Origin of the sequence: Sinomonas albida, assembly GCF_004919045.1 — a bacterium.
GTDB lineage: Bacteria > Actinomycetota > Actinomycetes > Actinomycetales > Micrococcaceae > Sinomonas > Sinomonas albida.
In genome coordinates, this window is the sequence record NZ_SWDW01000003.1 from 1 (window position 1) to 112,331 (window position 112,331).

Genomic DNA, 112,331 nt, shown 5'->3' on the forward strand with positions numbered 1-112,331 from the left:
TCACGTGTTACTCACCCGTTCGCCACTAATCCACCCCGAAGGGCTTCATCGTCCGACTTGCATGTGTTAAGCACGCCGCCAGCGTTCATCCTGAGCCAGGATCAAACTCTCCGTCAAAAACAAAAAAACAAAGAAAACCAGGACAAAGCGGAAAAACCCCGCCCCGGCAATCCGATCCAAGCCGAAACCCAGCCCACACACACGGGGTGCGCACAGACCAGGCAAACAGCCATCAAAAAAATGGCATCAATCCAAACATGGCACGCTATTGAGTTCTCAAACAACAGGCCCAACAGGAATAACCGGAAACCTCCCGGCATCGCCCCTGCGGACGAGGTACTAACCTACCTTCCTCATCGCCGCGCCGCAAATCCGCGAATTTACTCCGCGAAAGAGGCCGCTTGGCTTGTCTAGGAAGGGTTTTTGCCTCCGTCAAGCGGAGGCGACTCGAAGTACACTACACGCCCCCACCAGAGACGGCAAATCCGCCCAGACTCTCGGGCGTGTCGCTCGCGGAGTCTGGGCGGATCGGGTGTAGGCAGCCCCGGAAGTCAGTCGGTGAGGACCGCCGTGGCGAGGTTCTTCTTGCCGCGCCGGACCAGGAAGTACCGACCGTGGAGCGCGAGCTCAGAGTCGACCACAGTGTCAGGGTCGGTCACCTTGACGTTGTTCACGTACGCGCCGCCCTCCCCCACGGTGCGGCGCGCGGCCGACTTGCTCTCCGACAGGCCCGTGGCGACCAGGAGGTCCACGATCCCCAGCTGCGCAGGGGTGATCGCCGCCGTCGTCAGTTCTGCGGTCGCCGCCTCGAGCGTGCCCTCGTCGAGTACGCCCAAGTCGCCGTTCCCGAAGAGCGCGGCGGACGCGGCGATGACCTTCTCCGTCGCCTCGACGCCGTGAACCACCGCCGTCACTTCGAACGCGAGCCGCCGCTGCGCCTCGCGGGCAAAGGGTCGCTCGGCGACCGCGACCTCGAGATCCTCGATCTCCGCCCTCGTGAGGAACGTGAAGATCTTGAGCCGGTCGATCACGTCCGCGTCCGAGGCGTTGAGCCAGAACTGGTAGAAGGCGTACGGCGAGCACATCGCCGCATCGAGCCAGATGGCGTTGCCCTCGCTCTTGCCGAACTTCGTCCCGTCAGCGTTCGTGATGAGCGGCGTCCCGAGCGCGTGCACCGTCTTGCCCTCGACCTTGCGGATGAGCTCGGTTCCGCTCGTGAGGTTGCCCCACTGGTCCGATCCGCCCGTCTGGAGCACGCACCCGTAGTCGCGGTACAGCTCGAGGTAGTCCATGCCCTGCAGGATCTGGTAGCTGAACTCGGTGTAGGAGATGCCCTCGTCCGAGGAGAGACGCGAAGCGACGGCGTCCTTGCGCAGCATCGTGCCGACGCGGAAGTGCTTCCCGACGTCGCGCAGGAAATCGATCGCGGACAGCGGGGCCGTCCAGTCGAGGTTGTTGACCATGCGGGCCGCGTTCTCGCCCTCGAAGCTCAGGAAGCGCTGCACCTGGGCGCGGAGGTAGCCAACCCACTCCGCAACGGTGTCCTTCGTGTTGAGCGTCCGCTCCGCAGTCGGCCGCGGGTCCCCGATGAGCCCCGTCGAGCCGCCCACGAGCCCGAGCGGCTTGTGGCCGGCGAGCTGGAGCCGGCGCAGGAGCAGGAGCTGGACAAGGTTGCCGAGGTGGAGGCTCGGCGCCGTCGGGTCGAAGCCGCAGTAGTACGTGATCGGATCTCCCGCGAGGAGTGCCTCGAGCTCGGCCTCATCGGTTGAGACGTGGACGAGCCCTCGCCACTTGAGCTCCTGCCAGATGTTGGGAAAGCTCGAATCGTTCTTCTGCGCGGTGAGTAGTGTCTGCGGCACGGCTTCTACAGTATCAGTCACGCGTCAACCAATTCGGTCTCGATGCCCGCGGGAAGCCGCTCCGAGGCGATGAGCCGGAGCCGCTGCGTGGGCCGGGTCATGGCGACATACAGGTCGCCGACGCGGCCGTGGTGGGCGTCGATGAGCTCGGCCGGCTCGAGCACCACCACGACGTCGAACTCGAGGCCCTTCGCCTCGCGCGGGTCGATGACGACGATGTCCTGGTCGAAGCTCCCCGCCCCCGCACCCACACGCCTGCCGTAGACGGCGTGGAGCGCCGCGCGCGCCGGCTCGACGAGTTCCTCGGGCGCGATGACGGCGACGAGCCCGCCGTCGGCCGCTGCGAGTTCCTCGGGCATCGTGGCGACGAGGCGATCGATGACCCCACCAGCGGCGACGCGGTCGACGACGGGCGGCCACTGGCCCTCGCGTACCGCCTTGGGCGCGGACACGGTGAGGCCGGCAGCGGCGGCCATGCGCGCCGCGGCCTCTGCGATCTGGCTTGGCGTGCGGTAGTTGACGGTGAGCTCCTCGAGCCGCCAGCGGTCGTCGAAGAACGGCGTGAGCGCGGCGGCCCACGACGAGGCGCCGGCCGCGGCGCTCGTCTGCGCGATGTCGCCCACGATGGTGAAGGACTTGAGCGGGCAGCGCCGCACGAGCAGGCGCCACTGCATGTACGAGAGCTCCTGCGCCTCGTCGACGATGATGTGGCCATAGGCCCACGTCCGATCCCCCACCGCGCGCTCGGCCGCGGTGAGCCGGGCCTCAGACTCCTGCTGGAGGTCCGCGAGGTCCTCGGCGCTGACGACGCCGTCCACGCCCTGCTCCCGCAGCGCATGGTCCAAGTTCGCGAGCGTGCGCTCGGCATTCTCAAGGTCGCGGCGACGGTCGGCCTCGCGTCGCGCGGCCTCGCCTCCGGACGACGCGTCGAGCTCGCCCAGGAGCTCCGCCGCCTCGTCGAGCAGAGGCACGTCGGCCTCCGTCCACGGTTCGCCGGCGGGCCGCTCGAGCAGATCACGTTCCTGCTCGGTGAAGTCCGCCGCGACGGCATCGAGGATCCGGCGCTTCGAGAACAGCTCGGTGAGGAGCTGCTGCGGCGTCATCGGCATCCAGCACAGGTTGAGCGCCACGCGGACGTCCCGCGACTGCCGCACGTCCTCGGCGAGGTACGAGCGGTCGGCGTTGTTGCCCACGCTCGCAGCCTCGAGCTTGGACTGCAGCTGCTCCGTGAGCTCGCGGAGCAGGATCTTCACAAACGTGTTGCGGGCCTCGTTGTACGGCTTTCCCGTGGCTCTGGCCTTGTCACGGGCCCGGCGGACCTGGCGCGGCGAGAGGAGGAGCTTCTGGCCCTCGACGTCGACGATCCGATCGCCCGAGGGAACGCGCTGGCGATTCGCGACCGCGGCCGCGATGAGGTCGACCATGCGCCGGCTGCCCTTGAGCTTCGCGACGCGCGCGTCCTCCTCGGGAACGCCGTTGATGCCGGGCATGAGCCTGCCGACGCTCGACATGACGACGCCGGTCTCGCCGAGGGACGGCAGGACGCGCTCGATGTACTTCATGAAGGAGAGTGACGGGCCCACGAGCAGGACCCCCGCCGACTTGAGCCTGTCGCGGTGGCTGTAGAGGAGGTACGCCGCGCGGTGGAGCGCGACGGCCGTCTTGCCCGTGCCAGGACCGCCCTGCACGACCAGCGCGCCGGGCATGGACGCCCGGATGATCCTGTCCTGCTCGGCCTGGATCGTGCTCACGATGTCCGCCATCCGGCCCGTGCGCTTCGAGTTGAGCGCCGCGAGCAGGGCTCCCTCGCCCTGATGGTGGTGCGTTGGATCGAGCATGTCGGAGTCGAGGATGTCGTCCTCGATGGCCTTGACGTCGCGGCCCTGGAGGATGAGATGCCGGCGTCGGCGCACGCCCTGCCGGTCGAACGCCGTCGCCTGGTAGAAGTGGCTCGCCTCGGGTGCGCGCCAGTCGACCATGAGGCGGCGCAGGTCGTCCGTGCTCAGCCCGATGCGGCCGATGTACTGGGCCTCGCCGTCGTCGAGGTCGAGCCGGCCGAAGACGAGGCGGTCCTCCACGGCGTCGAGCTGCGCGAGCCGGTCCTCGTACAGGGCCGCGAACGCGTCCCGCTCCGAGATGTTCTGGACCGAGCCAATCGCTCCCGCCTTGCGGACGGCCGCGAGCTGATCGCGCTTCTCGTCGCGCAACTCATCGAGCCGGCGGTACAGGCCCCGCACGTAGTCCCGTTCGTGAGCCAGATCGGCGTCGAGCATCGGCGCATTCCCCTTACTGCAATGACGGACCGTCCATTCTACAGCGATTCGCGTGAACTTGCGGTGGTGGTCACACGTCGACCCGCTGGAGTGAGCGGACCCTGTGCCCCGCGAGGGCGGCGCGGCCGTTCAGGGCGGTGAGTTCGAGGACGACGCCGATGCCGGCCACGCGCGCGCCCGTTCGCTCCATGAGCCGGGTCGCCGCGGAGAGCGTGCCGCCGGTCGCGAGGACGTCGTCGAGCAGCAGCACCCTCGTGCCGGCGGGGATGTCGTCCTCGTGGACCTCGAGGGTCGCCGTGCCGTACTCGAGGGCGTAGTCCTCGGAGATGGTGCGGCGCGGGAGCTTGCCCTTCTTGCGGACCGTGATGACGCCCGTCCCGGTCGCGTACGCCGCTGCCGCGGCCAGGAGGAAGCCGCGGGCCTCGATTCCCGCGACGAGGTCGAATTCGCCCGCGAACGGCGCCGTGAGCGCGTCGACGATGGCCCGCAGCCCCACGGAGTCGGCGAAGACAGGGGTCAGGTCCTTGAACGTGATCCCGGGCTTCGGATAGTCCTCGACGGTCGCGCACAGGCGGTCGAGGAGCTCGTCGAGGGTCTCGCCGTACTGGCCCGGAGAGGCAGTGCCAGCGGGGCTCGAGGCGGTACGTGGGGAAGCGGGGTCGAAAGTCACCACTCAACGTTACCGAAAGTTCATGTCCGCACCGTGCAAAGGAGTGTTATCCAACGCTCGGGCGGGTGCTTCAATGTCCGCATGCGGCGGCTTTGCTCTGGCCCCACAGGCCCGGGGCCGATACTTTGGGCCGAGCGGCCACCGGCCCACCGCATGAGGCCGTAGCCAAGTCCCGACCATCTGCTGACACTGGGAGCGCCCATGCCACTCTTGCGTCAAGTCCCGGGCGCTGGTGTCCTGCGGCGCCCCCGTCTCCGCTGGGCGGACATCCTCGTCGCAGCCGCGATCGTCGTGGTCCTCTATCTCGTGGCGCGGGCCTCTGCCGGCGCCACGGCCCCGCTGAATCTCGAAGCGCCGCAGGCCATCTCGACCGACCCGGCGAATCTGCCCTACTACGCGCTGCGGTCCCTCCTGCGGATGTTCGCGGCGCTCGCGGCCTCGGTCGTGTTCACGTTCGTCGTCGCGACGGCGGCGGCGCGGCTGCCGCGCGCGGAGAAGATCATCCTCCCGGCCCTCGACATCCTCCAGTCGGTGCCGATCCTCGGCTTCCTCTCCGTCACCGTGACCGGATTCATCGCCCTGTTCCCAGGATCGACGCTCGGGCTCGAGGCCGCCTCCGTCTTCGCGATCTTCACGTCGCAGGCCTGGAACATGGCCTTTTCGTTCCACTCGTCCCTCGTGAGCCAACCCGATGACCTCGACGAGGCGGCGCGTCTCATGCGCCTCACGAAGTGGGAACGCTTCTGGAAGCTCGATGTCCCATCCGGCATGATCCCGCTCGTCTGGAACGGCATGATGAGCTTCGGCGGCGGCTGGTTCTTCCTTGCCGCGTCCGAGGCCGTGACGGTCGGCAACACGTCGTTCTCGCTCCCTGGCGTCGGAGCGTACGTGGCGGCGGCCGTCGGTGCCGGCGAGCTCGACCACGTGGGCTACGCGATCCTGACCATGGCGATCATGGTCTTGGGCGTCAACTTCCTGTTCTGGCGGCCCCTCGTGGCCTGGGCCGAGCGGTTCCGGAACGAGGACACCGCCGCGGCCGACCGCCCGCGCAGCGTCGTGCTGGGCATCCTGAGCCGTTCGTCGATCCCGCGCGGGTTCGGCCGCGCCATCGCGCCCGTGAACCGGGTCTTCGACGCTGCGACGCGCCCGTTCGGAATTGCCGAGCATCCGCTCCACGTCCCGGCCCTGCGCCGCCGCGCCGGGGACGTCGCGGTCGTCGTCGTGGTCGCGGCGGCGATCACGTATGGCGCGTACTGGGCTTACGTCTTCATCGACTCGACGGCCGGGCTCGGCTCGTTCGGCGAGGCGTTCCTGCACGGCCTGATCACGCTCCTGAGGGTCGTGGTCATCATCGTGCTCGCCACGATCGTGTGGGTGCCGATCGGCGTCTGGATCGGCATGAATCCCAGGATCAGCCGCCTCGCCCAGCCCGTCGTGCAACTGCTCGCGAGCTTCCCCGCGAACTTCCTGTTCCCGTTCGTCATCGCGTTCTTCGTCGCGGCGCACATCCCGCTCGACATCGGCGGAATCGTGCTCATGGCGCTCGGCTCCCAGTGGTACATCCTCTTCAACGTCATCGCCGGCGCGAGCGCGATCCCGACGGATCTCCGCCAGGCCATGGAAAGCTTCGGCCTGGGCAGGTGGCAGCGCTGGCGGCGCCTCATCCTGCCCGGCGTCTTCCCCTCCTACGTCACGGGCGGGATCACCGCCGCGGGCGGCGCCTGGAACGCGGCCATCGTCGCGGAGGTGGTGTCGTACAACCACCAGACGCTCACCGCGACCGGCCTCGGCGCGGACATCGCCCAGGCGACGAGCTCCGGCGATATGGCCCACGTGCTCGTCGGCGTCCTCGTCATGTCGGTCTTCGTGGTCGGGATCAATCGCCTGTTCTGGCGCCGCCTGTACCGCATTGCCGAGACCCGCTTCGCCCTCTGACCGCTCCCGCCCACCCTTCCCTGACGGAGGCCGCCATGAACCCCACCGAAACGCTCACCGAGCTCATCAGCGTCCGCGGCGTGAGCAAGTCGTTCGCCACTGAGGGTGGCGAGAAGAACGTGCTCGACGACGTCTCCTTCAGCATCCGCGAAGGCGAGATCGTGGCCCTCCTAGGCCGCTCGGGATCCGGCAAGAGCACGCTCCTGCGCTGCGTCGCGGGCCTCATCGCGCCGAGCGAGGGCGAGGTCGCCTACCGCGGAAAGAGGCTCAACGGGGCGAATCCGGGCACGGCTCTCGTCTTCCAGTCCTTCGCCCTGCTCCCGTGGCTCACCGTCATCGAGAACGTGGAACTCGGGCTCGAGGCGAAGGGCGTCAAGACCGCGGAGCGCCGCGAGCGCGCGCTGCGGGCGATCGACATCATCGGACTCGACGGCTTCGAGTCCGCGTATCCGAAGGAGCTCTCGGGCGGCATGCGCCAGCGCGTCGGCTTCGCGCGGGCGATCGTCGTGGAACCCGACGTGCTCCTCATGGACGAGCCGTTCTCAGCCCTCGACGTGCTCACGAGCGAGAACCTCCGCTCCGAACTCGTCCGGATGTGGGCCGACGGATCGATGCCGACGCGCACCGCGCTCATCGTGACCCACAACATCGAGGAGGCGATCCAGCTCGCTGACAGGGTTCTGGTACTCGACTCAAACCCCGGGCGGATCAAGGCCGAGCTGAGCGTGCCCATGCCCAAGCCGCGTGATCGCCGAAGCCCCGAGTTCGAGGCCCTCGTCGACGAGGTGTACGGAATCCTGACGGGCCAGAAGGCCGAGCCGCGCCGAGAGACACTCGCGGCCACGGCAGGCGACGCGGCGGCAGCCTCGGGCCTCGACGTGCCGCTTCCGACTGCGAGCACAGGAGCCCTCGGCGGTCTCGTCGGTCTGCTGGCGGCGCGCGGCGGCACCGAGGGCCTGGCGGAGATCGCAGACGATCTCCGCTACGAGATCGACGACCTGCTCCCCGTCGTGGACGCGGCGCTCCTGCTCAAGCTCGCCCGCCCACACGGCCCGGACCTGCGGATCACCGAACAGGGCCGCCGCTACGCCGCGGCCGACCCGCTCCGCGCGAAGGAGCAGTTCGCGACGCTCGCGGTCGAGGCGGCGCCCCTGGTCCGCCGGATTGTCCGGGAGCTCCGGCATAGCGACTCCGGCGCGATCCGTGCTGACGACGTCCTCGCCGAGCTCAAGGCCTTCTACGGAGACGACGACGCCGAGCAGCAGCTCGACACGGCTATCGACTGGGGGCGGTACGGCGAGCTGTTCGAGTTCGACGCCGACTCCGACCGGCTTCTCCTGCCGACCCACCCCGACGCCGCGGCAGGGGTGCCGAGCGCCTAGTCGACCTGCGAGCTGGCGAGCGCCCGGCGCTTTGCGGCGCGGTACGCGGACACGCTCGGCTCCCCCGGGAGCCAGAAGCGCCACGGGTACTCGGCCGAGCCCCCGGCCCCGGCGACGCCGACGCGCGGTCCGCTGAGCACCCCGGCGGCGCGGTGGGCCGGCGGCTCGAGGCGGAAGTCGCCGCCGTCGAGCGTCGCCCCGTTGTCGCCGCGCCCGATGGCGAGCGCCTGCGCGAGCCGCGCGGGGCCGCGGGCGAGCTCGGAGTCGCGCCTCGCCGACTGGCGGCGCGATCGGGCCAACTCGAGACCCTCCACGACCTCGCCCGCGCGCAGGAGGCAGCCGGACGAGCGGCCTGCGGGCCCGCACACGACGTTGGCGCAGTAGTGCATGCCGTACGTGAAGTAGACGTAGAGGTGGCCGGGCGGCCCCCACATGACCTCGTTGCGCGCAGTCCGGCCGTTGTAGGAGTGCGAGCCCGGGTCGGCATGCTCCGAGTCCCGATGGCCCCGGTACGCCTCGACCTCGGTGAGGCGGACGCTCACGCTGCCCTCCGGCGTCGTATGCGTGAGCACCGCGCCGAGGAGGTCGGGCGCCACCGCAACCGGATCGCGCAGGAGCCACCGCACGAGTTCTTCCGGGTCCATGTGCTCCGTCCTGCCGCCCACCCTCAGGCTGCAGGCACGCCGGCGGAGGGCCAAGGGCCGATCTCGGGAAGCGGGACCGCCTCGCCGCCCCGCTCCGCCCTCACGGCGCCATGCCCCGTGGGGCGGCCCGCAAGCCACGCCGCGAGGTCCTGGAGGCGGCCGTCCACGAGGACCTCGTCCCCGCCGGAGCCGAGACGGATCTGGCCGCCCCGATCGGACCGCAGCACGAACGTGTTCGCGGCGGGCACCCGGGGCTCGAGGAAGCCGAGCACGTGGCGGCAGAAGTCCTCGGACCACTCCTGCTGCGTGCAGCCCGTGCCGAGATCGGAGTGGTGGATCACGAGCTCGCGCCACAGCGCGTAGCCGCCGTCGCGGACCACCCCGTTGCGGTACGTGATGGGGCGGTCCCAGTCGCCGGGCTCGATCGCCGCCAACTGGCCGAGCGCGCGGTCGAGCGCGGCGCCGACCCGATCACGGTGCTGGTCCGCGGTGGCAACCGCCCCGTCCTCGATCGCGCGGTTCCGGGCCTCGTAGCCGCCTTCGTAGAGCTCGACCTTCTCGCCGCGCCGCGCGTACTCGACCTGCCTGGCCATCGCCGTGCAGATGCCTTGGATGTGCGCGAGGACGTGCCCGCGTGTCCATCCCGGAAGCTCGGAAGGTTGGCCCACCGAGTCGTCGGTGAGGCGCTCGAGTTCGGCCCGGATCCCCGCCGCGGCGGAGTCGATCTCGGTCACAAGACGGTCATCGCTGAGGGCGGCATGTGTTCCCATGCCATCAGGGTAGCCAGTCGCCGCCCCCAGCGCTGAGGCGTCAGCCCGCGAAGCTTCGGGCGTCCGCGAGCTGGGCCTTGAGTGCCTCGAGCTGGCGTGCGACGGCCGACGGCGCGGTGCCGCCTTGTGCGTTCCGGCTCGCGAGCGAGCCTTCCGTGCTCAGGACCGAGCGCACCTCGGGGGTGAGCGCGGGGCTGATGGCCGCGTACTCCTGGTCCGTGAGGTCCCAGAGCTCGACGCCGCGGCTCTCGGCCTGGCGCACCGCGGCCCCGGAGAGCTCGTGCGCCTCACGGAACGGCACGCCCTGGCGCACGAGCCACTCGGCGATGTCGGTCGCGAGGGCAAAGCCCTGCGGCGCGAGCGACGCCATCCGCTCCGTCTTGAACGTGAGCGTCGCGATCATGCCGGACACCGCGGGGAGCAGGAGCTCGAGAGTGTCCGCCGCGTCGAAGACGGGCTCCTTGTCCTCCTGGAGGTCTCGGTTGTAGGCAAGCGGGAGGCCCTTGAGCGTCGCGAGCAGTCCCGTGAGATCGCCGATGAGCCGGCCCGCCTTGCCGCGCGCCAGCTCGGCGACGTCCGGGTTCTTCTTCTGCGGCATGATCGACGAGCCGGTCGAGAAGGCGTCGTCGAGCGTGACGAAGGAGAACTCCTTGGTGGCCCACAGAATGACCTCCTCGCTGATCCGCGAGAGGTCCACGCCGATCATGGCCGCGACCCACGCGAACTCCGCGAACACGTCGCGCGAGGCGGTGCCGTCGATCGAGTTGTGCACGGCGGAGTCGAAGCCGAGGTCCGCCGCGACGGCCTCCGGGTCGAGGCCGAGCGAGGAGCCCGCGAGCGCGCCCGAGCCGTACGGCGAGACCGCAGCGCGCTTATCCCAGTCCGCGAGCCGCTGGACGTCGCGCAGGAGGGCCCACGCATGGGCGAGCAGGTGATGGCTCAGGAGGACCGGCTGCGCATGCTGGAGGTGCGTGCGCCCCGGCATGGCCGCGTCGGGGTGCGCCTCGGCCTGGGCCACGAGGGCGTCCACGATGTCGAGGACGCCGCGCGCGACGAGCCGCGCATGGTCGCGCAGGAACATGCGGCCGAGCGTCGCGACCTGGTCGTTGCGCGAGCGTCCGGCGCGCAGCTTTCCGCCGAGGTGGGCGCCGGCCCGCTCGATGAGGCCGCGCTCGAGCGAACCGTGGACGTCCTCGTCGGACTCGGCCGGGGCGTAGGCGCCGGACGCGACGTCGGCGTCGAGCTGGTCGAGCGCGTCGAGCATGCCCGCGAGCTCGACGTCGTCGAGCAGGCCCGCGTGGTGGAGCACCCGCGCGTGGGCGCGGGAGCCCTCGATGTCATAGCGCGCGAGCCGCCAGTCGAAGTGGGTGGACTTGCTCAGCGCGGCGAGCGCGTCCGCCGGTCCCCCGGCGAAGCGCCCGCCCCACAGAGCACCCTCGTTCGTCGAGTTGGCCACTGGTTCTACTCCCCCGCGACCCGCTGGTCGCGGCCCGACGCGACCTTCGAGGCCATGCCCCAGATGTCGATGAAGCCCTTCGCGCTCGACTGGTCGAACGTGTCGCCCGTGTCATACGTCGCGAGGCTGAAGTCGTAGAGCGAGGTGTCCGAACGCCGGCCGTTGACGATGGCCTGGCCGCCGTGCAGGGTCATGCGGATGTCGCCCGAGACGTACTGCTGGCTGTCCTCGATGAAGCCGTCGAGGGCGCGCTTGAGCGGCGAGAACCACTGGCCGTCGTACACGAGCTCCGACCAGCGCTGGCCCACGGTCGCCTTGAAGCGGGCGTGCTCGCGCTCGATCGTGACGTCCTCGAGGTGCTTGTGCGCCGTGATGAGGGCCATCGCGCCCGGTGCCTCGTAGATCTCCCGGCTCTTGATGCCCACGAGCCGGTCCTCGACGACGTCGATGCGCCCGACGCCCTGGGCGCCCGCGCGGCGGTTGAGCTCCTGGATGACCTGCAGCGGGGTGAGTTCGACGCCGTCGAGCGCCGTGGGCACGCCCTGCTTGAACGTGATGGTGACCTCGTCCGGCGCCGGCGGGAACTCCGGGCTCTGGGTGTAGTCGTAGATGTCCTTCGTCGGCGCGTTCCAGATGTCCTCGAGGTAGCCGGTCTCGACGGCGCGGCCCCACACGTTCTGGTCGATCGAATAGGGGTTCTTCTTCGTCGTGACGATGGGGAGGTGCTTCTCCTCGGCGTACGCGATGGCCTTGTCCCGCGTGAGCGCGAGGTCGCGCACCGGCGCGATGCACTTGAGGTCCGGACCGAGCGTCTGGATGCCGACCTCGAAGCGGACCTGGTCGTTGCCCTTGCCCGTGCAGCCGTGCGCGACCGTCGTCGCGCCGAACTCGCGGGCCGCCTTGACGAGGTGCTTGACGATCACGGGGCGCGAGATGGCCGAGACGAGCGGGTAGTGGCCCTGGTAGAGGCCGTTCGCCTTGAGCGTCGGCACGCAGTACTCGTTCGCGAACTCGTCGCGGGCGTCCGCGACGTAGGCCTCGACGGCGCCGCAGCCGAGGGCACGCTGGCGCACGGTCTCGAGGCTCTCGCCGCCCTGCCCGACGTCGACGGCGACGGCGATGACCTCGGCTCCCGTGGCGTCGGCGATCCAGCCGATCGCGACGGAAGTGTCGAGGCCGCCCGAGTAGGCGAGGACGATGCGATCCTTCACGGTGTTCTCCTTGCAGATGTCGTGGGACGTGGCGAATTATTATTCAGTAGTCTACATAGGTATGCAGGAAAGTCAGACGCCGTCCTCGCACGCGGTCCTCGCCACGCCGAGCTCGACGTCCCAGCCCTCGCTGTTGCCGTCGAACGCGGCGCGGCGTTCCGCGTCGCTCCCGGGCAGCGACGCGAAGCCGGTCTCGACGACGCGAAGGGTCGCGCCGCCGTCGTTCGCGTCGACGAAGAACTCGACCAGCGTCGTGCCCGCTCCCTCGCCGACCCAGCGGAAGGCGGCGTGGCGCGGGGCCTCAAGCGCCACGGTACGGAAGCCGAAGTCTCCGTGGACCGGGTCGCGCACAAGGCTCACCTCGCCGTCGTGCGTGATCTGGTGGGCCCGGTAGGCGCCGTCGTTGATGAACCAGCCGGGCTCCGAGACAAGCTCCCAGACCCGCTCGGCGGGAGCCGCGATGTCGATGGACTTGTCGATGCGGTCGAAGGCAGACGTGTCGGTAGCAGCCATGAGCCCATCGTGCCGTCGGCTACGCGCCTTGTGAAGCGAGCTCGAGGAAGCGGGTCGCGACCGCGTCCCCGCCGAGCGGGTCGCGGGTGACGATCATGACCGTGTCGTCCCCCGCGATCGTGCCCAGGACGGACGGGATCACGGAGTGGTCGATCGCGAGGGCGAGGAAGTTCGCGGCGCCCGGCGGCGTGCGCAGCACGACGATGTTGGCGCTCGATTCGGCCGTGACGAGCAGTTCGGCGCACAGCTTCGCGAGCCGCGCGTCCAGCACCTCGGGATCCAGCCCCACGCGGGGGCTCCGGTCCCCGCCCTCGCCCCGCACCGCGTAGACCAGGCCGCCGTCGGCTCCGCGCACGCGCACGGCGCCGATCTCCACGAGGTCGCGGGACAGGGTCGCCTGGGTGACCTGGACGCCGTCGTCCGCGAGAAGGGCCGCAAGGTCCGCCTGCGAGCGCACGGCCTGCCCCACGAGGAGGTCGCGGATGCGCGCCTGGCGGGCGGCCTTCGTCTGCGGCGCGGCGCTGGGGCCGGTGCTCATCGGGTCTCCGTCACGGCAACCACTAGTCCAGGCCCGCCACGACCGCCTGGCCCGAGCGGTGCAGGAGCCACGCAAGGAGCGCCTTCTGGGCGTGGAGGCGGTTCTCGGCCTCGTCCCACACGATCGACTGCGGGCCGTCGATGACGTCCGCGGAGACCTCGTACCCGCGGTAGGCAGGGAGGCAGTGGAGGAAGACCGCGTCCGGCGCCGCCTTGCCCATCGCGGACGCGTCCACGCCGTAGTCGCGGAAGAGCCCGAGGCGGGCCTCCTTCTCGTCCTCCTGGCCCATCGACACCCACGTGTCGGTCGCGACGACGTCCGCGCCGTCGAGCGCGGCCGCGGGATCGACGGTGACGAGCACCGATCCGCCCGTGCCGGCGGCGACCGCCTCGGCCTCGGCGACGACGCCCGGGTCCGGGAGATAGCCCTCTGGCCCCGCGACGCGCACGTGCATGCCCGCCGTGACCCCGGCAAGGAGGTACGAGTTCGCCATGTTGTTGGCCGCGTCGCCGAGGTAGGCGAGCGTGAGGCCCGCGAGGCGCCCCTTGTGCTCGCGCACGGTGAGGAGATCGGCAAGGAGCTGGCACGGGTGGTAGTCGTCGCACAGCGCGTTGACCACGGGGACGCGCGAGTTGCCGGCCATGTCCACGAGTCCCTGGTGGGCCCCCGTCCGCCACACGATGGCGGCCACCATGCGCTCGAGCACCTTCGCGGTGTCCTCCACCGACTCCTTGTGCCCGATCTGGGCTTCGCCCGGATTGATGATGAGCGGCGCCCCGCCCAGGTCGGAGATCCCGGCCGAGAACGAGACGCGCGTGCGCGTCGAGGTCTTGTCGAAGATCACGGCCACGGTCTTGCGGGCCGAGCCCTCCGCGGCGAGCGGCTGGGCCGAGTAGGGCGCGGCCTTGAGCCGGACCGCGAGGTCGAGCACCTCGGCCTGCTCGGCTGGGCTCAGGTCGGTGTCCTTGAGGAAGTGGCGGACTGTCCCGGAGGCGGTCATGCGCCCTCCTTCTCGAGCGTGGCGGTGATGGTAGCGGCCGCGCGGGCGACGAGCCCCGGGAGCGCGGCAAGGAACGTGTCCGCCTGTTCGGCGGTGAGGATGAGCGGCGGCGCGAGGCGCAGGGTGCGCGGCCCGGGTGCGTTGACGATGAAGCCCGCGTCCAGCCCGGCATTGACGACGGCGGCCGCGAGGTTCGCGTCCTCCGGCACCCCCGCGGGGGTCGCCAGATCGAAGCCGACGAGGAGGCCGCTGCCGCGCACGGCGGTGACCTCGGGCATGGCCGCGAGGGCCGCGCGGAGATGCTCGCCGACCGCCTGCACGTTCGCGAGGACGCCCTGCGTCTCGATCGTGTGGAGCGTCGCGAGCGCGGCCGCGGTCGCGACCGGATTGCCGCCGAACGTCGTTCCGTGCTGGCCGGCCGCGAGGAGGGCGCTGTTCTCCGGACCGAACGTGATGAGGGCGCCGATCGGGAACCCGCCACCCAGCCCCTTGGCGAGCGACACGGCGTCCGGGACCACGCCCGAGCCGTCGATCGCGAACCACGAACCGGTTCGGCCGACGCCCGTCTGGACCTCGTCGACGATGAGCAGCGCGCCGGCCTCTCGCGTGATGCGCCGCGCCTCGGCCAGGTAGCCCTCGGGCAGCGGGATCACGCCGGCCTCGCCCTGGATCGGCTCGAGGAAGAGGGCCTGCGTGGAGTCGTCGATCTCGGCACGCAGGGCGTCGAGATCGCCGAACGGAACGTGGACCACGCCCCCGGGCAGCGGGGCGAACGGCTCGCGGTAGGCCTTCTTGGCCGTGAGCGCGAGGGCACCCATCGTGCGCCCGTGGAACGCACCCTCGAGCGCGACGATCTTGGTGCGCCGCTGCGACTGGCTGTCGCCCCCGTTGCGGCGAGCCAGCTTGAACGCCGCCTCGTTGGCTTCGGTGCCCGAGTTCGCGAAGAAGACCTTCGAGCCCGCCGGGGCGTGCGCGATCTCGAGGAGCTTCTCGGCGAGCGCCACCTGCGTGGGGCTCGTGAAGAAGTTGGAGACGTGTCCGAGCGTCGCGAGCTGGGACGAGATGACGCTCGTCACGAACGGGTGCGCGTGGCCGAGCGCGTTGACGGCGATCCCGCCGAGCAGGTCGAGGTACTGCTTGCCGTCCGCGTCCCAGACGTAGCAGCCCTGGCCGCGGACCAGCACCCGCTGCGGCGTCCCGAAGACGCCCATGAGCGAGTTCGAGTAGCGCGAGAGCCAGGCCGAGCCCGTCGAGGTGCCTACGAGTTGGGAGACCGGGCGGGTCTCGGGAGTGTTGGGCGTGGTCATACGGTTCCTCCTGTCGGAGTGAGTGGGTCAGCCGACGCCTGGCCAGGCACGTCATCAGGTACGACCTGCGTGCCGACGCCTGCGTTGGTGAAGATTTCGAGGAGCATCGTGTGGGGGCTGCGGCCGTCGACGATCGCGGCGCGGTCGACGCCCTCCGTGACGGCCTTGAGGCACGCGCCCATCTTGGGGATCATGCCGGACTCGAGCGAGGGCAGCATGGCCCGCAGCTCGGTGGCCGAGATCTGCGAGACGAGGGAGTCCTTGTCGGGCCAGTTGCGGTACAGGCCCTCCACGTCGGTCAGCACCACGAGCCGCGAGGCGCCGAGCGCGACGGCGACGGCGGCGGCCGCGGTGTCCGCGTTCACGTTGAGCACCTGGCCGGTCGGCTGGAAGCCACCCGCGCCGTCGGGCTCGACCTCGGGCGCAACGGTCGAGATGACGGGGATGCGGCCGGCCTCGAGAATGTCATGGACGGCCGCCGGCTCGACGCCGACGACCTCGCCGACGAGCCCGAGGTCCACTTCGACGCCGTCGACCACGGCCCCCGTGCGCACGGCGCGGAGCAGCCCCGCGTCCTCGCCGGACAACCCGACCGCGTACGGCCCGTGGGAGTTGATGAGCCCCACGAGCTCGCGGCCCACCTGCCCGGTGAGCACCATGCGGACCACGTCCATGGTCTCCGGCGTCGTGACGCGCAGGCCGCCCTTGAACTCGCTCGCGATGCCCACGCGGCCGAGCATCGCGTTGATCTGCGGCCCGCCGCCATGGACCACGACCGGGCGGATGCCCACGTGGTGGAGGAACACGATGTCCTCCGCGAACGCGCGCCGCAGCTCGTCGTTGACCATGGCGTTGCCGCCGTACTTGACGACCATCGTGCTGCCCGCGAACCTCTGGATCCACGGGAGGGCCTCGATGAGCGTCTCGGCCTTGTCCATCGCGAGCCGGATGTTGGTGCTGGTCATACCTGCCTCCGTCCCTCCTGGCTCAGCTCGAGTAGGCGCTGTTCTCATGCACGTAGTCGTGCGTGAGGTCGTTCGTGAGGATCGTGGCCTCCGCGTCACCCGCGGACAGGTCGATCTCGACGAGGACGTCCCGCGGCTCGAGGTCCACGAGCGAGCGGTCCTCGCCGATTCCGCCGTTCTGGCACACCTCGACGCCGTTGATCGTGACGCTCAGCTCGTCCGGGTCGAAGACGGCATCCGTCGTCCCCACCGCGGAGAGCACGCGGCCCCAGTTCGGGTCCTTGCCGAAGATGGCCGTCTTGAAGAGGTTCGAGCGGGCCACGGCGCGGGCCACGACTTCGGCGTCGCTCTCGGTGGCCGCGTTGAAGGCGCGGATGGCGATGTCGTGGCTCGCCCCCTCGGCGTCGCCGATGAGCTTTCGCGCGAGCTCGGCGCAGACCTGAGTCAGCCCGTCCGTGAACTGCTCCGCCGACGGCACGGCCGCGGACGCGCCCGAGGACAGGAGCACGACCGTGTCGTTCGTGGACATGCAGCCATCGGAATCGGCGCGGTCGAACGTGACGCGCGTCGCGTCGCGCAGCGCGGCGTCGAGCATCTCGGGCGCCGTCGCGGCGTCCGTCGTGAGGACCACGAGCATGGTCGCGAGGCCGGGCGCGAGCATCCCCGCCCCCTTCGCGATGCCGCCGATCGTGTACGCGGCGCCGTCGGAGTCCGTGCCCGTGAACACGGCCTCCTTGGGGACCGTATCCGTAGTCATGATCGCCAGCGCAGCCGAGTGGCCGCCGTCGTCCGCGAGCGCGGCGGCGGCCGCGTCGACGCCCGCGAGGACCTTGTCCATGGGCAGCTGCTCGCCGATGAGTCCCGTGGAGCACACGACGACGTCGGCCGCGGAGACGCCGAGCACGTCGGCGGTCTTCTCCGCCGTCGTATGGGCGTTCTGGAAGCCCTGGGGGCCCGTGCACGCGTTGGCCCCACCCGAGTTGAGGATCACGGCGTCGGCGCGGCCGTCGCTGATGGCCTGCCGCGACCAGCGCACGGGCGCGGCGGCGACGCGGTTCGACGTGAAGACGGCCGCGGCGTTCTTGTCGGGCCCGTCGTTGACCACGAGGGCCACGTCCGGCTTGCCCGAGGCTTTGATCCCGGCGGTCACGCCGGAGGCCCGGAAGCCCTTGGGTGCGGTGATGGTCACGGTGCGACTCCCAGCTGTGCGAGGCCGGCGCCCTCGGGGAGGCCCAGCGCGATGTTCATGGACTGCACCGCGCCGCCCGCGGTGCCCTTCGTCAGGTTGTCGATCACGGAGCTCACGATCACGCGCCCCGCGTGCTCGTCGAATGCGAGCTGGATCGCGGCGTTGTTGGAGCCCACGACCATCTGGGTGGCCGGCCACTGGCCCTCCGGCAGCACGTGGATGAACTGCTCGCCGGCGTAGGCGGCCTCCCAGGCGTTGCGCAGCTCGGCGATGCCGGTGCCCGGCTTGACGCGTGCCGTCGCCGTCGTGAGGATCCCGCGGCTCATCGGGGCAAGCGTCGGGGTGAAGGAGATCTTGACCGCCTCGCCCGCCGCGTTCGAGAGGCCCTGTTCGATCTCGGGGGTGTGGCGATGGCCGCCGCCCACGCCGTAGGGGCTCATCGACCCCATGACCTCGGACCCCAGCAGGTGCGGCTTGACGGACTTGCCCGCGCCAGAGGTTCCGGACGCCGAGACAATCACCACATCCTGCGGCTCGAGCAGCCCCGCCGCGAAACCGGGGACGAGCGCCAGGAGCGCCGACGTGGGGTAGCACCCCGGCACGGCGATGCGCCGTGCGCCGACGAGCGTCTCGCGCTGCTTGCGCGGCCCTCCCGCGCCGCCCAGCCCACCCAGGAGCAGCTCCGGCAGCCCATAGGGCCACGTGCCGGCGTGCTCCGAGCGGTAGAACCTGAACCACGCCTCGGGGTCCTCGAGCCGGTGGTCGGCGCCCGCGTCGATCACGAGCGTCTCGGCGGGAAGCTGGGCTGCCACGGCGGCGGACGCGCCGTGCGGCAGGGCGAGGAAGACGACGTCGTGGCCGGCAAGGTTCTCCGCCGTGGTCTCGACGATCTCGCGGTCCGCAAGGCTCAGGAGGTGCGGCTGGAGCGCGCCGAGGCGGCTGCCCGCACTGCTGTGCGCCGTGATGGCGCCGATCTCGATCTCGGGATGGTTGGCCAGCAGCCGGAGGACCTCTCCTCCGGCGTAGCCGCTGGCCCCGGACACAGCTGCGGTAATAGTCACCCCGCCACTATAGGCAAACTTATGCAGTCATATCAATATTTATGCATGACAGAATCGGGGCGGCGTTCCCCTCTTAGGATGGGTACCCGGACGAGAACGAACGAACCAGGGAGAGACTCCATGATCAACGCCATCGTCGCCAACGCCCCCGGCGGCCCCGAGGTCCTCGAGCCGACGGCCGTGGAGAGGCCCGAGGCGGGCCCCGGCCAGCTCCTGGTCCGGGTCGCCGCGACCGGCGTGAACTTCGTCGAGACGTACCAGCGCCAAGGCCTCTACAACGTCCCGTTCCCCTTCACACCCGGAGACGAGGCGGCGGGCAAGGTCGAGGCGCTCGGCGAGGGCGTCGACGGATTCTCCGTAGGCCAGCACGTCGCGACGGCGGAGGGCCGCCGTGCCTACGCCGAGTACATGATCGTCGACGCCGACAAGGCACTCCCCGTGCCCGAGAACCTCGACCTGCAGACCGCCGCCGCGCTGCCGCTCCAGGGCATGACGGCGCATTACCTCGTCAACTCGACCTTCCGCGTCGAGCCGGGGCAGACCGCGCTTGTGCACGCGGGCGCCGGCGGCGTGGGGCTCCTCCTCATCCAGATGATCAAGGCCAAGGGCGCGCGCGTCATCACGACCGTGTCCACGGATGCCAAGGCCGAGCTCGCGGCCGGCGCGGGCGCCGACCACGTGATCCGCTACTCGGGCTTCGATCACCACGTGCGCGAGCTCACCGGGGACTCGGGCGTCGACGTCGTGTACGACGGCGTGGGCCGGGACACGTTCGACGGCTCCCTCACGTGCCTGCGCACCAGGGGTTCGCTCGTGCTGTTCGGCGCCGCCTCCGGCCCCGTGCCGCCGGTCGACATCCAGCGCCTCAACGCGGGCGGGTCGCTCTTCCTGACGCGCCCCACCCTCAAGCACTACCTCCTCAACCCGCAAGAACGGCTGTGGCGCTCCTCCGAGGTGTTCGCCGCCGCTGCTGAAGGCTCGCTCTCCGTCCGCATCGGCGCAACCTACCCGCTCGAGTCCGCAGCCGAGGCGCACCGCGCGCTCGAAGGCCGCGCGACGACGGGCAAGGTGCTCCTCGTCCCCTAAAGGTCCGATAGACCCATGAGCGACACCCAGCCCCTGGCCGCTGACACCGCCGAACGCCCGTATCCCCCGCAGCTTCCCGCGTCCGACCGGACGCCGCCGGAGCGAACCCTCGTCGACGTCCTGACCGCCACGGCCGAGGCCTTCCCCGAGTCACCCGCGCTCGACGACGGGACCCAGGTCCTGAGCTACGCGGAACTCCTCGAGGAGGTCCGGTCCGTGGGCCGCCGGCTGCACGCGGCGGGCCTTGGCGCCGGCGAACGGGTGGGCGTGCGCATCCCGTCCGGAACCAACGAGCTCTACGTCTCGATCCTCGCCGTCCTGCTCATCGGCGCGTCCTACGTGCCGGTCGACGCCGACGATCCGGACGAGCGCGCGAAGCTCGTCTTCAGCGAGGCGGGGGTCGCAGGGATCCTGCACGGCGGGGGCTCGCTCGTGGTGGACAAGAAGCGCCCCACGCCGTTCCCGTCGCCGCGCCTGCCCGACCCGGACGACGACTGCTGGATCATCTTCACGTCCGGCTCGACAGGAACGCCCAAGGGCGTGGCCGTCCGCCACCGCTCCGCGGCGGCGTTCGTCGACGCCGAGGCCCGCCTCTTCCTGCAGTCCGAGCCGCTCGGCCCGGAGGACCGCGTTCTCGCAGGCCTCTCCGTCGCGTTCGACGCATCCTGCGAGGAGATGTGGCTCGCGTGGCGGCACGGCGCGTGCCTCGTTCCGGCTCCGCGCGCGCTCGTGCGCACCGGCATGGACCTCGGTCCGTGGCTCGTCCAGCGCGGCATCACGGTCGTCTCGACTGTCCCGACCCTCGCGGCCCTGTGGCCGGGCGAGGCGCTCGAGAACGTCCGACTCCTCATCTTCGGCGGCGAGGCCTGCCCGCCCGAGCTCGCGCAGCGGCTCGCGGTGGAGAACCGCGAGGTGTGGAACACGTACGGCCCCACCGAGGCGACCGTCGTGGCGTGCGCCGCGCCGCTCGGTGGCGATGGGCCTGTAAGGATCGGGCTGCCGCTCGACGGCTGGGACCTCGCGATCGTCGACCCGGACGGCGTGCCCGTCCCTGAGGGCGATGTCGGCGAGCTCATCATCGGGGGCGTCGGGCTCGCACGCTACCTCGATCCGGCGAAGGACGCCGAGAAGTACGCGCCCATGCCGTCGCTCGGGTGGGCGCGCGCCTACCGTTCGGGCGACCTCGTCACGTACCAGCGCGAGGGCCTCGTCTTCCAGGGCCGCGCCGACGAGCAGGTCAAGCTCGGCGGGCGCCGCATCGAGCTCGGCGAGGTCGACGCCGCGCTCCAGGCCCTTCCGGGCGTCGCGGGAGCCGCGGCGGCAGTGCGGACGACGGCGGCCGGGAACCAAGTGCTCGTGGGGTACCTCGCGCCGTCGGACGGCATGATGCCCGACCTCGACGCGTGCCGCGAGCGACTCCGTCACGCCCTCCCGGCGGCGCTCGTGCCGCTGCTCGCCGTCGTCGAATGGCTGCCGACCAAGACAAGCGGAAAGGTGGACCGCAACGCCCTGCCGTGGCCGCTCCCGGGCGGCGAGGAGGGCACCGGCGCGCCGCTCGAGCTCTCGGACGACGCCGCGTGGATCGTCGAGCAGTGGGGCGCCGTGCTCGGCACCCAGCCGTCGAGTCTCGACGCCGACTTCTTCGCCCTCGGCGGCGGCTCGCTCGCCGCGGCACAGCTCGTCTCGTCGCTGCGCCGCCGGTATCCGACCGTGACGGTGGCCGAGGTGTACTCTCACCCGCGGGTCGGCGCCCTCGTCGAGGCGATCGCGGGCCGCGCCCGCGCCGAGGCCACCCCCGCCGTCGACCGCTCCGTCAAGCCCGCTTCGGCTCGCACCCAGGTCGCGCAGACACTCCTCGGCATCCCGCTGTTCATCCTTGTGGGCATGCGCTGGCTGACCTACCTCATGGCCGCGAACAACGTGCTCGAGGCGGCCGCCGGGTTCTCGGCCGCGCCGACCGTCTCGTGGTGGTGGGTGGCCGCGTCCTGGCTCGTGTTCGTGAGCCCGCTCGGACGCATGGCGATCTCGGTCGCGGCGGCGCGCCTCCTGCTCCGGGGCGTGGGCCCCGGAAAGTATCCGCGGGCGGGGAGCGTGCACCTGCGGCTGTGGCTCGCGGAGCAGATCGCCGATCTGGCCCAGGCCGTGAGCCTCGCGAGCGCGCCGTGGGTCCCGTACTACGCCCGCGCGCTCGGGGCCAAGATCGGCCGCGACGCCGTCCTGCATTCCGTGCCACCTGTGACGGGCATGCTCGAGCTCGGCAAGGGGGCGTCCGTCGAGCCCGAGGTCGACCTGTCCGGCTGGTGGATCGACGGCGACTGGGTCCACGTCGGCGGGATCCGCATCGGCACCGGCGCGACGGTCGGCTCGCGCAGCACGCTGCTTCCCGGCACCCAAATCGGCGCCGACGCCGTGGTCGAGCCCGGCTCGGCGGTCTCGGGCAAGGTCAAGGCGGGCCTGAGGGTCTCGGGCTCGCCGGCCGAACGCGTGGGCAAGGCCAAGCACGACTGGCCGGACGCCGGCCCGCGCCGTTCCTCCGTGCTCGAGGGCGTCTGGATCGCGGCGTTCGGAGCCGGCTCCACGCTCCTCGCGCTCATCCCGTACGCCTCTGCGGCGGCGGCCGGGGCCGTCCTCCTATGGGCTGCGGCGGGCCACGCGAGCCTCCACGCGGCCCTCCCCGCGCTGCTCGCTGCGACACCCCTCGCGGCCGCGGCCTGGTTCGCCGGGAACCTCGTGCTCGTAGCCGCGTGCACGCGACTTCTGGGCCTCGGCCTGCGCGAGGGCACGTACCGCATCCGCAGCCGCATGGGCTGGCAGGTATGGGCCACGGAGCGTGTGCTCGACATGGCGCGCGACCTCCTGTTCCCCGTCTACGCGAGCCTCTTCACGCCGACCTGGCTGCGCCTGCTCGGCGCCACGGTCGGCAAGGACGTCGAGGCCTCCACGGTGCTCCTCGTCCCCAAGATGACCACGGTGGGCGACGGCGCGTTCCTCGCCGACGACACCATGGTGGCCTCCTACGAGCTCGGCGGCGGCTGGCTTCGCATCGGGCCGGCAAAGATCGGCAAGCGAGCCTTCCTCGGCAATTCGGGCATGACGGCGGCCGGCCGCTCCGTGCCGAAGAACGGCCTCGTCGCGGTCCTCTCCGCGACACCCAGGAAGGCCAAGTCGGGCTCCTCGTGGCTCGGCAGCCCGCCCGTCAGGCTGCGCCGCACCTCCCTCGAATCGGACACCGCGCGCACGTTCAGCCCGCCGAGCCGGCTGAAGGTCGCCCGCGCCCTGTGGGAACTGTGCCGCGCGGTGCCGGTCGTGCTCACCGTGGCGATCGCCGTCGTCGTGGTCGCCGCGCTGGACGCGCTCGCCGCGGCGTGGGGGTACCTGCCCACGGCGCTCGTGTGCGGCGCCGTCATGCTCGCGGCGGGCGCGGTCGCGGCTGGCGCCGCCGCCGTCGCGAAGTGGCTGCTCGTGGGCCGGATCCGGGCGAGCGAGCACCCCCTCTGGAGCTCCTTTGTGTGGCGCAACGAGGTCGTCGACGCGTTCGTCGAGATGGTCGCGGCGCCCTGGTTCGCGCGGGCCGCTGCCGGGACGCCCGCGCTCGTCTGGTGGCTCCGCCTGCTGGGCGCCCGGATCGGACGCGGCACGTGGTGCGAGAGCTACTGGCTGCCCGAGGCGGACCTCGTGGAGCTCGGCCCCGGCTCGACCGTCAACCGCGGCTGCGTCGTGCAGACCCATCTCTTCCACGACCGCATCATGAGCATCGACGCCGTGACCCTCGGCAAGGGGGCGACGATCGGTCCCCACGGCGTCATCCTGCCCGGGGCGAGCATCGGCGCCGGCGCCACGGTGGGCCCGGCCTCGCTCGTGATGCGCGGCGAGGGCATCCCCGCGGGGACCTATTGGCGGGGCAACCCGGTCGCGCCCTGGCGCGAGCCGGAGGTGCCCACCCGGTGAGCCCCAAGAACGGAAAGAACGGCAAGGGCCTCCCCGACCCCTATACCCCCGGTCACGGCACCCCCGAATACCGCGTGACCCACTACGACCTCGACCTCGACGTCAAGCTCGCGAGCAACCGCCTGGACGGCCGCGCCCGGATCAAGGCCGTGGCACGCGAGAAGCTTGACTCCGTGCGGCTGAGCCTCGAGGGCCTGCGCGCCACGAAGGTCCAGGTGGACGGCTCGAAGCCGGCGAAGACCGCCCAGCGCGACGGCGAGCTCATCGTCACGCCGCGCTCGGCCATCGCGAAGGGTGCGCGCTTCGAGATCGAGGTCCGCTACGGAGGCAGCCCCGGACCCGTGCGCGGGCCCTGGGGCGAGGTCGGCTGGGAAGAACTCGACGACGGCGTGCTCGTCGCGGGGCAGCCCGTGGGCGCCCCGACGTGGTTCCCCTGCAACGACCACGCGAGCCAGAAGGCCCCGTTCCGCATCTCGGTGACGGCGGACGCAGGCTACCGCGCCGTCTCGAACGGCCTCCTCGTGGGCCATCAGAGGCGCTCGAGCCGCGAGACGTGGGTCTACGAGCAGCCCGAGCCCATGGCCCCGTACCTCGCGACGCTGCTCATCGGCCGTTATCAGGAGATCGAGCTCGGAAAGCTCCCTAACCGCGGCTCGGGCCGAGTGCGGGTCTTCGCCAACGTCCCGCCGAAGCTGCGGGGCGAGGCGGCCTCGGGCCTCAAGGACCAGGTCAGGATGGTCGAGCTGTTCTCCGAGCTGTTCGGCCCGTACCCGTTCCGCGACTACACGGTCGTGGTGACCGAGGACGAGCTCGAGATCCCGCTCGAGGCCCAGAGCCTCTCGATCATGGGACGCAACCACCTCCGGCGAACCTGGGACGCGCAGCGGCTCCTCGCCCACGAGCTCGCACACCAGTGGTTCGGGAACTCGGTGACCGTGCGCCGCTGGGAGGACATCTGGCTGCACGAGGGCTTCGCGTGCTACGCCGAGTGGCTGTGGAGCGACGAGGCGGGGCTCGCGTCCGCCGGGGAGCGCGCCGCCGCGGCGTGGAAGTACCTCGCGACGCTGCCCCAGGACCTGCGGATCGGCACCCCGGGGCCGGACCTCATGTTCGACGACCGCGTGTACAAGCGCGGCGCCCTGACCCTCCACGCCGTTCGCCGAGCCGTCGGCGACGACCGGTTCTTCCGCTCGCTCCGCGCGTTCGCCTCCGAGCGGCGCCATGGGCAGGCCTCGACGGCCGACTTCATCGAGCTCCTCGACCGGGTGTGCGCCGGGGCGGGGAAGTTCGATGCCGCTAGCGTCCTGCGCCCGTGGCTCTACGAGGAGCGGCTCCCGGCCCTGCCGAGGTAGCGGCGAAGCCGACCGCCGTCGCAGCGACGAACCCCGGTGGCAGCCCGAGCCCCCGAGCGTCGACGTCGCTCACGCGTCCGTCGCCGAGCGTCTCGACGCCCGCCGGATCCGTGCGCAGCCCGGTCCCCAGCGCCTTGAGCAGCGCCTCCTTGCGGGCCCAGAGTCGCGCAGCCTCGGCAGGCGCGTCGGGCACCGACAGCAGACGACGGCGCTCGGCGGGCGAGTAGGCCGCGTCGGGGATCGCGCGGTGAAAGTCCGCGACGAGGGCCAGGTCCACGCCGATCGCGGGCGGCTCGCCGTCGGCCGTGGGGCCCGCCGCAGCAAGCGCAAGCAGGGCCCAGCCCCCGGCCCGCGAAAGGCTCGCGGCGACGTCGAGCGGGCGGCCGGGGGCGCCGTCGTCGTCCGTGCCGACGACGAACCCCGGCCTGCCATGCTCGCCCGAGCCGCACGCGGGGCAGCTATACGCCGGCCGCACGCGCTCGGGCTCGACGCCCAGCTCGCCGGCCACGAACGCGCGGAGCGCGAGGCGCCCCGCGAGGTACTCGTGCGAGCGCTGCGGATCGACGATCGCCGCGGCCCGTTGGGACTCGCCCGCCGTCGGCACGCCAGCCGGCAGCCGGGTCCCCGGGACGCCCAGCGGCACGGCGAGCAAGCGCACGGGGATCCGCGCCCGTGTCAGCGTTGCACGGCCCCGTAGCGCTCCGCGGCGCGGGCGACGGCGGCCGCGCGCGCCTCGGAGGCCTCGTCGGCCGTGAGCGTGCGGTCGGGCGCCCGGAAGCGCAGCGCGAACGCGAGGGACTTCTTGCCCTCGTCGATGCCGCGCCCCACGTAGACGTCGAAGAGGTGCACCTCCTCGAGGAGCTCGCCAGCGCCCTCGCGGAGTGCCTCCTTGACCTCGTCGGCCGGGATCGCGGCGTCCACGATGAGCGCGACGTCCTGGGTCGCGACCGGGAACGTCGAGATGTGCCGCGCGACGATCACGTCGGGGGCTGCCTCGAAGAGCGCGTCGGCATCGAGCTCGAGCGCGACCGTCCGTGCGGGCAGGTCGTGCGCCTCGAGGAGCTTCGGGTGCAGCTCCCCCGCGACGCCCACGAGCTCGCCCGAGCGCAGCGAGAGCTGTGCCGTGCGGCCCGGGTGGAACGCCTGATGGGAGCCCTGGGCGACCACGAGGTCGACGCCGAGCACCTCGCCCGCCAGGCGCGCGACGTCGATCGCGTCCGCCCAGTCCCACACCCGCGGTGTGTGCCCCGCGGCGGCCGGCGAATCGTGGCCCGTGAAGATCGCGCCGACGTGGAGCGGCTGGTCCGGCAGGCCCGCGTCGAGCTCCTCGAGCTCCTCCTCGGAGGGCAGGGCGCCGAGCGGCGGGATCGTCGCCGTGCCGAGCGCGCCGTCGGCGGGCAGGAACACGAGCCCCGTCTCGTACAGCGCGAGGTCGCGGAAGCCGCGCGAGTGGTTCCGCTTCGCCACCTCGATGAGCCCCGGGAGCATCGAGGTGCGCAGCCAGCCGAACTCCTCGCTCAGCGGGTTCGCGAGCTTGACCGCCGGACGCGCCGCGCCGGCCTCAGCAACGCCGAAGGTCTCATTGGCGGCCTTGGACACGAACGGGTACGCGAGCACCTCGGTGAGGCCTGCGTCCGCGAGGGCCTGCACGAGGCGACGGCGCTGCTGCTGGGTGCGGGTGAAGCCGCGCCCAGGGGGCGCCACGGGGAGCCGCGACGGAATCTTGTCGTAGCCCACGAGGCGGGCGACCTCCTCGGAGAGGTCCTCCTTCGTCTCGAGGTCGTTGCGCCAGCTGGGCGGGGTCACGAGGAAGTCGTGGCCGCGACGGTCGATCTCAGCACCGAGGTCGCCGAGCACGCGCGCGATGAGCTCCTCCGAGAACTCCATGCCGATGCGCTCCGACGCAAAGGCCGCCGGCAGGACGATCTCGGGGCGCTGAGGCTCGGTTCCGACGTCGGTCCCGGCCTCGTCCGCGGTGCCCCCGCCGAGCTCGACGAGGAGGTCCACCACGCGCTGGGCGGCCTCGTCGGCGACTTCCCAGTCGACGCCGCGCTCGAAGCGCTTGGACGCCTCGGACGGCAGCTTGTGCCGGCGGCGCGAGCGGCCCACCGTCACGGTGTCGAAGTGTGCCGCCTCGACGAGCACATTGACCGTCTGGTCCGAGCACTCGGTCGAAGCGCCGCCCATGACGCCAGCGATGCCGATCGGGCCCGACTCGTCGGTGATGAGCAGGTCCTCGGCGTCGAGGTCGCGGATCTTGCCGTCAAGCGTCTCGATCTTCTCCCCGTCCTCCGCGCGGCGGACCGTGATGGTGCCCGTGAGCTTGTCGAGGTCGTAGCAGTGCGTGGGCTGGCCGAGCTCGAACATGACGTAGTTCGAGATGTCGACCGGGAGCGAGATCGAGCGCACGCCCGCGAGGCGCAGGCGCGAGACCATCCACGGCGGCGTGGGCCGCGTGGGATCGACGCCGCGCACCGTGCGGGCCACGAAGCGGTCGCAGCCGGGCACGCCGTAGACGGGCGCGCGGTCGTCGAGGACGACCGGGTAGCCACCCTCGAGCTTCTCCGGCACCGCGACCTGCGTGGCCGGGTCCTCGAACGCGGTGCCCGTCGCGTGGGCGTACTCGCGTGCGATGCCGCGGATCGAGAAGCAGTAGCTGCGGTCCGGGGTCACGTTGATCTCGGCCGCTTCGTCCGTGAGGCCGAGGAGCTCGAGCGCGTCCGTCCCGATCTCGGGGTCGAGGCCGAGGCGGGAAAGCACGATGATGCCGTCGTGGTCCTCGCCGATGCCGAGCTCGCGGGCGGAGGCGATCATGCCGGCGGACACGTGACCGTAGGTCTTGCGCGCCGCGATGTGGAAGTCCCCGGGCAACGTCGCGCCCGGAAGCGTCACGACCACCTTGTCGCCCTCGGCGAAGTTGTGCGCACCGCACACGATCCCCTGCACGCCGGAGGGGTCGATGCCCTTGCCCGTGAGCGTCTGCTCGTGGCCCTCGGGGACCACGCGCACCTGGCACCAGTTGATCGTCTTGCCGTTGGTCTGCGGCTCCTTGACGAGGCTCAGCACCTGGCCCACGACGATCGGGCCAGCGATGCTGTCGGCGGGCCGGTGCACGGCCTCTTCCTCGAGCCCGACCGCGACGAGCTCGGCCATGAGGTCCTCGGCGGTCGCGCCGGCGGGGAGCTGCGTGTATTCGCGCAGCCACGAAAGTGGGATTCGCATATGCCTAGATCTCCATCCCGAAGTGCTCGCTGAACCGGACGTCGCCCTCGATCATGTCGCGCATGTCCACGACGTCGTTGCGGAACATGAGCGTGCGCTCGATGCCCATGCCGAACGCGAACCCCGAATAGACGTCTGGGTCGATGCCCGCCGCGCGCAGCACGTTGGGGTTGACCATGCCGCAGCCGCCCCACTCGATCCAGCGGGGGCCGCCCTTCGCGCCCGGGTGCCAGATGTCGAGCTCGGCGCTCGGCTCCGTGAAGGGGAAGAAGTTGGGCCGAAGCCGGATCTGCGCCTCCTGGCCGAACATCTGCCGCGCGAAGTGCGCGAGCGTCCCGCGGAGGTCCGCCATGCTCAGGCCCTCGTCGATGGCGAGGCCCTCGAACTGGTGGAACACGGGCGTGTGCGTCGCGTCGAGCTCGTCCGTGCGGAACACCTTTCCCGGGCACAGGACGTAGATCGGCACGTCGCGCTCGAGCATCGAGCGGACCTGCACGGGAGACGTGTGCGTGCGCAGGAGCAGGTGGCGATCGGCCGGCTCGACGAAGAACGTGTCCTGCATCTCGCGGGCCGGGTGGTCGGGCTTGAAGTTGAGCGCGTCGAAGTTGTACCACTCGGACTCGAGCTCGGGGCCTTCCGCGATCTCCCAGCCCATGCCCACGAAGATCTCGCTCACGCGGTCCTGGAGCGTCGAGAGCGGATGCCGTGCGCCGGCGCGGCGCCGGCGCGGCGCGGCCGTGACGTCGACCGTCTCCTCGACGAGGATCCGCGCGTCGTTCTCGGCCTCGAGCACCTCAGAACGCTCGGCGATGGCCTTGTTGACCCGCCCGCGCGCCGCGCCCACGATCTTCCCCGCCGAGGACTTCGACTCCTTGGGCAGCGCGCCGATCGCGCGGTTCGCGAGCGCGAGCGGGGACTTCTCCCCGGTGTGCGCAAGCCGGACGGCCTTGAGCTCGTCCAGGGTGGACGCTCCCGAGATCTCCTCGAGGGCGCGGCTGACGGCGGCGGTGACGGCGGCCTCGTCCAGGGGGTCCGGGACGGTGACGCCGGGCAATGTTTCAGTCATGGACCGTTCTTACGCAGCGGTTGGGTGTGCAGGGAGCCAGACCCAGCGCGCGGCGCTGGTCCGGCTACCCGCCAAGTCTAGTGGACCGTGCACTCGCCTCTGGGTTCCGTGAATCCGCAGGGTTAGCGTGGACGTGACCGATACGGGCCCAGCGGCCCGCCGACCCAGCATCCAGAACCCCCACGCCAACCGGGCCAAGCGCCCAGAGGAGTCCACGATGGGAGACCACCACGGGCATAACGCCGACACCGTGACCGTCACGGGCACGGGTTCCGTGCACACCGTGCCGGACTCCGCCGTCGTTCGCCTCGCCGTCGAGGTGCGCGCGCCCGGCCTGGCCGAGGCCTACGAAGGCGCGGCCGCCGCGGCACAGCGCGTCGTCGACGCCGTCGTCGCCGCGGGCGTTCCACGGCCCGACGTCGCAACGGCCGGCCTGACCGTGCAGACGCAGATGGATTGGGCGAACGGACAGGGCAGGATCGTGGGCTATCTCGCAAGCACGGGCCTGACCGTCACGTCCCGCGATCTCGCGCGGACGCCCCAGCTGCTCGACGCCGTGGTCCGCGCGGGCGGCGACGCGCTGCGCATCCAGGGACTCGCGCTCGAGGTGAGCGATCCGGCCGCCGCCCACGCCGCGGCCCAGGAGGCCGCGTTCGACGACGCGCGCGCGGCCGCGGCCCGACTCGCCCGGCTTGCGGGGCGCGAGCTGGGCGACGTCCAGCGGATCGATGCGTCCGCGCCCTCCATGCCGGGCGCGCCGTTCCCGGTGGCGCGCCCCGCGTCCGCGAGCGCCGCGGGAGCCATGCCCGTCGAGGCCGGCGAGGCCGAGGTGCACACGTCGGTCACCGTCGTGTGGCGCCTTGACAGCACTTCGAACATGTATTCGAATAGTGGGCATGCGATGGAACACGCAGACGGCGAAGGCTGAAGCAGAGGGTCCGCCCCTCATCCCGCTCGCGGGGCTCCTCCGCGCCGTCCGGACGCCGGAGTTCCAGGGCATTACCTTTCATGAGGTCGCCGCAAGATCGGCGCTCAACAAGGTGCCGCCGGCGTCCTCCATGCCCTTCCGCTGGACCATCAATCCCTATCGCGGGTGCAGCCACGCGTGCGTGTACTGCTTCGCACGCGGCACCCACACCTACCTGGACCTCGACGCGGGCCTCGACTTCGACCGGCAGCTGGTGGTCAAGGTCAACGTCGCGGAGGTCCTGCGGGCGGAGCTCGCGCGGCCCTCGTGGCGGCGCGAGCATGTGGCCCTCGGCACGAACACGGACCCGTACCAGCGTGCCGAGGGCCGGTACGCCCTCATGCCCGGGATCATCCGGGCGCTCGCCGATTCCGGCACGCCGTTCTCGATCCTCACGAAGGGGACGCTCCTGGCCCGCGACCTCCCGCTCCTGAAGTCGGCGGCGGCTCAGGTGCCCGTCGGTGCGGGTGTCTCGCTCGCGATGCTCGACCCCGAGCTCCAGGCCGTCGTCGAACCCGGCACGCCCACACCGTCGGCCAGGCTCTCGCTCATCTCCAAGCTGCGCGACGCCGGGCTGCCGTGCGGGGTCATGGCCATGCCAATCCTGCCCTGGCTCACCGACGGGGAGGACCAGCTCGACGCGCTCTTCGCCGCACTCGCGGCCGCCGGGGCCAGCGGCGTGACCGCTGGGGCGCTGCATCTGCGGCCCGGCACGAAGGAGTGGTTCATGGGGTGGCTCGCGCGCGACCACCCGCAGCTCGTGGGCCGGTATCGGCGCCTCTACGGTCAGGGAGCGTACGCCCCGAAGGAGTACCGCACGTGGCTCGGCCGGCGCGTCGCCGAGGCGAAGCGACGCCATGGCTTCGATCGCCCGGACACGGTCGCGCACCGCATGCCCGACCTCGACGGCGGGGCGGAGGGCGGCACCTCGCGCTCGGACGCCACCGCGGCCGTGAGCGGCACCGCAGAACGGACGACGGCGGCCGCAGCCGGGCAGGGTCAGCTCTTCTGAAGTGCGGCCCGCCCGGGCTGATATCCCGGCGCCGATGTCGATCGTCGGCTCGCCCGGCCTCGGCCCAGGGATGCGAGGCGCTGGCGCCCTTTCCGGTCTACGTCGCCGCGTTCTCGCGCAGGCGCGCAGCGAGGGCGCGCACGGCGGCGACGATCGGGAAGTCGGCGGGGATCCACGGGAGCTCCTCCTCTGACAGTGCAGGGTCGGCGGGTCCGCCATCGCCGAGCGTGATCCAGCGCAGCTCATCGTGGTCCTCGAGCGCGGCGGGCACTCCTGCCCTGACCTCGGCGAACCACACGCGCATGGCGGCGCGCTCGTTGAGCGGCCAGCCGTCCGAGCCGGGGCCGGTCACCTCCGGGCCGAGCAGCACCTCGATCCCCAGTTCCTCGGCGAGCTCGCGGTGCAGCGCCTCCTCATGGCCTTCCCCTGGCTCGACCTTGCCTCCCGGGAATTCCCACTGGCCGGCGAAGGCCGGGGGTGCGGTCCGACGGGCGGCGAGCAGCCGCGTGGGCGCGTCCAGCGAGTCCACGATCGCCCCGCCCACGACCTGCACTCGCCCACGGTTCACTGCCTGATCCACTCCGCCAGCGTAACTAATCGACCAGCGTAACTAATCCGCCAGCGCAACTAATCGCCAGCGCAACGAATTCACGAGTGTCAGGAATCAGCCAGCACCGCGTAGGGTTTAACAAGCTCGAGGGTCAGCGCTGCCCCTCCCCCAACGCCGGCTTCCGGCACGAATTCCTGGCACCAGTTCCCGAGCACCGACCCCCGAGGATCAGCGCATGACCACGCCCGCTGCCCAAACAGCCCCTGCCCAGAGCGCCGGCACGAGCCACCGCGGTCCCGCGCCGCTCGCACCCCGCCCGCTCTTCTGGGCCATGCTCTCCCTCGCGCTCGGCGGCTTCGGCATCGGGACGGTCGAGTTCACCACGATGGGCCTTCTCAAGGAGATCGAGCGCGGCCTGAGCCTCAGCACGCCCCAGGCTGGCGAGTTGATCTCCGCGTACGCGCTCGGCGTGGTGGTCGGCGCACCGATTCTCGCTGCGGTCGGGGCCCGGCTCCCCCGCAAGTACCTCGTCATGGGGCTGGCGGCGTTCATCGCCCTCGGCAACCTCTCCTCAGTCTTCGCGGCGGACTTCGGCTCGATGATGGTCTCGCGCTTCGCGTCGGGGCTTCCCCACGGCGCGTACTTCGGTGCGGCCGCGGTCCTCGCGAGCACGCTCGTCGCGCCGACCAAGCGTGGTTGGGCCATCGCCACCGTGATGTCCGGGCTGACGATCGCCAACGTGCTCGGCGTGCCGTTCGCGACGTGGCTCGGCCAGGCGTTCGGTTGGCGGCTGCTGTTCGTCGTCACCGCGATCATCGGGCTCGCGGCGGTCGCGATGATCTGGCGCTTCGTGCCGTTCGAGCCGGCCCACCCGGAGGCGAGCATCCGGCGCGAACTCGGCGCGCTGACCCGCGTGCAGATGTGGCTCGCGCTGCTCATCGGTGTGGTGGGCTTCGGCGGGTTCTTCGCGACCTACACGTACATCGCACACACCATGACCTCGGTGGCAGGGCTCCCCGAGAACCTCATGCCGCTCGTCGTCGCGCTGTACGGGCTGGGCATGGTCGTGGGCAACGTCGTGGGCGGCCGCATGGCGGACCGCTCGGTCATGGGCACCATCTACCGGGGCTTGGCCCTCGTGGCCGTCGTCATGGTCCTGTACGGGCTTGCGGCGCACTGGTGGCCCACGGCCCTGATCATGGTCTTCGTGATCGGCGGGTCGGGGTCCACGCTCATCCCGGCGCTCCAGACCCGTCTCCTCGACTCCGCGCCGAACGCCGCGACGCTCGCGTCGTCGCTCAACCACTCGGCCCTCAACGTCGCGAACGCGCTCGGCGCGTTCATGGGCGGCCTCGTGATCGGGTGGGGCTGGGGCTTCACGGCCCCCGCGTTCGTCGGTGCGGGACTTGCGGTCCTGGGCCTCGGGATCGCGTCCCTCAGCGGATGGCTGGATCGCCGCGCTGCTCGCTCCTCGGGATATCCGGCTCGAGGTAGATGACCCGAGCGCTCGGCACGGCCGAGCGGATGCGGGCTTCGGCGTCGTCGATCGCCCGGGCGATCTGTTCCCCGGTGGCCCCGCGGGCCACGCTGAACTTGGCGCCCACGAGGAGCTCCTCGGGGCCGAGGTGCATGGTCCGAAGGTGGATGATGCGCGTCCCGTCGCTCGTGAGGGCGGCCTCGATCCTCGCAAGGTCCTCGGCCCCAGCGGATTCCCCGAGCAGGAGCGAGCTCGTCTCGAGCGCGAGCACGGCCGCGATGCCCACGAGCAGGAGGCCGATGAGCCCCGTTCCGAGGGCGTCCCACACGCCGCTGCCGGTGGCCAGCGTGAGCGAGACGCCGAACAGGGCGCACACGAGGCCGATGAGCGCGCCGAAGTCCTCGAGCAGCACGACCGGCAGCTCGGGCTGCTTGGCGGTGCGGATGAACGAGACCCAGCTCTGGCCGCCGCGGAACGGACGCGCCTCCCGCAGGCCCGTCCTGAATGAGAAGCCCTCCGCGGCGATCGAGCCGACGAGGATCGCGAGCGGCACCCACCACCACGGCCCCTCGATGCCGTGGGGGTGCTGGAGCTTCTCCCACGCTTCGAAGAGCGCGAACAGGCCGCCCACACTGAACAGCACGATCGAGACGATGAACGCGTAGATGTACCGTTCGCGGCCGTAGCCGAACGGATGCTGCGGACTCGCCGCGCGCGAGGCCCGCTTCCCCCCGACGAGCAGGAGGACCTGGTTCCCCGAGTCCGCGACCGAGTGGATCGCCTCCGCGAGCATGGACGACGACGCCGTGAGCGCGAACGCGACGAACTTCATCGTCGCGATCGCGAGGTTGGCGCCGAGCGCCGCGACGACTGCCTTGGTTCCCCCGCCTGCTGACATACGTGCGAATCTACCGGGTCGGCCGCCCACGGCGTTGGGCCCGCGCACTCGCATAGAGGCACACCGTCGCTGCGGTCCCGACGTTGAGGCTCTCCGCATCGCCGTAGATGGGCACGGCGACGCGCGCGTCCGCCAGGCCGAGCTCGGCGTCGGAGAGCCCCTGGGCCTCGTTGCCGAAGAGCCACGCCGTGGGCGCCTCGAGCGCGTACGACGGCGCCTCCTCGCGGTGGGGGGACGAGGTCGCCTCTGGCGCGGCCTCCCCTGCCGAAGCGGGGTCGGGGTTGTCTCCGCCGGACGCCTCGCCGGGCCGCAGATCCGCGAGGCGGCGGCCGGCGCTCTCGTCCTGGAGCGCGTCGAGATCGACCGTCCCGTACCCGTCTGCCGCGAGCACGCCGATTCCGGCGGCCCGGAGCTCCTCGGCCAGCGCGGCCGAGTCGGTGCCGATGACGAACGGGACGTGGAACAGCGAGCCGGCGGTGCTGCGGACGGTCTTGGGGTTGTACGGGTCCACGCTGCCCTCGGTGAAGATCACCGCGTCCGCCCCGGCCGCATCGGCCGCCCGCAGGATGGTCCCCGCGTTGCCGGGATCCTGCACCCGGCAGAGGACGCTGACGAGCCGCGGCCCCCGGTTCAGGACCTCGGCCAGCGAGACGTCGAGCTGGCGGCAGACGGCCACGATGCCCTGGGGATTCACCGTGTCCGCCATCGCGGCGAGCACTCCCTCCGTCGCGAGCCGGAGCGTCCCATTCGCCCGGGCGAGGGCCTCGAGCTCGGGATACCGCTCGAGGCACGCGGCACTCGCGTAGACCTCCGTGACGAGCCGGGGCCCGCCGTCGTCCGCGTCCGCAACCTGGGCGTCGAGGCGCAGGGCCTCGCGGGCAGCCTGCGGGCCCTCCGCGAGGAACAGTCCGCGGCGCATGCGCGCCGACCGCTGCGCGAGCTTGGCCACGTCGCGCACGCGGTCCGCGCGCGGATTCGTCATGGTCTCGGCGCTTGCCGCGGTATGCGAGTCGGGGCGGTGCGATGAAGTCACTGACCTACCTTAAACCGACCGCCCGCACTGCCGAGGGGCAATGCGGGCGGTTGGAAAGTTGCGCTGGCGAAGGTTACTTCGCGGCGACCGGAGCGTTGACGTCCGAGGGGAGCGCCTTCTTGGCGACCTCGACGAGCGCCGCGAATGCGGCAGCATCGGAGACGGCGAGCTCGGCGAGCATGCGGCGGTCAACCTCCACCTCAGCGGCCTTGAGGCCCTGGATGAGGCGGTTGTAGGTCAGGCCGTTGGCGCGGGCGGCAGCGTTGATGCGCTGGATCCAGAGGCGACGGAAGTCACCCTTGCGCTTGTGACGGTCCTGGTAGCTGTACACGAACGAGTGGAGCAGCTGCTCCTTCGCCTTGCGGTACAGACGCGAACGCTGGCCCCGGTAGCCGGAGGCCCGGTCGAGGACGGTACGGCGCTTCTTGTGGGCGTTGACTGCCCGCTTCACACGTGCCATGTGAATACTCCTTTAGAAAATCGTGGCTGCGGAACTAATTCAGATGCCGAGCATCCGCTTGATGACCTTGGCATCACCCTTGGCCACGATCTTGTCTGCGTGGAGACGGCGCGTGAGCGTCGTGGGCTTGTGCTCGAGGTAGTGGCGGCGGTTGGCCTGCTGGCGCTTGAGCTTGCCGGAGCCGGTCAGCTTGAAGCGCTTCTTGGCGCCACTGTGGGTCTTCATCTTCGGCATAGGAACCGTTTCCCTTCGCTTCCCGCGGCACGTGGCCGCGGCTTCTCTGACGGCCCGCTCTCGCGGGCCGACTGGTGGTACTGCGTGCCGGTCAGACCGGCACGCAGTGGACTAGTTGCCTCGGCGTCCAGACGACCGCGGCGCGGCCGGCTTGGGAGCCGAGGATCCCGGCCGCGGGGCACCCGGCTTCGGGGCCTGCGGACGGGGTGCCGAGGGCTTCGGCGCTGCAGGCTTCGCAGCCTCAGCCGGCCGAGGTGCCTGCGGGCGCGGAACCGGCTTCGCAGACTCCTTCGCCGTGGCCGCCTGCTTCGGCTCGCTCGCCGTCGCGGCAGGCGCCTCCGCCTTCGCGGCGGGTGCCTTGGCCGGCGCGGCTGCGGGAGCCTTGGCGGCGGGGGCCTTGGCTGCCGGAGCCTGAGCCTTGGAGGCCTGGGCCTTCGGAGCCGCTGCCGCCGGGGTCTCGGCCTCAGCAGTCTCGACCTCAGCGGTCTCGGCGACCTCCGCCTCGACCTCAGGGGTCTCGACCTCAGCCGTCTCAGTCTCAGGGGCTTCGACCTCCGTGGACTGAACCTCTGCGGCCTCGGTCTCGGCTGCCTCGTCCGTCTGGCCTGCGGCCCGCAGGAAGTCGGCGGGAAGCGCGTCTCCGAGCGACTGCGTCAACGGTGCATTGTCGGCCGTGACGCCGCCCGCCTTGGCGGCTTCCGCCTTGGCCTTGTCCGAGGCGCGCTGGGCTGCGCGACGGGCCTCGGCCTTCGCCTCCGCCTTGTTCTTGAGCGGTCCGATGACCATGACCATGTTGCGCCCATCGATGCGCGGAGTGGACTCGATCGCACCGACCTCGGCGACGTCGTCTGCGAAGCGCTGGAGGAGGCGGATGCCCATCTCCGGACGCTGCTGCTCACGACCGCGGAACTGGATCATGGCCTTGACCTTGTCCCCGGCGCCGAGGAAGCGGAGCGCATGGCCCTTCTTCGTCTCGTAGTCGTGGGTGTCGATCTTGAGGCGGAAGCGAATCTCCTTGAGAACCGTGTTCGTCTGGTTCTTGCGGGCCTCGCGAGCCTTGACCGCGGCCTCGTACTTGTACTTGCCGAAATCCATCAGCTTGCACACCGGCGGTTTCGCCTGGGGTGCAACTTCAACGAGATCGAGATCGGACTCGGCCGCCAGACGCAGAGCGTCCTCGATACGAACGATGCCGACCTGCTCACCGGCAGGCCCTACGAGGCGAACCTCGGGGACGCGGATTCGCTCATTGATGCGTGGTTCGCTAATGTTCAAGCTCCTCAAGTAGTCAAGGATGGCCCCGACAACGAGGAAGGCCCCCGATTGCCGGCGCAATCGGAGGCCTCAGAGGTCAGCGCGCTCTTGGGCGCAGCGTCCGGTCGCGGTGGATTCCGCGCCGGCCGACCTGAGTACCCGGCAGCAATGCTTTCCTGAAGAATTCATCCTCAGGCGATCTGCACGCCGACGCGGGTGGGAGAGAACTCCGCTTGCAAACTGTCAGTCAAGTATACAGGGTCACGACGCATGCCAGTGACCACCGCGTGGGAGGCACGCGGAATAACGACTTCCAGTCGGTCTATGCCAAGCTTATCAGCATGACTGATCAGACCCTGCCCTCGACCACTGAGCCCGATGTGAGCGCCGAAGTCCGCGACATCGCGGAGGTCGCCGCGGTCGAAGTGATCACGACGACGGCGGTGCACCTCATGAGCGCCGCGGCGGTCAAGGTGGGGCTCGCCGAGGGCCCCGACGGCGAGGCTCTCAAGGACCTCGACGAGGCGCGCAAGCTCATCACCGCACTCGCCGGCCTCGTCACCGCGGCCGCGCCTGAGATCGGCTCTCAGCACGCCGCGCCGCTCCGCGACGGCCTCCGCTCGCTCCAGCTCGCGTTCCGTGAGGCTTCCCTCATCGCGGACGAGCCGGGCAAGGGTCCCGGCGAGAAGTACACGGGCCCGGTCAACTAGCAACCCCGCCACCGGCCGCCGATCGGCGCGAGACCGCGCCGGCGGCCGACCGGTAGCCGACGCTAAGCCGACGCCAAGCCGGCCGCCACGTCGGGCGGCCGAGCGAAGCTGCCGCCGCGCTAACCCGCCAAAGTGCGGCGCCGCCGTCGGACGCCCTGCGCCACGAGCCCCGCCGCACACAGCACCACTCCCCCGACGCCGATCCCCACGAACCCCGCCCAGGGGCCCCCAGCGTCGATCATGAGCCCCGTGAAAGGCGAGCCGAGCGCCGTCCCCGCCGTCAGCGCGGAGCCGTACCAGCCCATGGCCTCGCCGCGCCGCTTCTCCTCGACGAGCGCGGCCACGGCCTCTGATGCGGCCGCGAGCGTCGGCGCGCACAGGAGCCCCGCCCCGAGGGACAGGAGGCTCAGCGACCAGACATCGGTCGCAAAGCCCATCGGCACGGTGAGCGCAGACATGAGCAGAAGCAGGACCAGCGGATGGATCCGCACGGTCATGGCCCCGTAGACGACTCCGCCGACGAGGGACGAAAGGCACCACGCGAAGAACACGAAGCCGAGCTGCTCGCCCTGCCCGTGCCCGCGCAGGACGGCGACGATTCCCACGTCCGTCCCCGAGAGGACCATCCCGGCGCCGGCCGCCACCACGAGGATCACCGCGACGCCCACGGTCACCCAGCCGAGCCCGCCGCGCGCACGGCCGAGGAGCCTGCGGAGGCCTGACGCGCCGTCCGCCTGACCGGCCGCCACCTCCGCGGGCGCCGCGCTCTCGGCCGACTCGAGGCTCGAGGCGACGTCGTCGCGATCCGTGGACGGCGCCATCCCGCCCGCGACGGAGCCGGGCTGACCCGAACGCGTCGGCGGGTTGAACCACACGAGAGCGAGACCCGCGAGCGAGGCCGAGATGCCAACGGCCGTGATGCCGATCGTGGTGGAGAGCTGAACGGCGACGAGCGCGGCGGCCGCGGGGCCCACCATGAACGTGACCTCCGTGCCGATCGAGTCGAGCGCGAAGGCCGTTCGCCGCTGCTCGGCCGTGGTCATGACACCGAGCGACTGCCGCACGACCGAGAAGATCGGCAGCGAGAAGACCCCGCCGACCAGCGCAGCGACGAGCAGCCCCGGATAGTTGAGGTGCGGTGCGACAGACCAGACCACCGCCTCCGCGACGATGGACGGAATGAGCGCCACGCGGAGTCCGGCGGTGTCGACGCGCCTCCCGCGCCACGGCGCGCCGAGCGCGATCCCGATCGTGAGCAGGGCGGCCACTGCCCCCGCGGCACCGTAGCCCAGGCCCAGCGTCTGCACGACGTGCAGCGTGAGGAGCACGCCGGCGGCGGAGTGCGGCAGGCGTGCGACCATCGCGACAAGCAGCAGATTCCGTACCGGGCGGCGTCGCCACAGTTGCCCGTACAGGGCGAAATCCATCGATCCCCCTTTGAGGCCGCGCACTCCGCCTTATGGCGGGGGCGGCTCAGTCCCCGAACGCTCGGAGGGAGATCTCGATGGAGTCCACAGCCTCTGCGAAGCGTTCGCTGCCGGCGAGTCGGCCGTTCAGCTCTGTCACCATTTCACGCAGTGCGTCGGCTGGCAAGCCAGGCGCGAGCTCGAGCACGATCCGAAGTTCGGGCCCCGGACCGCCGCCGGGCACGACGCGACCCGCGCGGTCGCGCGTCGCCACGCCCTTGCCGGGTTCGAGCCGTGCGGCACGGACCGGCTCAAGGTCTTCGATGACTTCGGAGACCACCTCGGCGAGCGAGGCGTCCCGGTACGACGGCGTCCATGGCCGCTGCTGGGCGAGCGCCCACACGGCGGGGCGGCGCAGCACGAACGTGACGTCGGCGCCCGGATCGATGACGAGGAGCTCGGCGCCCTCCGAGACGGCCGAAAGCGCGGCACGCGGGGCGAAGACCGCGACGGGACGCGCCTCGGCGTGCCAGGCCTCGAGCCGCGCGACCGACGTGAAGACCGGGAGCGCCTTGCGCCCGTCCGGCGCGGTGAGGGTCACGAGGGCCATGTCGGCCTCCTTGTCCTCGGCGAAGCCGTGGGCGCCGAGGGCTCCCTCAGCGAGCGAGGCCACCACTGGAACGAAGACCCGCGCGGTCGCGAGCGACGCGAAGACTGCCTCTTCGGTCCCCGCCCCGGTGCCGCCCCCGGCCTCGCCCGAGGCGAGTGCCGCGATGGCGGCCTCGACGCCGGGGTCGGCCGCGCCGTCGTCCGCATCGAACTGATGCAGGGAGTTCCCCTCGCCGGAGAGGTCCCGCCCCGCCCACGGCTGGCCCGCGGAGTCGGAACGCTCCCCCGCACGCGCGAGCGCCGCGGCGATGTGCCCCGGGAGATGACGCGGCGCGGGGGCGCCTTCTGTGTCCATGTCAGCGGCGGCCAGCGACGTCGAGCGCCTCGGGGAGCGTGAACTTGCCCGCGTAGAGCGCCTTGCCCACGATCGCTCCCTCGACGCCGAGCGGCACGAGTTCGCGCAGGGTGCGCAGATCGTCGAGGCTCGAGATGCCCCCCGACGCGACGACGGGCTTCTTCGTCCGCTCGCACATCTGCTGGAGGAGCTCGACGTTCGGCCCGCGGAGGGTGCCGTCCTTCGTCACGTCGGTGACGACGTAGCGCGCGCAGCCAGCGTCCTCAAGGCGGGCGAGCACCTCCCAGAGGTCGCCGCCCTCCTTCGTCCAGCCGCGCGCGGCGAGCGTCGTGCCGCGCACGTCGAGGCCGACGGCGATGCGGTCGCCGTAGCGCTCGATCGCGCGCGCCGTCCACGCCGGGTCCTCGAGCGCCGCGGTACCGAGATTGACTCGAGCGGCCCCGAGCTCGAGCGCGGCGTCGAGGGACGCGTCGTCGCGGATGCCGCCGGAGAGCTCGACCTTGACGGAGAGCTGGTTCACGACGTCGGCGAGCAGTTCGCGGTTGCTCCCGCGACCGAACGCCGCGTCGAGGTCCACGAGATGGACCCACTCGGCGCCGTCGTTCTGCCAGGCGAGCGCAGCGTCGAGCGGGGCGCCGTAGCTCGTCTCGCTGCCGGCCTCGCCCTGGACGAGCCGCACGGCCTGGCCGTCCGCGACGTCGACGGCGGGAAGGAGTTCGAGGATGGGCTCCACACTGGTCATGGATGGTCTCCTTGTGGTCTGGCTTGAGGTGGTCAGGCGCTCAGGCCGATACGGTGAACAGATAGGCGGCGATGAGGGCTGCGACGGCGAGAACGCCGAACGAGATCCAGGTCCAGTTGGGCAGGCCCTGCCGCCGGAACGACACGACGCCGCCGACGAGGAGCCCGGCGAGGCCGAACAGCAGCACGGACCACATTCAGGCGGCGGCCTTCGCCTTGAGGGACGAAACCCAGTTCCGCAGGAGGCGCGCCCCCGCGTCCCCCGACTTCTCGGGGTGGAACTGCGTCGCGCACAACGGGCCGTTCTCGACGGCCGCGATGAACGGCGCGCCGTGCTCCGACCACGTCACGAGCGGGGCGGCCATGCGCGGCTGGCTCACATCGAACTCCCACTTCTGCACGCCGTACGAGTGCACGAAGTAGAAGCGCTCCGACTCCACGCCCTCGAAGAGCCTCGAGCCCTCCGGCGCCGTGACCGTGTTCCAGCCCATGTGCGGCACCACGTCCGCGGGGAGGAGCTCGACGGAGCCCGGCCACTCGCCGAGGCCCTCGGACTCGACGCCGTGCTCGACGCCGCGCTCGAAAAGCACCTGGAGGCCCACGCAGATCGCGAGCACAGGCCGGCCGCCCGCGACGCGCCGGCCGATGATGCGCGCACCGTCCACGGCCTTCAGTTCGTCCATGACCGTGGCGAACGCCCCGACGCCTGGGACGACCAGTCCGTCGGCGTTGAGCGCGTCCTCGGGCTTCGCGCTGAGGGTCACGGCAGCGCCTGCCCGCTCGAGCGCACGCACCGCCGAGCGAACGTTTCCGGAACCGTAGTCGAGGACCACCACGGTGGGCCGACCCTCAGGGTCGGGAGCGGGACCGCCGAGGTTGCGGGCGTCGACGGCCACGCCGTCCTGCGGGCCCGGCGTCGTCGATCCGCCCGTCGGCGACGCCGTCACAGGGCGCCCTTCGTGGACGGAATGGCGTCGCCGATCCGCGGGTCGGGTTCGATCGCAGCACGGAGCGCCCGCGCGAACGCCTTGAACTGCGCCTCGACGATGTGGTGCGGGTCGCGGCCGGCGAGCACGCGCATGTGCAGGCAGATGCCCGAGTGGAGCGTGATGGCCTCGAAGACGTGGCGTGTGAGCGAGCCCGTGAAGTGCCCGCCGATGAGGTGGTACTCCTGGCCCTCAGGCTCGCCCGAGTGGACGAGGTACGGTCGGCCCGAGACGTCGACGACGGCGTGGGCGAGGGCCTCGTCGAGCGGCACCGTGGCCTCGCCGAAGCGGCGGATCCCCGCCTTCGTGCCGAGCGCCTCCCTGAGCACCTCGCCGAACGTGATCGCGATGTCCTCCACGGTGTGGTGGACGTCGATGTGCGTGTCCCCCGTGGCCTTGACGGTCAGGTCAATGAGCGAGTGCTTCGAGAGCGCCGTGAGCATGTGGTCGTAGAACGGCACGCTGCTGGAGATGTCCGAGCGGCCAGTCCCGTCGAGATTGATCTCGACCAGGACCGACGATTCCGACGTCGTGCGCTCCATCCGCGCCGTGCGCGGCGCGGTCTGCAGCTGGGTGCTCATGCCTGTCCGTCCTTCTGTGGGGCGACTGCGGGGGCCTAACCATTCTAGGCGGGTCGTGCGCTGGTTCTCAGCCGAGCTGTTCCGGGTCCTCGACGAGGAGCTCCTCGAGCCGTGCGAGGAACGCCGACGTCTCTGCCTCAGTGCCCGCCGTGACGCGCAGGCTCCCGGGAATCCCGACGTCGCGCACGAGGATCCCCGACTCGAGCAGGCCACGCCAGACGCGCTCCGGATCGCGCAGCCCGGTGAAGAACACGAAGTTCGAGTCCGAGGTGGCAGGCGTGAGGCCTAGCCGGTCGAGCTCCTTGACGATGCGATCACGCTGGTGCTTGATCTCCTCCACCTCGGACATGAGCGACGCACGGTGGCGCAGCGCCGCGAGCGCGGTCGCCTGGGTCACGGCGGAGAGGTGGTACGGCAGTCGGACGAGCCGCAACGCGTCGATGACCTCAGGCGCGGCGGCGAGATAGCCGAGGCGCGCGCCGGCGAGGGCGAAGGCCTTGCTCATCGTGCGGCTCACGACGAGCCTCGAGCGGCCCGGGAGCAGGGAGAGCGCGCTCTGGGTGCCGAGCTGGGCGAACTCGGCGTAGGCCTCGTCCACGATGACGATCGCCTGGCTCGCCTCGCCGGCCTCGTAGACAGCTTCGACGACGTCGAGACCCAGGGCCGTGCCCGTCGGGTTGTTGGGCGAGCACAGGAAGACGAGGTTCGGTGCGAGTTCCCGCACCTGACGGGCTGCGGACTCCGCCGAGAGCTCGTAGCCTTCGTCCCGGACGCCCTTGAGGTAGGCCGTGCCGGTGCCGGCGGCGAGAAGCGGGTACATCGAATACGTGGGCGGGAAGCCGAGGGCTGACCGCCCCGGGCCGCCGAAAGCTTGCAGGAGCTGCTGCAAGACCTCGTTGGAGCCGTTCGCCGCCCAGAGCTGCTCTGGAGCGAGCCCGTGGCCGAGATACTCGGCCAACGCCTCGCGAAGCTCCGTGAACTCGCGGTCGGGGTAGCGGTTGAGGCCCGCCGCGGCGGTCCGCACCGCCTCGGTGATCGCCTCCTGGACGTCCTCGGGAACCCCGTACGTGTTCTCGTTGACGTTGAGCATGATGGGCACGTCGAGCTGCGGCGCGCCGTACGGGTGCTGTCCACGCAGATCCTCACGGATCGGGAGCCGGGCAAGCCGCTCCTCCGGGGTGAGGTCTTCCGGCTCGAACCCGCCGGAAACAGTGGGTTGGACAGTCTGCTCGTTCACCGGTCCAGCCTACGCCCGGACGGTTCGGCTCCCAGCATTCATGACTTGGGAACGAGGAGCTGCTGGCCCGGCTGCACGCGAGCCGAGTCAAGCCCGTTGAGCTCCACGATCTGGCCGACCACCACGCGCGGATCCCGATCCGGCGCGTACTCCGCCGCGACCGACCAGAGGGACTGGCCCTGCTGGACGGTCACCTGGACCACGGGTGTCGTGGCAGGCGCGGCGTCACCGGCGTGCGCCGGCGACATGAGCGCCGCAAGCCCGGCGAGGAAGAGTATGCACGCGAGAAACACGGGCACGGCGATCAGGACGAACCGCCCGCGCCGCGTGAGGCGCAGCTTCGGACGGACGGACTCGCGCGGGCGGGCGGCGACGGCCGTCTCGCCCTGCCCGCGGGCCCCGGGGAGCTCGCGCGGGCCCAAAAGGTCGTCAAGCAGGACCCGCTGCGGGGCGCCGAACGGTGCTACGAATGCGTGTGCCACGGTACTTCCTCCTCGGCAGTTCTTTCGAAACTGTCTTCGAATGCTCTGGAACACTTTTAGCACCTCTGGACGAATCGTGTCCAGACTCGATAGAACAAATGTTTGAAAGGTGCCTCTGTGTCCCCTACGGTGGAATCAGGATGCTGAGGGGCACCGACAAAATAAGAACCAGAAGGAGCACGGCATGGCAGGAGTGGCCAAGGCGGCCAAGGGTCTCACGGTGCGCCAGCGCAAGATCCTTGAGACGATCCAGCGCTCGGTCCAGACCAAGGGCTACCCTCCGTCGATGCGTGAGATTGGGGACACCGTGGGCCTCGCGAGCCTCTCGAGTGTGACGCACCAGCTCGCCCAGCTGGAGAAGCTCGGCTACCTGCGCCGCGACCCGAAGCGCCCGCGCGCCATGGAGGTGCTCATGCCGCTGAGCCTCGACGAGGGTCCCCTCACGATCGCGGCGGAGCAGGCTGCTCCCCTTCTCGGCATCGGCGGCATCACGGTCGATGCCATGGCGAGCGCCGCGGACACCGCCATGGTGCCGCTCGTGGGCCGCATCGCCGCTGGCGGTCCGATCCTCGCCGACCAGGTGGTCGAGGACGTCATGCCCCTCCCCCGCCAGCTCGTGGGCTACGGGGAGCTCTTCATGCTCAAGGTCAAGGGCGATTCCATGATCGACGCCGCGATCTGCGACGGCGACTGGGTCGTGGTGCGCCGCCAGCACGACGCAGAGAACGGCGACATCGTCGCGGCGCTCCTCGACGACGAGGCCACGGTGAAGACCTTCCGGCAGCGCGACGGCCACACGTGGCTACTGCCCCAGAACACGCGCTACGAGCCGATTCTCGGCGATCACGCGACCATCATGGGGCGCGTTGTGTCGGTGATGAGGTCGGTCTAGCCACCAGCGGGCGGCCGCCGGTCAGCAGGTCGGCCGGTCAGGCTGCGCCCGCCGCCGCGAGCCTCTCGAGGGCCTGCAGCACCACCGCCCGGTCGGTGGTACCCCAGAGCGGCGGCAGCGCGGAGCGCAAGAACGGGCCATAGCGCTCGGTCGCGAGGCGGGAGTCGAGCACGGCGACGACGCCGCGATCCTGCGTCGACCTGATGAGGCGTCCCGCGCCCTGCGCGAGCCGCACGGCGGCATGCGACGCCGAGACGCTCATGAACCCGTTCCCCCCGGCCTGCGCGACTGCCCGCGAACGCGCGGTCGTCATGGGATCGTCCGGCCTGGGGAACGGAATGCGGTCGATCACCACGAGCCGGCAGGAGTGGCCCGGCACGTCGACGCCCTGCCACAGGGACATCGTCCCGAAGAGACATGTATCCGGCTCGTCCGCGAACTGGCGCACGAGCGCGCTCATGGACGACTCGCCCTGGCACAGGATCTCGACGTCGAGGCGCTTGCGGAGCTCGTCGGCCGCCTCCTCCGCGGCGCGCCGCGAGGAGAAGAGGCACAGTGCCCCGCCCGAGGAGGCCCGAATGAGGGATTCAAGCTCGTCGATGGCCTCGGCGGAGAGCCCACGTCCGGGCTTCGGAAGGTGCCGCGCGACGTACAGGACTCCCTGCTTCGGATAGTCGAACGGGGACCCCACATCCAATCCCGTCCAGCTCGGCGCTCCGTTCCCCAACAGCCCGAGGCCGCCTGCCGCGGGCTCGAACGCCGAGCCGATCGCAAGCGTCGCCGAGGTCAGGATGACGGTGTGCTCTGCGAAGAGCCCGTCGCGGAGCCGCCCGCCCACGTTGAGCGGGGCAATGCTGAGCGTTGCCGGCGCATCGTCCGCGGGAGCCGAGTAGCCCGTCGAAGGATCGAACGAGCCCGCGCGGGAGACCCACACCACCTCGCCGTTCTCCTCGGCGCCGGCGAGGCGCTCGCAGCACTCGACGATCGCGAGGAGACGCGAGCGCGCGACCTGCCGACCGCCGTCGGCCGCAGCCTGCCCCTCGCCCGACTTCGCGTCGGAAAGCGCGGCCCGGCACGCGTCGCGGAGAAGCTCGATGACCTGGATGAGCTCGCCGGTGAGCCCGCGCGCCAGCAGCCCCGTCGGCACGGACGCGAGAGCGAGCTCAAGCTGCGCCGCCGCGGACTGAAGCGCCTCGACGGAGATGCCGCAGTGCCGGCGTGCCCCTGCCGCAGCGGACGTGACCATTCCGACCGAGAGCTGGGCGCTCACGGCCCCGGTCACGCGGTCCTGCAGCTCGTGCGCCTCGTCGACCACGACGACGTCGTATTCGGGCAGGACGTTGAGCCCCTCGAAGGCGTTGATCGCGAGCATCGCGTGGTTGGTCACCACGATGTCAGCCTCCGCGCCGTGCTGCCGCGCAAGCTCGCTGAAGCACTCGGCCGCGAGCGGGCACTTCTGCGCACCGAGGCATTCGAGCGCCGTCACCGAGACCTGACGCCACGCGCGGTCCGACACGCCGGGCACGAGGTCGTCGCGGTCCCCGGTGTCCGTCTCCTCGGCCCAGTCCCGGAGCCGCTTGACCTCGCGGCCGAGCGGCGTCGTCGGGCCACCGCCCGCAGTGGCAGCGGGATGGGCGACGGCGGTGTCCTCACCGAGCGCGAACAGCTGCCCCTCGGCGGGCTCGTCCGTGGGGAAGCCGCCCGAGAGCTTGTGCTTGCAGAGGTAGTTCGAGCGGCCCTTGACGAGCGCGACGTCGACCGTGCCCTCGAGCTTCGGGCCGATCGCCTCGAGCAGCCGCGGCAGATCGCGGCCCACGATCTGGGCCTGGAGCGCAAGGGTGGCGGTCGCGATGACGGAGGGCCGGCCGCTGCGCCGCGAATGCGCGATGAGCGGGACGAGGTAGGCGAGCGACTTCCCCGTTCCGGTGCCAGCCTGGACAAGGAGATGCTGCTCCTCCTCGATGGCCTTCGCCACCTGGCGCACCATCTCGTGTTGCCCGTCGCGCTGCTGGCCGCCCATCGCCGCCACCGCGATGTCGAGCAGCCTGACCGCGGTCTGCTCCGCCGTCTCCCGGACCCCCTCGTCGGCCGACTCCTCGGCGCTCACCTCAGTCATGGACGGTGAACGGCTCCAGCTCGGCGACGAACTCCTCCCGCACCACGACGTGGGCGAGCGTGCCGTCCGCCGTGTGCTCGAGCAAGTGGATCTCCGAGCTGCTCTCGTGCAGGCGGCTCAGGAGGTCTCCGCGGTTGTAGGGCACGAGGATGGTCAGCGAGACGTGCGGGCGCGGAATGGAATCGCTGATCGCCTTCCGGAGATCGGCGATGCCCAAACCCGTGCGCGCCGAGACGATGACGTGCCGCGGCTCGCGCTGGCGCAGCCGCTCGAGGACGTACGGATCCGCGGCGTCCGCCTTGTTGAGCACGATGATCTCCGGGACCTTCCGCGCGTCGACCTCGGCGAACACCTCCCGCACCGCGGCGATCTGGCCCTCCGGGTCCGGGTGCGACGCATCGACGACGTGCAGCACGAGGTCGGCGTCCGCGACCTCCTCAAGCGTCGACCGGAACGCCTCGATGAGCTGGGTCGGCAGCGAGCGCACGAACCCGACCGTGTCGGCGAGCGTGTACGGCAGCCCGTCGGGCGTCTCCGCTCGACGAACAGTGGGATCGAGCGTCGCGAACAGCGCGTTCTGGACGAGCACGCCCGCGTCGGTCAGCCGGTTGAGCAGCGAGGACTTGCCCGCGTTCGTGTAGCCCGCGATCGCGACCGAGGGCACCTCGTTGCGCTTGCGGTTCGCCCGCTTCGTCTCGCGGGCAGGCTTCATGCCGGCGATCTCGCGGCGCAGCTTCGCCATGCGCGTGCGGATCCGGCGCCGATCGAGCTCGATCTTTGTCTCACCGGGACCACGGGATCCGATGCCGCCGCCCGCGGCTCCGACCCGTCCACCGGCCTGTCGGGACATCGACTCGCCCCAGCCACGAAGGCGCGGGAGCAGGTACTCGAGCTGGGCAAGCTCCACTTGTGCCTTGCCCTCGCGGCTCTTGGCGTGCTGGGCGAAGATGTCGAGGATGAGCGCCGTCCGGTCGATCACCTTGACCTTGACGATGTCCTCGAGGCCACGCCGCTGCGACGGCGAAAGCTCGGAGTCGACGATCACGGTATCGGCACCCGTCGCGGAGACGATGTCCTTGAGCTCTTGGGCCTTGCCGGAGCCGAGGAAGGTCCCCGCGTCCGGCTTGAGCCGCCGCTGGACCACGCCGTCGAGCACCTCGGAGCCAGCGGTCTCGGCCAGCGCGGCGAGCTCGTGCAGCGAGTTCTCGGCGTCCTCGAGCGTCCCCTCGCTCCACAGGCCCGCGAGGACGACGCGCTCGAGGCGCAGCTGCCGGTACTCGACCTCGGTGACGTCTTCGAGTTCGGTCGAAAGGCCGCCCACGCGGCGCAGGGCGCGGCGTTCCTCGAGGTCCCGCTGCTCGCCGTCGTACTCGCTGTGCTCCACGGCGAGCTCGGAGATGGCGAGGGCCTTGCCGGTCCCCAGGCCGGCTCGGCGCGCGGAGGGGGACTCGCCGTCGTCTGCGGGCTGGCGGCCCGCTCCCTTGGCCGTCGCGGCCTCTTCCTTCGCGAGGATCCGGTCGATGACTGCCTGGATATCCTGCGCGCTGAGGTCCTGCGGCTGAGGCTCGGACGCGGCGTCGTGGTGGTTGGTCATGGTCTCCTTCGGACGGGATGCATTTCCAGAATAGTTCTCAGGGGTGACAAAAGAGGGGTCACGCGAAGGGCGTTCCAAAATAAGGGCTTTCCTGTTGAGCCCGGCCGGACAGCGCTCGATGGCGCACGGTCGACGGCGGGGCGGGGCCAGCGAAGAGTGGTGGCTACTTGAACAGGCGCATGGACCCATCGTACCTGACGCCAGTCCGGGCGCTCGGCGAGTTCACCGGTAGGCTGAATAGCCATGGACCCCGCGCACTATTTCAATGCCCAGCCTGCCGTGCCCGACGTCCGCAGGCCGCTCGCCGTCGTCCTCGATGGCCAGGAGCGCGCGCTCGAGACGTCGGCCGGTATCTTCAGCCCCGACGGAGTGGACAAGGGCACAGCGGTGCTGCTCGCGGAGGTCCCGGATCCCGCGCCCGAAGGCGACCTGCTCGATATCGGCTGCGGCTGGGGGCCCATCGCCCTCACGATGGCGCTGCGCTCGCCGGGCGCCACCGTGCACGCCGTCGACGTCAACGAGCGCAGCCTCGACCTCACGGCGGCCAACGCGCGCCGGCTCGGCCTCGCAAACGTCCGCACGGCCCTGCCCGACGACGTCCCCGGCGAGGTGCGCTTCGCGACGATCTGGTCCAATCCGCCCATCCGCATCGGGAAGCAGGCCCTTCACGAGCTCCTGCTGCGGTGGCTCCCCCGACTCGCGGAAGGCGGCGAGGCGTGGCTCGTGGTCCAGAAGAACCTCGGGTCCGACTCGCTGCAGCACTGGCTCGCCGAGGAGCTCGGCGGGACGTACGACGTCGCGCGCGCGGCGACGTCGAAAGGCTTCCGGCTGCTGCGGGTCACCCGCGGATCCACGTGAGCCCCCGGGGCTGAGAGCCCCGGCTGAGCGGCGGGGCTGAGAGCCCCGGGCTGAGCCGGTTCAGCCACGTCCAACAGATGGCCTCGTGAACAACTACCCCTGCATGGCATCGACGACTTGAAGAAACGTCCAAAACTTGCCCTTGTCATAGGTCTGCGGCTCCCCGGAGCCACCCACAAACGGATAAGGCACCGGATAGAAGACTTCCCCGTCGCCAAGTTGGCCTAGTCGGCCGACAACCTGGGCCTGAAGATCAGGTTCCAACACGAAAACGCGGAACCCCTCATCCTCCAGCACCGCCGCCTGGAAGGCTTGAACCGAATCGAAAGGGCCATAGTTCTTGGACGCAGCCTTGAACGGGTGGTAAACGCCGAACTCCATGCTCGACTCGTTCACGACGAACACATGCCCCAACGCCGAGTACCCGATCGCGTGAGTGAAAGCATCACCGACCTTCACTCCGTCGCCATCCTCCAACGGAACGGCACCATCGAACAGGAAATACAACGATGCGGGAATGCCCGCTCGTTTCCGGCCAAACATCTTCATGACTGAAACCCTAGGGGAGCACGGCCTGTTCAAGTGAGCGTGGCAGAGGTGCCACGCTCAATGAGTGGTCGAATGCCGTCATAGAAGAATGGGATGGAGTCCTCAGGACCGTTGACAGCACGGCCTGCGACCTTTCCCATGACCAGTACGCCGACCTGGAAGTCGGGTTCCCCGATCACGAGTACGTACCTGTTCTCGCCGTTGCCAGCGAGGTACCGACCGCCGAACTCTCGGCGCGCGACTTCGAAAATGTAGGCCGACGTTTGGAAGTGAGTGTCCGCTGGCAGAGGATGCTCATGGGTATAAAAGCCGTCGAGAATCTCGTCGACCACCATGAGCGACCCTCGGGTGAAGTCGAGCTCGTCAGCGCGTACGTAGTACTCGGTATCGCGTTCCGGTAGTCGAATTCCGTCGACGGAAGCAACAAATGTGGCCGCTGCGCGAGCCATCATATCTTCGACAGAGACCGGCGGCGCCTGCTGGACACGGCCTGCGTCCGCCGTTGATGCCTCGCGCGACTGTTCCCTCTTGTTCTTTCGGCTAAAGAAACCCATTAGCCGATTGTAAGCGTGGCCATCAAACGGCTCCCGAGCGCTGCCGCCGGAACAGGGAACTGAGACCCCTACCGACCCTGTCTTTGTCAGACATGCTCTAGCCGAGCGTGCCGCGGGCCACGATCACGGCGGGTCCGCTGAGCTCGACATGCTCGGCACCCTCGGGGCCAGTCACGAACGCCACGCCGACAGTCCCACCCGGGACGCGCACGTCCCAGCGGTTGGGAGCCCCCCGACCGGCCCAGTGCCGGATCGCGACGGCCGCCGCGCACGCGCCCGTCCCGCAGGATTGGGTCTCACCGACACCGCGCTCGTGCACCCGCATCGAAATGTTCCCGATCCCCTCGCGGACGAGTGGCTCGGCGGGAACCACGAACTCGACGTTCGTGCCGTTCGGCGGCAGCGGCTCAACGGATGGGGACTCGAACAGGCGAAGCCTCGCGAGCTCCGAGTCCGCCGCGAGCGCCACGACGGTATGCGGATTGCCCATGGTCACGCTCAGCGCGGGGCGTGCGACGTCGAGGCCGTCCGCGGTCACAAGCGAATCGCCGGCGTCCTCCTCGGCCTGCGCCGGATGGATGAACCCCCAGGGCCCCATGTCCACGGCAAAGCCGCCCTCGCGCCGCTCCACCCGCTTGATGCCAGCGCGCGTGCCGACAGGGAGAACCTCGCCCTGGGCGAGCTCCGCGAGGCCCTGGTCGAGAAGGAACTCGACGAATACGCGCACGCCGTTGCCGCACATCTCCGAGACGGAGCCGTCCGCGTTGCGGTAGTCCATGAACCAGACGGCGGCGGCGTCCTCGGCGAGGAGTTCGCGGCCCTCGGGCAGGTGCTCCGAGCGGACGGCGCGGATCAGCCCGTCGGCGCCGATGCCGAGGTGGCGGTCGCACAGCGCGGCGGCCTGTTCGGCGCCGATGTCGCGCAGGCCGTCGGGGTCGGCGACGAGGACGAAGTCGTTGCCCGTTCCGTGTCCCTTGGCGAACTCGAGTCCGGCAAGCTGGGCGAGGGGGCTGGCTGCAAAGTCAGTCACGGGGACGGTCATGGTTCAAGAATACCGAGAGCGTTCGCCACAAGGTCCGGCCCCAGGGCGTCGAGCCAGTGGACGCGAGGGTCGGCGTGGAACCACGTGGCCTGGCGTCGCGCGAACTGCCGCGTGGCCACGGTCGTCTGCTCGGCGGCCTGCTCGACCGTCGACTCGCCGTCGGCCACGCGCAGGAACTGCGCATAGCCCAGCGCCCGTGAGGCGGTCTTCCCCTCCCGGAGCCCCGCGGCGTCGAGCCTGCGCACCTCGGCGAGCAGTCCGCCGTCGACCATTCTGTCGACGCGCGCGGCGAGGCGCGCGTGGAGGGCGGACCGGTCCATGTCGAGCCCGATCTGGACAGCCGGCAGCGCGTACTCGCGCCGCGGCATGTAGGAGCTGAACGGACGGCCGGTGACCTCGAGGACCTCGAGGGCGCGGATGATCCGCCGCGCATCGCGCAGCCGCGCTCCCGAGACCGGATCGGCGGCCGCGAGACGACGCGCGAGGACGCCGATGCCCACCTGCTCGGCCTCGGCCTCGAGCCGGGCGCGCACCGCGGGGTCGGTGCCGGGGAACTCGAGCACGTCGAGGGCCGCACGCACGTACAGGCCCGAGCCGCCCGCGAGGATCGCGCGCTTGCCACGGGCCTGGATCCCGCGGATCGCCGCGCGCGCCTCTGCCTGGAAGGCCGAGACGCTCGCCTCCTCCCGCACGTCGAGGATGTCCAGGAGGTGATGCGGGACTCCGCGGCGCTCGGGGACGGTCAGCTTGGCCGTTCCGATGTCCATCCCGCGGTAGAACTGCATCGAGTCCGCGTTGACGACCTCGCCGTCGAGGGCGAGGGCGAGCTCGACGGCAAGGTCCGATTTGCCGGTGCCGGTGGGACCGACGACGGCGACGACGGCCTGAGCGCTGGAGGGCGCCACAGGGCCCATCGCCGCGTCGTCCACCTGCGTCAGCCCGCGCGGACGGGAAGCGACGGCATCCCGAGGCTCACGGCTCGCGCACCCGTGCCACCCGCCAAGGCTCCGTCTGAGGCGGCGGTTGCGGGCACGCCGCAGCTCTCGGCCTGCGCTCGGTCCCAGGCGTCGCCGGCACGCGATCGCCGCACGGAGTACTCTGCCTGGCCCGCGGGGTCCGCGATGAGATGGTGCGGTGCGGCGCTCGTGATCGGCACGGTCACGAGATCGCCGGGGCGTGGCTCCTCGGCGCCCTCGGGCACGCTGAAGTGAACCAGGCGGTTGTCCCTCGCGCGGCCCGAAAGGCGGTGGGTCTCCCCCGCCTTGCGCCCACTGTGAGCCGTCACGAGGACCTCGGCCTCTCGGCCGATCTGGCGGGCATTCTCCTCGCCCGAGATGCGCTCCTGCAGCGCGATGAGCCGCTCATAGCGCTCTTGGACGACCGCCTTCGGCAGCTGGTCCGGCATGTCGGCGGCGGGGGTGCCCGGGCGCTTCGAGTACTGGAACGTGAAGGCGCTCGCGAAGCGGGAGCGCTCGACGACGTCGAGGGTCGCCTCGAAGTCTTCCTCCGTCTCGCCGGGGAAGCCCACGATGATGTCGGTCGTGATGGCCGCGTCGGGCATCCGCTCGCGGACGCGGTCCAGGATGCCGAGGAACTTCGCCGACCGGTAGGAGCGGCGCATGGCGCGCAGGAGCCCGTCGGATCCGGACTGGAGCGGCATGTGCAGCTGGGGCATGACGTTCGGGGTCTCCGCCATCGCATCGATGACGTCGTCCGTGAAGGCCGCGGGGTGGGGGCTCGTGAAGCGCACGCGCTCGAGTCCCTCGATCTCGCCGCACGCCCGCAGGAGCTTGCCGAAGGCAAGGCGGTCGCCGAACTCCACGCCGTACGAGTTCACATTCTGGCCGAGCAGCGTGACCTCGATCGCGCCGTCGTCCACGAGGGCCTGGACCTCGGCGAGGATCTCGCCCGGCCGACGGTCGCGCTCCTTGCCGCGGAGGCTCGGAACGATGCAGAAGGTGCACGTGTTGTTGCAGCCCACCGAGATCGAGACCCATCCGCTGTAGACCGAGTCGCGCTTGGTGGGCAGCGTCGACGGGAAGACCTCAAGCGATTCGAGGATCTCGAGCTGTGCCTCGTCGTTGTGGCGGGACCGCTCGAGGAGCGCCGGGAGAGCGCCCACGTTGTGCGTTCCGAAGACGGCGTCGACCCAGGGCGCCTTCTCAAGGATCGTGTCGCGGTCCTTCTGCGCGAGACAGCCTCCGACGGCGATCTGCATGCCCGGGTGGCGCTCCTTGACGGGGCGGAGCTGGCCGAGGTTCCCGTAGAGGCGGTTGTCCGCGTTCTCGCGGACGGCGCACGTATTGAAGACGACGACGTCCGGCTCAGTGCCGTCCGCTGCACGCACGTACCCGGCTGCTTCCAGCAGACCCGACATGCGCTCGGAGTCGTGGACGTTCATCTGGCAGCCGAAGGTGCGCACCTCGTAGCTGCGCGGCGTGTGGATCGTGGAACTCACCCATCAAGGGTACCGGCAGGGCCGGCATTCCAGAGTCAGTACCAGCCGATCGCCACTTCGTGCGCCCACGCCGAGCACGGGCTTCCGTAGCGGTCGCGGATATAGCCCAAGCCCCAGATGATCTGGGTGCGGTAGTTGGTGAGCCAGTCGCTTCCGGCTGAGTTGTACTTGCCCGGCGGGAGCGCCTGCGCGACGCCGTACGCTCCACTCGATGGGTTCGTCGCGTCCGTCATCCAACTCGACTCGCGGGTCCACAGCTGGAGGAGGCACTGGTACTCAGAACCGCCCCAGCCGTAGCCGCCGATCTGCGAGCCCGCGAACGCCTGCGCACCCGCCGGATCGTTGACCACTCCGACCCCTGTACTCACGGCCGCCGCGGCCGGCGCGACCTGTGCGGGCTGTGCCGCCGCTGCTGCTGCAGCCGCCGCGGCCGCCGCCTGCTGCTGTTGCTGGGCGAGCCTCGCTGCCGCCTCGCGCTTCGCCTCCTGCGCAGCCTCGTACGCGGCGAGGGCGGCTTGGCCCTGCTGGTACTGCTGCTCGACGTTCGCAGACGTTCCCTTGAGGTCTGCGAGCTGAGCCGTGAGGGTGCCCTGCTGCTGTTGGGTCTGTGCCACGACGTCCTGGGCATGCTTCTGCGCGGCTTGCGCGGCGCTGAGATCCTGCTTCGCCGCGTCCGAGAGCTGAGCCAGCACCTCCTCCGCAGCCTTCGACTGGGCCTCCGCTGCGGCAGCGTTGTTGGCGGCGCTCTTGTACTGGGCCACCGCCTTCGACGCCTGGTCTCCCAAGATTTGGATCGTCCCGAGCCTGTCGAGGCCGTCAGATTGGCCGAGCACTGACAGCGCGTCCAGCGCGCCCGACGGCGCTCCCCCGATGTAAGCCGCGGAGGCCACCCTGCCTGCCGCCTGCTGCGCGTCGTCCCGCTGCTTCTCAAGTGCGGCAGTCGCCTCGCGCTGGGCGTCGACCACCTGCTGCTGGTTCCGGACCGCCTGCTCGGCCTTGGCGTAGACCACGCCAGCCGCGACCGCTTTCGACGATGCGTCCGCGGCGGTTGCCTGCACGCTCGTGAGGAGCCCGTTGATCTTCTCCACCTCGGCCTGCGCGGCGTCGACGTTCGCCTTCGCTGCCTGCACGTCGGCCCACGAGGGGAATCCCGACGGCGGAGCATCGTCGTCAGCCATCGCGCCAGGCACCGCGGCACCCAGCGCCAAGAGGGCGCTCGCCATCGCCGCGGCGGCAGTAATGCGCAGTTTGGGGGTTCTGGCACGTCGCATAGTGAGTCCCACTATGGCGAGGCCCACTACCACCGGCCCAAGAGGCTCGCCCGGTTCTCGGCGTTTTCACAGACTCGGCTCGGTAGTCGAGGACCTCTCAGTCGGCTGCCGGTCTGCTCGTCACGGCCCTAGCCGTCGGTCCCGGCCTGCTCACCGCGGTCCTCTCGGTCGGCTCCCGGCCTGCTCGCCAAGGTCCTAGCCGTCGGCGTCGGCCTGCTCGCCGATGACACTGGACGCAATGCGGAAGGCCCTCCCCGGAGGGTGGCCCTTCCGCGCGAGCATGCCCACGAGCCGGCGCAGCTCACGGTCCCGTGCCGCGGGGTCTCCCAGCAGTGCGGGACGAACCCGACGCTCGATGAGGCGACGTGCGGCCTCCTCCTCGTCCTCGTCGCTGAGCTCGGCGATGGCATCCTCGGCCGTCTGGCCGCTGATGCCCTTGGTCGCGAGTTCGCGGCGCAGCGCACCCTTCGAGAGCGACTTCGAGGCCGAGCGGCTCCGGACCCACATCGCCGCGAACGCGCCGTCGTCGATGAGGCCGACATCTTCGAAGCGCTCAAGAACCGATTCCGCGACGTCTTCGGGAACGTTTCGGTCCCGAAGCTTGGCCGCAAGCTGGTGCCGGCTCCGAGGTCCCAGAGTGAGCTGTCGCAGAAGGATGGCCCGCGCGACCGACTCGGGGTCTGCCTCGCGGTCCTCCTCTGGCGGGGGCGAACCTTTCACGCCCAAGCGCTACTCGCCGTCGACGGCCTTGAGACGCGGCTCCTCGTCGGCGTCCTTCTTGACGCCGACGCCAAGCTTCTCCTTGATGAGCCGCTCAAGCTCCTCGGCAAGCTCGGGATTATCCCGTAGGAACCGACGCGAGTTCTCCATGCCCTGACCGAGCTGATCACCGTCGTACGTGAACCACGAGCCCGACTTCTTGATGATGCCGTGCTCCACACCCATGTCGATGATGCCGCCCTCGCGGGAAATGCCCTGGCCATAGATGATGTCGAACTCGGCCTGCTTGAAGGGCGGGGCCATCTTGTTCTTGACGATCTTGGCCTTCGTCCGGTTGCCGACCGAATCGGCACCCTCCTTGAGCGTCTGAATGCGACGCACGTCGATGCGGACGGAGGCGTAGAACTTGAGCGCCTTACCACCGGTCGTGGTCTCAGGGGACCCGAAGAACACGCCGATCTTCTCGCGCAGCTGGTTGATGAAGATCGCGGTGGTCTTGGTCTGGTTCAGGCGACCGGTGACCTTGCGGAGCGCCTGGCTCATGAGCCGAGCCTGAAGGCCCACGTGGCTGTCGCCCATCTCGCCCTCGATTTCGGCTCGCGGAACGAGCGCAGCGACGGAGTCGATGACGATGATGTCGAGCGAGCCCGAGCCCACGAGCATGTCCATAATCTCGAGCGCCTGCTCGCCGGTGTCCGGCTGCGAGACGAGGAGTGCGTCCGTGTCGACGCCGAGCTTGGCCGCGTACTCCGGGTCGAGGGCGTGCTCGGCATCGATGAACGCCGCGATCCCTCCGTTACGCTGCGCGTTGGCCACGGCATGCAGGGCGACAGTCGTCTTACCGGACGATTCCGGTCCATAGATCTCGACAACGCGGCCGCGCGGAAGGCCTCCGATGCCGAGCGCCACGTCCAGCGCGATCGACCCCGTCGGGATGACTTCGATCGGCGCACGGGTATCGTCCCCGAGGCGCATGATCGATCCCTTGCCGAACTGCTTGTCGATCTGCGCGAGGGCCGCTTCGAGGGCCTTTTCGCGTTCTGGCGCTGCCGCCATGGTCCACCTCCGGTCAGGGTTCTCTAGTCCTTGGCAGAGCCATTCGGGTCCCGCCAATCAATTCACTCGCTACGCTACCGAGACCCGCCGACAAAACACGGCGCTCGCACGCCGATGTGGACAGCCTCGCCTGAATCGAGGAATCTTCTGCTCTGTTGAGGAGAATACCTCCGACCGAACACATCTTCGAACAGGCCAGCGGCGTGTCGCGGCATCAGTCTTTGATCGGGCGATCCTTCCCGAGCCTCCGCTCGGGCGGCACGTCCTGCATCTCGCAGACGGCCAGCCACACGCTGCGCGGATTCTGTCCGGCCTGCAAGGCCTCGACGGCCGTGCGGCCACCCACCGCTGACAGCACGAGCGTAGACGCCAGGACGCGCGCATATGCCGACCCGAACTCGTCGTCCATGAACCGCCAGAAATCGCTGTGCCGCATCGCTCAATTCTTTCACGGGCCGTCCTTGGGCTGGCCCCAACAGATCCTGCACGAAACCGTCGCAAGGACGATCTCCGTATATGACCCGGCATCCACGTCAGTGGAAACCCGGCTGCCTATGATGGCGTCATGTCCAGCCCGAGCCAGCGCCCAGACCAGTTCGATGCGGCCTTCGAGTCGATCGAACAGCAGCTGAGCCTTTTCTGGCGCCGCTCCCGGGCGGTCTCCCACGCCATCTCGCGATCACTCCACCCCGAAGTGGAGCCCGGCGCCTACGGGCTGCTCGTCATCCTGCAGCGCGAGGGGGCCACCCGCGTCACCGAGCTCGCCACGCTGATCGGGATCGGCAAGCCGTCCGTGAGCCGCCAGGTCGCTCTTCTCGAGCAGCTCGGGCTCGTGGTCAAGGAAGACGATCCCGATGACCGCCGCGCCCAGCGGGTTACTTTGAGCCCCGCCGGCATCGCGGAGGTTGACGAGCTTCGCAACCGCCGGCTGTCGTTCTTCCGCGACGCGCTCGGGACGTGGGACCTCGCCGACCTGTCCCAGCTGTCTGCCTACTTCAACCGGCTCAACGACGCTCTGGCAGCCGCCGGCCGCCGGCGCGCCGCGGCCGAAGCACAGGCCCCGGAGACAGAGGCCCCGGAGACAGCAGAGGGGCCGGGCATCAGCCCGGCCCCCTAGATTCGTCGGTCAGCGCTGGGAGATCAGCGAGAGCCGCTCAGCTTGCTCAGCTCGACGTCCAGCTCCTCGGAGAGGTCGCGGCCATAGCGCTGGGAGAACTCCTGAGGAACGGTGTCCGGAACCGAGACTCCCTCGGCGACGGCAACCCGGTCGCTGACTTCGCGGAGCATGGCGGAAAGAGGAACGTCGAGCGCGGCGCAAATCGAAGACAGAAGTTCGGACGAGGCTTCCTTCTGGCCCCGCTCGACTTCGCTCAAGTACCCAAGAGAGACACGCGCGTTGTGCGAGACTTCACGGAGCGTGCGGCCCTGACGTTGGCGGACGTCACGGAGGACGTCTCCAATCTCATGACGCAGAACTACCATCTTGCGCTCCTTCTTCTCTTCAGGGGCGATTTCAGCCAAGCCCACATTGCGCCAGCGGACTACGCCATTGACGGTGACGGGCTGCTTGACCATATGTATCAGTGCGCTCCTTATAGGGGGCCCGGCTTGCCGGGCATCCGTGTGACTCATCCTAGTGCTGCCACGAGCAGTGGCGACATAAGAGACAACTCCTCGACCTGATCCTTTGTTCCCCCGTCAGGCCGCTTCCCACGCAAACTCACAGCCGGCTCTCAGCTCAGGGCCTCGAGCAGCGCGGAGAGCGCAGCGTCCCGTGCGGCCTCCCGGATCTCGGCTCGCGCCCCGGAGAAAAGGTATTCGCGCACGTCTGTCCCGTCTGGACCGGCGATCCCCACGAACACCGTGCCCACGGGCTTGCCGTCGTGAGGCTCTGGCCCGGCCGCGCCCGTGGTCGAGACCGCGTAGTCGGCGCCGCAGGCCGCGCGCGCTCCCAACGCCATCTGCCGGGCCACCTCGGGATCCACCGAACCGCTCTCCGACAGCAGCGCCTCCGAAACCCCGAGGAGCGTCGACTTGAGCTCGGTCGCGTAACTCACCACACCACCGCGCAGCGTCGAGGAGGCCCCAGGCACGTCCGCGAGGCTCGCCGCCACAAGCCCGGCCGTGAGGGATTCAGCGGTCGCCACCGTGAGGCCCCTCGAGACGTACGCGGCGACCACGTCCTGTGCGGTCACGGTCGAGTCCAAGTCCCTCACTCCCCCTCCGGCTGTGCGCGGAGCGCCGCCGAACGCAGCCGAAGCGCCTTCACGATGTAGTCCACGCCCGTGGCGACCGTGATCGCGACCGCCGCGAGCATGATGACGAACGCCACCGCCGGAACGGCGGGTGCGACCTCGCGGAGGGGAAGGAGGTACAGGCCGATCGCGACCGTCTGGAGGACAGTCTTGAGCTTCCCACCGGGGGACGCGGGCATCACGCCGTAGCGGATCACGACGAAGCGGAGCGCGGTGATCCCCCACTCCCGAACGAGGATCACGATGGTGATCCACCAGGGCAGCTCCCCGAGGGCAGAGAGCAGCAGGAGCGCCGCACCCGTCAGGAGCTTGTCCGCGATCGGATCGGCGATCTTGCCGAAGTTGGTGACGAGGTTGCGCCGCCGGGCGATCTGACCGTCGAGCTGGTCGGTGTACATGGCGACCGCGAAGGCTAGCACCGCGAGCCAGCGCAGGAGCCCCTGGCGTGAACCGTCGGCGATCATGAGCCCGACGAAGACCGGAACCAGGACGATCCGGAACATCGTGAGAACGTTGGGCAAGTTCCAGATCTGGGACGGCCCTCTGCTAGTCATCGCTCCAGCCTATCGGCCGGTGAGCTGCCAAGCGTCCTCGCCGCCGTCGTCGTCATCGTCGTCGTAGTACTCGGCTGCCTGCGGGCGCGAGTCGAGGTCCCCCTTGACGAGGTCTTCGGCGTACGGCGAGCTGACCTCGTGGTCCGCGAGATGGTGGTTCGCGTTGGCGTTGTCGGCCAGCGCGCGCTCCGTGGGGTGCGCCGAAGCGGCCGACGACGGCGAGTCCTCGCCTCGGAGCGCGGCGAGCACCGCCGGCAGGTCGTCCGGCTTGACGAGAACGTCGCGCGCCTTCGACCCTTCGGACGGGCCGACGACCCCGCGGCTCTCGAGAAGGTCCATGAGGCGACCCGCCTTCGCGAAGCCGACGCGCAGCTTGCGCTGCAGCATCGACGTCGAGCCGAACTGCGTCGTGACGACGAGTTCCGTGGCCTGGAGCAGGACCTCGAGATCGTCTCCGATCTCCCCGTCGATCTGCTTCTTCTCCGGCTCGGCGGCGACGTCCTCGCGGTACGTCACCTGGAGCTGGCCCTTGACGTGCTCGACGACCTGATGGATCTCGGATTCGGAGACCCACGCGCCCTGGACGCGCATGGGCTTGGAGGCGCCCATCGGCAGGAAGAGCGCGTCACCCTGGCCGATGAGCTTCTCCGCGCCGGGCTGGTCGAGCACGACGCGCGAGTCCGTCACGGACGACGTCGCGAACGCCATGCGCGAGGGCACGTTGGCCTTGATGAGGCCCGTCACGACGTCCACGGACGGGCGCTGCGTGGCGAGCACGAGGTGGATTCCGGCGGCGCGCGCGAGCTGGGTGATGCGCACGATGGAGTCCTCGACGTCGCGCGGAGCGACCATCATGAGGTCCGCGAGCTCGTCGACGATGACCAAGAGGTAGGGGTACGCCTTGATCTTCCGCTCGGACCCGGGCGGGGGGACCACCTTCCCCGCCTTGACGGCCTTGTTGAAGTCGTCGATGTGCTTGAAGCCGTAGTTCGCGAGGTCGTCGTACCGGGCATCCATCTCGCGCACGACCCACTGCAGCGCCTCGGCAGCCTTCTTGGGGTTCGTGATGATGGGCGTGATCAGGTGCGGGACGCCCTCGTACGCGGTGAGCTCGACACGCTTCGGATCGACCATGACCATGCGGACCTCGTCCGGCGTGGAGCGCATGAGGATCGACGTGATCATCGAGTTCACGAACGAGGACTTGCCCGCGCCGGTCGCGCCGGCCACGAGCAGGTGCGGCATCTTCGCGAGGTTTGCGACGACGAACCCGCCCTCGACGTCCTTGCCCACGCCCATGACCATCGGATGGTCGGTGCGCCGTGCATTGTGGCTGCGCAGCACGTCACCGAGCGAGACGGTCTCGCGGTCCGTGTTGGGGATCTCGATGCCGATCGCGCTCTTCCCCGGGATCGGGCTCAGAATGCGCACGTCCGAGCTCGCCACCGCGTACGCGATGTTCTTGCTGAGCGCCGTGACCTTCTCGACCTTCGTTCCCGGCGAGAGCTCGATCTCGTAGCGAGTCACGGTCGGACCTCGGCTGAAGCCAGTCACCTCGGCCTCGACGTTGAACTGCTGGAGGGTGTTCGTGAGCGCCGCGACGACCGTGTCGTTCGCCTCGGTGCGCTCCTTCGGCGCCGAGCCGCGCACGAGCACCTCCGAGGAGGGAAGCGTGTACGTGACGTCGCCCGCGAGCTGGAGCTGCTCCGTGCGCTGCGGGATGGGCGACGGCGGCGCGACCGCCGGGCGCGCCGTGGAAGGCACGCTCGGAGCGGCAGCCGCCGCGGCGCCGTCGGCCGCTGCAGGAGCGGCACCGGCGCCCGGAAGGCCAACGGTGGGAATCGCCTCGGTGGCCCCTTCGGGTGCCTTGCCGCCGCGCGCCGCGCGGATCTTCTCGATGGCGGCCTCGGCCTGGGAGCGGCCCGGAGCGGGAAGGGCTTCCGTGGGGTCCGGCTCGCCGACGACGGCGCGTTCGAAGGCCTCGTCGCCCGCGAAGCCTTCCTGTTCCTGGTCCGCCCCCTCGTCCTCGTCGTGACCGAAGATCCGCCGCTTCTTCCTGGACTTCTTCTGCTCGGTCTTCTCGTCGGCCTTCTGCTGCTTCGCGGCCTCAGCGGCGCGACGCTCCGAGTCGTACAGGTAGCTGCGGTCGTGGCCTTCGCCCTCCGGATCCCGCAGGTCGACCCCCACGAGGTGATCCCACGCTGAGCGCAGGCGCCGCGGGATCGCGGTGAACGGCGTAGCGGTCACGATGAGAACCGAGACGAACGCGAGGAACCCGTAGATGACGAGCGGCACGGCCGGGTGGATGGAGGCAAGCAGCGAGGACGCGAGGAAACCGAGCATCCCGCCAGCCCGGCGCAGCCCCTCGAAGCCCCCCGAGACCGATGGCAGCCCGCCCATGACGTCCGCGATGCCGGTCCCCGAGAACGTCATGACGAGGAACCCGATGCCCACGCGGTTGTTCCCTCGCTGGTCCTCGGGATGCCGGAACAGCCGGAAGGCGCACACCGCGAGCATGAGCGGGAGGACGAGCGCGACCCAGCCGAACGTCCCGTTGACCACGGCGTAGACCATGTCGGGGAACACCCCATGCCAGCCCCACCAGGCGAACGTCGCGATGAAGACCGCAAGCGCAAGGTTGAAGAGGCCGGCGCCGTCACGGCGGGACTCTGGATCGACATCGCTCACGTCGGTGCCGATGCGGCGGACGCCCGCGCCGACCGTGTGGGCGATTCCCTGCCAGGCACCGCCCACGACGCGCGTGATCCACGGCTGCCCGGAGTCGCGGCTCGTGACGGCCGCCGAACGGCCGGCAGGACGCTTCTTGGCCGGGCTGGTCTTGGACGCGCCGGACCTATTGGTGGTGCGTGGCGCAGGGGAGGTACGGGTCGCCATGTTCCCAACGGTAACGCGAAGGGCCGCCGAAACCCGGGAAAACCACGGGTCGGCGGCCCTTTCGTGCCGGGACTGCTCAGGCCTCGAGGACCACCGGGATGATCATGGGGCGGCGGCGCAGCTTGCGGCTCACCCAGGTCCCGATGACGCGGCGAACTACCTGCTGGAGCTGGTACGCCGTGTGGTCGGGCTTCGAGAGGATGGCCTCCTCGAGCGCCTCGTTCACCTTCGGGATGATGTCGTCGAACACGGCATCGTCCTCGGCGACGCCGCGCGCGTGGATCTCCGGGCCCGACACGACCTTGCCGGTCGAGCGGTTCACGACCGTGATGACCGAGATGAACCCCTCGTCGCCGAGGATGCGGCGGTCCTTGAGGTCGGCGTCCGTGATGGCGCCGACGCTGCTGCCGTCGACGTAGACGAAGCCCACCTCGACCTGGCCCACGATCTTGGCCTTGCCGTTCGCGAGGTCAACGACCGTGCCGTTGTCCCCGAGGATCACGCTGTCCGGATCCATCCCGGTCTCAAGCGCGAGGTTGCCGTTCGCGATCAGGTGCCGGGTCTCGCCGTGCACGGGCATCGCGTTGAGCGGCTCGAGGATGTTGTAGCAGTACAGGAGCTCGCCTGCCGCGGCGTGTCCGGAGACGTGCACCTTCGCGTTGCCCTTGTGCACCACGTTGGCGCCGAGCTTGAGGAGGCCGTTGATCACGCGGAACACGGCGTTCTCGTTCCCTGGGATGAGGGAGGACGCGAGGATCACCATGTCGCCCTGCTCGACCTGGACGCGATGGTCGCCGTTCGCCATGCGGGACAGCGCCGCCATGGGCTCGCCCTGCGAGCCCGTGGACATGAGCACGAGCTGGTGGTCCAAGTAATCATCGATGTGCTTGATGTCCACCAGGATGCCGGGCGGGACGTCGAGGTAGCCGAGCTTCGCGGCGATCGTCATGTTGCGGACCATCGAGCGGCCCACGAAGGCGACCTTGCGCCCGTGGTGATGGGCGGCGTCGAGCACCTGCTGCACGCGGTGGACGTGCGACGAGAAGCTCGCCACGATGATCCGCTTGCGCGCCTGCCCGAACAGGCGGTCGAGGACCGGGCCGATCTCCTTCTCCGCAGTCGTGAATCCGGGGACGTCGGCGTTCGTCGAATCGGCCATCAGGAGGTCCACGCCCTCCTCGCCCAGGCGGGCGAAGTGGCGCAGGTCCGTGATACGGCCGTCGAGCGGGAGCTGGTCCATCTTGAAGTCGCCCGTGTGCAGCACCGTGCCGCCAGCCGTGCGGATGAATACCGCGAGAGCATCCGGGATCGAGTGGTTGACGGCGACGAACTCGGTCTGGAACGGACCGAAGTCGAGGACCTGGCCTTCCTCGACCACGCGCAGCACGGGGGTGATGCGGTGCTCGGCAAGCTTCGCCTCGACGAGCGCGAGCGTGAGCTGGGAGCCCACGAGCGGGATGTCGCGGCGATGCCGGAGCAGATACGGGACGGCCCCGATGTGATCTTCGTGGCCGTGCGTCAGCACACACGCCACGACGTCCTGGATACGGTCCTCGATGTAGGAGAAGTCCGGCAGGATGAGATCCACGCCGGGCTGGTTCTCCTCGGGGAAGAGGACGCCGCAGTCGACGATCAGGAGCTTGCCGTCGATCTCGAAGACGGCCATGTTGCGGCCGACCTCGCCCAGTCCCCCAAGGGGCACGATCCGAAGCGTCCCCTGCGGGAGCTTCGGCGGCGTCGTGAGGACTGAGAGGGCAAGTTGGGTCATTGCTTCTTCTTTCTAGGCGCGAGCCTTTGGCTAAGCACCGGCCGTCAGGCGAAATCCATTCCGGCTTCTGCCAGATCGGCGCGGATGAGGTCAAGCTCCGCGTCGCTGGGCTCGACGAGCGGCAGACGAACGGTGGAGCTGGGCAGGACTCCCTGCCAAGTGAGAACTTGCTTCGCGGCGACGGCACCCTGGACGCGGGTCATGATGCCGCGGATCACGGGGTCGAGCTCGAAGTGAATCTTGCGTGCGGCGGCGAAGTCGCCAGCGAGGCCCGCGTCGACGAGGGCCCGGAACTGCTTCGTGACAACGTGCGCGGTGACGCTCACGACGCCGAGCGCGCCCGCGGCCATCCACGGAAGCGTGAGCCCGTCGTCGCCCGAGTAGACGGCGAGATCGGTCTTGGAGAGCACGCGCGTGATGGAGGCGAAATCGGCCTTTGCGTCCTTGAGGCCCTTGATGTTGGGGTGCTCGGCAAGACGGATGATCGTCTCAGGCTGGATCGGGATGCCCGACCGGCCGGGGATGTCGTAGAGCATCACCGGGAGGTCGGTGGCGGAGGCGATCGTCTCGAAGTGCGCCTGCACGCCAGCCTGGCTGGGCTTGTTGTAGTAGGGCGTCACCAGGAGGAGGCCGTCGACGCCGAGCTCCGCTGCCCGACGAGAGAGGCTCACCGAGTGACGAGTGTCATTCGTTCCGGTGCCCGCGATGACCTTCGCGCGGCCGCCCACGGCCTCGAGGACGGCCTTGAACATGCCAAGGTTCTCCTCGTCGGTGAGCGTCGACGTCTCGCCAGTCGTGCCCGTGACGACGAGCCCGTCGCAGCCGTCGTCCACCAGCTTGGCCGCCAGCTGTCCAGTCGCCTCGTAGTCGACCTCGCCGTCCTTCGAGAAGGGGGTGACCATCGCGGTCAGGAGCGAGCCGAAGGTTGCGGTGCGAATGTCAGAATCAGCCATAGTAAAAACGTTACCCTGTCGCCGGAGCAAGTGGGCAACGGCGACTAGTGCCGGAAGCGCTCCAAGGCCGAGCGGAACAGGAGCGCCGAGACGACCTCGGACCCGGTGGTCCGCGCGTGGACGATGCGGTGCCCGTCAGGACCCCAGACCCCGCTCTCGCCGCACGAGCGGCCCAGCGACGTGGTGCCGCCCGCGTTGGCGAGGAGCGCGAAGAAGCGACTGTCCATGGCCCGCGCGCCGAAATGCAGATCGAGGCGCCGCTCCTCCCCCATCACGTACACGGCGGAGGCCGCATACAGATCCGCTCCTGCCTCCGCGGCCTGAGCGGCATGGCTCGGCATCGCGACGTCGAAGCACACGGCGAGCGCGATGCTCCAACCGTCGACGTCGACGAGCGTGGGCCCGTCGCCGGGCTCGAAGTAGTGCTGCTCCTCGCCGTGGACGTGCGTCTTGGGCGCGATGAGAGGCACCGTTCCGGGGCGCAGGAGCACCGAGGCGAGTCGAGGCGTCCCGTCCGGCTCGCGCACCGGCGCGCCGACGACGGCGATGATCCCCATGTCCTCACACGCCGCCTGGATTTCGGCGAGCTGGAGCGACGGATTGGTGAGCCAGCACGATTCGTCGTCGAGCCGCGAGAGGTCGTACCCGATAAGCGAAAGTTCCGGGAAGACCGCGACGCGGGCGCCGTGGCCGTCGGCGTCCTCGAGCGCGCGCACATGGCCCTCGATATTTGCGGAGATGCCGCCCTCGCTCGACTCGTACTGCACGGCGGCGACAGTGAGCTCAGCGGACATGCGGCCATCCTAGGCCATTTGGGTAACGGCCTCAGGTGCTGCTCGCGGGGCCGTCTACACGCCCGCCAGCGCGGCCTCCCATGAGGAGAACGAGCTGCGCCTCGGCGGCGCGGCGCAGTCCTTCCGCCCAGGCGGCGAGGCTGCCCGCCGCGAGCGAGAACTGGATGAGCTCCCCGGGTCGCAGGACCTCGAGATCGGCCTCCCCGAGGCGCCGCGTGAGTTCCGACGCCGGCGGTTCCCCCGCGAGCACGAGGCTGTCCGGACGCCAAGCTTCGTGGTCCCGGCTGCCGTGGCCCGCCGCCCCGTGGGACAGGTACGGAGCGACGGACCCGGACATCCTGGGCCCCGAGTGCTGTGGAGCGTCCATAGCTCGAGAGTAATCGAAGATATGTTCGAATCGCAAGAGGGTCCCCTGGTCCGAGCGCTGGCCGCGCTGGCCTCCGTGAGAGCATGAGCGCATGGCCCCGCGAACACCGAAACGGAAGTCGCCCGGCCAGCGCTTCGCCGAGCAACGGCTCACAGGCGTGGACTTGGCCCGAGGCGCCGCCCTGCTCGCGATGATGGCCACGCACCTCCTCCCGACCATCGCGCCGAACGCGGCCGGACACGCCGAGCCCACCTGGGTGGGGCTCGTCTTCTCGGGACGCGCAGCCGCGCTGTTCGCGGTCTTGGCTGGGGTGTCCCTTTCGCTGGGCCGGGTGCCCGCCGCCGTCAACCGGCTCGGCCTGGCGTTCCGTGCGGCGGTGATCGCCGCCGTCGGCCTTTCTCTCGGGATGCTGCAGGTCGACATCGCCGTCATCCTCGTGCAGTACGCGGTGCTGTTCTGGTGTGCGATACCGGTTCTGCGGCTCGGGCAGCGCGCGCTCGTGCTGCTCTCGAGCGCGTGGATCCTGCTGGCGCCGATCGCGACGTTCGAGCTCCGGCCGTGGCTTCTGGGCTCCACCGACCCCGCGCGACTCGGGCACAACCCCATGTGGCCCGACCTCGCCGATCCCCTCAAACTCGTCGGGGACCTCTTCGTGACTGGCTTCTACCCCGTGATCGAGTGGTTCGCCTATCTCCTCGTGGGGCTGTGGATCGGCAGGCTCCAGCTCCGGCGGTGGGGCGTGCAAGTGGGCCTCCTGTGCGGCGGCGCAGCAGCTGCGGTGCTCGCGAAGAGCGCCGAATGGGCGCTCATGGTTCCGCTGGGCGGCCGAGCGGCCCTGATGGAGACCCCGCAGGCGAGCCAGTGGCCGCTCGACGCCATGCTCCAGGCGAATCTGACGGGCGTCGACCAGAGCGGAAGCGTCTGGTGGCTCGCCACCGCAGCTCCGCATTCCGGCACGACCCTCGACCTCCTGCACACGGTAGGCACCTCGGCCGCCATCCTCGGGGCGTTCCTTCTCGTGGCCCGCATCAGGCCGCTCGAGCGAATCGGTCTGCTCCGGCCCCTCGCGGGCGCCGGCGGAATGACGCTCACGCTCTACACGGTGCACGTGTTCGCCGCCGCGTCGTCCGAGGGCGGCGGGACGCCCGGCCTCGAACGCGAGGGGCTGCTCGCCGTCCACATCGTCGCTGCGCTCTCCGTCGGGCTTCTCTTCAGGGCCAACGGGTGGCGCGGACCGCTCGAATGGGCCACCCACGGTGCCTCGAGGCTTGGGCGCATCAAACAGACGACGACGGCGCGCGGCTCGCGCGCGAAGAGTCCCCTTCGCTGAGACAGACCACCGGTGCGTCAACAGCCTTGGCCGTGGGGGTTGACGTTGCAGTCGTCGGCGTAGAGGCGGACTTCTGAGCGCCAGACTGACAGAGTCCGAGGCGCGGACGGGACCGTCGCCGTTCCGGCGATCGGCTGGAACGGACCGCCCTCGACCGAGAACTGGCCCGCGAAGACCGTCATCAGGGAGGCGGTCACATCCCCAGTGGCGGCGTAGGCGTGGCTCGTGGCCGTCTTCTCGCCCCAGCGGGCCGCCGGAATCGGGCCGCCGGGGGCCGCGGTAGTCAGCGTCGCGCCGTCCCCATACGACCACCGATACTCGGCCGGCGCGACCCGCACCTGGACATTCCGGCCCGCGATAGTGAGCTCGAAGGACTGCTCGGCCGGTTCGGCATAGAGGTTCGTCTCGGCACCCTTGAGCGTGTGCCGCTCCGGCTGCGCGCCTAGTACTGGCGCCGCGATCGGCAGCTCCCGCAGCTGCTTCTCCGTCACAGCCACCACGAGACCGCCGCCAGGACGCTCCGGCGGAGCGCCGTCATACATGCATGCCATTTCCGTCCGCTGCCAGTCCGTTGGCCCACTGGAGGACGAGCGAAACCACTGAACCATCACGCCATTCGGTTTTTCTGAACACTGGCCGTTCAGCTTGTTGCATAGCCCCGCGGAAATAGACTCCGCACCAGACACGCAGACCGGCTCGTAGGTATGGACATCAGCGTCGGCAGCGCGGGCTTGAGAGTCCGGTCGCGAATATTCGAGGCGACCATTTGTACTGCCAGAGACTCTGACTGCCTCCCCGTCAAACTCTCCCGCCAGCGATTCGGACGGCTGCAACACGATCAACAGAGCGGCCAGAATTTCCAGCCCTCGGATAGCCACTACTAGGCCTTGCCCGACTGCGACATCAGCCATCTGCCGACCTCAAATTTTGCGAGAACCGCCTTAGGTGCGCCCCCAGTCGACGCCTCGATGCTTTTGGCGACGGAACCGTCGCTCGAATATAGCGTCGATCGCGACTCATCGAGTGCGAAAAAGGCAAGTGCACGACCGTCGGCGTCTGGACGCATGTTCGAGGTGAATTCGGAGATCCACCACTTCGGACCGACGTTCCATTCGCCCTTCGACTTCGCTGTCTCAGCGCGTTCGATGTAGCCGTTGCACATCTTGCAATCCGGAAGTGAGATTTCCTTCAACGGACCGCTGTCTCCGGTTTCCAAGCCGTACGTGACCGTGTCCAACCAGTACTGCGTGAACGCAGCGAAGCCTTCCTTGGTGTTCTGCTTCGCGATCTCGGGCAGCTCGGGCCTCGGCAGGTTCCGCGCGGCGCCTGTGGAGCTCGCCGGAGTCGGGCGCGGGTCAGGGGTCGCGGGCGAGCTGACCGGCTGTGCCGATGTCGAAGCCCCGGATGGCGCAGCCTCGCCGGGTCCCGGGCCGCAGGCTGTCAGTGCCAGGCAGACGGCCACGACCACCGCCAGCACCGCAAACACAGATCCAGCAGAGCGGGCGGCAACGCCCATAACCACGAAGGGTGCCGAGCAGCGGAAAGTGCGACAGAGCCCCATTGACGTCCCCCAAGTCCGTCGGTGCTGATTCCGCGCCTAACACCGTAGTAATCGGCGACGCGGCATCTCCAACGTAGCGACCAGACGACGCGCCTAAGTTACCCGCTCCGAAAACTCGGTGGCACCAGCGGGTCCACGTCAGTGTTCCGCACCCCGAGCCGCCGCGAACTCAGTGCTCCGCCGGCAGAATCGTCGGCGAACTCAGCGGTGCAGCGAGATGGCCTTTCGCATGGCGGCTCGGGCGCGCTTGCGATCTCCCGAGGCGTCGTAGGCGAGGCCGAGGCGGTACCAGACGCGCCAGTCGTCGGGCGTCGCCTCGGCGTCGGCCTGATAGGCGGGGAACTCGGCGTCGGCCGCGTCCCGGACGATCCGACCGCCCGCGGTCCGCGGAAGGGTGTCCTCGGGAAGGCCGCCCTCGGCCTCGAGTTCGCGGCCGAGCCGCTCGAGCCCGGCCCCGAACATGAGCTCCCGCACGAGTGCCCACGCCCCGATGATCGGCAGGACGAGGTAGGCGGCGCCGATCGCCTTCGCGATCGGCTGGGGGTCGGCGAGCAGGAGAACGGCCCTGTTGAACGTCAGGACGAGGTAGAACACGAGGAGCAGCGCGATACCCGCCACCCAGAGCTTGGTCCGGTGGGACTTGATCCACTCCACGCGCTCAGAGCCCCAGATCGAGATAGCCGTCGAGCCCGACGGTCAGGCCCGGATGCGTGGCAACGGACCGCAGGCCCAGGAGCACGCCCGGCATGAACGAGGCCCGGTCGAACGAATCGTGCCGAATCGTGAGCTGCTCCCCCGGCCCGCCGAGCAGAACCTCCTGGTGCGCCACCAGCCCGCGCAGCCGCACCGCGTGGACGCGCACACCGTCGACGTCGGCGCCGCGCGCGCCGTCGAGCGTGGTCCGGGTCGCATCGGGCGACGGCGCGACGCCCGCCTCGGCGCGCGAGGCGGCGACAAGCTGGGCCGTGCGCACGGCCGTGCCGGAGGGGGCATCGACCTTGTCCGGATGATGCAGCTCGATGATCTCGACCGACTCGAAGTAGCGGGCGGCCTTGGCCGCGAACGCCGAGGCGAGCACGGAGCCCAGCGCGAAGTTGGGCGCGATCAGCACGCCGGTCTGGGGGTGCTCGGCCAGCAGGGCGCGGAGCGAGTCGAGCCGGTCGGTTGTCCATCCAGTCGTGCCGACCACGGCGTGCATCCCGTGTTCGACCGCGAAGCGCACGTTCGCCTCGGTGGAATCGGGAACGGTGAGGTCGACGACGTAGCGAGCTCCGGCGTCGACCATCGCGTCGAGCGAGTCGCCGCGCCCGAGCGCCGCCACGAGCTCCAGATCCGGCGCCGCCTCGACGGCCTTCACCGCCTCGGATCCCATGCGCCCGTTCGCGCCCAGCACTGCCACCGGAAGTCGTTCTGCCATGCCAAAAGCCTATCCGAGCGGAGCACCCGGAAAATCAGCCCAGACCGTCGGCCCAAAGCCCAAAGCCCAAAGCTCAGCCGAGCGCGGCCACCCACTCCTTGCCGCCGTCGTGGAAGAACTGTTCCTTCCAGATGGGCACCTCAGCCTTCACGCGGTCCACGAGGTCCGCGCAGAGCCGGAACGCCTCGCCGCGATGCGCCGAGGAGACGGCGCACACGAACGCCACGTCGCCCACGCCGAGCTCGCCGACGCGGTGCGAGATCCAGACGCGCATGGCCCGTTCGGACGGACCGTAGCGCTCGAGGTGCTCGGCCACCACTGCGTCGACCACTCCACGCAGCGTCGCGCTCGCCGTCGGGTGCGCGGTGTAGGAGAGCCGCAGGACGCCGCGGCCCTCGTCGTGGTCCCGCACGATCCCCGCGAAAGAGACGACGGCGCCCGCGTCCCGCGCGTCGACTGCCAGCCGCGCGGCGGCCTCGTCGAGCGGATCGGGCGTCACGTCCGCGTGGACGATCTCCACGCCCGGCTCAGTGCCCATGACTTCCCTCCAGCTGGTCGCACAGGTGCCCGATGAGCGGATCGAGCACCGAGAGGCCATCCATCACGCCGGACGGCGAGCCCGGAAGGTTCACCACGAACGTCGTCCCGGAAACTCCCGCGTAGCCCCGGCTCAAAGCCGCGAGCGGAGTCTTCGCGGCGCCTGCACGCCGCAGTGCCTCCATGATCCCCGGCACCTCCCGTTCGAGGAGGGGCCGCGTCTGCTCAGGCGTCACGTCGTCCGGGCTCAGGCCCGTTCCGCCGCTGGTCACCACCACGGCCGGCGAGAGCGCCAGGAGCGCCCGAAGGGCCGCCCCCACAGACGGGCCGTCCGGGACCACGGCAGCCGGGACGACGTCGAAGCCGTGCTCGGTGAGCCAGTCCGCGATGATGGGTGCGGAGCGGTCCTCGTACACGCCGGTGGCCGCGCGCGTCGACGCGATGACGATCCCCGCGCGGCGCATCAGGGCGCCCCCACCGCGGGACCCGGCCGGTCGAGCGCCCAGTCGCCGCTCTTCCCGCCGCTCTTGGCGAGCACCTGCACGTCGGACACGATCGCGTGGTGGTCCACAGCTTTGATCATGTCGTAGACGCCGAGCGCCGCGATGGTCACCGCCGTGAGCGCCTCCATCTCGACGCCGGTGACGCCCCGGGTCTTCACCGTGGCGAGCACCCGGACCGACGCCTCGCTGAGCTCGAAATCCACCGTCACCTTCGAAATGGGCAGTGGGTGGCACAGCGGAATGAGGTCTGGCGTCTTCTTGGCGGCCATGATCCCCGCGATGCGGGCCACGGCGAGCGCGTCCCCCTTCGGGAGCCCTCCCTCGCCGAGGAGGGCGAGGACCTCGGGGGTGGTCCGCAGGATGGCCTGGGCCGTGGCCTCGCGGCTCGTCTCGGGCTTCTGGCTGACGTCGACCATGTGTGCGCTGCCGTCGGCCCGCACGTGGGTGAGGTGCGTCTGTGGCTGGGAGTCGTTCACAGGAGCCATACTTCCACGTCGTCTCCGGCGGCCAGCACCGTGACGTCCTCGGGGACGAGGACGAGGGCGTCCGACTCCGCGAGCGCCCCGAGCAGATGTGATCCCGGGCCTCCGACGAGGACGACGGCGCCGCCCTCCAGCCGCGCCCGGCGCACCTGGAGCTTGCCCGCGGGCGATTCGAGGGGCTGGGCGAGCGGGAGCGTGAGGCGGCGCCGCGCGGCGGGCACACCGAGCAGCTCCGCCAGGACCGGCCGCAGGAGCACCTCCCACGAGACCCAGCAGCTCACGGGGTTGCCGGGGAAGCCGAGGAACGGAACGCCGGCCACGGTCCCGATCCCCTGCGGCCCCCCTGGCTGCATCGCGAGGTGGGCGAAGACGACCGGATGCTCGGCGAGCGCGAGCTTCGTGGCCTCGAACGCGCCCTTCGACACCCCGCCCGTCGTGATGACGAGGTCGGCCCACGTCGCGGCATCGGCGAGCTCGGCGAGAAGCTCGCCGGGCTCATCGCTCCGGACCGTCGTGGCGGTTGCGTCGACGCCCGCCTCCCGCAGCGCCGCGGAAAGGAGCGTGGAGTTGGCATCGTGGATCTGCCCCGGCCTGAGCTCGGCCCCGGGGGCTGCGAGCTCGGCGCCGGTGCTCACGAGCGCGACGCGCAGGGGGGCGCGGACCGCCACCTCGGCGAGGCCGAGGCCGGCCACGAGTCCCAGCTGGGTGGGCCCGAGGCGGGTTCCCGCGGCGAGGACGACGGCGCCAGCCGCCACATCGCTCCCCGTCCGCCTCACGAACGTCCCCGGCTCGACGACGGGAAGCGTCACCGCCTCGACGTCCGCGAACCGGGGCGGCACGGCCCGCTCGACGGGGACGACGGCATCCGCCCCCTCCGGCACCATCGCGCCGGTCATGATCGGCGCCGCGTGCCCTGGCTCGAGGCGCGCGGGGAGGGCTCCGGCCGGGATGGGCGCCACCACCGCGAACTCGCGCCGCGCGCCGTCGTCGTCCGTCCCGCCCACGCGGCCCGCCAAGTCCGCCGCGCGCACAGCAAAGCCGTCCATCTGCGAGTTGTCGAACGGGGGAAGGCTCACGGGCGCCACGAGGTCCTCAGCGAGCGCCAGGCCCAAGGCCTCGTCAAGGGGGCGCCGCTCCGGCTCTCGGGTGGCGAGCGGCGCGAGGAGCGCGCGGATCGCCGATCGGTGTGCCGCGACGCTCGTCCCCATGTATCAGGCTCCTGCCTCGATCGTGATGGTGTGGTATCCCGTGGCCCCGTTCGGCGGGGGCGGCGCGGCCTGTTGGACCTGGAGCGCGCCGGTGCCGTCCGTGGCCCGAACGCTCACCTGATGCCGCCCGGACGTGAGCTGCACCTTCGCTGACCATTGGTACCACGTGTCGCGGGAGATGCCGGTTCCGAGCGTCGCAGGCTGCCACACGCCCTCATCCACCCGGACCTCGACCGCGGAGACGCCTCGATGCTGCGCCCACGCGACTCCGGCGAGCGTCACGGTGCCCACGCCTACGCGGGCCCCGTCGCGCGGCACATCGATGCGGGAGGACGTCTTGATGGGACCGTGGTCGGACCAGCCCCGCGTGCTCCAGTACGCCTGCTCCGCCGCGAACGTGGTGAGCTTGAGCTCCGTGACCCATTTGGTGGCGGACACGAAGCCGTACAGTCCCGGCACGATCATCCGCACCGGGAAGCCATGCTCGGGTGGGAGCGGCTCGCCATTCATGCCGATCGCGAGGATCGCGTCGACGCCCGGATCCATGAGGGTCTCGAGCGGGGTGCCAGCCGTGAAGCCGTCCACGCTCCGCGAGAGCACCATGTCAGCGCCGGACTTGGGACGAGCCTGCGCGAGGAGCTCGCGCACCGGCCAGCCGAGCCAGCGTGCGTTCCCGATGAGGTCTCCCCCGACCTCGTTCGAGACGCACGCGATCGTCACATAGCGCTCGATGAGCGGCTTGGCGAGGAGGTCCTGCCACGAAAGGGCCACCGGCTGCTCGACCATGCCGGTCACCTGCAGCCTCCAGCCGTCCGGATCGACGGACGGGACCACGAGAGCCGTGTCGATGCGGTAGAACGACGAATTCGGGGTCACGAGGGCGGTCACCCCGGCCACGCCGAGATCGGCGTTCGGGGGAATGCTCGGGGCGGACGACGACGGCGACGGGAGCCGCAGCGCCTCCCGCGCCGCGCTCGCAGCCAGGGTCGTCCCTCGGACGACGGCCGTGAACACGGCGCCCAAGGCCACGACGATGGCGCTTCCGGCCATCGACCGGACGAAGCCGCGGCGCGAGAGGCCCGGCTCGGGCTCGATGACGCTCAGGCCCGAGCGGAGCCGGCCGATGAGCCAACGCACCATGGCCACCGCAACGATCGCCGCCACGACGGCGCACGCGAGCGCGAGCGGACTCACGAGGGAGCGCGACGCGACGGCGGCGATGCCCGCGACTCCGATGAGCGCAGCGAGGCCCACGCCCGTGCCGGGGCGCCTCAGCTCGAGCACCCCGGAGGCAGCCCCGAGGGCCACGAGCACGACGCCGATCGCGCTGACGAGGAACGTCTTGTCCCCTGTCCCGAACGTCTGGATGGCCCATTCCTTGGCCGCGGGCGGGGCGAAGTCGACCACCGCGCTCCCGACGGCGGCGACCGGGCTGAGCGATGGGCTTGCAAGCCCGGCGAGGAGTTCGCCGGACAGGACTCCGGCGACGGCGGAGAGCACGCCGGCCGCTGCCGCCCACCAGTGTGGGTGCCGCGCGACGCGTGTTCCGGTGCCCGTGCTCAAACCTGTGCCTGTAGGCACTCCCATGCCTCCAGAATAGGTCCGTTGGCGTACCGTAGATCTATGACTGTCCCGCTCGGCATGCCGCAGCTGCAGGCGAGCCTGCGGGCCGTGGACCGTCCCGTGTTCGACGGACTGCGCGACCGCTACGGACGCGTCGCGACGGATCTGCGGCTCTCGCTCACCGACAAGTGCAATCTGCGCTGCTCGTACTGCATGCCTGCGGACGGCCTTCCCTGGCTCGCGAAGGATGCGGTGCTCTCCGCCGAGGAGATCGTGCGCATCGTGGGGATCGGCGTGCGCGTGCTCGGCGTCCGCGAACTGCGCCTCACGGGCGGCGAGCCGCTGGTCCGGGCCGACGTCGTGGAGATTATCGCGGCCCTCCGCACCGCGAATCCCGAGCTCCCGATCGCTCTCACCACCAACGCCGTGGGACTCGACAAGAAGGCCGTCGCGCTCAAGGCCGCGGGCCTCACGCGCATCAACATCTCGCTCGACACGCTGCATCCCGAGACGTTCGAGCAGCTCGCCCGGCGCCCGTTCTTCGACCGCGTCCTCGCGGGCATCGAGGCTGCGGACGCGGCGGGCCTCGGCCCCATCAAGATCAACTCCGTGCTCATGCGCGGCATCAACGACGCCGACGCGCCCGACCTCCTCGCGTGGTGCCTCGAGCGCGACTACGAGCTGCGCTTCATCGAGCAGATGCCGCTCGACGCGGACCACGGCTGGACGCGCGAGGGCATGGTCACGGCGGGCGAGATCCGCGAGATGCTCGGTGAGCGCTTCAGGCTGTCCCCCGATCCGAGGGCGCGCGACGGCGCCCCGGCCGAGCGCTTCCAGGTGCGGGCCCGCGACGACGAGGCCGTCCTCGGCACGGTCGGCATCATCGCGTCCGTCACCGAGCCGTTCTGCGCAGACTGCAAGCGCACCCGCATCACGGCCGAAGGCAAGGTCATGAGCTGCCTCTTCTCGCACGAGGAGGTCGACTTGCGGGGACTGCTCCGTGCGGGTGCGAGCGACGACGAGGTCGCCTCGCTCTGGCAGGACGCGATGTGGCTCAAGCCCCGTGGCCACGGCATGGACCACACCGGACTCGGCGACGCGGACTTCGTGCAGCCGGACCGCTCGATGAGCGCGATCGGCGGCTGAGGCTGCGCGATGGTCATCACCGTGCGGTACTACGCCGCTGCCCGAGCGGCTGCGGGCGTCGAAGCCGAGCCCCTCGAGGTGCCCGACGGCGGCACGCTCGCCTCCGCGCTCGAGGCCGTGCGCGCCGTCGTCCGCTCCCCGGAGCCGGGGGCGCCCCAGCTCGCCGACGTGCTGCGGCGCTGCTCCTTCCTGGTCAACGAGATCGCCGCGAAGGACCCGCTGCGCCCCCTCGCCCCGGGCGATCAGCTAGACGTGCTCCCGCCGTTCGCGGGCGGCTAGCGCGCCCTGGGACGCCGCCCCCGAACGTACGACTCTGGGATGACGACACCCGCACACGCCCGGCGTAGCGTGGAGGGAGAGACTGTTCTGGAGGTCGTCACATGAAGCGTATCTGGACCCGCTGGCTGCCCGCGGCCGCCGTCCCTGCCGTCATCGCCGTCGGCGTGCTTGCTGCGGGAGCCGCCGCGGTGAGCCCGCCCCCTCCCGCGACGCCCGAGCAGGTGCTGGGCCTTGTCGCGTCCCACGCGGCGCGCCAATTCTCGGGAACCGTCGAGGAGAAGGCTGACCTCGGCCTGCCGTCGATTCCGTCCCAGGCGCTCGCCCCCGCGACGAAGAGCGCCACGCTCGGCTCCGAGGCCGCGCTTCTCGAACTGCTCACGACCGCGCACACGGCGCGCGTGTACGCGGACGGGCCGACGAAGCTCCGGGTCCAGGTCATGGACCAGCTCGCCGAGCGCGACGCGATCCGCAACGGCAACGACGCCTGGACGTTCGACTCGAAGACCAACGAGGTCACGCACACGACGCTCCCGGCTGGCACCGGGTCCGAGCCCAGCCCGACCGCGAAGGCTCCTGTCATGACGCCGGACCAGCTCGCGCAGCGCTTCCTCGCCGCCGCGGGCCCCAGCACGAACGTGACGCTCGGCCAGTCCGCACCGGTGGCCGGCCATAGCGCGTACGCCCTCGTCCTCACGCCGAAGACGTCGGGCACGCTCGTGAGTTCGGTCCAGATCGCTGTCGAGGCGCAGACTGGGCTTCCGCTCTCGGTCGACGTGTACGCGAAGGGCCAGAAGGACCCGGCCTTCCACTCCGCGTTCACGAAGCTCGACCTGGGCGCCCCGGACGCGTCGGTCTTCGCGTTCACTCCCCCAGCCGGTGCGACCGTGAAGCAGCAGCCCGCGCCCACGCCGAAGGCTTCGGCCGGCACCATGCCGAAGTCTCCGTCAACCGCCTCGCCGAAGGCTTCGGCGGGCACCACGCCCAAGTCTCCGGAGAGCGCTCCCAGCTGGGACACGGTCCTCGTCGTGCCGGCCGCGAAGGTTCCTGCGGGGCTCCTGGACCAGCCACTGGTCAAGCAGCTCGCGACGCCGGTCGCCGGCGGGCGCCTGCTTTCGTCGTCGCTCGTGAACATCCTCATCACCGATGACGGGCGCGTGCTCGCCGGAGCCGTCCCCGCCTCGACCCTCCTCGCCAAGGCGGCCCAGTGAGCCCAGCCGCGGAGGGCGCCGGTAAACCCAGCCTCGCGGCCAGTCCTGAGACCGCCGTCCGGACGGAGGGACTCACGAAGCGCTTCGGCCGGCACCACGCCGTCGACGGCCTCGACCTCACGGTCCCGCGCGGCGCGGTCTTCGGCTTCCTCGGCCCGAACGGTTCCGGCAAGACGACGACGATCCGCATGCTCCTGGGCCTCGTCTCCCCGACCGCTGGGCGCGTCGAGGTCCTCGGCGAGGAGATGCCGGCACGGCTCATGGGGGTCCTCCCCCGCGTCGGCGCCCTCGTGGAGGGCCCCGCGTTCTATCCGTTCCTGAGCGGCGAGGCGAACCTCCACCGCCTCGACACAGCGGATCTCAGGGCACCGGTTCGGACCCGCGGGGAACGGGTCAAGTCAGCCCTGGAGCGCGTGGGGCTCGAGCACGCCGCCCACAAGCGGGTCCACGCCTACTCGCTCGGCATGAAGCAGCGGCTGGGACTCGCGGCCGCGCTCCTCGCACCCCGCGAGCTGCTCGTGCTCGACGAGCCGACGAACGGCCTCGACCCCCAGGGCACGCGCGAGGTCAGGAGCCTGATCCGCTCGCTCGCCCAAGACGGCACCACCGTGTTCGTCTCGAGCCACCTCCTCGCCGAGGTCGAGCAGATCTGCACCCACGCGGCGATGCTCCGCACCGGGAAGCTCGTGGCACAGGGCACGCTCGACGAGCTCCGCGGGGCCGCGCTCCCGCGCGTCGAGGTGCGCACTCCAGACGAGTCCCAGGCCGCCGAGGTGCTGCGCGGACTGGGGCTGTCTCCCGAGCGCTCGGCACCTGGCACGGTGGTCGCCTCGAGCGCAGCGAACGACGGCGCGCCCGCGCCCGAGGAGGTCGTCGCGGCGCTCGTCGGGGCCGGGGTCCGCGTCCGCGGGTTCGCTGCCGCTGCCGCGAGCCTCGAGGAACGCTTCGTCGAGCTCACGGGAGAGGGGTTCGATGTTGCTCAGTAGCGCGCCAGCCAGCGCCCGGCTCTTCGTGTCGGAGCTGTCCGTCCTGTTCCGCCGCTGGCGCACGTGGACCATGCTTGCGGCGCTCGCCGCTGTTCCGGTCCTCATCGGGCTCGCGGTGCGCTTCTCGCCCAAGGGACCCCCCAGCGGCCGGGGCCCGGCATTCCTCGACCAGATCACGCACAACGGCCTGTTCGCCGGCGTCGTGGGGCTCGTGGTCTGCACGCCGCTGTTCCTGCCGCTCACGGTCGGAGTCGTCGCGGGAGACACGATCGCGGGCGAGGCGAACCTCGGCACCCTGCGGTATCTCCTCGCGGCCCCGGCCGGACGGGTGCGGCTCCTCGTCGTGAAGTACCTCGCGTCCGCGGTGTTCTGCGTCGCGGCGGCGCTCGCCGTCGTCGTCGGCGGGACGCTCACGGGGGCCGTGCTGTTCCCCCTCGGGCAGGCGACGCTCCTCTCGGGGGACACGATCAGCCCGGGCGAGGCGTTCGGGAGGCTCCTGCTCATGGCGGGGTACGTCACCGTCTCGCTGCTTGGGCTCTCGGCGATCGGCCTCTTCGCGTCGACGATGACGAACGTCCCCGTCGGCGCGATGGCCGCGACGATCGTCCTGGCCGTCGTCTCGCAGGTGCTCGACGCGCTCGACCAGCTCGACTGGCTGCACCCCTGGCTCTTCAGCGACCATTGGCTCTCCGTCGCCGACCTGCTGCGCGAGCCGATCGCGTGGGGCTCGTTCGGCGAGAACACGCTCCTGCAGCTCGGCTACATCGCGCTCTTCGGCGCGCTCGCCTACGGGCGGTTCACGACGAAGGACGTTCTCGCGTAGCTACAGGGCCAGCCCGAACGTCTCGGTCTCCTCGAACGGGCCCACGACCGTGATGGTGCGCGGTGCGGCCGCAAGCTGGGCCGCGAGCTCGCGCACCTGCTCGGCCGTGACGGCGCGGATCTGCGCGAGCGTCTCGTCGACGTCCTGGAACTCTCCCGAGACGAGCTCGGCGCGGCCCAGCCGGGACATGCGCGAGCCCGTGTCCTCGAGAGCGAGGACGATGCCGCCTGAGAGCTGGCCCACGGCCTTGCGCAGTTCCTCGTCCGTGACGCCCTGCGCCGCGAGCTTTGCGAGTTCCGCGTCCATGAGCGCGAGCACCTGGGGAACCTTGGCGGGCGCGCAGCCCCCGTACATGCCGAAGTAGCCCGCGTCGGCGTAGGCGGACGCGAACGAATACGTCGAGTACACGAGGCCGCGCTTCTCACGGATCTCCTGGAAGAGCCGCGACGACATGCCACCGCCGAGCACGGCGTTGAGCACGCTCATGACGTAGCGGCGATCGTCGGTCGCCGTGATCGACGGGCACCCCACGATCACGTTGGCCTGCTCGACCTGCCGCTTCACCACGTTCAGCCCGGGACGCCCGCTGATCTCGGCCGCCGCCGTCGAACGCCGCGGCGTCGGAGCGGCGCCGTCGTCGAGCTTCCAACCCGCGGACTGCAGCGCCTCGAGCACGAGGCGGCACACCGTGCCGTGGTCGAGACCGCCGGCCGCCGTCACCACGAGCTCGGACGGGCGGTAGTAGCGGCAGTAGTGCTCCCACACGGAGTCGCGGGCGACGGCGCGGATCGCCTCGGGCGTTCCCCCGATGGGGCGCCCGAGCGGATGCCCGCCGAGCACCGAGGCGACGAAGTTCTCGTGGGCGACGTCCGTGGGGTCGTCGCCGTCCATCGCGATCTCCTCGAGGATCACGCCGCGCTCCTGCTCGAGCTCGTCGCGGTCGAGCACGGCGGACGTGACCATGTCCGCGATGACGTCGATCGCCATGGGCAGGTCCGTGTCGAGCACGCGCGCGTAGTAGCACGTGCTCTCCTTGGCCGTCGCGGCGTTGGACTCGCCGCCCACCTCGTCGAAGGCGGAGGCGATCTCCAGGGCGGTGCGGCGGTGGGTCCCCTTGAAGAGCAGGTGCTCGAGGAAGTGGGTTGAACCGTGCTGGCCCGCGGCTTCGTCACGGGACCCGACGCCGACCCAGAAGCCGATCGACGCCGACCGCTGGCCGGGCATCGCTTCCGTGAGGACGCGGACGCCCCCGGGCAGGATGGAGCGGCGCACGACGGCGCCCCCATCCTGCCCGAAGATCGTAGTCGACGACGGCGCGCCGTCCACGAGCTGGCCGGAGGTCAGCGGCAAGGCGACACTGGCCATCGGCTACGCGTCGGCAGCCTCGACGGCCGCGTCGGCCTGAGCGGCCTCGGCGGGAGCTTCGCCCTCTTCGACCACAGGAGCGAGCGAGAGCTTGCCGCGGTCGTCGATCTTCGTGATCTCGACCTGGACCTTCTGGCCCACCGAGACGACGTCCTCGACGTTGTCCACGCGCTTGCCGCCGGCGAGCTTGCGGAGCTCCGAGATGTGCAGGAGGCCGTCCTTGCCCGGCGTGAGCGAGACGAAGGCGCCGAACGTCGTCGTCTTCACCACGGTGCCGAGGTAGCGCTCGCCGACCTCGGGCAGCTGCGGGTTCGCGATCGCGTTGATCGCGGCCCGGGCGGCCTCGGCCGAGGAGCCGTCGGTCGCGCCGATGAGCACGGTGCCGTCGTCCTCGATGGAGATGTCGGCGCCCGTGTCCTCCTGGATCTGGTTGATCATCTTGCCCTTGGGCCCGATGACCTCGCCGATCTTGTCCACGGGGATCTTGATCGCGATGATGCGCGGCGCGAACTCGGACAGCTCGTCCGGGCCCTCGATCGCGGCGTTGATCACGGAGAGGATGTGAAGCCGGGCCTCGCGGGCCTGCTTGAGCGCGGCCGCGAGGACGGAGGCCGGGATGCCGTCGAGCTTCGTGTCCAGCTGGATCGCTGTCACGAACTCGCTCGTGCCCGCGACCTTGAAGTCCATGTCGCCGAACGCGTCCTCCGCACCGAGGATGTCGGTGAGGGCCGCGTAGCGGGTCTGGCCGTCGACCTCGTCGGAAACGAGGCCCATCGCGATACCGGCCACGGGGGCCTTGAGCGGCACACCCGCGTTGAGGAGCGAGAGCGTCGAGGCACACACGGAGCCCATGGACGTCGAACCGTTGGAGCCGAGGGCCTCGGACACCTGGCGGATCGCGTACGGGAACTCCTCGCGGGACGGCAGCACGGGCACGAGCGCGCGCTCGGCGAGGGCACCGTGGCCGATCTCGCGACGCTTCGGCGAACCGACACGGCCCGTCTCACCCGTCGAGTACGGCGGGAAGTTGTAGTTGTGCATGTACCGCTTGCGCGTCTCGGGCGAAAGCGAGTCGATCTGCTGCTCCATCTTGAGCATGTTGAGCGTCGTGACGCCGAGGATCTGCGTCTCGCCGCGCTCGAAGATCGCCGAACCGTGGACGCGCGGGAGCACCTCGACCTCGGCCGTGAGCTGGCGGATGTCCGTGAGGCCGCGGCCGTCGATGCGGATCTGGTCTCGGAGGATGCGCTGGCGCACGACCTTCTTCGTGACCGAGCGGAACGCGGCGGAGAGCTCCTTCTCGCGGCCTTCGAACTGGCCGGCGAGCTGGGCGATCACCTCGTCCTTGAGCTCGTCGGACGCCGCGTCGCGCTCCTGCTTGTCCGCGATGCTGAAGACCTGCGCGAGGCGCTCGGCCGCGGCAGCGTCAACCGCGTCGTACGCGTCCTGCTCGTAGTCGAGGAAGACCGGGAACTCGCTCGTCGGCTTCGCGGCGCGCTCGGCGAGGTCCTGCTGGGCCTCGCACAGGGCGCGGATGAACGGCTTCGCGGCCTCGAGGCCCTCGGCGACGACCTCTTCGGTCGGGGCGGTGGCACCCTCGCCCTTGATGAGGTTCCAGGACTGCTCCGTGGCCTCGGCCTCGACCATCATGATGGCGATGTCGTCGCCCGCGAGGCGGCCGGCCACGACCATGTCGAACGTCGCGTTCTCGAGCTGCGAGTGCTTCGGGAAGGCCACCCACTGCGAGCCCTGCGCATCGTGCACGAGGGCGACGCGCACGCCACCGATCGGGCCCGAGAAGGGCAGGCCCGCGAGCTGCGTGGACATCGACGCCGCGTTGATCGCGACGACGTCGTAGAGCTCGTCCGGGTTGATCGAGAGGACGGTCACGACGACCTGGACCTCGTTGCGCAGGCCCTTGACGAACGCGGGGCGCAGCGGGCGGTCCATGAGGCGGCACGCGAGGATCGCGTCCGTGGACGGGCGGCCCTCGCGGCGGAAGAACGAGCCGGGGATGCGGCCCGCGGCGTACATGCGCTCCTCGACGTCGACCGTGAGCGGGAAGAAGTCGAAGCCCTCGCGCGGGGCCTTGCCGGCCGTCGTCGCGGAGAGCAGCGCGGTCTCATCGTCGATGTACGCCATCGCGGAGCCGGCGGCCTGCTTGGCCAGACGGCCCGTCTCGAAGCGCAGGACGCGCTGGCCGAAGCGGCCGTTGTCGATGACGGCCTCGGCGAACTGGATCTCGGGACCCTCCATGGGAGAGCCACCTCCATTCATATCGGAGGAGGCGGCGGGAACCCGGTCTTCGATCGAGGCCCTTGGCGCGACCGGGGTCGAGCTCAAGAGCCACTACCGAGGACCGCAGATTGCCGGAGCCTCCAGTGGTTTTCGTAGTCGGAGTGTAAACGCTTGCGTACTGAAACGGCCCGCCGCACCCCAGAGGGATAGGCGGGCCGCTCCAAGACTACCGGCGCAGGCCGAGACGCTCGATGAGCGAGCGGTAGCGGTCGATGTCGGTGTCGTGCAGGTAGGCGAGCATGCGCTTGCGACGGCCCACGAGCGCGAGGAGCCCGCGCTGCGTGTGGAAGTCGTGCTTGTGCTGCTTCATGTGCTCAGTCAAGTCCTTGATGCGCTTCGTCAGAACGGCGATCTGGACCTCGGGGGACCCGGTGTCGCCTTCCTTCGTGGCATATTCCTTGATGATTTCCTGCTTGACGGCGGGATCCAAAGCCATTGAGCTCAGTACCTCTCGTTTCGTGCCGTGCGGCCCGCCGGACGCTTCGTCCCCGGGGAACCCCGGTTCCGCGGGCCTCCCGAGCGGGAAGCCGGAACCGGCGCGGCCCAGGCCGCCACGGACTGCAGCGAGGGCCACCGAAGATTCTATCAAACTGGGAGGCCTGCGTCCGAGCGAGCCAGTTCGTCCCGGATCGCCTCGATTCCTCGGAGCGTCTCGCCGTAGCCCGTGCTGAGCGGCGAGAGCCCGAGACGGAGCCCCTGTGGTGCTCGGAAGTCGGGGATCACTCCCCTGGCCCAGAGCCGCTGCGTGAGTTCGCGGAAGCCTGGGTGCTCAAGGGTCACGTGTCCGCCGCGCACGGCAGCCTGCTCGGGCGAAGCGAGCGTCACGCCGAGCGGCGCGAGCAGTTCGCGATGCGCTGCGATGGCGAACTCGGTGAGCGCAACCGACTTCTCCCGGATCGCGGCGATGCCGGCCTCCTCGACGAGGGAGAGCATGCCCGTGAGCGGAAGCATCGCGAAGATCGGCGGCGTCCCGCTGATGAATCTGCGGATCCCGTCCGCGGGCTCGTACCCCGGGCCCATCTCGAACGCGTCCCGCCGGCCGAGCCAGCCCTGGATCGGCTGCCGCAGCGCGGGCAGATGGCGGGCGGCGATGTAGGCGAACGCCGGCGAGCCGGGTCCGCCATTGAGGTACTTGTACGTGCAGCCCGCCGCAAAGTCGGCGCCCCACGCGTCGAGCTCCACGGGGACGGCCCCCGCCGAGTGGCACAGGTCCCACACCACGAGCGCCCCCGCCGCGTGGGCGAGCGCGGTGATGGCCCGCGCGTCGGCAATGTACCCGGAGCGGTAGGCGACGTGGGAAAGGACGACGACGGCGGTGCGCTCCGAAATCGCCTCGGCGGCCTGCGCCCCGGTCACCCCGGTCAACGGGTCGGCGTCGATCCAGCGCACGGACATGCCCCGCTCGGCCGCGATCCCGTCCACGAGGTACCGGTCGGTCGGGAAGTTGTCCGTGTCCGCGACGATCTCAGTCCGGGCCGGTCCCGCCGGATCGGCGTTGGCCAGCTCGATTGCGGCACGGATGAGCTTGTACAGGTTGACGGTGGTCGAATCGGCCACGACCGTCTGGCCCGCGGCAGCGCCGAGGCATGCGGCCCCGAGGCGATCCCCGAGCTCGAGCGGCAGGTCGAGCCACCGCTCGTCCCAGCCGCGAATGAGCCGGCCTCCCCATTCGTCCTCCGCGAACCGGCGCACATCGTCCGCCGTGCGGCGCAGGGGCCGCCCCAGGGAGTTCCCGTCGAGATAGGAGGTGACCTCCGGCGAGTCGACGAAGAGCCCGCGGAACCGCGCGAGGGGATCGCCGGCGTCGAGCGCTTCCGCCCGCGCGGCGAGCCCGCTCACCGTGGCTGGCCCGCTCACCGGCCGACCTCCGTCCGCACCGCGAAGAGCTCGGGGAAGAACGTGAGATCGAGGGCCTTCCGCAGGAAGCCCACGCCGCTCGAGCCGCCCGTCCCGCTCTTCAGGCCGATGGTGCGCTGGACCGTGCGCAGGTGACGGAACCTCCACAGCTGGAAGTTGTCCTCGAGGTCCACGAGCTCCTCGCACGTCTCGTACGCCGCCCAATGCTGCTCGGCGTTCTCGTAGATGTCCTTGAACAAGGGAACGAGGGCCGCGCTGAAGGCATGGGCCGTCCGCACGTCCCGTTCGAGCACCTCGGGCGGGACGGCGTAGCCGTGGCGCGAGAGGTAGCGCAGGAACTCGTCGTAGAGGCTCGGCGCGTCGAGGAGCTCCTCGAGCTGGGCGCGCATCTCGGGCTCGGAGTCGAACACGGGGAGCATGCCGGAGTTCTTGTTGCCGAGGATGAACTCGACCGAGCGGTACTGGCCCGACTGGAACCCCGAGGCGTGGCCCAGGAAGCCTCGGAACTGCGCGTACTCGTGTGGCGTGAGGGTCGCGAGCACGCTCCACTGCTCCGTGAGCGTCTTCTGGATGTGCTTGACGCGGGCGATCGCCTTGAGCGCCGCGCCGAGGTTGTCCTCGCGGAGCCAGCCGCACGCGCTGCGGAGCTCGTGGAGCACGAGCTTGAGCCACAGCTCGGTGGTCTGGTGCTGGATGATGAACAGCAGCTCGTCGTGATGCTCGGGTACGCTCACGGGGTGCTGGGCGCTCAGGAGGCGGTCGAGCTCTAGATAGCCGCTGTAGGTCATGCGGCCCGCGAGGTCGCGCACGATCCCGTCTTCGAGCGCGCGCGTGTTCTCGGGGGGTGAGGTGAGATCTGTCACCTAAGCAAGGGTAATGACTTCAGGACTGTCCGGCGGACGCTCCGCCGCGAAAGCCGTCCGGCGCAGCAGACGCCAGGCGCGAGCTGACTCGTGCCCGGGGGTTCAAGCCCCCGGCATCGCCCCCGCCAGAATCCGGTGAGCCTGGTCGACGTCGACCTTCATCTGCTCGATGAGCGCCTCTGGGCCGCGGTAGGCGACCATGCCCCGGAGCCGCTCGACGAACTCGATGACGACGTTCTGGCCATACAGGTCGAAGTCCTCCGGCGCCTCGTCCGGGCGGCCGATCACGTGCGCCTCGACCTGACGGGACACGCCCACGAACGTGGGGTTCGAGCCCACGGAGATTGCGGCCGGCCAGCGCACGCCGCGCTCGTCGACGAGCCAGCCCGCGTAGATGCCGTCCGCTGGGACGTGACCGATCGAATCGTGCGCGAGATTCGCCGTCGGGAATCCGAGGGCACGCCCGCGGGCGGCGCCGTGCACCACCTCGCCGTGCATCGCGTGCGGTCTGCCGAGCACCTCCGCCGCCGTCCGCACGTCGCCGCGATCGAGCGCCTCGCGCACCCAGGTCGACGAGCAGCGCCGCTGCGCGGCGTCGTCCTCCGTGAGCGGGCTCTGGTCCCGCTCGCGGAACTCCTCGACCACCACGACCTCGAAGCCGTAGCGCGCGCCGAGCTCCTGCATGGTCGTGAGGTCGCCCGCGTTGCCGCGGCCGAAGCGGACGTCGTGGCCGACGACGACGGCGCTCGCCCGGAGCCCGTCGACGAAGACGCCCCGGACGAATTCCTCCGCCGACTGCTGCGCGAACTCGAGCGTGTAGTGGAGCACGAGGACGGCGTCGAGCCCGTAGCCGGCCAGCGCCGCGATGCGGTCGTCGATGCCCATGATGAGGTCAGGCGCGGTGTCCGGGCGATGGACCTTGGCGGGGTGCGGGTCGAACGTGACGGCGACCGTCTTCGCACCGGCTTGGCTCGCCCAGCCAGAGAGACGCGCGAGCACCTGCTGGTGCCCGCGATGCACCCCGTCGAAGTTGCCGACGGTGACCGCGGTGGGCCCGAAGTCCTCGGGAACCTCGTCAAGCCCGCGCCAGATCTGCACAGTCGTCCTCTTCTCGTCGCCGATCATCGGCCCAATTCTCGCGCCCTAAAGACTACCGGCTCCCGGCCGCGGCGCGCGGCCGGTTCGCATACAGCCACGCAAGTCCGACGAACGGCAGCACGAGCGGCACGAAGCCGTAGCCGCGGCCGTACACGCTCCAGACCGTGTCCTGGGCGAAGTCCTGGGGGGCGACGACGCTGAACGTGCCGACAGCGAGCACGCCCACGAGTTCGAGCAGGACGGCGCCGACCGTGAGGTACCACGTGGCGACGCTCCTGCGCGCCATCGCGACCGTCGCGACGATGTACACCACCGCAGCCACGGCGCTCAGCGTGTAGGCGAGCGGGGCCTCGGTGAACTTCGTCGCGATCTGGTAGCCAGCCCTCGCGGTCGCCGAGATCGCGAAGATCCCGTAGACCGTCACCACGAGCCGTCCGAGCCCGCGGCTGCGGGCGCTCGGCGAGTGGTCAGTGTTCTGGGGCGCGTTGTTCTCCGCCACGTCAGTAGGCTCCGTTCCAGATCTGCTCGATACGGAAGAGCATGACAAACAGCGTGATCGGCACCGCCGCGAGCACCACGTTGCTCCACCGGGACTTGTCGAGGATCGCCCACCAGAACGCGGCGATCGGCAGGACGAGCGCCGTGAGCTCGTAGCCCCAGAATTCCCAGGGCTCGCCGCGCACGGCCTCTCCCCCGGCCTGCCTGACGATTGCCCCGATGCCGAAGACGAGCAGGAAGAGCTCGACGGCGGCGACGGACAGGATCGCGGCGTCGCCGGGATAGCGCTTGGTCGCCGCGGCCACGAGGCAGACGACGAGCGAGGCGGCACACACGGCCGTCCCGATCCAGAAGAACGGGTCGGTTATCACTCGGCGCCCCCGTGGGCCGCGAACACGAGCTCGGGCTTTGCGGCCGAGCCCGAGTCCCTGAGCAGCGCGATGAGACTGCCGTCGGGCGCGAAGGCCGCCGTGACGGCGACGTTTCCGCTCGGCGCGATCTTCCGCCCGAAGGACAGCTCGACGGCCTCGTCCGCGGTCAGCTCGCGCACCGGCAGGAGGGCCCGCGCGGCCTGCGCGATCGGGAGTACCTCGAAGTCCTCGGCGAGCTCCTCGAGCGTCCGGGCCTCAGCGAGGTCGTAGGGGCCGACCTCTGTGCGGCGCAGGACCGTGAGGTGGCCGCCCACCCCGAGGTCTGTGCCGAGATCCCGTGCCAGGGCCCTGACGTACGTTCCGGAGGAGCAGCGCACGGTCACGTCGACGTCGAGCACGCGGCCGCCGCGCTCGCGGCGGACGTCGTGGACGTCGAACGCGTGAACGGTGACAGGCCGGGGCTCGAGCGTAACGCTCTCGCCCGCGCGGACGCGCGCGTAGGAGCGCTCGCCGCCCACCTTGATCGCGCTCACGCTGCTCGGCACCTGGAGGATCTCACCCATGAGTCGCTCCGCCCCGGCCCGGATCTGCTCCTCCGTGACGGCCGCTGCGATGGTCTCGGAGACGATCTCGCCCTCGGCGTCGTCCGTCACGGTGCTCTGACCGAGGCGAATCGTCGCCGTGTAGGTCTTCGTGGTGCCGACGATGTAGGAGAGGAGCCGCGTGGCCCGGTTGATGCCCACCACGAGGACGCCCGTGGCCATGGGATCCAGAGTGCCCGCGTGCCCCACCTTCCGGGTTCCGGCCAAGCGGCGCACCCGGCCGACGACGTCGTGGCTCGTCCATCCCTGCGGTTTGTCGACGATCACGAGTCCAGAAAGCACGCCTCCCAGTATGTCAGTAGTCGACACGGCCCTCGAACGCCGCCCACGCGTCGAACGGTGCGCTCCTGCGTGTGGCCTCGTTCTGGGAAACGGGCATGTTCGAGCGATCGTCGCCCTCGAAATAGCGGTAGAACGCGGCGTCGTCGAAGCCGGCCGCGGCCGCGTCGTGGCGGTCCGCCGCGAAGTGCACCGAGGAGATCCGGGCCCAGAGGGCGGCGGCGAGGCACAGCGGGCACGGCTCGCAGCTCGTGTAGAGCACGGCGCCATGGAGGTCGAAATCGCCCGTGGCCGCGGCCGCGCCGCGGATCGCGACGACCTCGGCGTGGGCGGTCGGGTCGTTGTCGCGGGTCACCCGGTTCACGCCTTCGAAGACGGTTCCGTCCCGCATCACCACGACGGCGCCGAACGGGCCGCCGCCGTCGGCCACGTTCGCCACGGCAAGATCGACGGCACGCTCAAGATAGGCCGATTCGGCACCTTCTAGCCCCATACGGCCTATCGTAGGCGCCGCTGACACCCCGTCGCAGAACCTGCCCAGCGGAGTCTCTCACTGCCCCACGCGCACGCGGCGAGCCGAGTCGGCGTCGGACCCGCTCGGGGCCGGGCCTACTCTGCGTCGATGTCGACGTCGACGTCGTCGTACTCGGATTCGTGCTCGGCGCCGTCGTGGTCCTCGGGCTTCCGGTACGGATCTGCGTCGCCTGCGGGCTGGGCGCCCTCGGCAAGCTTGGCCACTTCCTCGTCGTGGGCGCGGGCCTGCCGGAGCAGGTCCTCGACGTGGGACGCGTTGACGGGGACCTCGTCCGCGACGAACTCGAGCGTCGGGGTGAGGCGGATCGTCAGGTTGCGCCCTACTTCGCGGCGCAGCACGCCCTTCTTGGCGTCGAGCACCTCGCGGGCGCCCTCCTGCGCGGCGGAATCGCCGAACACGGTGTAGTAGACCGTGGCGTGCTGCAGGTCGTTGGTCACGCGGGCGTCAGTGACCGTGATCGCCTCGGCGCGGTCGTCCTTGACGGACTTGCGCAGGGCCTCGGCCACGACCACCTTGATCCGCTGCGCCAGGCGCGCAGCGCGGGCCGGATCTGCCATGGTGAACTCCTTCTGGGGGAATCGGTCCGTGAGGACCGGAGAAGGGGCCCCGCGCTCGCGGGGCCCCTTCGTGACGGGCACTTCTCAGGCGCGCGGCTTCTCGCGCATCTCGAACGTCTCGATGATGTCCTCGAGCTGGATGTCGTTGAAGGACCCCAGGCCGATACCGCATTCGAAGCCCTCGCGGACCTCGGTCGCGTCATCCTTGAACCGCTTGAGCGAGTCGATCGAGAGGTTGTCGCCGATGACCACGCCATCGCGGAGGAGCCGCGCCTTCGAGTTGCGGCGGATGATGCCGCTGCGCACGATCGAGCCGGCGATGTTGCCGAACTTCGAGGAGCGGAAGATCTCGCGCACCTCGGCGGTACCGAGCTGCACCTCCTCGTACTCCGGCTTGAGCATGCCCTTGAGGGCGAGCTCGATGTCCTCGATCGCAGCGTAGATGACCGAGTAGAAGCGCATGTCCACGCCCTCGCGGTCCGCGAGCTCGGCGACACGCTCCGCGGGGCGGACGTTGAAGCCGATGATGATCGCGTTGTCGACCGTCGCGAGGTTGACATCGTTCTGCGTGATCGCACCGACGCCGCGGTGGATGACCCGGAGCTGGACCTCTTCGCCGACGTCGATCTTGAGCAGCGAGTCCTCGAGGGCCTCGACCGCACCGGACACGTCGCCCTTGAGGATGAGGTTGAGGGTGTCGATCTTGCCCTCGGCCACAGCCTTGTCGAAGTCCTCGAGGCTGATCCGCTTGCGGCGCTTGGCGAGCTGGGCATTGCGCTCGGCGGCCTCGCGCTTCTCCGCGATCTGGCGGGCCGTGCGGTCGTCCTCTGTCACGAGGAACGTGTCGCCTGCCCGCGGGACCGAGGAGAGGCCCAGGACCTGGACCGGACGCGACGGGAGCGCGACCTCGACCGGCTCGCCGTCCTCGTCGAACATCGCGCGGACGCGGCCGTGGGCCGTTCCCGCCACCATGTTGTCGCCGACGTGGAGCGTTCCGGACTGGACGAGAACCGTCGCCACGGCGCCGCGTCCGCGGTCGAGGTTCGCCTCGATCGCGACGCCGCGCGCGTCCTTGTTCGGGTTCGCGCGGAGGTCGAGGGCGGCGTCTGCCGTGAGCAGCACCGACGAGATGAGGTCGTCGATGTGCAGGCCCTGGCGTGCCGAGACGTCGACGAACATCGTGTCGCCGCCGTACTCCTCGGGAACGAGGCCGTACTCGGTGAGCTGGCCGCGGACCTTGTCCGGGTTCGCGCCCTCCTTGTCGATCTTGTTCACTGCGACGACGATCGGCACGCCGGCCGCCTGCGCGTGGTTGAGCGCCTCGACGGTCTGCGGCATGACGCCGTCATCCGCGGCCACGACGAGCACCGCGATGTCGGTGACCTGGGCACCACGGGCACGCATGGCGGTGAACGCCTCGTGACCCGGGGTGTCGATGAAGGTGAGCTTGCGCTCCTGGCCCTCGTGCTCGAACGAGATCTGGTACGCACCGATGTGCTGCGTGATGCCGCCGTGCTCGCCCTCCACCACGTTCGTGTGGCGGATGGCATCGAGGAGGCGCGTCTTACCGTGGTCGACGTGGCCCATGACGGTCACGACGGCCGGGCGGACCTCGAGGTCCTCGTCCGTCTCGGCCTCAAGCTCGGCATCGAGGTCGATGTCGAAGGACTCGAGCAGCTCGCGCTCCTCGTCCTCCGGCGAGACGACCTGGATCTTGTAGCCCAGCTCCTCGCCGAGCACGCCGAACGTCTCCTCGTCGAGCGACTGCGTCGCCGTAGCCATTTCGCCGAGGTGGAAGAGCACGGTGACGAGCGAGGCGGGGTTCGCGTCGATCTTCTCCGCGAAGTCCGTGATGGACGCGCCGCGGCGGAGCTTGACGATCGTCTCGCCGTCGCCGCGCGGCACCGAGACGCCGCCGAGCGACGGAGCGCTCATCTGCTCCAGTTCCTGGCGCTTCGCGCGCTTCGACTTGCGCTGCTTGCCGCGACCGGCGCCACCCTTGCCGAAGGCGCCCTGCGTGCCGCCGCGTCCGCGGCCGCCCTTGCCGAAGCCGCCGCCGGCGGGACCGCCGCCGGGGGCGCCGGCCCCCGGACGTCCGGGACCGCGGCCGCCGGCACCGGCGGGACGCGCACCCGGCTGGGGACGCTCGGTGCGTGCAGGCATCATGCCGGGGTTCGGACGGGGACCGCCCGAACCGCCCGGACGAGGACCGCCGGTGCCACCGGGACGCGGACCACCCGAGCCGCCGGGACGCTGTCCGCCGGAGCCGGCCGGACGCGGGCCGCCCGGGCGCGGGGCGCCGGAGCGCGGAGCGCCGGGCCGCGGGATGCCCGAGGTGCCGCCGGGACGCGGCGCCGGGCGCGGGCCTCCGGGACGATCGCCGTCACGGGAACCGCCCGGGCGGGGCATGCCCTGCGAGGTGGCAAACGGGTTGTTGCCAGGACGCGGCGCGCGATCCTCGCGGCCAGGGCGCTGCATGCCCTGCGACGAGGAGAACGGGTTGTTGCCGGGGCGGGGGCCACCCGAACGCGGGCCGGGCGTCGCCGACGGGCGCGGACCGGGAGCCGCCGCGGGGCGGGAGCCGGGACGCGGAGCGTCCGACGACGGGCGCGGGGCCGGAGCGGGCGCGGCGGCCTGCTCCTCCTCCGGACGGGCCGGAGCCGCCGGGCGCCCGGGACCGGGCTTCACGGCACCGTCACGGGCAGGCGCCGCCGCAGCGGGAGCCGGTGCCGGTGCTGCCGGAGCCGGGGCAGACGACTTCTGGGTCGCCGGCTTGGGGGCTGACGGGCGCGCGGGAGCCGGGGCTGCCGACGCGCGGGAAGCGGCGGGCTTGGCCCCGCCGGAAGGATAGGCGTCGCGAAGCTTCTTCACGACGGGCGCCTCGATTGTCGAGGACGCAGAACGCACGAACTCGCCGAGCTGCTGAAGCTTCGCGAGGGCGTCCTTGGAGGTGATACCGAGCTCTTTGGCGAGCTCGTGTACGCGGACCTTGGCCACATTTCTCCTGTCTCGGTCCGCGCCGAGCCAGGCGTGGACCGTCTACTGCTTGCTGCAGGCCTCGTCAGACATCACCGAACAGTTCAGTGGGCGTGCTGCGAGACCGTGGGCGGCGCGCAACTTGTTCATCGTTACGCGCTCATCGGACGGGGACTCATCGGGTATCCATCAGATTTCTGACCCGCTTTCAGCTTGGACGGTGACCGTGCCGGCGGTGGCCTGCACAGTGGTGCCGAAGAAGTCGTCCACCGCAGCATGGTCCACCGCGCCCCGGAAGGCGCGCTGGAACGCACGGCGCTTGACGGCTTGCGTCAGGCATGTCCGGTCGGGGTGCAGCCAAGCACCTCGACCGGGCAGCCGGCGGCGCGGATCGACGACGACGCGTTGAGGGTCCTCGGGGTCCCGCACCAGCCGGAGCAGTACGGACCGGGCACCGGTCCGGCGGCAGCCTATGCAGGTGCGAAGTGGCTCGGCGTTACTCTGCACGTTCCACTGCCCCTGGCTTGTCGCTTGCCGCCGGGCGCGCGCCCGGACCTGTCTATTCTATAGCCCCTCCCCAACTGGGGCGAAAAGGAGCGCCCCAGCCGGGTCGACGGGCTCGGCCGGGCCGGAACCGGCGGCCGAGATCAGACGGTCGCGTCCGAGGCGATGTCGATGCGCCATCCCGTGAGCTTCGCGGCGAGGCGGGCATTCTGGCCCTCCTTGCCGATCGCGAGCGAGAGCTGGTAGTCGGGCACCATCACGCGGGCGGAGCGAGCAGCCTCGTCCACGATCGTGACCGACTTGACCTTCGCCGGCGAGAGCGCGTTCGCGATGAACGTCGCGGCGTCGTCGCTGAAGTCGACGATGTCGATCTTCTCGTCGTTGAGCTCGGTCATGACGGCCCGCACCCGCGAGCCCATCTCCCCGATGCATGCGCCCTTGGCATTGACGCCCGGCACGTTCGCGCGCACGGCGATCTTGGTGCGGTGTCCGGCCTCGCGCGCGATCGCGACGATCTCGACGCTGCGGTCCGCGATCTCCGGAACCTCGAGCTCGAAGAGCTTCTTGACGAGGCCCGGATGCGAGCGCGAGAGCGTGATCGACGGGCCCTTGAGGCCCCGGTGCACGTCGACGACGTAGGCACGGATGCGGCTTCCGTGCACGTACTGCTCCCCGGGAACCTGCTCGGGCGGCGGCAGGAGCGCCTCGACGGCGCCGAGGTTCACCTGGATCATGTGCGGGTTGCTGCCCTGCTGGATCTGCCCGGCGATGAGCTCGCCCTCGCGGCCCTTGAACTCGCCGAGCACGTTGTCATCCTCGACGTCGCGGAGGCGCTGCAGGATCACCTGGCGGGCGGTCGTCGCCGCGATGCGGCCGAAGCCAGCCGGCGTGTCATCGAACTCGCCGATCGAGTTGCCTTCCTCGTCTTCCTCGGTGGCCCAGATGGTCACGTGACCGCTCTTGCGGTCCACCTCGGCGCGGGCCCTCTCGATCGCCCCCGGCGATTTGTGGTAGGCGAGGAGAAGGGCCTGCTCGATCGTCGGGATGAGCTTCTCGACAGGAATGTCCCGCTCGCGCTCCAGCAGGCGCAGCGCGCTCATGTCGATGTCCACTAGGCCTCCTCGGCGTGTGTGTCAGTGTCGGTGTCCGCTTCGAAAGTCTCGAAGGCGGTCTCGGGGATCTCGTCGAGCCGGGCGAACTCGACCTCGACCCGCCCGCTGCGGATCTTCGAGAACGGGAGCGTGACGGGCTCTCCCTGCTTGGGCTTGACCCCCTTCTTGGGGGCGGGCAGATCGGGGACCACGGTCACGCCGTCGTCCGTCACGTCTGTGAGGCGGCCGGTCACGTTCTCGCCCTGGATCACGTTGACCTTCACGAGCCGTCCCTTGGCCCGGTGCCAGTGCCGCGGCTCGGTGAGCGGGCGCGCGAGGCCGGGCGAGGACACCTCGAGATCGTACGGACGGTTGTCGGCGAACGTTCCGGCCGTTCCGTCGAGCACGTCGGAGAGCTCCCGCGAGATCTCGGCGATCACGTCGAGGCCCACTCCGCCGGTCTCCTCCTGGGGCAGGTCCACGACCACGTGCACGGTTCTGTGGGCGCCGGCAGCCTTGATGGTGATCCCCTCGAGGAAGAGCCGATGGGCCTGGATGCTGGGCTCAAGCAACTCGTGCAGGCGCGCCTCCTCGGCCGCGAACGGCGGCTCCCCGGCCTGGCGGCTGGGACGCGCGGGTTCCGGCTGGACAGGCTCGGACATGGGGGTCCGCCTCCTCTTTTCGCTCGTTGTCCTCTAAGACTATCGGCTCGCGGAGCGGTGATGGTCGCCCGCTTCGGCCGTGGGATGATCGAGCCCGTGACTTCGACCACCACACCCCCGGAACCGACCTCTCCGGGAGACGCGTCAGACGCGGCCGAGGGCGCCGCCGAGGGCGCGACTGCGCGCCCTGCTTGGCCCTACTGGGTGAGTGGCGTGCTGGCCGTGCTCATCGCGCTCGGCACGGCCACCGCGGTGGCACTGCAGCCCCTTCCCGCCCCCGCCCCGAGCCGCGGCGAGCTCGCCCTCCGCTCCGCGCAGGACGACGCCGCGCGTCTCGCCTCCCTCGCGCGCACCGCCTCAGGGCAGCCGGGCGGACAGACGACGGCGGGGGTCCGGGCCGCGCTCGCCTCGACGGCGGCGGTGCTCGACAAGCAGGTGGGCCTCCTCGCCTCTCGGCCCGGGGCGAGCCCCAGCCCGGGCTCCAGCCCAGCGGCAGCGAGCCCGGACCAGGGAAGCCCGGCCGTCGTCACGGCCCGGCTCTTCGCGAGCGTCGAAGCTCGACTCGTGGCGCTGCCCGACGTCGACGGCCCGACGGCGACGCTCCTCGCCTCCCTCGCCGCCGGACAGTCGCTCCAGGCGGAGGGGATCGCGTCCGCCGCGGGGCTCCCGCCGCAGCAGCCGGCGCCAAGCCAGGGAGCGGTACAGCAGGGAGCGGGACAGCAGGGAGCCTCGCCCACCGCCTCCTCGACCCCGAACGCCTGCCCGAGTGCCAGCCCAGCGGCCACCAAGCCGGCCCCGGCCGCGGTTCCCTCGGCCCCGCCCGTCACCGCCGCGCCGGCCGCCGGACTCTCGTTCGCGGACTCGCTCGTCGCCGTCGACCGCGCCGAGACCGCCGCGGCCTACGTGCTCGAGACAGCGCTCGCGCGCTCGTCCCAGGGCTCTTCCGACGCTCTGGCCCGGGCCTCGGCCCTGGACGCGCACCGCCGCCAGCTCACCGCCGTCGCGGGCCTCGCGGCTGCCGCGTGCGTCACCCTGCCGCCCGGGGACGCCGGGTTCGCGGTTCCGTCCGGCTTCGCCGCGGACCCCACGCCCACGCTTGCCGCGGTCGCCGAGTCCGCCGCGGAATCGTGGGCCCAGCTCGTCGGCGCGGCGCCCGCGGACCGTCGCGCGGCCGCGGCGCAAGGGCTCCTCGCCGCGGCCCAGCTCGCGGCGGGCGCGGCGCCGTCGTCCGCCCCGGCCTTCCCGGGGCTCCCCGCGGCCAACCCGGCGGCCAACTGAGGAAAGGCTTGCTTCGCTGGCAGGCCCCGGCGGTGAGTGCCACAGTGGAAACATGACGACTGAATCGGCCACGAGCCTGCACCCTGAGCCGCAGGGGACCGACATTGCGGCCAAGCTCAACTGGCTCCGCGCGGGCGTCCTCGGCGCGAACGACGGGATCGTGTCCGTCGCCGCGGTCGTGGTCGGCGTCGCGGGCGTCACGACGAACAACGCCCCCATCCTTGCGGCTGGCATGGCCGCCCTCGTGGGCGGCGCCATCTCGATGGCGCTCGGCGAGTACGTCTCGGTCAGCAGCCAGAGCGACAGCCAGCGCCACCTCATCGCCAAAGAGCGCGAGGAGCTCCGGGAGCAGCCTGACGAGGAGCTCAACGAACTCGTCGGGCTGTATCGCGCCAAGGGCCTCTCCGAGGACCTCGCCACGAAGGTCGCCGAGGAGCTCACGGCTCACGACGCGCTGCGCGCGCACCTCGACATCGAGCTCGGCATCGACCCCGACGAGATCGTGAGCCCGTGGCACGCGGCCTTCGCGTCCGCGATCTCGTTCCTGTGCGGCGCCGTCCTGCCGATGCTCTCGATACTGCTCTTCCCGGAGGCTCTGCGGGTTCCCCTGACGTTCGTCGTCGTGCTCGTCGCGCTCGCCATCACGGGCACCGTGGGGGCTTGGATCGGCGGCGGATCACGAGCCCGGGCATCGGTCCGCGTGGTCATAGGCGGCGCGGCGGCGCTCGCCGCGACATTTGCCCTGGGCAGCCTGCTCGGCACCACGGGGATTGCCTGACACACTACGAAGGTGGGTGACGCGCTGGGACCGGCCACGAGTGCCGCGTTCGCACCGGAGGATCTGGTCCGCCGGTACTCGCGCACGGCCGCGGGGCGCGCTTGGCTCGACGGCCTGCCTGCCCAGCTCGACCGTTGCCTCGAGCGATGGGGCCTGACGGCCGACGACGACGATCCCGGCCCGTGGTCCGGCTTCGGCGCGATGGTGCTCGGCGTGCGGCGGGGGTCCGAGGCCTTCGTGCTCAAGCTCGCCTATCCCTACCCCGAGTCCGCCTCGGAGCCCGTCGCGCTGCGCCTGTGGAACGGCGACGGCGCGGTCCGCCTCCTCGAGGACGACGGCGCGGGCGCGCTCCTGCTCGAACGCCTCGACCCGCGCCGCCGCCTCCAGGACGTCCCCTTCCCCGAGGCCACGGCCCTCTGGGGCGGGCTCGTGCGGCGGCTCTCGATCCCCGAGGACGATCGCCCCGACTGGGCCGCCCTCGAGCGGCTCGACGCCCGGGCGGAGCGGTGGAGCGACGAGCTGCCGGAACGGTGGGACCGCTTCGGGCGGCCCTTCCCACGCTGGCTCCTCGAGGCCGCGCTCGACGTGTGCGCGACGCGGGGCGTGGTGGGACGCCGGGGCGGACGCGACGTGCTGGTCCACACGGACCTGCACGGGATGAACGTCCTCGGAGCGCCCGACGGCGCCGGGTTCCGGGCGATCGACCCCCAGGCGGCGGTCGGCGAGGCCGAGTTCGCCGTCGCGCCCATGCTGTGGAACCGCCTCCCCGAACTCCGGCGAGCCGACGCGCCGGAGGCCCTCCTCGAGCGCTGCCGCGACCTCGCCGAGGCCGCGGGCCTGAACCCGGAGGCCGCGCGCGAATGGGCTGTGCTGCGCGAGGTGGAGAACGCGCTCTGGTACGCGGGCAAGACGGGCCACGAGCGCGACCTCGAGCGCTCGCTCTGGGTCGCGAGTGCCCTGTGCTCGCGGCTCCTTCCCGGCCTCCCCGAGGCGCGGGACCTCAAGAGGCTGGACTAGGGCTCAACGTCCCGGGTGGCCGCGATCGCGTCCCGGATCGCCGCGACGGCCACGTCGACATCGCCCGCGTCGGAGGACCAGTTCGCCACCGAAATCCGAAGCACCGCCCGCCCGTGCCACCGGGAGCCGCTCATCCAGACGCGCCCATCGCGAGCCAGGAAGTCCGCGACCGCGGCCGTCTGTGCGTCGGTCCCGAACGCTAGCGACACCTGGCTGAAGACCACGTCGTTGAGCACCTCCACACCCGGCAGCTCGCCGATGCGGCGCGCGAGCTCCGCGGCGTGTGCCGCAAGTCCCGCGATCAGGCGGTCGACCCCGGACCGGCCGAGCGAACGGAGGGCGGCCCACACGGGGACGCCTCGGGCCCGGCGGGAGAGCTCGGGGACCTTCTCGAAGGGGTCGCCAGGGCCGTGGTCGCCGTGCGCGTCGTGCACGAGATAGTCCGCGTGCAGCCCCAGCGCCTGCCGCAGTGCCACGATGTCCCGGCACACGATGATGCCGCAGTCGTAGGGCACATTGAGGTTCTTGTGCGCGTCGGTCCCCCACGAATCAGCCTCCTCGGCGCCGCGCATGAGGTGCCTCGTGGCCGACGACGCCGCCGCCCACAGCCCGAACGCGCCGTCGATGTGCACCCACGCGCCGTGCGCACGGGCCACGTCGATGGCCTCTGGGAAGGGGTCGAAGGCGCCCGAGTGCAGGTTGCCGGCTTGGAGGCAGACGACGGCGGGGCCGTCACCCGTGCGCTCCCCCGCCGTCCCGCCGTCCGGCGTCCCCTCCGCGAGGGCGGCCGCGAGAGCGTCGGGGCGGATGCGCCCCTGCGCGTCGACAGCGACCGCCTCGGGCGCGCCGAGGCCGAGGACGCGCAGGGCCATGTCGATCGTGTCGTGCCGTTCGGCGCCGACCAGGACGCGGACCCGCGGTGCGCCAGCGAGCCCGCTTCCGTTGAGGTCCCAACCCGCGCGCTCGAGGACCCGCCACCGCGCCGCGGCGAGGCCGCTCAGATTCGCCATGCTCGCGCCCGTGGTGAAGCCGACGTCAGCGCCCAGCGGCAGGCCCAGCAGGTCGATGACCCAGCGGCCGGCGGCCTCCTCGGCGGCGACGACGGCCGGGGTCGCGAAACGGAGTCCCGTGTTCTGGTCCCACGCGCTCACGAGCCAGTCTGCCGCCATCGCGGCCGGGAGCGTTCCTCCGATGACCCAGCCGTAGAAGCGCCCCGACGGCATGGCCATGAGGCCAGGCTCGGCCGCCGCGGCGAGGGCGTCCACGGTGGCGGCCGGGTCGAGGCCGGCCTCGGGGAGCTCGCCCCCGAACGCCTCGGCGAGCTCGTCCGCCGTCGTCCGCGGTCCGACGTGCCGCGTGGGGAGGCTGCCAAGCCAGCGCCGCGCGTGCTCGGCGGCCCGGTCCAACGGTGCGGTGTAGTCCTCGGGACGCAGCATGGCTGCATGGTACGCCCGCCGCGCCTCGCGACTCAGCGGCCGAAGCGGCGCAGATCAGGCGAAGTTCTCGTTCCAGACGTCGATGCCCAGCTTGACGGCGAGGGCCGCGACGACGGCGAGGAAGACCCAGCGGATGAACCGGTTGCCGCGCGAGACCGCCATGCGGGCGCCCACGTAGCCGCCCGCCATGTTCGCCGCGCCGAGCACGAGCCCGAGGCCCCAGAGGAGGGCACCGCTCGGCGCGAATAGCAGCAGGGCACCGATATTCGTGGCCATGTTCACGATCTTGGCCTTCGCGCTTGCCTCGAGGAACGCGTAGCCCATGCCGGACACGAGCGCGATGACCAGGAACGACCCGGTGCCAGGTCCGATGAGGCCGTCGTAGAAACCGATCACTCCGCCGAGACCGCAGGCCGCAGCGAAGTGGCGTCGGCCCTTGAGCCGCAGCTCGGTGTACTGCCCGAGCTGCGGCTTGACGATCGTGAAGACCGCGACCGCGATGATCGCCGCGAGGATGATCGGCTTGAAGATGCGGGACGGCAGCGCGGACGCGAGCGCAGCCCCGCCGAACGCGCCGCACAGGGCGACGAGGGCCATGGGGATGGCCGTGCCGAGGTCGGGGCGGACGCGCCGCGCATACGTGACCGCGCTCGTCGTCGTGCCGAACACCGAGCCCATCTTGTTCGTCGCGAGCGCGTGGACGGGCGTCATGCCGGGCAGCGCGAGCAGGGCCGGAAGCTGGATGAGGCCTCCCCCGCCCACCACGGCGTCGACCCAGCCGGCACAGAAGCCGGCGAGGATCACGAGCAGGACGGTGACGAGGTCGATGGACTCGAGCCCGGACACCACGGGCTCAGTCGCCGCGGACGGCCCGCACGACCTGGTCCACGACGTCCGCGACCGGCACGTCCTCGACCGTGCCCGTGCGGCGGTCCTTGACCTCAAGCGTCCCTGTCGCGAAGCCCTTGCCCACCGCCACGATGGTCGGGACGCCGAGGAGCTCGGCGTCGCCGAACTTGACGCCCGGGGAGACCTTCGGGCGGTCATCGAGCATGACCGTGAGGCCCCGCGCCTCGAGCTCCGCCGTGAGGCGCTCGGCCTCCGCGAAGATCTCCTCGCCGCGGCCCACCGCAACCACGTGGACGTCGGCGGGTGCGACGGCCCGCGGCCAGATGAGGCCCCGCGCGTCGTGGTTCGACTCGGCCAGGGCGGCGACGGCGCGCGTGACGCCGATGCCGTACGAGCCCATCGTCACCGTGACCTGCTTGCCGTTCTCGTTGAGCACCTTGAGCTCGAGCGCCTCGGCGTACTTGCGGCCCAGCTGGAAGATATGGCCCATCTCGATGCCGCGGGCCGTCTCGAGCGGACCCGAGCCGTCAGGCGACTCGTCGCCGGCGCGCACCTCGGTGCACTCGATGACGCCGTCCCACGTGAAGTCCCGTCCGGCCACGAGCCCGTAGACATGCTTGCCGGGCTCGTTGGCGCCCGTGATCCACGTGGTGCCGGGAACGACGCGCGGGTCCACGAGGTAGAGGAGCCCGGACTTGCCGTCGAGCCCCAGGAGCGCGTCCTCGGGGTCGAGGCCCGGCCCGAGATAGCCCTTGACGATGAGCGGCTGGGACTTGAGCTCCTCGTCGTTGGCCGGCTCAAGGCCGATCTCCCCGGCGACAGGGAGGAACGCGCCGATATTCGCCTCGACGCGCTTGAGGTCCACTGCGCGGTCGCCGGGCACGCCGATCACCACGAGCTGCTTCTCGCCGGTGGGGAGCGTGACGGTGAGCACGACGTTCTTGAGCGTGTCCGCGGCCGTCCACGCCCGCTCGGGGTTCGGGAAGACGGTCTGCGACGCCTGGACGAGGGTGTCGATCGTCGGGGTGTCAGGCGTGTCGAGCACCTTGGCGGCCGGCGCGTCGGCGTAGTCGATCGAGGGGGGAACCACCGTGGTCACGGCCTCGACGTTGGCCGCATAGCCCCCCGGCGAGCGCACGAACGTGTCCTCGCCGATCTCGGTCGGGTGGAGGAACTCCTCGCTCTTTGAGCCGCCCATGGCCCCGGCGGTCGCCTTGACGGGGACGACCTCGAGGCCGAGCCGTTCGAAGATCCGGAGGTACGCGGCGCGGTGGGCCGCGTAGCTCACGTCGAGGCCCTCGTCGTCGACGTCGAACGAGTACGAGTCCTTCATGATGAACTCGCGGCCGCGCAGGAGGCCGGCCCGGGGGCGCGCCTCGTCGCGGTACTTGTTCTGGATCTGGTACAGGCTCAGCGGGAGGTCCTTGTAGGACGAGTAGAGGTCCTTGACCAGGAGCGCGAACATCTCCTCGTGCGTCGGCGCCAGGAGGTAGTCCGCGTCCTTGCGGTCCTTGAGCCGGAAGATGCCCTCGCCGTACTCGGTCCAGCGGTTCGTCGCCTCATAGGGCTCCTTGGGCAGGAGCGCCGGGAAGTGGACCTCCTGGGAGCCGATCGCAGCCATCTCCTCGCGGATGATCTGCTCGACCTTGTGCAGGACCGCGAGGCCGAGCGGGAGCCACGTGTAGATGCCCGGCGCGGCGCGGCGGATGTAGCCGGCGCGGACGAGCAGCTTGTGGCTGGCCACCTCGGCGTCGGCGGGGTCCTCGCGAAGGGTTCGCAGGAACAGAGTGGAGAGTCGCAGGACCACGCGGGCATCCGTTCTGGGCTGGGGTCAGGAAAAGGTCAGCTACCAATGTATCCCAGCATTGACGGGCGCCACCCGCCGTCCTACTCTGAATTCATCACGTGATGAATTACTGGCCCGCTTGATCAGTCGGATTGATGGGAAGTCATTCACATGTCCCACGTCGCAGTCCTTCCCTCGGCCATCGAGGCCGAGGGCCTCACGGTGCGGCTCAGGCGCACCGAGGTTCTCCACGGACTCGGGTTCTCAGTGCCCGAGGGCAGGGTCACCGGCCTCCTCGGGCCCTCCGGCAGCGGCAAGAGCACGCTCATGCGCTCGATCATGGGCGTGCAGCGCATCGCCGGGGGCACCCTCACCGTGCTCGGCCGTCCGGCCGGCGCGACCTCGCTCCGGCCCGAGATCGGCTACATGACCCAGAACGCGGCCGTCTACAACGATCTGACCGTGCTCGACAACGTCCGCTACTTCGCAGCGCTGCACGGGCGAAGCCGCGCCGACGCGCGCGAGTCCGTCGCCGCCGTCGGCCTTTCGGAGCTCGAGAAGCGCAAGGCCGTCGACCTCTCCGGCGGGCAGTTCAGCCGCGTGTCCCTCGCGTGCGCGCTCGTGGGGGCGCCCAAGCTGCTCGTCCTCGACGAGCCGACCGTCGGCCTCGACCCCGTGCTCCGCGTCGACCTGTGGGAGCGGTTCCAGTCCCTCGCGGACCGAGGCACCACCCTCCTCGTCTCGAGCCACGTCATGGAGGAGGCAAGCCGCTGCGACTCTCTCCTCCTGCTGCGCGACGGCAACCTCCTCGCCCAGCTCACCCCTTCGGAGCTGCGTGAGCGGGGCCGGAGCCAAGACCTCGAACAGGCGTTCCTCGGAATCATCCGGGAGGTGGAGCCGGTATGAACCCGCGCATGCTTGCGGCCACCACGGCGCGCGTCCTCAATCAGCTTCGACACGATCCGCGCAGCGTCGCCCTGATCCTCGTGGTCCCGTCCGTGCTGCTCGCCATCGTCTACTGGCTCTTCCAGAACGAGACCCTGCCGCCGGGGATGCCACGCACCTTCAACCGGATCGGCCCGATCATGCTGGCCATCTTCCCGTTCGTCATCATGTTCCTGCTCACGTCCGTCACGATGCTCCGCGAGCGGACGTCGGGGACGCTCGAACGGCTCATGACCACCCCGATCCACAAGGCCGACCTCCTGTTCGGCTACGGGATCTCCTTCGCGATCATGGCGGCGCTCCAGTCGATCGTCGCGACGGGCGTGGCCTATTGGGTCTTCGGCCTCGACATCAAGGGCTACGGCGGCCTCGTGGTGCTCGTCGCCGTGGTGAACTCGGTGTTGGGCGTCTCGCTGGGCCTGTTCTGCAGCGCGTTCGCGCGCACGGAGTTCCAGGCCGTGCAGTTCATGCCCATCATCGTCATCCCCCAGATCCTCCTGTGCGGGCTGTTCGTGCCGCGGGCCCAGATGACGGACGTCTTCCAGGTCCTCTCCGACTGGATGCCGCTCACGTATTCGGTCAAGGCCCTCCAGGAGATCACCGCCAACACCAATCCCACCGGGGAGATGTGGCGGGACCTGTGGATCATGGCGGGCGTGCTGCTCGGGCTGCTCGTCCTCGCCTCGTTCACGCTGCGGCGGAAGTCCTCGTGACATGATGGCCCGTCCCCGCGGCACGTCGGACCGGAGGGCCCAGATCGTCGACGCCGCGACGCGCCTCTTCGCGGACGATGGGTACGACGGCGTGAGCCTCCGCCAGATTGCCCGCGAGGCCGGGGTGGACGCCGCGCTCGTCCACCACTACTTCGCCGGCAAGGAGGAGCTCTTCGCCGCGGCGGTCGCGCTCCCGATCGATCCGGAGGTCATCCTCCACGGGATCGACGGGCGCGCGCTGGCCGACCGGGGGCCGTTCGTGGCCCACGCGATCACGCGGCTCTGGGAGGGCCCGCAGCGGCATGCGCTCGCAGCCTTCCTCCGCGCGACGATCAGCTCGACGTCCCGCTCGAAGCTCCTCGCCAACGTGGTCCGGCGCCGAATCCTCGCCCGGGTCGCGGAAGGACTCCCCGGGGACGACGCCGAGCGCGAACTCCGCGCGTCGATGGCGGCCAGCCAGGTGGTCGGCTTCATGATCGCGCGCTACGTCGTCAGGCTTGAACCGCTCGCTTCGCTGCCCGCGGAGGACGCGGAGAGGCTCCTCGCCCCGGCCATCCAGCGCCACCTCACCGGGCCGCTGCCGGCAGAGTTCGGTCAGAAGAGCACCGTGGCGAACGTCCCCACGCGCTCGAATCCAACGCGCTCGTAGCAGGCCTTCGCGCGGTGGTTGTAGTCGTTGACGTACAGGCTCACCACGGGCGCGAGCTTGCGCGCAAAGCCGACGACGGCGGCCATCCCCCCATGGCTCAGGCCGAGGCCACGGTGGGCCGGGTTCACCCACACCCCCTGGACCTGGGTCGCCGCTGAGGACACGGCCCCGAGTTCGGCCTTGAACAGCACCTCCCGGTCGTCGCCGAACCGGGCCATCGAATGGCCCTGCTGGATGAGCTGGCGAACCCGACGGTAATAGTTGTCGTTCCCGCCCAGGACGGGCGAGTACCCGACTTCCTCCTCGAACATCGCGACGCACGCGGGGGCGAGAACGTCGAAGTCGTCGAGGTTCGTGACGCGGACCAAAGGATCCGGGCGGACGGTGGGGCCGCCGTCGAGCGCCATGAGGGGCTGGATCGCGCGCACGTCGCGTGCGCGCCGCCCGCCGAGCCCGTTGTACAGCGCGAGGGTCGCCTCGGCCGGCCCGAAGATCGATGCGAAGCGGCGATCGGCCGTGCGGACCACCTCGGCGAACGCTGGCGCATCGTCCGCCGTCATTCCCACCGGGACGATGTTCGCGCCGAGCCAGCAGGCGCCCGTGAGCCGCCCGTCGCCGTCGAACGCGCCGAGGATCTCGGCGCCGCTCGCTGTCGGGGCTGCCGTGCCCGCGGTGAGCACGTGCGACGCGATGAACACGTTCGCGACAGGGTCCAAGGCCGCGAGCTCGCAGAGCTCGAGGGTGTCCTCGTGCCCTAGGGTGCGGATGGACCGCTTGCGGCTACGAGACGGTGACCACGGGGCCGCCCGCTGCAGCATCTTCGCCATCGGCCTCCCCCATCTCCTCGGCGATCTTCATCGCCTCTTCGATAAGAGTCTCCACGATCTCGCTCTCGGACACAGTCTTGATGACCTCGCCCTTCACGAAGATCTGGCCCTTGCCGTTGCCCGACGCGACGCCGAGATCGGCCTCGCGGGCCTCCCCCGGCCCGTTCACCACACAGCCCATGACGGCGACCCGGAGCGGGAACGTCATACCCTCGAGCCCCGCCGTGACCTCGTCCGCGAGCTTGTACACGTCGACCTGCGCGCGGCCGCACGAGGGGCACGAGACGATCTCGAGGCGGCGGGGGCGGAGGTTGAGGGACTGCAGGATCTGGATGCCCACCTTGACCTCTTCGACGGGCGGCGCCGAGAGGGAGACCCGGATCGTGTCGCCGATGCCCTGCGAGAGAAGGGCGCCGAACGCTGTCGCGGACTTGATGGTGCCCTGGAAGGCGGGGCCGGCCTCGGTCACCCCGAGGTGCAGCGGCCAGTCGCCGCGCTCGGCGAGGAGCTCGTACGCCCGGACCATGACCACGGGGTCGTTGTGCTTGACCGAGATCTTGAAGTCGTGGAAGTCGTGCTCCTCGAAGAGGCCGGCCTCCCACACGGCGCTCTCGACGAGCGCCTCCGGGGTGGCCTTGCCGTACTTCTGGAGGAGCCGGGCGTCGAGCGAGCCCGCGTTGACGCCGATGCGGAGCGACGTCCCGTGGTCCTTCGCCGCCTGGGCGATCTCCTTGACCTGGTCGTCGAACTTCCGGATGTTGCCAGGATTGACGCGCACAGCGGCGCAGCCGGCCTCGATGGCCGCGAAGACGTACTTCGGCTGGAAGTGGATGTCCGCGATGACCGGGATCTGCGACTTCTTCGCGATGATCGGCAGGGCCTCGGCATCGTCCGCGGAGGGGCAGGCCACCCGCACGATGTCACAGCCGGCGGCCGTCAGCTCGGCGATCTGCTGGAGGGTCGCGTTGATGTCGGTGGTCGGCGTCGTCGTCATGGACTGGACGCTGATCGGCGATTCGGAGCCGACCCCCACCGAGCCGACCTGGATCTGACGGGTCTTGCGCCGGGGGGCGAGGACCGGCGGCGGGGAGGCGGGCATTCCGAGGCTGACCGAGGTCACAGGAGCTCCTTGTCGAGGTGTTGCGGGCGGGCCGGGCGGGCGCTCGGGCTAGAACTGCGAGGCGAGCGGACCGGTCACGGGGTTCCACGCCGTGGCCGTCAGGCCGGAGATGAGGCCGGCGACCGAGTACGGGTCCTCCGCAAGCAGCGCCTGGAGGGCCACGCCGTCGTCCGCCTTGAACAGAAGGAGCGCGCCCGAGCCGTCCTCGTACGGACCGCTCGCAAGCAGCTGGCCCTGTTCGGCCACGCCCGCGAGCCAGCCGCGGTGGTCGGCGCGCACCTCATCGCGCCGGTCGGAGGTCGAGGCTTCATAGAGGTATTCAACGGCGAAGACGGTCATGCCACCAGCCTATCCCCCGGTCAGCCGAACAGCTTCACCGGTTTGACGATGTCCGCGTAGATCAGCAGCACGCTCATGGCGAGCAGGACGCTCGCCACCGCGTACGTGAGGGGAAGCAGCTTGGCGATGTCGAACGGTCCCGGATCGGGCCTGCCCCGCCACCTTGCGACCTGCCGCCGGGCGCCCTCGAACAGCGCGCCGGCAACGTGCCCACCATCGAGCGGGAGCAGCGGGACCAGATTGAACACCGCGAGGGCGAGATTCACCCCGCCCAAGATGCCGAAGAGCGTCGCGATGCGCGCCGAGAGCGGCACGTCCTCGAGCGAGGCGACCTCGCCCGCCACGCGGCCCACTCCGACCACGCTGATGGGGCCGTTCGGGTCGCGCGGGGCGCTGCTGAAGGCGGCTTGGCCCACCGCCACGACGCGCGCGGGGAGATTGACGACGACGCCCGTCACCTGGGCGATGTTCTCGCCGACCGCGGGGAACACGGCGGTGATGGGCTGCGGAGTCAGCGCCTGACGGGATCCGATGCCGACGAAGCCGGACTGCGTGGTCTTGTAGCTCCCGTCGGCGTTCTTGGCGGGCTGCCCGTCGGAGCCGTACACGGCGACCTGGTTGAGCACCGGCGTGATCGTGAGATCCACGTCCTTGCCGTTGCGCTGCACCGTGATCCCGACCGTCTTGCCGGCCGAGGCGCGGATCCAGGACGAGAGCTGATCCCAGCCAGTGACCTGCTGGCCGTCGAAGCGGACCACGGTGTCGCCGGGCTGGAGGCCCGCTGCAGCGGCGGGGGTCTTCGTGCACGCGGACGTATCGGAGGGCGCCTGCTGGTTGGACGGGACCATGCACGCCGAGACGCTCGCGATCTGGTTCGTAGGCTGCGGGATGCCGAAGCCCATGAGGACGATCGCCATGAACACGAACCCGAGGACGATGTTCATGGCGGGGCCGCCGAGCATGATGATGATCTTCTTCCAGACCGGGAGCTGGTAGAACAGCCTGCCGTGGTCCTCGGGGCGGACCTCCTCGTGGGCCTGATCCCGCGCCGCCTCCGCGAGCCCCTGGAAGATGCCTGTGCTGGACTGCCGGACCGAACCGTCCCGCCGGTTCGGCGGGTACATGCCGACCATCTGCACGTAGCCGCCGAGCGGAAGCGCCTTGATGCCGTATTCGGTCTCCCCCTTGCGGGTGGACCAGACAGTCGGCCCGAAGCCGATCATGTAGCGGGTCACGCGGACGTTGAAGAGCTTGGCGGGCAGCAGGTGCCCGACCTCGTGCAGGGCGATGGACACGGCGATGCCCAGGGCGACGAAGACGACGCCAAGGACGAAGAGGACGGTGGGGTTCACAGAGGTTCTGACGTTCCTTCCAGCTTGTGGCTCAGCTAGCCAAACGCTCGTGCGCGCGCTTCCGTGCCCATTCCTCGGCAGCTAGCACGGTATCCACAGACATCTCCGAGGATCCTCCGTGCTCGCCGAGCACGGCCTCGACCGTGTCCACGATGTCGAGGAAGCCGATGCGGCGGGCGTGGAACGCTTCGACGGCCTCCTCGTTGGCTGCGTTGAACACCGCAGGATACGTGCTCCCCTGCTTCGCCGCATCCTTGGCGAGGTCCACCGCGGGGAAGGCCCGCGCGTCGAGCGGTTCGAAAGTCCACGCCGTCGCCCGGCTCCAGTCGCACGGCTCCGCGGCGTGCGCCACGCGATCGGGCCAGCCGAGCCCCAGCGCGATGGGGAGCCGCATGTCCGGGGGCGAGGCCTGGGCGATGATCGAGCCGTCCGTGAACTGCACCATCGAGTGGACCACCGACTGCGGATGGACGACGACGTCGATCGCCTCGAGCGGGACGTCGAACAGCAGGTGGGCCTCGATGAGCTCGAGGCCCTTGTTGACGAGCGTCGCGGAGTTCGTCGTCACGACTTTGCCCATGTCCCACGTCGGGTGATTGAGTGCCTCCTGGGGCGTGACGCCCGCAAGCTCGGCGCGGCTTCGGCCCCGGAACGGCCCGCCCGAGGCCGTGAGGATAAGGCGATCGACTTCGTCCGCGCGACCCGCACGGAGGCACTGCGCGATCGCCGAATGCTCGGAGTCGACGGGCACGATCTGGCCCGGCGCGGCTGCGCTCTTCACGAGCGTCCCGCCCACGATGAGGCTTTCCTTGTTCGCGAGGGCAAGCGTGGCGCCCGACGCGAGCGCGGCGAGCGTCGGGGCGAGGCCGATGCTCCCGGTGATCCCGTTGAGGACGACGTCGGCTGGTCCAGTTGGCCCTCTCCACGCGGCGATGCGGGTGGAGGCATCGGGACCCGCGAACAGCTCGGGGGCGTAGTCCGCGGCGCCCTCCGCCGCCGACGCGCTGGCCATGAGTCCGCGGAGTTCGTCGACACTCCCCTCGGCGATCCCGACCGCCTCGGCCCGGGTGTGCACGGCCTGGAGCGCGAGCTGGCCGAGATTCCCGCCGCCCGCGCTGAGCGCCGTCACGCGGAAGCGGTGGGGGGCGCCGTCGACCACGTCAATGGCCTGCCGTCCAATGCTTCCTGTCGAGCCGAGGATGATCACAGAGCGCTGCCCGGCGGGAGATTGCATGCCACCAGTAAACCGCAGAACGGCTCCGCAAAACTTCTTCGAGGACGCCGACCGGCACCTCGTCTGCCTCACCTCGGTGGCCTGACGCGGTCGGGCTCGTCAAGGAGCGGCCCGCGTTAGGCGGGGATGAGCGGCTCGATCTGACGGAGCTCGGCGTCGTGCTGATCATGCTCGAGCTCGATGTCGTAGTCGTTCTGAATGTTTAGCCAGAACCGTTCGGAGAGTCGGAGCGCCTTCGACAGCCGCAGCGCAGTGTCGGTGGTAATCCGGCGCCTGCCGCGGATGATCTCGCTCAGCCGGGTCTGCGGCAGGCCAGTGGCCTGCGCGAGCCGGTAAGCAGTGATGCCGAGCGGCTCCAGGAACTCCGTCTGCAGAATCTCGCCGGGCGTGATGGGACTGTGGGCCTTCGCCATTGCGTTCCTCCTCCTTTCAGTGATAATCGACGATCTGGACGTCCGCTGGACCGGCGCCCGTCCAGACGAAGCAGATCCGGTATTGGTCATTTACGCGGATCGAATGCTGCCCGTCGCGGTCCCCGGACAGCTTCTCCAACCGGTTTCCCGGCGGAATACGCAGGTCGTTTATGGTTTCGGCCGCATTGAGAAGGCGAAGCTTCTTTTGGGCGGCGCGCTGGAGGTCTGGGCCAAGACGTGGGACGTGCTCGCGATCCCAGACCATTCTCGTCGGCTCATCGGCGAAGGACAGGATCACCGCTCGATAGTATCGCAAAGAGATAGTATCGGCAAGCGTTAGTACTCCTTGCCGTCCTACGCCCCTGCGGACAGGTGGCTGATGCCGTTCACGATCGCAAGGGCCGCCCCCGCGTAGGCGATGCCGATGACAAAACGCCTCACCGTCTCGCCGGCGACGCGGCGGGCAAGGAGGTCACCGACCACGATCCCGATGAGCATGCAGACGAACACGAGCACCCACTGCCAGAGCTCGAGCGCCGGCCAATGGCCGCCCGTCGCAAGGGCCTTGGCCAGCAGGGACGTGGTGCCGGTCGTGATGAAGTACGGCTGGAGCGTCGCGCCGAAGCGCCGCTGGTCCCAGCGACTCAGCACGGCATAGGCGGTGACAGCGGGCCCGCCGACCGCCGCGGCGGCGTTCATGAGTCCGCTCGAGAAGCCGCTCGCCGCCATGACCCCGAGGCCGTCGACCGGTCCCTCGGGCCGCCGGCGAGCCCGGGCGACCAACTGGGACGCCACGAGCCCAACCAGGAGCAGGACGCCGATCCCGATCTCCAGCGGTGCCGCGGGCACATGGCTCGCGAGATAGGCACCCACCGCGATGCCGGCGAATCCGGGGACCATGAGGCCGAGATACCGCCGCCACTCGACGTCGCGCCAGACCCGCGACAGGATGAGCAGCGAGGACGTCGCCCCGCACGCGTTGACGATCATGACACCGTCGAGCGGCCCCAGCAGGACGACGAGGATCGGCGAGACCATGAGGCCGAAGCCCAGCCCCGCGACCCGCTGCGCCATGGCCCCGGCGACGACCGCAAGCAGGACCAAGGCAAACACCCAAGAATCCTATATCCGATTCTCGGGCCGACTTCGCTAGAGCTCGGCGCTCCGCCCGGCGCGGCGCAGCAGGGCCTCGGCGTGCCGCAGAATGGGCCCGTCGATCATGCGGCCCCGATGCTGGAACACGCCGGTCCCGGCGGCCTCGGACGCCGCAAGGAGCTCGCGCGCGGCGTCGACGGCCTCGGGGGTCGGCTGGTAGGCCTCCCGCACAGGGGCGGCCTGGCTTGGATGGATGCACGCCTTGGCCGCAAAGCCCGAGGCGACGGCGTCCGCGGCCTCGGCCGCGAGCCCGTCGAGGTCCTGGATCGCGGTGTAGACGGCGTCGATCGCCGCCTTGCCTAACGCGCCGGCGGCCAGGAGGACCGTAGACCTCGCGTGCAGCGCGACGGCGCGGTACCCGCCGTCGTCCGCCCGGCTGGACGTCCCGCCCAAGGAGGCCACCAGATCCTCGGCACCCCACATGAGGGCCACGACGTTGGGCTCGGCAGCGATGGCGGCGGCGTTGAGCACGCCGGCTGCGGTCTCGCAGAGGGCGACGACGTCGAAGCCCGCCAGACGCCGCACCTGCGCGGGCGATTCGGCCTTCGCAAGCATGACGGTGCGGTACGGCGTCGCGACGAGCGCGTCCAGATCGAGGTCGAAGTCTGCGGTCGACGCGGCGTTGACCCGCACGATCGTGCGCCGCGGATCGAGCGATGCCGTGGTGAGGTGGTGCCTGGCCGCGGCCTTGGCGTCCGGCGCGACG

Annotated in this window: 110 protein-coding genes and 1 rRNA gene (1 of these 111 running past the window's edge); 24 read left to right on the plus strand and 87 right to left on the minus strand. The window is 70.5% G+C overall.

Going from position 1 to position 112,331, the window contains the following annotated elements:
* From E6A26_RS03470 to E6A26_RS03485, 4 genes are all read right to left on the minus strand, one after another.
* Positions 1-117: ribosomal RNA gene (locus E6A26_RS03470) — 16S ribosomal RNA — on the minus strand; the annotation flags it as partial.
* Positions 118-551: 434 nt separating this feature from the next.
* Positions 552-1,859 carry a tyrosine--tRNA ligase gene (gene tyrS / locus E6A26_RS03475; RefSeq protein WP_136609814.1) on the minus strand — a complete coding sequence of 436 codons (1,308 nt, stop codon included), beginning with the start codon at positions 1,857-1,859 and terminating at the stop codon, positions 552-554.
* Positions 1,860-1,876: 17 nt separating this feature from the next.
* Positions 1,877-4,132 (minus strand): HelD family protein, encoded by a 2,256-nt coding sequence (locus E6A26_RS03480; protein ID WP_136609815.1) that lies wholly within the window; start codon positions 4,130-4,132, stop codon positions 1,877-1,879.
* Positions 4,133-4,202: 70 nt separating this feature from the next.
* The gene (locus E6A26_RS03485) at positions 4,203-4,802 is read right to left on the minus strand and encodes an adenine phosphoribosyltransferase (RefSeq protein ID WP_136609816.1); all 600 of its coding nucleotides are present in this window, start codon (positions 4,800-4,802) and stop codon (positions 4,203-4,205) included.
* A 201-nt stretch (positions 4,803-5,003) separates the two neighbouring features.
* On the opposite strand from E6A26_RS03485, the gene E6A26_RS03490 reads away from it, so the two are divergent.
* Positions 5,004-6,737, plus strand: coding sequence for an ABC transporter permease (locus tag E6A26_RS03490; protein WP_136609817.1), 1,734 nt, complete (start codon positions 5,004-5,006; stop codon positions 6,735-6,737).
* A 35-nt stretch (positions 6,738-6,772) separates the two neighbouring features.
* Positions 6,773-8,119 carry an ABC transporter ATP-binding protein gene (locus tag E6A26_RS03495; RefSeq protein WP_136609818.1) on the plus strand — a complete coding sequence of 449 codons (1,347 nt, stop codon included), beginning with the start codon at positions 6,773-6,775 and terminating at the stop codon, positions 8,117-8,119.
* On the opposite strand, the gene E6A26_RS03500 is transcribed toward E6A26_RS03495, so the two are convergent.
* The 11 genes from E6A26_RS03500 to argC all read right to left on the minus strand — a co-directional run bounded on the left by E6A26_RS03500 (position 8,116) and on the right by argC (position 18,773).
* The gene (locus E6A26_RS03500; RefSeq protein ID WP_136609819.1) at positions 8,116-8,763 is read right to left on the minus strand and encodes a DNA-3-methyladenine glycosylase; all 648 of its coding nucleotides are present in this window, start codon (positions 8,761-8,763) and stop codon (positions 8,116-8,118) included. The genes E6A26_RS03495 and E6A26_RS03500 overlap by 4 nt on opposite strands.
* A 23-nt stretch (positions 8,764-8,786) precedes the next feature.
* Complete coding sequence (locus E6A26_RS03505; protein WP_136609820.1) at positions 8,787-9,533, minus strand: maleylpyruvate isomerase family mycothiol-dependent enzyme; 747 nt, start codon at positions 9,531-9,533, stop codon at positions 8,787-8,789.
* Positions 9,534-9,573: 40 nt separating this feature from the next.
* The gene (gene argH, locus E6A26_RS03510; RefSeq protein ID WP_136609821.1) at positions 9,574-10,989 is read right to left on the minus strand and encodes an argininosuccinate lyase; all 1,416 of its coding nucleotides are present in this window, start codon (positions 10,987-10,989) and stop codon (positions 9,574-9,576) included.
* A 5-nt stretch (positions 10,990-10,994) separates the two neighbouring features.
* Entirely contained in the window at positions 10,995-12,200 is a 1,206-nt protein-coding gene (locus tag E6A26_RS03515) for an argininosuccinate synthase (protein WP_136609822.1), read from the minus strand.
* A 72-nt stretch (positions 12,201-12,272) separates the two neighbouring features.
* Positions 12,273-12,713, minus strand: a complete 441-nt coding sequence (locus tag E6A26_RS03520) for an SRPBCC family protein (RefSeq protein WP_136609823.1) — start codon at positions 12,711-12,713, stop codon at positions 12,273-12,275.
* 19 nt (positions 12,714-12,732) lie between these two features.
* On the minus strand, positions 12,733-13,251 hold the full coding sequence (locus tag E6A26_RS03525) for an arginine repressor (protein WP_136609824.1): 519 nt from the start codon (positions 13,249-13,251) through the stop codon (positions 12,733-12,735).
* A 22-nt stretch (positions 13,252-13,273) separates the two neighbouring features.
* Positions 13,274-14,251: an ornithine carbamoyltransferase gene (gene argF, locus E6A26_RS03530; RefSeq protein WP_136609825.1), complete on the minus strand. Its 978-nt coding sequence runs from the start codon at positions 14,249-14,251 to the stop codon at positions 13,274-13,276.
* Positions 14,248-15,558, minus strand: a complete 1,311-nt coding sequence (locus E6A26_RS03535) for an acetylornithine transaminase (protein ID WP_136609826.1) — start codon at positions 15,556-15,558, stop codon at positions 14,248-14,250. The genes argF and E6A26_RS03535 overlap by 4 nt, the downstream gene beginning before the upstream one ends.
* Entirely contained in the window at positions 15,555-16,523 is a 969-nt protein-coding gene (argB, locus tag E6A26_RS03540) for an acetylglutamate kinase (RefSeq protein WP_136609827.1), read from the minus strand. The genes E6A26_RS03535 and argB overlap by 4 nt, the downstream gene beginning before the upstream one ends.
* Positions 16,524-16,545: 22 nt before the next feature.
* Complete coding sequence (gene argJ, locus E6A26_RS03545) at positions 16,546-17,712, minus strand: bifunctional glutamate N-acetyltransferase/amino-acid acetyltransferase ArgJ (protein ID WP_136609828.1); 1,167 nt, start codon at positions 17,710-17,712, stop codon at positions 16,546-16,548.
* The gene (argC, locus tag E6A26_RS03550) at positions 17,709-18,773 is read right to left on the minus strand and encodes an N-acetyl-gamma-glutamyl-phosphate reductase (protein WP_136609829.1); all 1,065 of its coding nucleotides are present in this window, start codon (positions 18,771-18,773) and stop codon (positions 17,709-17,711) included. Before argC ends, argJ begins: the two co-directional genes overlap by 4 nt.
* A gap of 120 nt (positions 18,774-18,893) precedes the next feature.
* On the opposite strand from argC, the gene E6A26_RS03555 reads away from it, so the two are divergent.
* From E6A26_RS03555 to E6A26_RS03565, 3 genes are read left to right on the plus strand one after another with little or no spacing between them, the layout of a single operon-like run.
* Positions 18,894-19,859 carry a quinone oxidoreductase family protein gene (locus E6A26_RS03555; RefSeq protein ID WP_136609830.1) on the plus strand — a complete coding sequence of 322 codons (966 nt, stop codon included), beginning with the start codon at positions 18,894-18,896 and terminating at the stop codon, positions 19,857-19,859.
* A 15-nt stretch (positions 19,860-19,874) separates the two neighbouring features.
* The gene (locus E6A26_RS03560; protein ID WP_136609831.1) at positions 19,875-23,807 is read left to right on the plus strand and encodes a Pls/PosA family non-ribosomal peptide synthetase; all 3,933 of its coding nucleotides are present in this window, start codon (positions 19,875-19,877) and stop codon (positions 23,805-23,807) included.
* Positions 23,804-25,159, plus strand: coding sequence for a M1 family metallopeptidase (locus E6A26_RS03565; protein ID WP_136609832.1), 1,356 nt, complete (start codon positions 23,804-23,806; stop codon positions 25,157-25,159). The genes E6A26_RS03560 and E6A26_RS03565 overlap by 4 nt, the downstream gene beginning before the upstream one ends.
* Here the strand turns inward: E6A26_RS03565 and E6A26_RS03570 are convergent.
* The 3 genes from E6A26_RS03570 to pheS are packed head-to-tail and all read right to left on the minus strand — an operon-like array spanning position 25,104 to position 29,447.
* Complete coding sequence (locus tag E6A26_RS03570; RefSeq protein WP_211128938.1) at positions 25,104-25,817, minus strand: 4'-phosphopantetheinyl transferase family protein; 714 nt, start codon at positions 25,815-25,817, stop codon at positions 25,104-25,106. The two genes, E6A26_RS03565 and E6A26_RS03570, sit on opposite strands and share 56 nt — an antisense overlap.
* A gap of 17 nt (positions 25,818-25,834) precedes the next feature.
* Positions 25,835-28,381, minus strand: coding sequence for a phenylalanine--tRNA ligase subunit beta (pheT, locus tag E6A26_RS03575; RefSeq protein WP_136609833.1), 2,547 nt, complete (start codon positions 28,379-28,381; stop codon positions 25,835-25,837).
* 4 nt (positions 28,382-28,385) lie between these two features.
* Positions 28,386-29,447, minus strand: a complete 1,062-nt coding sequence (gene pheS / locus E6A26_RS03580) for a phenylalanine--tRNA ligase subunit alpha (RefSeq protein WP_136609834.1) — start codon at positions 29,445-29,447, stop codon at positions 28,386-28,388.
* 133 nt (positions 29,448-29,580) lie between these two features.
* On the opposite strand from pheS, the gene E6A26_RS03585 reads away from it, so the two are divergent.
* Both E6A26_RS03585 and E6A26_RS03590 read left to right on the plus strand, forming a co-directional pair.
* Entirely contained in the window at positions 29,581-30,375 is a 795-nt protein-coding gene (locus E6A26_RS03585) for an SIMPL domain-containing protein (protein ID WP_136609835.1), read from the plus strand.
* Positions 30,344-31,426, plus strand: a complete 1,083-nt coding sequence (locus E6A26_RS03590) for an Rv2578c family radical SAM protein (RefSeq protein WP_211128940.1) — start codon at positions 30,344-30,346, stop codon at positions 31,424-31,426. Before E6A26_RS03585 ends, E6A26_RS03590 begins: the two co-directional genes overlap by 32 nt.
* A 97-nt stretch (positions 31,427-31,523) precedes the next feature.
* On the opposite strand, the gene E6A26_RS03595 is transcribed toward E6A26_RS03590, so the two are convergent.
* Positions 31,524-32,006, minus strand: coding sequence for a (deoxy)nucleoside triphosphate pyrophosphohydrolase (locus E6A26_RS03595; protein WP_327407312.1), 483 nt, complete (start codon positions 32,004-32,006; stop codon positions 31,524-31,526).
* Positions 32,007-32,307: 301 nt separating this feature from the next.
* On the opposite strand from E6A26_RS03595, the gene E6A26_RS03600 reads away from it, so the two are divergent.
* Complete coding sequence (locus E6A26_RS03600) at positions 32,308-33,474, plus strand: MFS transporter (RefSeq protein ID WP_234865047.1); 1,167 nt, start codon at positions 32,308-32,310, stop codon at positions 33,472-33,474.
* Here the strand turns inward: E6A26_RS03600 and E6A26_RS03605 are convergent.
* The 5 genes from E6A26_RS03605 to infC form a co-directional block, all read right to left on the minus strand.
* Positions 33,413-34,351, minus strand: coding sequence for a cation diffusion facilitator family transporter (locus E6A26_RS03605; RefSeq protein WP_136609837.1), 939 nt, complete (start codon positions 34,349-34,351; stop codon positions 33,413-33,415). The two genes, E6A26_RS03600 and E6A26_RS03605, sit on opposite strands and share 62 nt — an antisense overlap.
* A 10-nt stretch (positions 34,352-34,361) precedes the next feature.
* On the minus strand, positions 34,362-35,333 hold the full coding sequence (locus E6A26_RS03610; RefSeq protein ID WP_136610033.1) for a TrmH family RNA methyltransferase: 972 nt from the start codon (positions 35,331-35,333) through the stop codon (positions 34,362-34,364).
* 124 nt (positions 35,334-35,457) lie between these two features.
* A complete protein-coding gene (gene rplT / locus E6A26_RS03615; RefSeq protein WP_136609838.1) occupies positions 35,458-35,844 on the minus strand; it encodes a 50S ribosomal protein L20 in 387 nt (128 codons plus the stop codon).
* Between the two features lie 39 nt (positions 35,845-35,883).
* On the minus strand, positions 35,884-36,078 hold the full coding sequence (rpmI, locus tag E6A26_RS03620; protein ID WP_136609839.1) for a 50S ribosomal protein L35: 195 nt from the start codon (positions 36,076-36,078) through the stop codon (positions 35,884-35,886).
* 111 nt (positions 36,079-36,189) lie between these two features.
* Entirely contained in the window at positions 36,190-37,353 is a 1,164-nt protein-coding gene (gene infC, locus E6A26_RS03625) for a translation initiation factor IF-3 (RefSeq protein ID WP_234864995.1), read from the minus strand.
* A gap of 320 nt (positions 37,354-37,673) precedes the next feature.
* Between infC and E6A26_RS03630 the strand changes: the two genes are divergently transcribed.
* Positions 37,674-38,042: a DUF1844 domain-containing protein gene (locus E6A26_RS03630; RefSeq protein ID WP_136609840.1), complete on the plus strand. Its 369-nt coding sequence runs from the start codon at positions 37,674-37,676 to the stop codon at positions 38,040-38,042.
* Between the two features lie 119 nt (positions 38,043-38,161).
* On the opposite strand, the gene E6A26_RS03635 is transcribed toward E6A26_RS03630, so the two are convergent.
* The 8 genes from E6A26_RS03635 to E6A26_RS03665 all read right to left on the minus strand — a co-directional run bounded on the left by E6A26_RS03635 (position 38,162) and on the right by E6A26_RS03665 (position 44,439).
* The gene (locus E6A26_RS03635; RefSeq protein WP_136609841.1) at positions 38,162-39,469 is read right to left on the minus strand and encodes an MFS transporter; all 1,308 of its coding nucleotides are present in this window, start codon (positions 39,467-39,469) and stop codon (positions 38,162-38,164) included.
* 46 nt (positions 39,470-39,515) lie between these two features.
* Positions 39,516-40,412, minus strand: a complete 897-nt coding sequence (locus tag E6A26_RS03640; RefSeq protein WP_136609842.1) for an SseB family protein — start codon at positions 40,410-40,412, stop codon at positions 39,516-39,518.
* A 1-nt stretch (position 40,413) separates the two neighbouring features.
* On the minus strand, positions 40,414-41,154 hold the full coding sequence (gene priA / locus E6A26_RS03645; RefSeq protein WP_136609843.1) for a bifunctional 1-(5-phosphoribosyl)-5-((5-phosphoribosylamino)methylideneamino)imidazole-4-carboxamide isomerase/phosphoribosylanthranilate isomerase PriA: 741 nt from the start codon (positions 41,152-41,154) through the stop codon (positions 40,414-40,416).
* A 40-nt stretch (positions 41,155-41,194) separates the two neighbouring features.
* Positions 41,195-41,341 carry a hypothetical protein gene (locus E6A26_RS17535; protein ID WP_168928661.1) on the minus strand — a complete coding sequence of 49 codons (147 nt, stop codon included), beginning with the start codon at positions 41,339-41,341 and terminating at the stop codon, positions 41,195-41,197.
* A 9-nt stretch (positions 41,342-41,350) separates the two neighbouring features.
* Positions 41,351-42,049: an imidazole glycerol phosphate synthase subunit HisH gene (hisH, locus tag E6A26_RS03650; RefSeq protein WP_136610035.1), complete on the minus strand. Its 699-nt coding sequence runs from the start codon at positions 42,047-42,049 to the stop codon at positions 41,351-41,353.
* 47 nt (positions 42,050-42,096) lie between these two features.
* Positions 42,097-42,720 (minus strand): imidazoleglycerol-phosphate dehydratase HisB, encoded by a 624-nt coding sequence (gene hisB, locus E6A26_RS03655; RefSeq protein WP_136609844.1) that lies wholly within the window; start codon positions 42,718-42,720, stop codon positions 42,097-42,099.
* 67 nt (positions 42,721-42,787) lie between these two features.
* The gene (locus E6A26_RS03660; RefSeq protein ID WP_136609845.1) at positions 42,788-43,957 is read right to left on the minus strand and encodes a histidinol-phosphate transaminase; all 1,170 of its coding nucleotides are present in this window, start codon (positions 43,955-43,957) and stop codon (positions 42,788-42,790) included.
* Between the two features lie 38 nt (positions 43,958-43,995).
* On the minus strand, positions 43,996-44,439 hold the full coding sequence (locus E6A26_RS03665; RefSeq protein ID WP_234864997.1) for a LysM peptidoglycan-binding domain-containing protein: 444 nt from the start codon (positions 44,437-44,439) through the stop codon (positions 43,996-43,998).
* 184 nt (positions 44,440-44,623) lie between these two features.
* Here E6A26_RS03665 and lexA point away from each other — a divergent pair, with 184 nt between their 5' ends.
* A complete protein-coding gene (lexA, locus tag E6A26_RS03670) occupies positions 44,624-45,331 on the plus strand; it encodes a transcriptional repressor LexA (RefSeq protein ID WP_136609846.1) in 708 nt (235 codons plus the stop codon).
* A 37-nt stretch (positions 45,332-45,368) separates the two neighbouring features.
* On the opposite strand, the gene E6A26_RS03675 is transcribed toward lexA, so the two are convergent.
* Positions 45,369-47,447 (minus strand): ATP-dependent DNA helicase, encoded by a 2,079-nt coding sequence (locus tag E6A26_RS03675; protein ID WP_136609847.1) that lies wholly within the window; start codon positions 47,445-47,447, stop codon positions 45,369-45,371.
* Positions 47,440-49,041 (minus strand): GTPase HflX, encoded by a 1,602-nt coding sequence (gene hflX / locus E6A26_RS03680; RefSeq protein WP_136609848.1) that lies wholly within the window; start codon positions 49,039-49,041, stop codon positions 47,440-47,442. The genes E6A26_RS03675 and hflX overlap by 8 nt, the downstream gene beginning before the upstream one ends.
* A gap of 243 nt (positions 49,042-49,284) precedes the next feature.
* On the opposite strand from hflX, the gene E6A26_RS03685 reads away from it, so the two are divergent.
* Complete coding sequence (locus tag E6A26_RS03685; RefSeq protein ID WP_136609849.1) at positions 49,285-49,899, plus strand: class I SAM-dependent methyltransferase; 615 nt, start codon at positions 49,285-49,287, stop codon at positions 49,897-49,899.
* Between the two features lie 93 nt (positions 49,900-49,992).
* On the opposite strand, the gene E6A26_RS03690 is transcribed toward E6A26_RS03685, so the two are convergent.
* From E6A26_RS03690 to E6A26_RS03730, 9 genes are all read right to left on the minus strand, one after another.
* Entirely contained in the window at positions 49,993-50,448 is a 456-nt protein-coding gene (locus E6A26_RS03690) for a T6SS immunity protein Tdi1 domain-containing protein (protein WP_136609850.1), read from the minus strand.
* A gap of 29 nt (positions 50,449-50,477) precedes the next feature.
* The gene (locus tag E6A26_RS03695) at positions 50,478-51,002 is read right to left on the minus strand and encodes a hypothetical protein (protein ID WP_136609851.1); all 525 of its coding nucleotides are present in this window, start codon (positions 51,000-51,002) and stop codon (positions 50,478-50,480) included.
* Positions 51,003-51,099: 97 nt separating this feature from the next.
* On the minus strand, positions 51,100-52,044 hold the full coding sequence (gene dapF / locus E6A26_RS03700) for a diaminopimelate epimerase (protein ID WP_136609852.1): 945 nt from the start codon (positions 52,042-52,044) through the stop codon (positions 51,100-51,102).
* Positions 52,041-52,958, minus strand: a complete 918-nt coding sequence (gene miaA, locus E6A26_RS03705) for a tRNA (adenosine(37)-N6)-dimethylallyltransferase MiaA (protein WP_136610037.1) — start codon at positions 52,956-52,958, stop codon at positions 52,041-52,043. Before miaA ends, dapF begins: the two co-directional genes overlap by 4 nt.
* 20 nt (positions 52,959-52,978) lie before the next feature.
* A complete protein-coding gene (miaB, locus tag E6A26_RS03710) occupies positions 52,979-54,502 on the minus strand; it encodes a tRNA (N6-isopentenyl adenosine(37)-C2)-methylthiotransferase MiaB (RefSeq protein WP_268815203.1) in 1,524 nt (507 codons plus the stop codon).
* Positions 54,503-54,537: 35 nt separating this feature from the next.
* Positions 54,538-55,773 (minus strand): aggregation-promoting factor C-terminal-like domain-containing protein, encoded by a 1,236-nt coding sequence (locus E6A26_RS03715; RefSeq protein ID WP_136609853.1) that lies wholly within the window; start codon positions 55,771-55,773, stop codon positions 54,538-54,540.
* A gap of 195 nt (positions 55,774-55,968) precedes the next feature.
* The gene (locus E6A26_RS03720) at positions 55,969-56,493 is read right to left on the minus strand and encodes a regulatory protein RecX (RefSeq protein WP_234864999.1); all 525 of its coding nucleotides are present in this window, start codon (positions 56,491-56,493) and stop codon (positions 55,969-55,971) included.
* A gap of 9 nt (positions 56,494-56,502) precedes the next feature.
* On the minus strand, positions 56,503-57,549 hold the full coding sequence (recA, locus tag E6A26_RS03725; protein ID WP_136609855.1) for a recombinase RecA: 1,047 nt from the start codon (positions 57,547-57,549) through the stop codon (positions 56,503-56,505).
* Positions 57,550-57,763: 214 nt separating this feature from the next.
* Positions 57,764-57,985 (minus strand): DUF3046 domain-containing protein, encoded by a 222-nt coding sequence (locus tag E6A26_RS03730; protein WP_136609856.1) that lies wholly within the window; start codon positions 57,983-57,985, stop codon positions 57,764-57,766.
* Positions 57,986-58,114: 129 nt separating this feature from the next.
* On the opposite strand from E6A26_RS03730, the gene E6A26_RS03735 reads away from it, so the two are divergent.
* Complete coding sequence (locus E6A26_RS03735) at positions 58,115-58,666, plus strand: MarR family winged helix-turn-helix transcriptional regulator (RefSeq protein WP_136609857.1); 552 nt, start codon at positions 58,115-58,117, stop codon at positions 58,664-58,666.
* 23 nt (positions 58,667-58,689) lie between these two features.
* On the opposite strand, the gene E6A26_RS03740 is transcribed toward E6A26_RS03735, so the two are convergent.
* The 8 genes from E6A26_RS03740 to E6A26_RS03775 form a co-directional block, all read right to left on the minus strand.
* Positions 58,690-59,124, minus strand: a complete 435-nt coding sequence (locus E6A26_RS03740) for a helix-turn-helix domain-containing protein (protein ID WP_136609858.1) — start codon at positions 59,122-59,124, stop codon at positions 58,690-58,692.
* 158 nt (positions 59,125-59,282) lie between these two features.
* Entirely contained in the window at positions 59,283-59,744 is a 462-nt protein-coding gene (locus tag E6A26_RS03745) for a CinA family protein (RefSeq protein WP_234865000.1), read from the minus strand.
* Between the two features lie 17 nt (positions 59,745-59,761).
* A complete protein-coding gene (pgsA, locus tag E6A26_RS03750) occupies positions 59,762-60,358 on the minus strand; it encodes a CDP-diacylglycerol--glycerol-3-phosphate 3-phosphatidyltransferase (RefSeq protein ID WP_136609859.1) in 597 nt (198 codons plus the stop codon).
* A 9-nt stretch (positions 60,359-60,367) separates the two neighbouring features.
* The gene (locus tag E6A26_RS03755; RefSeq protein ID WP_136609860.1) at positions 60,368-63,253 is read right to left on the minus strand and encodes an FtsK/SpoIIIE family DNA translocase; all 2,886 of its coding nucleotides are present in this window, start codon (positions 63,251-63,253) and stop codon (positions 60,368-60,370) included.
* A 76-nt stretch (positions 63,254-63,329) separates the two neighbouring features.
* Positions 63,330-65,021 carry a ribonuclease J gene (locus tag E6A26_RS03760; protein ID WP_136609861.1) on the minus strand — a complete coding sequence of 564 codons (1,692 nt, stop codon included), beginning with the start codon at positions 65,019-65,021 and terminating at the stop codon, positions 63,330-63,332.
* 44 nt (positions 65,022-65,065) lie between these two features.
* Positions 65,066-65,974, minus strand: coding sequence for a 4-hydroxy-tetrahydrodipicolinate synthase (gene dapA / locus E6A26_RS03765; RefSeq protein WP_136609862.1), 909 nt, complete (start codon positions 65,972-65,974; stop codon positions 65,066-65,068).
* A 44-nt stretch (positions 65,975-66,018) separates the two neighbouring features.
* Positions 66,019-66,768, minus strand: coding sequence for a carbon-nitrogen hydrolase family protein (locus E6A26_RS03770; RefSeq protein WP_136609863.1), 750 nt, complete (start codon positions 66,766-66,768; stop codon positions 66,019-66,021).
* A gap of 31 nt (positions 66,769-66,799) precedes the next feature.
* The gene (locus tag E6A26_RS03775) at positions 66,800-67,135 is read right to left on the minus strand and encodes a hypothetical protein (protein ID WP_136609864.1); all 336 of its coding nucleotides are present in this window, start codon (positions 67,133-67,135) and stop codon (positions 66,800-66,802) included.
* 91 nt (positions 67,136-67,226) lie between these two features.
* Between E6A26_RS03775 and E6A26_RS03780 the strand changes: the two genes are divergently transcribed.
* A complete protein-coding gene (locus E6A26_RS03780) occupies positions 67,227-68,465 on the plus strand; it encodes a heparan-alpha-glucosaminide N-acetyltransferase domain-containing protein (protein WP_136609865.1) in 1,239 nt (412 codons plus the stop codon).
* 17 nt (positions 68,466-68,482) lie between these two features.
* Here E6A26_RS03780 and E6A26_RS03785 read toward each other — a convergent pair whose 3' ends face one another.
* The 9 genes from E6A26_RS03785 to E6A26_RS03825 all read right to left on the minus strand — a co-directional run bounded on the left by E6A26_RS03785 (position 68,483) and on the right by E6A26_RS03825 (position 75,760).
* The gene (locus tag E6A26_RS03785) at positions 68,483-68,956 is read right to left on the minus strand and encodes a hypothetical protein (RefSeq protein WP_136609866.1); all 474 of its coding nucleotides are present in this window, start codon (positions 68,954-68,956) and stop codon (positions 68,483-68,485) included.
* Positions 68,957-69,345: 389 nt separating this feature from the next.
* Positions 69,346-69,981: a DUF6318 family protein gene (locus E6A26_RS03790; protein ID WP_136609867.1), complete on the minus strand. Its 636-nt coding sequence runs from the start codon at positions 69,979-69,981 to the stop codon at positions 69,346-69,348.
* Positions 69,982-70,227: 246 nt separating this feature from the next.
* Positions 70,228-70,680 (minus strand): tetratricopeptide repeat protein, encoded by a 453-nt coding sequence (locus E6A26_RS03795; protein ID WP_136609868.1) that lies wholly within the window; start codon positions 70,678-70,680, stop codon positions 70,228-70,230.
* 4 nt (positions 70,681-70,684) lie between these two features.
* Positions 70,685-71,443: a 4-hydroxy-tetrahydrodipicolinate reductase gene (gene dapB, locus E6A26_RS03800; protein ID WP_136609869.1), complete on the minus strand. Its 759-nt coding sequence runs from the start codon at positions 71,441-71,443 to the stop codon at positions 70,685-70,687.
* Positions 71,444-71,516: 73 nt separating this feature from the next.
* Positions 71,517-71,981: a molybdenum cofactor biosynthesis protein MoaE gene (locus E6A26_RS03805; protein ID WP_136609870.1), complete on the minus strand. Its 465-nt coding sequence runs from the start codon at positions 71,979-71,981 to the stop codon at positions 71,517-71,519.
* On the minus strand, positions 71,971-72,444 hold the full coding sequence (locus E6A26_RS03810) for a MogA/MoaB family molybdenum cofactor biosynthesis protein (RefSeq protein WP_136609871.1): 474 nt from the start codon (positions 72,442-72,444) through the stop codon (positions 71,971-71,973). The genes E6A26_RS03805 and E6A26_RS03810 overlap by 11 nt, the downstream gene beginning before the upstream one ends.
* On the minus strand, positions 72,444-72,968 hold the full coding sequence (gene moaC, locus E6A26_RS03815) for a cyclic pyranopterin monophosphate synthase MoaC (RefSeq protein ID WP_136609872.1): 525 nt from the start codon (positions 72,966-72,968) through the stop codon (positions 72,444-72,446). The genes E6A26_RS03810 and moaC overlap by 1 nt, the downstream gene beginning before the upstream one ends.
* Complete coding sequence (locus tag E6A26_RS03820; protein WP_136609873.1) at positions 72,956-74,173, minus strand: molybdopterin molybdotransferase MoeA; 1,218 nt, start codon at positions 74,171-74,173, stop codon at positions 72,956-72,958. The genes moaC and E6A26_RS03820 overlap by 13 nt, the downstream gene beginning before the upstream one ends.
* A 3-nt stretch (positions 74,174-74,176) precedes the next feature.
* Positions 74,177-75,760 carry a molybdopterin-dependent oxidoreductase gene (locus E6A26_RS03825; RefSeq protein ID WP_136609874.1) on the minus strand — a complete coding sequence of 528 codons (1,584 nt, stop codon included), beginning with the start codon at positions 75,758-75,760 and terminating at the stop codon, positions 74,177-74,179.
* Positions 75,761-75,814: 54 nt separating this feature from the next.
* Between E6A26_RS03825 and moaA the strand changes: the two genes are divergently transcribed.
* From moaA to E6A26_RS03850, 5 genes are all read left to right on the plus strand, one after another.
* A complete protein-coding gene (gene moaA / locus E6A26_RS03830; RefSeq protein WP_234865053.1) occupies positions 75,815-76,882 on the plus strand; it encodes a GTP 3',8-cyclase MoaA in 1,068 nt (355 codons plus the stop codon).
* A 15-nt stretch (positions 76,883-76,897) separates the two neighbouring features.
* Entirely contained in the window at positions 76,898-77,161 is a 264-nt protein-coding gene (locus tag E6A26_RS03835) for a MoaD/ThiS family protein (protein ID WP_136610040.1), read from the plus strand.
* A gap of 101 nt (positions 77,162-77,262) precedes the next feature.
* Positions 77,263-78,369, plus strand: coding sequence for a LolA family protein (locus E6A26_RS03840; RefSeq protein WP_136609876.1), 1,107 nt, complete (start codon positions 77,263-77,265; stop codon positions 78,367-78,369).
* On the plus strand, positions 78,366-79,355 hold the full coding sequence (locus E6A26_RS03845; protein ID WP_136609877.1) for an ABC transporter ATP-binding protein: 990 nt from the start codon (positions 78,366-78,368) through the stop codon (positions 79,353-79,355). The genes E6A26_RS03840 and E6A26_RS03845 overlap by 4 nt, the downstream gene beginning before the upstream one ends.
* Positions 79,342-80,178, plus strand: coding sequence for an ABC transporter permease (locus E6A26_RS03850; protein ID WP_136609878.1), 837 nt, complete (start codon positions 79,342-79,344; stop codon positions 80,176-80,178). The genes E6A26_RS03845 and E6A26_RS03850 overlap by 14 nt, the downstream gene beginning before the upstream one ends.
* On the opposite strand, the gene E6A26_RS03855 is transcribed toward E6A26_RS03850, so the two are convergent.
* The 15 genes from E6A26_RS03855 to E6A26_RS03925 form a co-directional block, all read right to left on the minus strand.
* The gene (locus E6A26_RS03855) at positions 80,179-81,543 is read right to left on the minus strand and encodes a M16 family metallopeptidase (RefSeq protein ID WP_136609879.1); all 1,365 of its coding nucleotides are present in this window, start codon (positions 81,541-81,543) and stop codon (positions 80,179-80,181) included. It abuts the gene before it with no gap.
* 3 nt (positions 81,544-81,546) lie between these two features.
* Positions 81,547-83,799: a polyribonucleotide nucleotidyltransferase gene (locus E6A26_RS03860; RefSeq protein ID WP_136609880.1), complete on the minus strand. Its 2,253-nt coding sequence runs from the start codon at positions 83,797-83,799 to the stop codon at positions 81,547-81,549.
* Positions 83,800-84,007: 208 nt separating this feature from the next.
* A complete protein-coding gene (gene rpsO / locus E6A26_RS03865; RefSeq protein WP_136610041.1) occupies positions 84,008-84,277 on the minus strand; it encodes a 30S ribosomal protein S15 in 270 nt (89 codons plus the stop codon).
* Between the two features lie 149 nt (positions 84,278-84,426).
* On the minus strand, positions 84,427-85,698 hold the full coding sequence (locus tag E6A26_RS03870; protein ID WP_136609881.1) for a kynureninase: 1,272 nt from the start codon (positions 85,696-85,698) through the stop codon (positions 84,427-84,429).
* Positions 85,695-86,561 carry a tryptophan 2,3-dioxygenase gene (kynA, locus tag E6A26_RS03875; protein ID WP_268815204.1) on the minus strand — a complete coding sequence of 289 codons (867 nt, stop codon included), beginning with the start codon at positions 86,559-86,561 and terminating at the stop codon, positions 85,695-85,697. Before kynA ends, E6A26_RS03870 begins: the two co-directional genes overlap by 4 nt.
* Positions 86,562-86,663: 102 nt before the next feature.
* On the minus strand, positions 86,664-87,686 hold the full coding sequence (locus E6A26_RS03880) for a bifunctional riboflavin kinase/FAD synthetase (protein ID WP_136609882.1): 1,023 nt from the start codon (positions 87,684-87,686) through the stop codon (positions 86,664-86,666).
* 25 nt (positions 87,687-87,711) lie between these two features.
* Positions 87,712-88,158, minus strand: coding sequence for a hypothetical protein (locus E6A26_RS03885; RefSeq protein ID WP_136609883.1), 447 nt, complete (start codon positions 88,156-88,158; stop codon positions 87,712-87,714).
* A gap of 1 nt (position 88,159) precedes the next feature.
* Positions 88,160-88,528 (minus strand): hypothetical protein, encoded by a 369-nt coding sequence (locus E6A26_RS03890; RefSeq protein WP_136609884.1) that lies wholly within the window; start codon positions 88,526-88,528, stop codon positions 88,160-88,162.
* A complete protein-coding gene (gene truB, locus E6A26_RS03895) occupies positions 88,525-89,412 on the minus strand; it encodes a tRNA pseudouridine(55) synthase TruB (protein ID WP_234865004.1) in 888 nt (295 codons plus the stop codon). Before truB ends, E6A26_RS03890 begins: the two co-directional genes overlap by 4 nt.
* A gap of 13 nt (positions 89,413-89,425) precedes the next feature.
* The gene (locus E6A26_RS17835) at positions 89,426-89,902 is read right to left on the minus strand and encodes a nucleoside deaminase (RefSeq protein ID WP_136609886.1); all 477 of its coding nucleotides are present in this window, start codon (positions 89,900-89,902) and stop codon (positions 89,426-89,428) included.
* A gap of 116 nt (positions 89,903-90,018) precedes the next feature.
* Positions 90,019-90,501, minus strand: coding sequence for a 30S ribosome-binding factor RbfA (gene rbfA, locus E6A26_RS03905; RefSeq protein WP_136609887.1), 483 nt, complete (start codon positions 90,499-90,501; stop codon positions 90,019-90,021).
* Positions 90,502-90,585: 84 nt separating this feature from the next.
* Positions 90,586-93,498, minus strand: coding sequence for a translation initiation factor IF-2 (gene infB, locus E6A26_RS03910; protein ID WP_136609888.1), 2,913 nt, complete (start codon positions 93,496-93,498; stop codon positions 90,586-90,588).
* A gap of 168 nt (positions 93,499-93,666) precedes the next feature.
* The gene (locus E6A26_RS03915) at positions 93,667-93,984 is read right to left on the minus strand and encodes a YlxR family protein (protein ID WP_136609889.1); all 318 of its coding nucleotides are present in this window, start codon (positions 93,982-93,984) and stop codon (positions 93,667-93,669) included.
* A gap of 140 nt (positions 93,985-94,124) precedes the next feature.
* Positions 94,125-95,093 carry a transcription termination factor NusA gene (nusA, locus tag E6A26_RS03920; protein WP_136609890.1) on the minus strand — a complete coding sequence of 323 codons (969 nt, stop codon included), beginning with the start codon at positions 95,091-95,093 and terminating at the stop codon, positions 94,125-94,127.
* Positions 95,093-95,734: a ribosome maturation factor RimP gene (locus tag E6A26_RS03925; protein ID WP_136609891.1), complete on the minus strand. Its 642-nt coding sequence runs from the start codon at positions 95,732-95,734 to the stop codon at positions 95,093-95,095. Before E6A26_RS03925 ends, nusA begins: the two co-directional genes overlap by 1 nt.
* 96 nt (positions 95,735-95,830) lie before the next feature.
* Between E6A26_RS03925 and E6A26_RS03930 the strand changes: the two genes are divergently transcribed.
* The 3 genes from E6A26_RS03930 to E6A26_RS03940 are packed head-to-tail and all read left to right on the plus strand — an operon-like array spanning position 95,831 to position 98,807.
* Positions 95,831-97,012, plus strand: a complete 1,182-nt coding sequence (locus E6A26_RS03930; protein ID WP_168928662.1) for a DUF4439 domain-containing protein — start codon at positions 95,831-95,833, stop codon at positions 97,010-97,012.
* 52 nt (positions 97,013-97,064) lie between these two features.
* Positions 97,065-97,790 carry a VIT1/CCC1 transporter family protein gene (locus E6A26_RS03935; RefSeq protein WP_136609893.1) on the plus strand — a complete coding sequence of 242 codons (726 nt, stop codon included), beginning with the start codon at positions 97,065-97,067 and terminating at the stop codon, positions 97,788-97,790.
* A 12-nt stretch (positions 97,791-97,802) separates the two neighbouring features.
* On the plus strand, positions 97,803-98,807 hold the full coding sequence (locus E6A26_RS03940; protein WP_234865008.1) for an aminoglycoside phosphotransferase family protein: 1,005 nt from the start codon (positions 97,803-97,805) through the stop codon (positions 98,805-98,807).
* Here E6A26_RS03940 and E6A26_RS03945 read toward each other — a convergent pair.
* Genes E6A26_RS03945 through E6A26_RS03955 form a run of 3 tightly spaced genes read right to left on the minus strand, consistent with a single transcriptional unit; the run spans position 98,804 to position 102,899 of the window.
* Positions 98,804-100,243: a pyridoxal phosphate-dependent decarboxylase family protein gene (locus tag E6A26_RS03945; protein ID WP_136609894.1), complete on the minus strand. Its 1,440-nt coding sequence runs from the start codon at positions 100,241-100,243 to the stop codon at positions 98,804-98,806. The genes E6A26_RS03940 and E6A26_RS03945 overlap by 4 nt on opposite strands.
* A 54-nt stretch (positions 100,244-100,297) precedes the next feature.
* The gene (locus E6A26_RS03950; RefSeq protein WP_136609895.1) at positions 100,298-101,092 is read right to left on the minus strand and encodes a sulfite exporter TauE/SafE family protein; all 795 of its coding nucleotides are present in this window, start codon (positions 101,090-101,092) and stop codon (positions 100,298-100,300) included.
* 4 nt (positions 101,093-101,096) lie between these two features.
* On the minus strand, positions 101,097-102,899 hold the full coding sequence (locus tag E6A26_RS03955) for a proline--tRNA ligase (protein ID WP_136609896.1): 1,803 nt from the start codon (positions 102,897-102,899) through the stop codon (positions 101,097-101,099).
* Between the two features lie 150 nt (positions 102,900-103,049).
* On the opposite strand from E6A26_RS03955, the gene E6A26_RS03960 reads away from it, so the two are divergent.
* Genes E6A26_RS03960 through E6A26_RS03970 form a run of 3 tightly spaced genes read left to right on the plus strand, consistent with a single transcriptional unit; the run spans position 103,050 to position 105,185 of the window.
* Positions 103,050-103,784: an ABC transporter ATP-binding protein gene (locus E6A26_RS03960; protein WP_136609897.1), complete on the plus strand. Its 735-nt coding sequence runs from the start codon at positions 103,050-103,052 to the stop codon at positions 103,782-103,784.
* Positions 103,781-104,536 (plus strand): ABC transporter permease, encoded by a 756-nt coding sequence (locus E6A26_RS03965; RefSeq protein WP_136609898.1) that lies wholly within the window; start codon positions 103,781-103,783, stop codon positions 104,534-104,536. Before E6A26_RS03960 ends, E6A26_RS03965 begins: the two co-directional genes overlap by 4 nt.
* A gap of 1 nt (position 104,537) precedes the next feature.
* Positions 104,538-105,185 carry a TetR/AcrR family transcriptional regulator gene (locus E6A26_RS03970; protein ID WP_136609899.1) on the plus strand — a complete coding sequence of 216 codons (648 nt, stop codon included), beginning with the start codon at positions 104,538-104,540 and terminating at the stop codon, positions 105,183-105,185.
* On the opposite strand, the gene E6A26_RS03975 is transcribed toward E6A26_RS03970, so the two are convergent.
* From E6A26_RS03975 to E6A26_RS04015, 9 genes are all read right to left on the minus strand, one after another.
* A complete protein-coding gene (locus E6A26_RS03975; protein WP_407695357.1) occupies positions 105,131-106,012 on the minus strand; it encodes a GNAT family N-acetyltransferase in 882 nt (293 codons plus the stop codon). The two genes, E6A26_RS03970 and E6A26_RS03975, sit on opposite strands and share 55 nt — an antisense overlap.
* Positions 105,966-107,132, minus strand: a complete 1,167-nt coding sequence (gene ispG / locus E6A26_RS03980) for a flavodoxin-dependent (E)-4-hydroxy-3-methylbut-2-enyl-diphosphate synthase (RefSeq protein ID WP_136609900.1) — start codon at positions 107,130-107,132, stop codon at positions 105,966-105,968. The genes E6A26_RS03975 and ispG overlap by 47 nt, the downstream gene beginning before the upstream one ends.
* 48 nt (positions 107,133-107,180) lie before the next feature.
* The gene (locus E6A26_RS03985; protein WP_136609901.1) at positions 107,181-107,471 is read right to left on the minus strand and encodes a YciI family protein; all 291 of its coding nucleotides are present in this window, start codon (positions 107,469-107,471) and stop codon (positions 107,181-107,183) included.
* A 20-nt stretch (positions 107,472-107,491) separates the two neighbouring features.
* Entirely contained in the window at positions 107,492-108,823 is a 1,332-nt protein-coding gene (locus E6A26_RS03990; protein ID WP_136609902.1) for a M50 family metallopeptidase, read from the minus strand.
* Between the two features lie 31 nt (positions 108,824-108,854).
* On the minus strand, positions 108,855-110,057 hold the full coding sequence (gene dxr / locus E6A26_RS03995; RefSeq protein ID WP_136609903.1) for a 1-deoxy-D-xylulose-5-phosphate reductoisomerase: 1,203 nt from the start codon (positions 110,055-110,057) through the stop codon (positions 108,855-108,857).
* 116 nt (positions 110,058-110,173) lie between these two features.
* Complete coding sequence (locus tag E6A26_RS04000) at positions 110,174-110,470, minus strand: HigA family addiction module antitoxin (protein ID WP_136609904.1); 297 nt, start codon at positions 110,468-110,470, stop codon at positions 110,174-110,176.
* A 16-nt stretch (positions 110,471-110,486) separates the two neighbouring features.
* Positions 110,487-110,768, minus strand: a complete 282-nt coding sequence (locus E6A26_RS04005; RefSeq protein ID WP_136609905.1) for a type II toxin-antitoxin system RelE/ParE family toxin — start codon at positions 110,766-110,768, stop codon at positions 110,487-110,489.
* 56 nt (positions 110,769-110,824) lie between these two features.
* Positions 110,825-111,583, minus strand: coding sequence for a sulfite exporter TauE/SafE family protein (locus tag E6A26_RS04010; protein WP_136609906.1), 759 nt, complete (start codon positions 111,581-111,583; stop codon positions 110,825-110,827).
* Positions 111,584-111,619: 36 nt separating this feature from the next.
* A protein-coding gene (locus tag E6A26_RS04015; protein ID WP_136609907.1) for an HpcH/HpaI aldolase/citrate lyase family protein crosses the window boundary here: on the minus strand, positions 111,620-112,331 show its 3' portion. It continues 137 nt past the right edge of the window; only the last 712 of its 849 coding nucleotides appear in the window; its start codon lies off the right edge, out of view; its stop codon occupies positions 111,620-111,622.

Excerpts from the sequence above, each read along its gene's own strand:
- E6A26_RS03480 (WP_136609815.1), bottom strand. The coding sequence starts at position 4,132 with ATGCTCGACGCCGATCTGGCTCACGAACGGGACTACGTGCGGGGCCTG.
- E6A26_RS03490 (WP_136609817.1), top strand. The coding sequence starts at position 5,004 with ATGCCACTCTTGCGTCAAGTCCCGGGCGCTGGTGTCCTGCGGCGCCCC.
- E6A26_RS03495 (WP_136609818.1), top strand. The coding sequence starts at position 6,773 with ATGAACCCCACCGAAACGCTCACCGAGCTCATCAGCGTCCGCGGCGTG.
- E6A26_RS03500 (WP_136609819.1), bottom strand. The coding sequence starts at position 8,763 with ATGGACCCGGAAGAACTCGTGCGGTGGCTCCTGCGCGATCCGGTTGCG.
- E6A26_RS03505 (WP_136609820.1), bottom strand. The coding sequence starts at position 9,533 with ATGGGAACACATGCCGCCCTCAGCGATGACCGTCTTGTGACCGAGATC.
- E6A26_RS03520 (WP_136609823.1), bottom strand. The coding sequence starts at position 12,713 with ATGGCTGCTACCGACACGTCTGCCTTCGACCGCATCGACAAGTCCATC.
- E6A26_RS03525 (WP_136609824.1), bottom strand. The coding sequence starts at position 13,251 with ATGAGCACCGGCCCCAGCGCCGCGCCGCAGACGAAGGCCGCCCGCCAG.
- argF (WP_136609825.1), bottom strand. The coding sequence starts at position 14,251 with ATGACCGCCTCCGGGACAGTCCGCCACTTCCTCAAGGACACCGACCTG.
- E6A26_RS03535 (WP_136609826.1), bottom strand. The coding sequence starts at position 15,558 with ATGACCACGCCCAACACTCCCGAGACCCGCCCGGTCTCCCAACTCGTA.
- argB (WP_136609827.1), bottom strand. The coding sequence starts at position 16,523 with ATGACCAGCACCAACATCCGGCTCGCGATGGACAAGGCCGAGACGCTC.
- E6A26_RS03555 (WP_136609830.1), top strand. The coding sequence starts at position 18,894 with ATGATCAACGCCATCGTCGCCAACGCCCCCGGCGGCCCCGAGGTCCTC.
- E6A26_RS03560 (WP_136609831.1), top strand. The coding sequence starts at position 19,875 with ATGAGCGACACCCAGCCCCTGGCCGCTGACACCGCCGAACGCCCGTAT.
- pheT (WP_136609833.1), bottom strand. The coding sequence starts at position 28,381 with ATGCGAATCCCACTTTCGTGGCTGCGCGAATACACGCAGCTCCCCGCC.
- pheS (WP_136609834.1), bottom strand. The coding sequence starts at position 29,447 with ATGACTGAAACATTGCCCGGCGTCACCGTCCCGGACCCCCTGGACGAG.
- E6A26_RS03590 (WP_211128940.1), top strand. The coding sequence starts at position 30,344 with ATGCGATGGAACACGCAGACGGCGAAGGCTGAAGCAGAGGGTCCGCCC.
- E6A26_RS03600 (WP_234865047.1), top strand. The coding sequence starts at position 32,308 with ATGCTCTCCCTCGCGCTCGGCGGCTTCGGCATCGGGACGGTCGAGTTC.
- E6A26_RS03605 (WP_136609837.1), bottom strand. The coding sequence starts at position 34,351 with ATGTCAGCAGGCGGGGGAACCAAGGCAGTCGTCGCGGCGCTCGGCGCC.
- E6A26_RS03610 (WP_136610033.1), bottom strand. The coding sequence starts at position 35,333 with ATGACGAATCCGCGCGCGGACCGCGTGCGCGACGTGGCCAAGCTCGCG.
- rplT (WP_136609838.1), bottom strand. The coding sequence starts at position 35,844 with ATGGCACGTGTGAAGCGGGCAGTCAACGCCCACAAGAAGCGCCGTACC.
- rpmI (WP_136609839.1), bottom strand. The coding sequence starts at position 36,078 with ATGCCGAAGATGAAGACCCACAGTGGCGCCAAGAAGCGCTTCAAGCTG.
- E6A26_RS03630 (WP_136609840.1), top strand. The coding sequence starts at position 37,674 with ATGACTGATCAGACCCTGCCCTCGACCACTGAGCCCGATGTGAGCGCC.
- E6A26_RS03635 (WP_136609841.1), bottom strand. The coding sequence starts at position 39,469 with ATGGATTTCGCCCTGTACGGGCAACTGTGGCGACGCCGCCCGGTACGG.
- E6A26_RS03640 (WP_136609842.1), bottom strand. The coding sequence starts at position 40,412 with ATGGACACAGAAGGCGCCCCCGCGCCGCGTCATCTCCCGGGGCACATC.
- priA (WP_136609843.1), bottom strand. The coding sequence starts at position 41,154 with ATGACCAGTGTGGAGCCCATCCTCGAACTCCTTCCCGCCGTCGACGTC.
- hisB (WP_136609844.1), bottom strand. The coding sequence starts at position 42,720 with ATGAGCACCCAGCTGCAGACCGCGCCGCGCACGGCGCGGATGGAGCGC.
- lexA (WP_136609846.1), top strand. The coding sequence starts at position 44,624 with ATGGCAGGAGTGGCCAAGGCGGCCAAGGGTCTCACGGTGCGCCAGCGC.
- E6A26_RS03675 (WP_136609847.1), bottom strand. The coding sequence starts at position 47,447 with ATGACTGAGGTGAGCGCCGAGGAGTCGGCCGACGAGGGGGTCCGGGAG.
- hflX (WP_136609848.1), bottom strand. The coding sequence starts at position 49,041 with ATGACCAACCACCACGACGCCGCGTCCGAGCCTCAGCCGCAGGACCTC.
- E6A26_RS03685 (WP_136609849.1), top strand. The coding sequence starts at position 49,285 with ATGGACCCCGCGCACTATTTCAATGCCCAGCCTGCCGTGCCCGACGTC.
- E6A26_RS03690 (WP_136609850.1), bottom strand. The coding sequence starts at position 50,448 with ATGAAGATGTTTGGCCGGAAACGAGCGGGCATTCCCGCATCGTTGTAT.
- E6A26_RS03695 (WP_136609851.1), bottom strand. The coding sequence starts at position 51,002 with ATGGGTTTCTTTAGCCGAAAGAACAAGAGGGAACAGTCGCGCGAGGCA.
- dapF (WP_136609852.1), bottom strand. The coding sequence starts at position 52,044 with ATGACCGTCCCCGTGACTGACTTTGCAGCCAGCCCCCTCGCCCAGCTT.
- miaA (WP_136610037.1), bottom strand. The coding sequence starts at position 52,958 with ATGGGCCCTGTGGCGCCCTCCAGCGCTCAGGCCGTCGTCGCCGTCGTC.
- E6A26_RS03715 (WP_136609853.1), bottom strand. The coding sequence starts at position 55,773 with ATGCGACGTGCCAGAACCCCCAAACTGCGCATTACTGCCGCCGCGGCG.
- recA (WP_136609855.1), bottom strand. The coding sequence starts at position 57,549 with ATGGCGGCAGCGCCAGAACGCGAAAAGGCCCTCGAAGCGGCCCTCGCG.
- E6A26_RS03730 (WP_136609856.1), bottom strand. The coding sequence starts at position 57,985 with ATGCGGCACAGCGATTTCTGGCGGTTCATGGACGACGAGTTCGGGTCG.
- E6A26_RS03735 (WP_136609857.1), top strand. The coding sequence starts at position 58,115 with ATGTCCAGCCCGAGCCAGCGCCCAGACCAGTTCGATGCGGCCTTCGAG.
- E6A26_RS03740 (WP_136609858.1), bottom strand. The coding sequence starts at position 59,124 with ATGGTCAAGCAGCCCGTCACCGTCAATGGCGTAGTCCGCTGGCGCAAT.
- pgsA (WP_136609859.1), bottom strand. The coding sequence starts at position 60,358 with ATGACTAGCAGAGGGCCGTCCCAGATCTGGAACTTGCCCAACGTTCTC.
- E6A26_RS03755 (WP_136609860.1), bottom strand. The coding sequence starts at position 63,253 with ATGGCGACCCGTACCTCCCCTGCGCCACGCACCACCAATAGGTCCGGC.
- E6A26_RS03760 (WP_136609861.1), bottom strand. The coding sequence starts at position 65,021 with ATGACCCAACTTGCCCTCTCAGTCCTCACGACGCCGCCGAAGCTCCCG.
- dapA (WP_136609862.1), bottom strand. The coding sequence starts at position 65,974 with ATGGCTGATTCTGACATTCGCACCGCAACCTTCGGCTCGCTCCTGACC.
- E6A26_RS03770 (WP_136609863.1), bottom strand. The coding sequence starts at position 66,768 with ATGTCCGCTGAGCTCACTGTCGCCGCCGTGCAGTACGAGTCGAGCGAG.
- E6A26_RS03775 (WP_136609864.1), bottom strand. The coding sequence starts at position 67,135 with ATGGACGCTCCACAGCACTCGGGGCCCAGGATGTCCGGGTCCGTCGCT.
- E6A26_RS03780 (WP_136609865.1), top strand. The coding sequence starts at position 67,227 with ATGGCCCCGCGAACACCGAAACGGAAGTCGCCCGGCCAGCGCTTCGCC.
- E6A26_RS03790 (WP_136609867.1), bottom strand. The coding sequence starts at position 69,981 with ATGGGCGTTGCCGCCCGCTCTGCTGGATCTGTGTTTGCGGTGCTGGCG.
- dapB (WP_136609869.1), bottom strand. The coding sequence starts at position 71,443 with ATGGCAGAACGACTTCCGGTGGCAGTGCTGGGCGCGAACGGGCGCATG.
- E6A26_RS03805 (WP_136609870.1), bottom strand. The coding sequence starts at position 71,981 with ATGGGCACTGAGCCGGGCGTGGAGATCGTCCACGCGGACGTGACGCCC.
- E6A26_RS03810 (WP_136609871.1), bottom strand. The coding sequence starts at position 72,444 with ATGCGCCGCGCGGGGATCGTCATCGCGTCGACGCGCGCGGCCACCGGC.
- moaC (WP_136609872.1), bottom strand. The coding sequence starts at position 72,968 with ATGGCTCCTGTGAACGACTCCCAGCCACAGACGCACCTCACCCACGTG.
- E6A26_RS03820 (WP_136609873.1), bottom strand. The coding sequence starts at position 74,173 with ATGGGGACGAGCGTCGCGGCACACCGATCGGCGATCCGCGCGCTCCTC.
- E6A26_RS03825 (WP_136609874.1), bottom strand. The coding sequence starts at position 75,760 with ATGGGAGTGCCTACAGGCACAGGTTTGAGCACGGGCACCGGAACACGC.
- moaA (WP_234865053.1), top strand. The coding sequence starts at position 75,815 with ATGCCGCAGCTGCAGGCGAGCCTGCGGGCCGTGGACCGTCCCGTGTTC.
- E6A26_RS03840 (WP_136609876.1), top strand. The coding sequence starts at position 77,263 with ATGAAGCGTATCTGGACCCGCTGGCTGCCCGCGGCCGCCGTCCCTGCC.
- E6A26_RS03850 (WP_136609878.1), top strand. The coding sequence starts at position 79,342 with ATGTTGCTCAGTAGCGCGCCAGCCAGCGCCCGGCTCTTCGTGTCGGAG.
- E6A26_RS03855 (WP_136609879.1), bottom strand. The coding sequence starts at position 81,543 with ATGGCCAGTGTCGCCTTGCCGCTGACCTCCGGCCAGCTCGTGGACGGC.
- E6A26_RS03860 (WP_136609880.1), bottom strand. The coding sequence starts at position 83,799 with ATGGAGGGTCCCGAGATCCAGTTCGCCGAGGCCGTCATCGACAACGGC.
- rpsO (WP_136610041.1), bottom strand. The coding sequence starts at position 84,277 with ATGGCTTTGGATCCCGCCGTCAAGCAGGAAATCATCAAGGAATATGCC.
- E6A26_RS03880 (WP_136609882.1), bottom strand. The coding sequence starts at position 87,686 with ATGATCGGCGACGAGAAGAGGACGACTGTGCAGATCTGGCGCGGGCTT.
- E6A26_RS17835 (WP_136609886.1), bottom strand. The coding sequence starts at position 89,902 with ATGGGGCTAGAAGGTGCCGAATCGGCCTATCTTGAGCGTGCCGTCGAT.
- rbfA (WP_136609887.1), bottom strand. The coding sequence starts at position 90,501 with ATGGCAGATCCGGCCCGCGCTGCGCGCCTGGCGCAGCGGATCAAGGTG.
- E6A26_RS03925 (WP_136609891.1), bottom strand. The coding sequence starts at position 95,734 with ATGTCCGAGCCTGTCCAGCCGGAACCCGCGCGTCCCAGCCGCCAGGCC.
- E6A26_RS03935 (WP_136609893.1), top strand. The coding sequence starts at position 97,065 with ATGACGACTGAATCGGCCACGAGCCTGCACCCTGAGCCGCAGGGGACC.
- E6A26_RS03945 (WP_136609894.1), bottom strand. The coding sequence starts at position 100,243 with ATGCTGCGTCCCGAGGACTACACCGCACCGTTGGACCGGGCCGCCGAG.
- E6A26_RS03960 (WP_136609897.1), top strand. The coding sequence starts at position 103,050 with ATGTCCCACGTCGCAGTCCTTCCCTCGGCCATCGAGGCCGAGGGCCTC.
- E6A26_RS03965 (WP_136609898.1), top strand. The coding sequence starts at position 103,781 with ATGAACCCGCGCATGCTTGCGGCCACCACGGCGCGCGTCCTCAATCAG.
- E6A26_RS03970 (WP_136609899.1), top strand. The coding sequence starts at position 104,538 with ATGATGGCCCGTCCCCGCGGCACGTCGGACCGGAGGGCCCAGATCGTC.
- E6A26_RS03975 (WP_407695357.1), bottom strand. The coding sequence starts at position 106,012 with ATGGCGAAGATGCTGCAGCGGGCGGCCCCGTGGTCACCGTCTCGTAGC.
- E6A26_RS03985 (WP_136609901.1), bottom strand. The coding sequence starts at position 107,471 with ATGACCGTCTTCGCCGTTGAATACCTCTATGAAGCCTCGACCTCCGAC.
- dxr (WP_136609903.1), bottom strand. The coding sequence starts at position 110,057 with ATGCAATCTCCCGCCGGGCAGCGCTCTGTGATCATCCTCGGCTCGACA.
- E6A26_RS04000 (WP_136609904.1), bottom strand. The coding sequence starts at position 110,470 with ATGGCGAAGGCCCACAGTCCCATCACGCCCGGCGAGATTCTGCAGACG.